General features: G+C 60.2%; 108 protein-coding genes, 2 tRNA genes, 1 pseudogene and 1 riboswitch (2 of these 112 running past the window's edge). Of the genes and pseudogenes, 50 read left to right on the top strand and 61 right to left on the bottom strand.

From position 1 onward, the window contains the following. The 14 genes from lpxB to rpsB form a co-directional block, all read right to left on the bottom strand. Positions 1 to 268 carry the 5' portion of a lipid-A-disaccharide synthase gene (lpxB, locus tag ACZ5SR_RS07835; protein WP_464450987.1) on the bottom strand. 905 nt of this gene lie to the left of the window's left edge, so 268 of the gene's 1,173 nt are visible here — the first part of the coding sequence; the start codon lies at positions 266 to 268; the stop codon falls past the left edge of the window. After that, positions 268 to 1,368: a DegT/DnrJ/EryC1/StrS family aminotransferase gene (locus ACZ5SR_RS07830; protein ID WP_464450986.1), complete on the bottom strand. Its 1,101-nt coding sequence runs from the start codon at positions 1,366 to 1,368 to the stop codon at positions 268 to 270. The genes lpxB and ACZ5SR_RS07830 overlap by 1 nt, the downstream gene beginning before the upstream one ends. Positions 1,369 to 1,401: 33 nt before the next feature. Then, positions 1,402 to 2,343, bottom strand: coding sequence for a Gfo/Idh/MocA family oxidoreductase (locus ACZ5SR_RS07825; protein ID WP_464450985.1), 942 nt, complete (start codon positions 2,341 to 2,343; stop codon positions 1,402 to 1,404). A 50-nt stretch (positions 2,344 to 2,393) separates the two neighbouring features. Next, positions 2,394 to 3,209 (bottom strand): acyl-ACP--UDP-N-acetylglucosamine O-acyltransferase, encoded by an 816-nt coding sequence (lpxA, locus tag ACZ5SR_RS07820; protein WP_464450984.1) that lies wholly within the window; start codon positions 3,207 to 3,209, stop codon positions 2,394 to 2,396. A gap of 6 nt (positions 3,210 to 3,215) precedes the next feature. Continuing rightward, on the bottom strand, positions 3,216 to 3,656 hold the full coding sequence (gene fabZ / locus ACZ5SR_RS07815; RefSeq protein WP_090046181.1) for a 3-hydroxyacyl-ACP dehydratase FabZ: 441 nt from the start codon (positions 3,654 to 3,656) through the stop codon (positions 3,216 to 3,218). A 2-nt stretch (positions 3,657 to 3,658) separates the two neighbouring features. Next, a complete protein-coding gene (lpxD, locus tag ACZ5SR_RS07810) occupies positions 3,659 to 4,645 on the bottom strand; it encodes a UDP-3-O-(3-hydroxymyristoyl)glucosamine N-acyltransferase (RefSeq protein ID WP_464450983.1) in 987 nt (328 codons plus the stop codon). Between the two features lie 24 nt (positions 4,646 to 4,669). Beyond that, entirely contained in the window at positions 4,670 to 5,188 is a 519-nt protein-coding gene (locus tag ACZ5SR_RS07805) for an OmpH/Skp family outer membrane protein (RefSeq protein ID WP_464450982.1), read from the bottom strand. Continuing rightward, entirely contained in the window at positions 5,188 to 7,500 is a 2,313-nt protein-coding gene (gene bamA, locus ACZ5SR_RS07800) for an outer membrane protein assembly factor BamA (protein ID WP_464450981.1), read from the bottom strand. Before bamA ends, ACZ5SR_RS07805 begins: the two co-directional genes overlap by 1 nt. A 210-nt stretch (positions 7,501 to 7,710) precedes the next feature. Beyond that, positions 7,711 to 8,904 carry a 1-deoxy-D-xylulose-5-phosphate reductoisomerase gene (gene ispC / locus ACZ5SR_RS07795; protein ID WP_464450980.1) on the bottom strand — a complete coding sequence of 398 codons (1,194 nt, stop codon included), beginning with the start codon at positions 8,902 to 8,904 and terminating at the stop codon, positions 7,711 to 7,713. Between the two features lie 16 nt (positions 8,905 to 8,920). Further along, positions 8,921 to 9,769, bottom strand: a complete 849-nt coding sequence (locus tag ACZ5SR_RS07790) for a phosphatidate cytidylyltransferase (RefSeq protein ID WP_464450979.1) — start codon at positions 9,767 to 9,769, stop codon at positions 8,921 to 8,923. Between the two features lie 91 nt (positions 9,770 to 9,860). Next, positions 9,861 to 10,421, bottom strand: coding sequence for a ribosome recycling factor (gene frr / locus ACZ5SR_RS07785; protein ID WP_100171479.1), 561 nt, complete (start codon positions 10,419 to 10,421; stop codon positions 9,861 to 9,863). Positions 10,422 to 10,445: 24 nt separating this feature from the next. Then, a complete protein-coding gene (gene pyrH, locus ACZ5SR_RS07780) occupies positions 10,446 to 11,168 on the bottom strand; it encodes a UMP kinase (RefSeq protein ID WP_464450978.1) in 723 nt (240 codons plus the stop codon). A 59-nt stretch (positions 11,169 to 11,227) separates the two neighbouring features. Continuing rightward, entirely contained in the window at positions 11,228 to 12,121 is an 894-nt protein-coding gene (tsf, locus tag ACZ5SR_RS07775) for a translation elongation factor Ts (RefSeq protein WP_464450977.1), read from the bottom strand. A 78-nt stretch (positions 12,122 to 12,199) separates the two neighbouring features. Next, complete coding sequence (gene rpsB / locus ACZ5SR_RS07770) at positions 12,200 to 12,949, bottom strand: 30S ribosomal protein S2 (protein ID WP_108287173.1); 750 nt, start codon at positions 12,947 to 12,949, stop codon at positions 12,200 to 12,202. Positions 12,950 to 13,176: 227 nt separating this feature from the next. On the opposite strand from rpsB, the gene ACZ5SR_RS07765 reads away from it, so the two are divergent. Both ACZ5SR_RS07765 and ACZ5SR_RS07760 read left to right on the top strand, forming a co-directional pair. Beyond that, positions 13,177 to 14,532 carry an amidase gene (locus ACZ5SR_RS07765; RefSeq protein WP_464450976.1) on the top strand — a complete coding sequence of 452 codons (1,356 nt, stop codon included), beginning with the start codon at positions 13,177 to 13,179 and terminating at the stop codon, positions 14,530 to 14,532. A gap of 4 nt (positions 14,533 to 14,536) precedes the next feature. Further along, a complete protein-coding gene (locus ACZ5SR_RS07760) occupies positions 14,537 to 16,057 on the top strand; it encodes an NAD(P)H-hydrate dehydratase (RefSeq protein ID WP_464450975.1) in 1,521 nt (506 codons plus the stop codon). A gap of 6 nt (positions 16,058 to 16,063) precedes the next feature. Here the strand turns inward: ACZ5SR_RS07760 and rnr are convergent, their stop codons facing one another. Beyond that, positions 16,064 to 18,340 carry a ribonuclease R gene (rnr, locus tag ACZ5SR_RS07755; protein ID WP_464450974.1) on the bottom strand — a complete coding sequence of 759 codons (2,277 nt, stop codon included), beginning with the start codon at positions 18,338 to 18,340 and terminating at the stop codon, positions 16,064 to 16,066. 18 nt (positions 18,341 to 18,358) lie between these two features. Between rnr and ACZ5SR_RS07750 the strand changes: the two genes are divergently transcribed. Further along, positions 18,359 to 18,443: transfer RNA gene (locus tag ACZ5SR_RS07750), tRNA-Leu, on the top strand. Positions 18,444 to 18,584: 141 nt separating this feature from the next. On the opposite strand, the gene rimO is transcribed toward ACZ5SR_RS07750, so the two are convergent. Both rimO and phaR read right to left on the bottom strand, forming a co-directional pair. Next, positions 18,585 to 19,982: a 30S ribosomal protein S12 methylthiotransferase RimO gene (gene rimO / locus ACZ5SR_RS07745; RefSeq protein WP_464450973.1), complete on the bottom strand. Its 1,398-nt coding sequence runs from the start codon at positions 19,980 to 19,982 to the stop codon at positions 18,585 to 18,587. 57 nt (positions 19,983 to 20,039) lie between these two features. After that, positions 20,040 to 20,600 carry a polyhydroxyalkanoate synthesis repressor PhaR gene (gene phaR, locus ACZ5SR_RS07740; RefSeq protein WP_464451030.1) on the bottom strand — a complete coding sequence of 187 codons (561 nt, stop codon included), beginning with the start codon at positions 20,598 to 20,600 and terminating at the stop codon, positions 20,040 to 20,042. A 213-nt stretch (positions 20,601 to 20,813) separates the two neighbouring features. Between phaR and ACZ5SR_RS07735 the strand changes: the two genes are divergently transcribed. The 9 genes from ACZ5SR_RS07735 to tolA are packed head-to-tail and all read left to right on the top strand — an operon-like array spanning position 20,814 to position 27,294. Continuing rightward, the gene (locus ACZ5SR_RS07735) at positions 20,814 to 21,452 is read left to right on the top strand and encodes a riboflavin synthase (protein ID WP_464450972.1); all 639 of its coding nucleotides are present in this window, start codon (positions 20,814 to 20,816) and stop codon (positions 21,450 to 21,452) included. Beyond that, positions 21,449 to 22,576: a bifunctional 3,4-dihydroxy-2-butanone-4-phosphate synthase/GTP cyclohydrolase II gene (gene ribBA, locus ACZ5SR_RS07730; RefSeq protein ID WP_464450971.1), complete on the top strand. Its 1,128-nt coding sequence runs from the start codon at positions 21,449 to 21,451 to the stop codon at positions 22,574 to 22,576. The genes ACZ5SR_RS07735 and ribBA overlap by 4 nt, the downstream gene beginning before the upstream one ends. Positions 22,577 to 22,578: 2 nt before the next feature. Beyond that, complete coding sequence (gene ribH / locus ACZ5SR_RS07725) at positions 22,579 to 23,076, top strand: 6,7-dimethyl-8-ribityllumazine synthase (protein WP_108313185.1); 498 nt, start codon at positions 22,579 to 22,581, stop codon at positions 23,074 to 23,076. Beyond that, positions 23,076 to 23,600, top strand: coding sequence for a transcription antitermination factor NusB (gene nusB / locus ACZ5SR_RS07720; protein ID WP_464450970.1), 525 nt, complete (start codon positions 23,076 to 23,078; stop codon positions 23,598 to 23,600). Before ribH ends, nusB begins: the two co-directional genes overlap by 1 nt. Before the next feature lie 10 nt (positions 23,601 to 23,610). Continuing rightward, the gene (locus ACZ5SR_RS07715) at positions 23,611 to 24,798 is read left to right on the top strand and encodes a pyridoxal phosphate-dependent aminotransferase (protein ID WP_464450969.1); all 1,188 of its coding nucleotides are present in this window, start codon (positions 23,611 to 23,613) and stop codon (positions 24,796 to 24,798) included. Beyond that, on the top strand, positions 24,795 to 25,220 hold the full coding sequence (locus ACZ5SR_RS07710; RefSeq protein ID WP_464450968.1) for a YbgC/FadM family acyl-CoA thioesterase: 426 nt from the start codon (positions 24,795 to 24,797) through the stop codon (positions 25,218 to 25,220). The genes ACZ5SR_RS07715 and ACZ5SR_RS07710 overlap by 4 nt, the downstream gene beginning before the upstream one ends. Then, positions 25,217 to 25,915: a protein TolQ gene (tolQ, locus tag ACZ5SR_RS07705; RefSeq protein ID WP_464450967.1), complete on the top strand. Its 699-nt coding sequence runs from the start codon at positions 25,217 to 25,219 to the stop codon at positions 25,913 to 25,915. Before ACZ5SR_RS07710 ends, tolQ begins: the two co-directional genes overlap by 4 nt. 10 nt (positions 25,916 to 25,925) lie before the next feature. Continuing rightward, positions 25,926 to 26,345 (top strand): biopolymer transporter ExbD, encoded by a 420-nt coding sequence (locus ACZ5SR_RS07700; RefSeq protein WP_464450966.1) that lies wholly within the window; start codon positions 25,926 to 25,928, stop codon positions 26,343 to 26,345. Positions 26,346 to 26,358: 13 nt separating this feature from the next. Further along, positions 26,359 to 27,294, top strand: a complete 936-nt coding sequence (gene tolA, locus ACZ5SR_RS07695; protein WP_464450965.1) for a cell envelope integrity protein TolA — start codon at positions 26,359 to 26,361, stop codon at positions 27,292 to 27,294. 17 nt (positions 27,295 to 27,311) lie between these two features. Here the strand turns inward: tolA and ACZ5SR_RS07690 are convergent, their stop codons facing one another. From ACZ5SR_RS07690 to ACZ5SR_RS07670, 5 genes are all read right to left on the bottom strand, one after another. After that, positions 27,312 to 28,298, bottom strand: a complete 987-nt coding sequence (locus tag ACZ5SR_RS07690) for an NADPH:quinone reductase (protein WP_464450964.1) — start codon at positions 28,296 to 28,298, stop codon at positions 27,312 to 27,314. Positions 28,299 to 28,362: 64 nt separating this feature from the next. Beyond that, a complete protein-coding gene (dnaE, locus tag ACZ5SR_RS07685) occupies positions 28,363 to 31,890 on the bottom strand; it encodes a DNA polymerase III subunit alpha (RefSeq protein WP_464450963.1) in 3,528 nt (1,175 codons plus the stop codon). Between the two features lie 46 nt (positions 31,891 to 31,936). After that, positions 31,937 to 32,632 carry a DUF599 domain-containing protein gene (locus tag ACZ5SR_RS07680; RefSeq protein ID WP_464450962.1) on the bottom strand — a complete coding sequence of 232 codons (696 nt, stop codon included), beginning with the start codon at positions 32,630 to 32,632 and terminating at the stop codon, positions 31,937 to 31,939. Between the two features lie 104 nt (positions 32,633 to 32,736). After that, positions 32,737 to 33,270 carry a flavodoxin family protein gene (locus ACZ5SR_RS07675; protein ID WP_464450961.1) on the bottom strand — a complete coding sequence of 178 codons (534 nt, stop codon included), beginning with the start codon at positions 33,268 to 33,270 and terminating at the stop codon, positions 32,737 to 32,739. A gap of 43 nt (positions 33,271 to 33,313) precedes the next feature. Then, positions 33,314 to 34,027 (bottom strand): pirin family protein, encoded by a 714-nt coding sequence (locus tag ACZ5SR_RS07670; RefSeq protein WP_464450960.1) that lies wholly within the window; start codon positions 34,025 to 34,027, stop codon positions 33,314 to 33,316. A gap of 106 nt (positions 34,028 to 34,133) precedes the next feature. Between ACZ5SR_RS07670 and ACZ5SR_RS07665 the strand changes: the two genes are divergently transcribed. The 5 genes from ACZ5SR_RS07665 to ACZ5SR_RS07645 all read left to right on the top strand — a co-directional run bounded on the left by ACZ5SR_RS07665 (position 34,134) and on the right by ACZ5SR_RS07645 (position 38,770). Then, on the top strand, positions 34,134 to 35,066 hold the full coding sequence (locus tag ACZ5SR_RS07665; protein ID WP_464450959.1) for a LysR family transcriptional regulator: 933 nt from the start codon (positions 34,134 to 34,136) through the stop codon (positions 35,064 to 35,066). Between the two features lie 68 nt (positions 35,067 to 35,134). Further along, positions 35,135 to 36,181 carry an NAD(P)/FAD-dependent oxidoreductase gene (locus ACZ5SR_RS07660; RefSeq protein WP_464450958.1) on the top strand — a complete coding sequence of 349 codons (1,047 nt, stop codon included), beginning with the start codon at positions 35,135 to 35,137 and terminating at the stop codon, positions 36,179 to 36,181. Between the two features lie 6 nt (positions 36,182 to 36,187). Beyond that, positions 36,188 to 37,081: a tRNA glutamyl-Q(34) synthetase GluQRS gene (gene gluQRS, locus ACZ5SR_RS07655; protein ID WP_464450957.1), complete on the top strand. Its 894-nt coding sequence runs from the start codon at positions 36,188 to 36,190 to the stop codon at positions 37,079 to 37,081. A 32-nt stretch (positions 37,082 to 37,113) separates the two neighbouring features. Further along, positions 37,114 to 37,854: a tRNA (guanosine(46)-N7)-methyltransferase TrmB gene (trmB, locus tag ACZ5SR_RS07650; RefSeq protein ID WP_464450956.1), complete on the top strand. Its 741-nt coding sequence runs from the start codon at positions 37,114 to 37,116 to the stop codon at positions 37,852 to 37,854. A 28-nt stretch (positions 37,855 to 37,882) separates the two neighbouring features. After that, positions 37,883 to 38,770 carry a pseudouridine synthase gene (locus ACZ5SR_RS07645; protein ID WP_464450955.1) on the top strand — a complete coding sequence of 296 codons (888 nt, stop codon included), beginning with the start codon at positions 37,883 to 37,885 and terminating at the stop codon, positions 38,768 to 38,770. A 42-nt stretch (positions 38,771 to 38,812) separates the two neighbouring features. Here the strand turns inward: ACZ5SR_RS07645 and alaS are convergent, their stop codons facing one another. After that, positions 38,813 to 41,464, bottom strand: coding sequence for an alanine--tRNA ligase (gene alaS / locus ACZ5SR_RS07640; RefSeq protein WP_464450954.1), 2,652 nt, complete (start codon positions 41,462 to 41,464; stop codon positions 38,813 to 38,815). Positions 41,465 to 41,573: 109 nt separating this feature from the next. Beyond that, positions 41,574 to 42,644 carry an NAD(P)H-binding protein gene (locus ACZ5SR_RS07635; protein ID WP_464450953.1) on the bottom strand — a complete coding sequence of 357 codons (1,071 nt, stop codon included), beginning with the start codon at positions 42,642 to 42,644 and terminating at the stop codon, positions 41,574 to 41,576. A gap of 229 nt (positions 42,645 to 42,873) precedes the next feature. On the opposite strand from ACZ5SR_RS07635, the gene ACZ5SR_RS07630 reads away from it, so the two are divergent. Beyond that, complete coding sequence (locus ACZ5SR_RS07630; RefSeq protein WP_464450952.1) at positions 42,874 to 44,358, top strand: NAD-dependent succinate-semialdehyde dehydrogenase; 1,485 nt, start codon at positions 42,874 to 42,876, stop codon at positions 44,356 to 44,358. Between the two features lie 14 nt (positions 44,359 to 44,372). Here ACZ5SR_RS07630 and ACZ5SR_RS07625 read toward each other — a convergent pair whose 3' ends face one another. Further along, positions 44,373 to 45,365 carry a hypothetical protein gene (locus tag ACZ5SR_RS07625; RefSeq protein ID WP_464450951.1) on the bottom strand — a complete coding sequence of 331 codons (993 nt, stop codon included), beginning with the start codon at positions 45,363 to 45,365 and terminating at the stop codon, positions 44,373 to 44,375. A gap of 101 nt (positions 45,366 to 45,466) precedes the next feature. Here ACZ5SR_RS07625 and ACZ5SR_RS07620 point away from each other — a divergent pair. Both ACZ5SR_RS07620 and ACZ5SR_RS07615 read left to right on the top strand, forming a co-directional pair. Continuing rightward, positions 45,467 to 45,540: transfer RNA gene (locus ACZ5SR_RS07620), tRNA-Gly, on the top strand. A gap of 82 nt (positions 45,541 to 45,622) precedes the next feature. Beyond that, positions 45,623 to 46,432, top strand: a complete 810-nt coding sequence (locus ACZ5SR_RS07615; RefSeq protein ID WP_464450950.1) for a ParB N-terminal domain-containing protein — start codon at positions 45,623 to 45,625, stop codon at positions 46,430 to 46,432. Positions 46,433 to 46,434: 2 nt separating this feature from the next. On the opposite strand, the gene ACZ5SR_RS07610 is transcribed toward ACZ5SR_RS07615, so the two are convergent. The 3 genes from ACZ5SR_RS07610 to ACZ5SR_RS07600 form a co-directional block, all read right to left on the bottom strand. After that, a complete protein-coding gene (locus ACZ5SR_RS07610; RefSeq protein WP_464450949.1) occupies positions 46,435 to 47,112 on the bottom strand; it encodes a hypothetical protein in 678 nt (225 codons plus the stop codon). A gap of 403 nt (positions 47,113 to 47,515) precedes the next feature. Next, the gene (locus ACZ5SR_RS07605; RefSeq protein WP_464450948.1) at positions 47,516 to 48,157 is read right to left on the bottom strand and encodes a CoA transferase subunit B; all 642 of its coding nucleotides are present in this window, start codon (positions 48,155 to 48,157) and stop codon (positions 47,516 to 47,518) included. Position 48,158: 1 nt separating this feature from the next. Beyond that, complete coding sequence (locus ACZ5SR_RS07600; RefSeq protein ID WP_464450947.1) at positions 48,159 to 48,866, bottom strand: CoA transferase subunit A; 708 nt, start codon at positions 48,864 to 48,866, stop codon at positions 48,159 to 48,161. Positions 48,867 to 48,962: 96 nt separating this feature from the next. Here ACZ5SR_RS07600 and ACZ5SR_RS07595 point away from each other — a divergent pair, with 96 nt between their 5' ends. Continuing rightward, positions 48,963 to 49,523, top strand: coding sequence for a helix-turn-helix transcriptional regulator (locus ACZ5SR_RS07595; protein ID WP_464450946.1), 561 nt, complete (start codon positions 48,963 to 48,965; stop codon positions 49,521 to 49,523). Positions 49,524 to 49,535: 12 nt separating this feature from the next. Here ACZ5SR_RS07595 and ACZ5SR_RS07590 read toward each other — a convergent pair whose 3' ends face one another. The 3 genes from ACZ5SR_RS07590 to ACZ5SR_RS07580 form a co-directional block, all read right to left on the bottom strand. Next, positions 49,536 to 51,854 carry an acyl-CoA dehydrogenase family protein gene (locus ACZ5SR_RS07590; protein ID WP_464450945.1) on the bottom strand — a complete coding sequence of 773 codons (2,319 nt, stop codon included), beginning with the start codon at positions 51,852 to 51,854 and terminating at the stop codon, positions 49,536 to 49,538. Between the two features lie 70 nt (positions 51,855 to 51,924). After that, positions 51,925 to 52,596: a nitroreductase gene (locus ACZ5SR_RS07585; RefSeq protein WP_464450944.1), complete on the bottom strand. Its 672-nt coding sequence runs from the start codon at positions 52,594 to 52,596 to the stop codon at positions 51,925 to 51,927. An 81-nt stretch (positions 52,597 to 52,677) separates the two neighbouring features. Next, positions 52,678 to 53,103 carry a carboxymuconolactone decarboxylase family protein gene (locus ACZ5SR_RS07580; protein ID WP_464450943.1) on the bottom strand — a complete coding sequence of 142 codons (426 nt, stop codon included), beginning with the start codon at positions 53,101 to 53,103 and terminating at the stop codon, positions 52,678 to 52,680. Positions 53,104 to 53,160: 57 nt separating this feature from the next. Here ACZ5SR_RS07580 and ACZ5SR_RS07575 point away from each other — a divergent pair, with 57 nt between their 5' ends. Then, positions 53,161 to 53,778, top strand: a complete 618-nt coding sequence (locus ACZ5SR_RS07575; protein WP_464450942.1) for a peroxidase-related enzyme — start codon at positions 53,161 to 53,163, stop codon at positions 53,776 to 53,778. 121 nt (positions 53,779 to 53,899) lie between these two features. Here ACZ5SR_RS07575 and ACZ5SR_RS07570 read toward each other — a convergent pair whose 3' ends face one another. Next, positions 53,900 to 54,568 (bottom strand): TetR/AcrR family transcriptional regulator, encoded by a 669-nt coding sequence (locus tag ACZ5SR_RS07570; RefSeq protein ID WP_464450941.1) that lies wholly within the window; start codon positions 54,566 to 54,568, stop codon positions 53,900 to 53,902. A gap of 99 nt (positions 54,569 to 54,667) precedes the next feature. Between ACZ5SR_RS07570 and ACZ5SR_RS07565 the strand changes: the two genes are divergently transcribed. After that, positions 54,668 to 55,564 carry a metal-dependent hydrolase gene (locus tag ACZ5SR_RS07565; RefSeq protein ID WP_464450940.1) on the top strand — a complete coding sequence of 299 codons (897 nt, stop codon included), beginning with the start codon at positions 54,668 to 54,670 and terminating at the stop codon, positions 55,562 to 55,564. A 39-nt stretch (positions 55,565 to 55,603) separates the two neighbouring features. Here the strand turns inward: ACZ5SR_RS07565 and ACZ5SR_RS07560 are convergent, their stop codons facing one another. Both ACZ5SR_RS07560 and ACZ5SR_RS07555 read right to left on the bottom strand, forming a co-directional pair. Further along, positions 55,604 to 56,026 (bottom strand): acyl-CoA thioesterase, encoded by a 423-nt coding sequence (locus ACZ5SR_RS07560; RefSeq protein WP_464450939.1) that lies wholly within the window; start codon positions 56,024 to 56,026, stop codon positions 55,604 to 55,606. A 10-nt stretch (positions 56,027 to 56,036) separates the two neighbouring features. After that, entirely contained in the window at positions 56,037 to 56,819 is a 783-nt protein-coding gene (locus ACZ5SR_RS07555) for an SDR family oxidoreductase (RefSeq protein WP_464450938.1), read from the bottom strand. Positions 56,820 to 56,972: 153 nt separating this feature from the next. On the opposite strand from ACZ5SR_RS07555, the gene ACZ5SR_RS07550 reads away from it, so the two are divergent. From ACZ5SR_RS07550 to ACZ5SR_RS07520, 7 genes are all read left to right on the top strand, one after another. Next, complete coding sequence (locus tag ACZ5SR_RS07550) at positions 56,973 to 58,664, top strand: electron transfer flavoprotein-ubiquinone oxidoreductase (protein WP_464450937.1); 1,692 nt, start codon at positions 56,973 to 56,975, stop codon at positions 58,662 to 58,664. A 191-nt stretch (positions 58,665 to 58,855) separates the two neighbouring features. Beyond that, entirely contained in the window at positions 58,856 to 59,827 is a 972-nt protein-coding gene (locus ACZ5SR_RS07545) for a TRAP transporter substrate-binding protein (RefSeq protein WP_464450936.1), read from the top strand. A 74-nt stretch (positions 59,828 to 59,901) separates the two neighbouring features. Further along, positions 59,902 to 60,396: a TRAP transporter small permease gene (locus ACZ5SR_RS07540; protein ID WP_464450935.1), complete on the top strand. Its 495-nt coding sequence runs from the start codon at positions 59,902 to 59,904 to the stop codon at positions 60,394 to 60,396. Continuing rightward, positions 60,393 to 61,670 carry a TRAP transporter large permease gene (locus ACZ5SR_RS07535; RefSeq protein ID WP_464450934.1) on the top strand — a complete coding sequence of 426 codons (1,278 nt, stop codon included), beginning with the start codon at positions 60,393 to 60,395 and terminating at the stop codon, positions 61,668 to 61,670. The genes ACZ5SR_RS07540 and ACZ5SR_RS07535 overlap by 4 nt, the downstream gene beginning before the upstream one ends. Before the next feature lie 66 nt (positions 61,671 to 61,736). After that, positions 61,737 to 62,108 carry a glycine cleavage system protein GcvH gene (gene gcvH, locus ACZ5SR_RS07530; RefSeq protein WP_464450933.1) on the top strand — a complete coding sequence of 124 codons (372 nt, stop codon included), beginning with the start codon at positions 61,737 to 61,739 and terminating at the stop codon, positions 62,106 to 62,108. Positions 62,109 to 62,209: 101 nt separating this feature from the next. Further along, positions 62,210 to 62,304: riboswitch (glycine riboswitch) on the top strand. A gap of 170 nt (positions 62,305 to 62,474) precedes the next feature. Continuing rightward, positions 62,475 to 63,749 carry a D-amino acid dehydrogenase gene (locus tag ACZ5SR_RS07525; protein ID WP_464450932.1) on the top strand — a complete coding sequence of 425 codons (1,275 nt, stop codon included), beginning with the start codon at positions 62,475 to 62,477 and terminating at the stop codon, positions 63,747 to 63,749. A 2-nt stretch (positions 63,750 to 63,751) separates the two neighbouring features. Beyond that, a complete protein-coding gene (locus ACZ5SR_RS07520; RefSeq protein ID WP_464450931.1) occupies positions 63,752 to 64,234 on the top strand; it encodes a GNAT family N-acetyltransferase in 483 nt (160 codons plus the stop codon). On the opposite strand, the gene ACZ5SR_RS07515 is transcribed toward ACZ5SR_RS07520, so the two are convergent. Further along, positions 64,215 to 65,375: a J domain-containing protein gene (locus ACZ5SR_RS07515; protein WP_464450930.1), complete on the bottom strand. Its 1,161-nt coding sequence runs from the start codon at positions 65,373 to 65,375 to the stop codon at positions 64,215 to 64,217. The genes ACZ5SR_RS07520 and ACZ5SR_RS07515 overlap by 20 nt on opposite strands. 211 nt (positions 65,376 to 65,586) lie before the next feature. Here ACZ5SR_RS07515 and ACZ5SR_RS07510 point away from each other — a divergent pair, with 211 nt between their 5' ends. Beyond that, positions 65,587 to 67,512, top strand: coding sequence for a B12-binding domain-containing radical SAM protein (locus tag ACZ5SR_RS07510; protein ID WP_464450929.1), 1,926 nt, complete (start codon positions 65,587 to 65,589; stop codon positions 67,510 to 67,512). 32 nt (positions 67,513 to 67,544) lie between these two features. Here the strand turns inward: ACZ5SR_RS07510 and ACZ5SR_RS07505 are convergent, their stop codons facing one another. Then, on the bottom strand, positions 67,545 to 68,174 hold the full coding sequence (locus ACZ5SR_RS07505) for a LysE family translocator (protein WP_464450928.1): 630 nt from the start codon (positions 68,172 to 68,174) through the stop codon (positions 67,545 to 67,547). A 239-nt stretch (positions 68,175 to 68,413) separates the two neighbouring features. Here ACZ5SR_RS07505 and ACZ5SR_RS07500 point away from each other — a divergent pair, with 239 nt between their 5' ends. After that, positions 68,414 to 70,114: an ATP-binding protein gene (locus ACZ5SR_RS07500; protein WP_464450927.1), complete on the top strand. Its 1,701-nt coding sequence runs from the start codon at positions 68,414 to 68,416 to the stop codon at positions 70,112 to 70,114. A 94-nt stretch (positions 70,115 to 70,208) separates the two neighbouring features. Then, positions 70,209 to 70,568 (top strand): hypothetical protein, encoded by a 360-nt coding sequence (locus ACZ5SR_RS07495; protein WP_464450926.1) that lies wholly within the window; start codon positions 70,209 to 70,211, stop codon positions 70,566 to 70,568. A gap of 17 nt (positions 70,569 to 70,585) precedes the next feature. On the opposite strand, the gene ACZ5SR_RS07490 is transcribed toward ACZ5SR_RS07495, so the two are convergent. From ACZ5SR_RS07490 to ACZ5SR_RS07470, 5 genes are read right to left on the bottom strand one after another with little or no spacing between them, the layout of a single operon-like run. After that, complete coding sequence (locus tag ACZ5SR_RS07490; protein ID WP_464450925.1) at positions 70,586 to 71,284, bottom strand: SDR family NAD(P)-dependent oxidoreductase; 699 nt, start codon at positions 71,282 to 71,284, stop codon at positions 70,586 to 70,588. Continuing rightward, positions 71,281 to 72,045, bottom strand: coding sequence for a formylglycine-generating enzyme family protein (locus ACZ5SR_RS07485; protein WP_464450924.1), 765 nt, complete (start codon positions 72,043 to 72,045; stop codon positions 71,281 to 71,283). The genes ACZ5SR_RS07490 and ACZ5SR_RS07485 overlap by 4 nt, the downstream gene beginning before the upstream one ends. A gap of 2 nt (positions 72,046 to 72,047) precedes the next feature. Then, complete coding sequence (locus ACZ5SR_RS07480; protein ID WP_464450923.1) at positions 72,048 to 72,434, bottom strand: thiol-disulfide oxidoreductase DCC family protein; 387 nt, start codon at positions 72,432 to 72,434, stop codon at positions 72,048 to 72,050. Then, entirely contained in the window at positions 72,431 to 73,054 is a 624-nt protein-coding gene (locus ACZ5SR_RS07475) for a histidine phosphatase family protein (RefSeq protein ID WP_464450922.1), read from the bottom strand. The genes ACZ5SR_RS07480 and ACZ5SR_RS07475 overlap by 4 nt, the downstream gene beginning before the upstream one ends. A 10-nt stretch (positions 73,055 to 73,064) precedes the next feature. Next, positions 73,065 to 73,721 carry a DsbA family oxidoreductase gene (locus ACZ5SR_RS07470; RefSeq protein WP_464450921.1) on the bottom strand — a complete coding sequence of 219 codons (657 nt, stop codon included), beginning with the start codon at positions 73,719 to 73,721 and terminating at the stop codon, positions 73,065 to 73,067. 106 nt (positions 73,722 to 73,827) lie between these two features. Here ACZ5SR_RS07470 and aroQ point away from each other — a divergent pair, with 106 nt between their 5' ends. Continuing rightward, positions 73,828 to 74,265, top strand: coding sequence for a type II 3-dehydroquinate dehydratase (gene aroQ / locus ACZ5SR_RS07465; RefSeq protein WP_464450920.1), 438 nt, complete (start codon positions 73,828 to 73,830; stop codon positions 74,263 to 74,265). Between the two features lies 1 nt (position 74,266). On the opposite strand, the gene ACZ5SR_RS07460 is transcribed toward aroQ, so the two are convergent. From ACZ5SR_RS07460 to ACZ5SR_RS07445, 4 genes are all read right to left on the bottom strand, one after another. Beyond that, positions 74,267 to 75,166: an alpha/beta fold hydrolase gene (locus ACZ5SR_RS07460; protein ID WP_464450919.1), complete on the bottom strand. Its 900-nt coding sequence runs from the start codon at positions 75,164 to 75,166 to the stop codon at positions 74,267 to 74,269. Between the two features lie 39 nt (positions 75,167 to 75,205). Next, positions 75,206 to 76,387 carry an MFS transporter gene (locus tag ACZ5SR_RS07455; protein ID WP_464450918.1) on the bottom strand — a complete coding sequence of 394 codons (1,182 nt, stop codon included), beginning with the start codon at positions 76,385 to 76,387 and terminating at the stop codon, positions 75,206 to 75,208. Between the two features lie 117 nt (positions 76,388 to 76,504). Next, entirely contained in the window at positions 76,505 to 77,602 is a 1,098-nt protein-coding gene (gene aroC, locus ACZ5SR_RS07450) for a chorismate synthase (protein WP_464450917.1), read from the bottom strand. Between the two features lie 35 nt (positions 77,603 to 77,637). Next, positions 77,638 to 78,105, bottom strand: a complete 468-nt coding sequence (locus ACZ5SR_RS07445; RefSeq protein WP_464450916.1) for a CBS domain-containing protein — start codon at positions 78,103 to 78,105, stop codon at positions 77,638 to 77,640. Between the two features lie 115 nt (positions 78,106 to 78,220). Between ACZ5SR_RS07445 and ACZ5SR_RS07440 the strand changes: the two genes are divergently transcribed. The 4 genes from ACZ5SR_RS07440 to ACZ5SR_RS07425 are packed head-to-tail and all read left to right on the top strand — an operon-like array spanning position 78,221 to position 82,049. Continuing rightward, positions 78,221 to 79,519, top strand: coding sequence for an O-acetylhomoserine aminocarboxypropyltransferase (locus ACZ5SR_RS07440; protein ID WP_464450915.1), 1,299 nt, complete (start codon positions 78,221 to 78,223; stop codon positions 79,517 to 79,519). Next, positions 79,516 to 80,334, top strand: coding sequence for an alpha/beta fold hydrolase (locus ACZ5SR_RS07435; protein ID WP_464450914.1), 819 nt, complete (start codon positions 79,516 to 79,518; stop codon positions 80,332 to 80,334). Before ACZ5SR_RS07440 ends, ACZ5SR_RS07435 begins: the two co-directional genes overlap by 4 nt. A 40-nt stretch (positions 80,335 to 80,374) precedes the next feature. Continuing rightward, positions 80,375 to 81,718, top strand: a complete 1,344-nt coding sequence (locus ACZ5SR_RS07430) for a cytochrome P450 (RefSeq protein ID WP_464450913.1) — start codon at positions 80,375 to 80,377, stop codon at positions 81,716 to 81,718. A 19-nt stretch (positions 81,719 to 81,737) separates the two neighbouring features. Continuing rightward, entirely contained in the window at positions 81,738 to 82,049 is a 312-nt protein-coding gene (locus ACZ5SR_RS07425; RefSeq protein WP_464450912.1) for an Mpo1-like protein, read from the top strand. A gap of 48 nt (positions 82,050 to 82,097) precedes the next feature. On the opposite strand, the gene ACZ5SR_RS07420 is transcribed toward ACZ5SR_RS07425, so the two are convergent. Continuing rightward, positions 82,098 to 83,348 (bottom strand): YihY family inner membrane protein, encoded by a 1,251-nt coding sequence (locus ACZ5SR_RS07420; RefSeq protein ID WP_464450911.1) that lies wholly within the window; start codon positions 83,346 to 83,348, stop codon positions 82,098 to 82,100. A 21-nt stretch (positions 83,349 to 83,369) separates the two neighbouring features. On the opposite strand from ACZ5SR_RS07420, the gene ACZ5SR_RS07415 reads away from it, so the two are divergent. Both ACZ5SR_RS07415 and ACZ5SR_RS07410 read left to right on the top strand, forming a co-directional pair. Then, positions 83,370 to 83,777: a DUF2069 domain-containing protein gene (locus ACZ5SR_RS07415; RefSeq protein ID WP_464450910.1), complete on the top strand. Its 408-nt coding sequence runs from the start codon at positions 83,370 to 83,372 to the stop codon at positions 83,775 to 83,777. A 45-nt stretch (positions 83,778 to 83,822) separates the two neighbouring features. Continuing rightward, positions 83,823 to 85,140: pseudogene (locus ACZ5SR_RS07410) on the top strand (FAD-binding oxidoreductase). Between the two features lie 19 nt (positions 85,141 to 85,159). Here ACZ5SR_RS07410 and ACZ5SR_RS07405 read toward each other — a convergent pair. Beyond that, positions 85,160 to 85,912 (bottom strand): peptidylprolyl isomerase, encoded by a 753-nt coding sequence (locus ACZ5SR_RS07405; protein WP_464450908.1) that lies wholly within the window; start codon positions 85,910 to 85,912, stop codon positions 85,160 to 85,162. Between the two features lie 123 nt (positions 85,913 to 86,035). Between ACZ5SR_RS07405 and ACZ5SR_RS07400 the strand changes: the two genes are divergently transcribed. Genes ACZ5SR_RS07400 through xth form a run of 4 tightly spaced genes read left to right on the top strand, consistent with a single transcriptional unit; the run spans position 86,036 to position 88,768 of the window. Continuing rightward, entirely contained in the window at positions 86,036 to 86,887 is an 852-nt protein-coding gene (locus ACZ5SR_RS07400; RefSeq protein WP_464450907.1) for a thymidylate synthase, read from the top strand. Between the two features lie 11 nt (positions 86,888 to 86,898). Then, on the top strand, positions 86,899 to 87,387 hold the full coding sequence (locus tag ACZ5SR_RS07395) for a dihydrofolate reductase (RefSeq protein WP_464450906.1): 489 nt from the start codon (positions 86,899 to 86,901) through the stop codon (positions 87,385 to 87,387). A gap of 10 nt (positions 87,388 to 87,397) precedes the next feature. Beyond that, entirely contained in the window at positions 87,398 to 87,973 is a 576-nt protein-coding gene (locus ACZ5SR_RS07390) for a DUF4337 domain-containing protein (RefSeq protein WP_464450905.1), read from the top strand. Between the two features lie 15 nt (positions 87,974 to 87,988). Next, positions 87,989 to 88,768, top strand: coding sequence for an exodeoxyribonuclease III (gene xth / locus ACZ5SR_RS07385; protein ID WP_464450904.1), 780 nt, complete (start codon positions 87,989 to 87,991; stop codon positions 88,766 to 88,768). Between the two features lies 1 nt (position 88,769). Here xth and ACZ5SR_RS07380 read toward each other — a convergent pair whose 3' ends face one another. From ACZ5SR_RS07380 to ACZ5SR_RS07370, 3 genes are read right to left on the bottom strand one after another with little or no spacing between them, the layout of a single operon-like run. Further along, complete coding sequence (locus tag ACZ5SR_RS07380) at positions 88,770 to 89,747, bottom strand: alpha-E domain-containing protein (protein ID WP_464450903.1); 978 nt, start codon at positions 89,745 to 89,747, stop codon at positions 88,770 to 88,772. Between the two features lie 16 nt (positions 89,748 to 89,763). Continuing rightward, positions 89,764 to 91,227, bottom strand: a complete 1,464-nt coding sequence (locus ACZ5SR_RS07375) for a circularly permuted type 2 ATP-grasp protein (RefSeq protein ID WP_464450902.1) — start codon at positions 91,225 to 91,227, stop codon at positions 89,764 to 89,766. A gap of 58 nt (positions 91,228 to 91,285) precedes the next feature. After that, positions 91,286 to 93,901 (bottom strand): DNA internalization-related competence protein ComEC/Rec2, encoded by a 2,616-nt coding sequence (locus ACZ5SR_RS07370; RefSeq protein ID WP_464450901.1) that lies wholly within the window; start codon positions 93,899 to 93,901, stop codon positions 91,286 to 91,288. Between the two features lie 309 nt (positions 93,902 to 94,210). Here ACZ5SR_RS07370 and ACZ5SR_RS07365 point away from each other — a divergent pair, with 309 nt between their 5' ends. The 4 genes from ACZ5SR_RS07365 (at position 94,211) to ACZ5SR_RS07350 (ending at position 101,811) form a co-directional block, all read left to right on the top strand. Further along, on the top strand, positions 94,211 to 97,624 hold the full coding sequence (locus ACZ5SR_RS07365; RefSeq protein WP_464450900.1) for a transglutaminase family protein: 3,414 nt from the start codon (positions 94,211 to 94,213) through the stop codon (positions 97,622 to 97,624). After that, entirely contained in the window at positions 97,617 to 100,253 is a 2,637-nt protein-coding gene (locus ACZ5SR_RS07360; protein ID WP_464450899.1) for a circularly permuted type 2 ATP-grasp protein, read from the top strand. The genes ACZ5SR_RS07365 and ACZ5SR_RS07360 overlap by 8 nt, the downstream gene beginning before the upstream one ends. Positions 100,254 to 100,275: 22 nt before the next feature. Continuing rightward, positions 100,276 to 101,181, top strand: coding sequence for a transglutaminase family protein (locus ACZ5SR_RS07355; RefSeq protein ID WP_464450898.1), 906 nt, complete (start codon positions 100,276 to 100,278; stop codon positions 101,179 to 101,181). A gap of 171 nt (positions 101,182 to 101,352) precedes the next feature. After that, complete coding sequence (locus tag ACZ5SR_RS07350; protein ID WP_464450897.1) at positions 101,353 to 101,811, top strand: RidA family protein; 459 nt, start codon at positions 101,353 to 101,355, stop codon at positions 101,809 to 101,811. Positions 101,812 to 101,882: 71 nt separating this feature from the next. Here the strand turns inward: ACZ5SR_RS07350 and ACZ5SR_RS07345 are convergent, their stop codons facing one another. From ACZ5SR_RS07345 to ACZ5SR_RS07300, 10 genes are read right to left on the bottom strand one after another with little or no spacing between them, the layout of a single operon-like run. Next, positions 101,883 to 102,560, bottom strand: coding sequence for a microcompartment protein (locus tag ACZ5SR_RS07345; protein WP_464450896.1), 678 nt, complete (start codon positions 102,558 to 102,560; stop codon positions 101,883 to 101,885). A gap of 29 nt (positions 102,561 to 102,589) precedes the next feature. After that, the gene (locus ACZ5SR_RS07340; protein WP_019427480.1) at positions 102,590 to 102,862 is read right to left on the bottom strand and encodes a BMC domain-containing protein; all 273 of its coding nucleotides are present in this window, start codon (positions 102,860 to 102,862) and stop codon (positions 102,590 to 102,592) included. A gap of 60 nt (positions 102,863 to 102,922) precedes the next feature. Beyond that, positions 102,923 to 103,192, bottom strand: a complete 270-nt coding sequence (locus tag ACZ5SR_RS07335; protein ID WP_019427481.1) for a EutN/CcmL family microcompartment protein — start codon at positions 103,190 to 103,192, stop codon at positions 102,923 to 102,925. Beyond that, positions 103,189 to 104,154, bottom strand: a complete 966-nt coding sequence (locus ACZ5SR_RS07330; RefSeq protein WP_464450895.1) for a nuclear transport factor 2 family protein — start codon at positions 104,152 to 104,154, stop codon at positions 103,189 to 103,191. Before ACZ5SR_RS07330 ends, ACZ5SR_RS07335 begins: the two co-directional genes overlap by 4 nt. Then, complete coding sequence (locus ACZ5SR_RS07325) at positions 104,151 to 104,765, bottom strand: BMC domain-containing protein (protein ID WP_464450894.1); 615 nt, start codon at positions 104,763 to 104,765, stop codon at positions 104,151 to 104,153. The genes ACZ5SR_RS07330 and ACZ5SR_RS07325 overlap by 4 nt, the downstream gene beginning before the upstream one ends. Before the next feature lie 9 nt (positions 104,766 to 104,774). Further along, positions 104,775 to 106,268, bottom strand: a complete 1,494-nt coding sequence (locus ACZ5SR_RS07320) for an aldehyde dehydrogenase family protein (protein ID WP_464450893.1) — start codon at positions 106,266 to 106,268, stop codon at positions 104,775 to 104,777. Positions 106,269 to 106,287: 19 nt separating this feature from the next. Then, positions 106,288 to 107,340 carry a TauD/TfdA dioxygenase family protein gene (locus ACZ5SR_RS07315; protein WP_464450892.1) on the bottom strand — a complete coding sequence of 351 codons (1,053 nt, stop codon included), beginning with the start codon at positions 107,338 to 107,340 and terminating at the stop codon, positions 106,288 to 106,290. Between the two features lie 37 nt (positions 107,341 to 107,377). Continuing rightward, a complete protein-coding gene (locus tag ACZ5SR_RS07310; protein WP_464450891.1) occupies positions 107,378 to 108,133 on the bottom strand; it encodes an ABC transporter permease in 756 nt (251 codons plus the stop codon). After that, positions 108,123 to 108,887, bottom strand: coding sequence for an ABC transporter ATP-binding protein (locus tag ACZ5SR_RS07305; protein WP_464450890.1), 765 nt, complete (start codon positions 108,885 to 108,887; stop codon positions 108,123 to 108,125). Before ACZ5SR_RS07305 ends, ACZ5SR_RS07310 begins: the two co-directional genes overlap by 11 nt. A 34-nt stretch (positions 108,888 to 108,921) precedes the next feature. Continuing rightward, positions 108,922 to 109,920 (bottom strand): ABC transporter substrate-binding protein, encoded by a 999-nt coding sequence (locus ACZ5SR_RS07300; RefSeq protein ID WP_464450889.1) that lies wholly within the window; start codon positions 109,918 to 109,920, stop codon positions 108,922 to 108,924. A gap of 134 nt (positions 109,921 to 110,054) precedes the next feature. Here ACZ5SR_RS07300 and ACZ5SR_RS07295 point away from each other — a divergent pair, with 134 nt between their 5' ends. Both ACZ5SR_RS07295 and ACZ5SR_RS07290 read left to right on the top strand, forming a co-directional pair. After that, complete coding sequence (locus tag ACZ5SR_RS07295) at positions 110,055 to 110,786, top strand: Crp/Fnr family transcriptional regulator (RefSeq protein ID WP_464450888.1); 732 nt, start codon at positions 110,055 to 110,057, stop codon at positions 110,784 to 110,786. Between the two features lie 51 nt (positions 110,787 to 110,837). Then, complete coding sequence (locus tag ACZ5SR_RS07290; RefSeq protein WP_464450887.1) at positions 110,838 to 111,353, top strand: DUF1993 domain-containing protein; 516 nt, start codon at positions 110,838 to 110,840, stop codon at positions 111,351 to 111,353. A gap of 7 nt (positions 111,354 to 111,360) precedes the next feature. Here the strand turns inward: ACZ5SR_RS07290 and parC are convergent, their stop codons facing one another. Beyond that, positions 111,361 to 111,755 carry the final stretch of a DNA topoisomerase IV subunit A gene (gene parC, locus ACZ5SR_RS07285; RefSeq protein ID WP_464450886.1) on the bottom strand. The gene runs 1,969 nt beyond the window's last position, so 395 of the gene's 2,364 nt are visible here — the last part of the coding sequence; its start codon lies off the right edge, out of view; its stop codon occupies positions 111,361 to 111,363.

Here is a 111,755-nt window from a genome sequence, read left to right as displayed (position 1 = left end):
GGGCCATGCGAATGCGATTGATGTGGCGATAACGCCAAAGCGCCTCCACCAAACCGCGCACCGACAACTCGTCGCAGGACCAGCGCGACACAAATCCGGTCGCATCCATCTGCGGCCCGCCAATGCCAGAAGCTTGCAAGAGCGGCCAGGTTTTTCGCATGCCTTGCAACAACAAAGCCGCGAGCATGTCGCCCGAACGCTCGGCCGCGACCATGCTCATACGCAGGTCTGACGTGGCGGCGGCCTTTGTGGACAGTGCGTCCGTCATCACGCCTTCAAAGCCTGGCGAATCACGCCGCACACCTCGTCAATGGCTTCGTTGCTCAGCTCGGGATAGATCGGCAAAGACAGGCAGCGCTCAGCCACCGATTCGGTCACCGGGAAGCTGGCGCCAGTAGAGATCGAGGCAAAAACTTTTTGTTGGTGCAAAGGCACAGGGTAGTAAACGGCGCTGGCGATTTGATGCGCGGTCAAGGCTTGCTGGATGGCCGCACGGTCATCGGTCAGCAAGGTGTACTGGTGGTAGACGTGCAGGCCCACACCATCTTCGCAGGGCGTTTGCAAGTTCAGGAGACACAAGCCTGCGTTGTAACGCTGAGCAACGCGACGTCGCTCTTGGTTGTAATGGTCAATCAACGGCAGCTTGGCACGCAGCACCACGGCCTGCAGTTCATCAAGTCGGCTGTTGTAGCCCACGATGTCGTGGTAATAACGCACCTTGCTGCCGTGGTTGCGAAGCATGCGCAGGGTTTCCGCCATGTCGTCCGACTGCGTTGTGATCATGCCGCCGTCGCCAAAGCAGCCCAAATTTTTACTGGGGAAAAAGCTGAAAGCGGCCACATCACCCATCGCGCCAGTCTTGATGCCACCGATGTCGGCACCAAAAGATTGAGCACAGTCTTCCACCAATTGAAGCTGGTGTTCTTTGGCCAAGGCCATCAAAGGTGCCAAATTGGCCGGCTGTCCAAACAAATGCACCGGCAACAAGGCCTTGGTCTTGGCGGTGATGGCGCGCTCGGCCTGCGCCACGTCGATGTTGAAGGTGCAGGGATCGATGTCCACAAATACGGCTTTGGCCCCCACATAAGCGATGGCCTCTGCCGTGGCGATGAATGTGAAAGGCGTGGTGATCACTTCGTCGCCTGGCCCGATGCCCGCAGCCAACAAGGCCAAGTGCAATGCATCGGTGCCGTTGGCACAAGTAATGGCATGGGCCACACCAAGGTACTCGGCCGCCTCTTTTTCAAAGGCTTGAACGTTAGGACCCAAAATGAACTGCGCAGCCGTCAATGCTTTTAAAAATGCAGGTTCCAACTGGGGCTGGAGATCGCGGTATTGCGCGACCAGATCGACCATAGGAATGGGCATGGTGGTCCTTTCAAACTGGCTAAAAACAGAAAATCAAGAAATCAGGCGGGTGGCTTCGGTGATGCGCTGAACGGCTTCCAGTGCACGGCGTCCGGCCTCACCACTCACCTTGGGCGCGCGACCCACTCGAATGCTCTCGACAAAGTCAAGGATTTCGGAAAACAGTGGGTCGGCTTCGCCAAACGACTGCTCGTGTCGTTCAATGGCCTGTTCGGGATCGGCCAAGGGCGTGGTGGCGCCGCGGTAGGTCGTCAACGTGCGGGCCTGAAAGTCCAGCGAATGGCAGGCCTGATGTTGGAAGACACGCATTTTGCGCTCGCTCTTGGCGCTCACGCGGCTGGCGGTCACGTTGGCCACACAGCCATTGGCAAAGCGGATGCGGGCGTTGGCAATGTCGATGTCGGATGTCAGCACCCGCGCTCCGGAACACTCCACACTTTCCAGCTCACTGTCGACCAGCGACAAAATCAAATCCACATCATGGATCATCAAATCCAACAGCACACTCACGTCGGTGGCGCGAGGTTTGAATGGGGCCAGGCGGGAGCTGTCAATGAACCGCGGGTTAGACAACAAGGGCTCCAGCGCCAAAGCGGCCGGATTGAAGCGCTCCAAATGGCCCACCGCCAAGACGCATTGGTTTTGTTTCGCAAAACGGATCAAGTCATCGGCCTGCGCCAAGGTGGTGGTCATGGGCTTTTCGACCAAAACATGCACGCCGGCCCGAAGGAATTCAGCGCACACGTCGTAATGACCCTGTGTGGGCACCACGATGGAGACCGCGTCGACCTGACCGATCAATGCACGGTAATCCGTCAGCGCCGCACAACCCAAAGGCCCGGCGACAGCCTCTGCCTGCTCCTGCCGACTGTCTACGACCGCAACGAGCTGACACTCGGGAATCTTGGCGTACTTTTGAGCATGAAATTTGCCCAGATAACCAACGCCAATGACGGCGCAACGCAACAGGGCCACAGGGCCCTCCTTTCATGCTCGGGCCAGGAAAGACCAGGCCCTTGGGTTGTTCAATCGACCGAGCGGCGACGCGAACGCACAATGCCCACTTTGGGCGAAACGCCCGACAAAAAGTCCAGCATCATGTCCACATCGGCCTGAACCTCGGGTTTGTCCTTGGCGATTTGCAAAATGCGTTCTTTGGACGCTTCCAGTGTGAGGTTTTCTCGGTACAAGGCTTTGTGCATGGCCCGTACGGCAGCGATTCGGGTTGGCGAGTAACCGCGCCGGCGCAAACCTTCGGCGTTCACGGTGCGGGCAGAAGCCGGCTGGCCTTGGCACGTGACATAAGGCGGCAGGTCAGCAAACAGCAAAGTGCACATGGCCGTGAAGCTGTGCGCGCCCAGACGCAAGAACTGGCGCACCACCGTGAAGCCGCCCAAGATGACCCAATCGCCCACCACCACATGACCCGCCAATTGCGAGTTGTTGGCAAAAATCGTGTGGCTGCCAATTTGGCAATCGTGCGCCAAATGGACATAAGCCATGAACAGGTTGTCATCACCCACTTGGGTCACACCTCCACCATTGACGGTGCCAGCATTGAAGGTACAAAACTCCCGGATGGTGTTGCCGTTGCCGATCACAAGACGCGTCGGCTCGCCCGCGTATTTTTTATCCTGCGGCGCAGCGCCCAAGGAGGTGTAGCTGTGGATGTGGTTGTTAAGTCCGATGGTGGTGTGGCCTTCGATCGTGCAATGCGAGCCCACCGTGGAGCCCGCGCCGATCAACACGTTCGGGCCAATGATGGTGTAGGGACCAACGGTCACGGAGGCGTCCAACTGAGCAGCCGGATCGACCAAAGCGGTGGAATGGATAGTCGCCATATGTCCTCAGGCAATTTTGCGCATGGTGCACATCAATTCAGCCTCGCAGGCCAACTCGTCACCCACCTTGGCCTGGGCCTTGAACTTGAAAATTCCAGCCTTCATGCGGTCCAGCTGCACATCCAGGGTCAACTGGTCGCCCGGCTCCACCGGGCGCTTGAAACGCGCACCATCTATGCCCGCAAAGTAATAAACCGTGTTGTCATCGGGTGCGGCGTCCAAGGTGTCAAAAGACAACAAAGCGGCCGCTTGGGCCAGCGCCTCCAGCATCAGCACGCCCGGCATGACCGGACGGTGCGGGAAGTGGCCCGTGAAAAATGGTTCATTGATCGTGACGTTCTTCAAAGCCTTGATGCGCACGCCTTTTTCGAGCTCCAGCACACGGTCCACCAGCAAAAAGGGGTAGCGGTGCGGCAGCTGCTTGAGAATTTTGTGAATGTCCATCATGGTCAAATTTCCTTGTTATTTTGAATGTCTGCCTCGAGGGCTTTGATGCGATCGCGTAAGCGAGACAATTGTTTGAGGCTGGCGGCGTTTTTTTCCCAATTGACATTGCTGTCCAGCGGAAACATCCCGGTGTAATGGCCGGGTTGCGAAATGGAACGCGTGACCACCGAGGCCGCAGAGATGTGCACATGGTCTGCCAGGCTCAAATGCCCCAGTACCACGGCGCCACCGCCTACGGTGCAATGGGCACCAATCTTGGCACTGCCAGCCACGCCAACACAACCGGCCATGGCCGTGTGCCGCCCCACATGCACGTTGTGTCCGATCTGAATCAGATTGTCGAGTTTGACGCCATCTTCAATGACCGTATCCTCCAAGGCCCCACGGTCAATACAAGTGTTCGCGCCAATTTCCACATCGTCGCCAATGCGGACAGCCCCAAGTTGCTCTATCTTTTCCCACTGCCCCTGATGCGGTGCGAATCCAAATCCATCAGCCCCAATCACCACGCCCGAATGCACCAAGCAACGCGCACCGATTTTGCAATCTTCACCCAACGTAACGCGGGATTTCAACCATGTGCCGGGGCCGACTTCGGCACCGCGCTCGACCACACACAAAGGACCAATCATGGCATCCTCTGCGATTCGGGCTTCGGGGTCGATCACCGCACTCGGATGAATCCTGGGGCCAGAAGGCTGGCGCAAAGTACGCTTCCACAAACGGGTCAAGCGGGCAAAGTACAAATAGGGATCATCGGTGATGATGGCCGCTGCCCGCTGGGCCACCTCGGCTTCGAACGCCGGGCCCACGATCACGCAGCCAGCCAAGCTGGTCGCCAATTGACTTTGGTAGCGGGCTTGGCTGAGGAAGCTGATCTGGTGGGGCTGAGCGGTCTGCAAAGGTGCCAATCCCGACACCAACATGTCAGAGGGGCCTAGCAGACGCCCTCCTAGGGACTCAACGATAGCGCCCAGCGTCAGCGACACGGTTTCAAACAGGCTGGACGCCTGTTATTTACCCACCGAGGCATTCAGCGCCTTGATGACTTTTTCTGTGATGTCGTGCTTGGGATTGAAGTAGGCAGCATCCTGCAAGATCAAATCGTACTTCTCGGACTCGGCCACTTGCTTGACCGCACGTCCAGCTCTCTCGAACAGCATCTGGTTTTCTTCGTTTTTGCGGGCACCCAGATCCTCCTGGAACTCACGCTGACGCCGCTTCAAGTCGCGGTCTTGCTCGATCAACTGCTTTTGCTTGGCCACCCGCTGCGGCTCAGACAAGGTGGGGGCATCTCGCTCGAACTTTTCAGCCGCTACTTTGAAGGTATTGATGGCGTCGTTGAGGTCTTTTTCGCGCTTCAAAAACTCCGACTCCAGTTTGGCCTGCGCCGCTTTGGCCACATTCGAATCCCGCAAAATGCGGTCCGTGTTGACAATGCCGATTTTGAAATCCTGAGCCTGCACCAAGCCTGTGAAAGCTGATGCACCAGCCAGCAGTGCGACGAGAAGGTTCTTGCGAATCGTTTTCATTAGAAAGAGGTTCCGATCTGGAATTGGAGTTTCTGGATTTTATCGCCCGTCTCTTGGCGAATGGGCGTCGCATAGGAGAAGCGCAAGGGGCCCATGGGAGAGATCCAGCTCAGGCCGATACCAGCTGAAGCACGCAGATCGCCGAATGAGATTTTTTCGTTCTCGCCAAAGGCACGTCCGATGTCTGTGAAGCCAAACAAACGCAAGGTTCGGTCATTGCCAGCGCCGGGAAAGGGCACCATGAATTCTGCGTTCAAGACAATTTTCTTGGATCCACCGAGGTAAATAGGCGTTGTGTCTTCGCTTTTGGGACCCAAAGTAGATTGCTCAAAACCGCGAACGCTACCCTGTCCACCCACATAAAAATTCTTAAACAGAGGATATGGATCATCATTCAAGCTTTTACCCCACCCCAAATCGGCATTAATCGCCAAAGTATATTTTTTACTGAGCGGAAAATATTGCTGGTATTGGTAATTGCTACGGAAATAACGTACGTCCCCAGCAACACTTAGATCGGCATTCAAACGTTGATAAGTGCCCTTGGAGGGCACTAAGGCACTGTCTCGACCATCCCTTGCCCAACCTAAAGTCAATGGCAAAGCGGTACTTGTAGAACCGAACTTCGTTACGTAGCCCTTGTAGGGAATAGGTAAAGGTACGCTTGTTCCTTCTTTAATTTGCGTCTGTTCTGCGTTAGCCCCTACAAAAACTGTATCCGTCTCTGTAACAGGCACACCAAAACGCAGACCAACACCTGAGTTGATCAAACTGTAGGAATTGATGTCGCCGAGGTAAGGACGTGTGGTGCGCTGAAAGACATCGATCGTGCGGGAAATACCGTTTTGCGTGAAATAGGGGTCGGTGGTACTCAACACCAGATTGCGGTTGTATTTGCTGGTGTTGACTTCAACCGCCAAATAGTTACCTGAGCCGAAGGCGTTTTCCTGTCGGATGCCAAAACTCAAGGTCACTTTTTCAGCCGAAGAAAAACCAGCGCCCAAGGAAATGCTGCCCGTTGGCTTTTCGGCCACGGTGAACATCAAATCGACCTGATCTGGCGTACCGGGGATTTCAATGGTTTCCACGTTGACTTCGGTGAAAAAGCCCAAGCGGTCTACGCGATCACGCGAAAGTCGGATTTTGTCGCCGTCGTACCAAGCCGCCTCAAATTGACGGAACTCGCGGCGAATCACTTCATCGCGGGTACGGTTGTTGCCCGAGACCAAAATGCGCCTGACGTAGGCGCGCCGCGAGGGTTCTGCCTGCAGCACAAACTGCACACGGTTGTTCTGTCGGTCAATTTCAGGCTTGGCTTCGACCTTGGCAAAGGCAAACCCGAACTTGCCGAAGTAATCGGTGAAGGCCTTGGTGGTCTCAGCGACGGTTTCAGCGTTGTAGGTCTTGCCCACACCAATCTTGACCAAAGCCTTGAATTCATCGTCTTTGTCCAGGTAATTGCCTTCGAGCTTCACGCCCGAGACTACAAAGCGCTCACCCTCGGTCACGTTGATCGTGATGGCCATTTCCTGCTTGTCAGGCGACATGGCCACCTGGGTGGAGTCGATCCGGAACTCCAAGAAGCCACGAGCCAAATAATAGGAGCGTAAAGCTTCGAGATCGGCATTGAGCTTGGTGCGGGCATAACGGTCAGACTTGGTGTACCAGCTCATCCAGCCGCCTGTGTCCAGATTGAACTGGTCACGCAGGTCAGATTCGGTGAAAGCCTTGTTGCCCACAATCTGGATCTGCTTGATTTTTGCCGGCCCACCTTCGGTGATGGTGAAGCTCAGATTCACGCGGTTGCGATCCACGGGCGTCGCGGTGCTGACCACTTCGGCACCATACAAACTGCGGTTGATGTACTGGCGTTTGAGTTCTTGCTCAGCCTTATCGGCCAAGGCCTTGTCGTAAGGACGACCCTCGGCCAGACCCACTTCCCGCAGGGCTTTGAGCAGAACCTCCTTGTCAAACTCCTTGAGGCCAATGAACTCAACAGCGGCCACCGAAGGCCGCTCTTCCACCACAACAACGAGCACATCGCCTTCGGTTTCCAGTCGGACGTCCTTGAACAAGCCCAAGGCGAACAAGGCACGAATGGCGGCTGCACCTTTTTCGTCCGAGTATTGATCGCCCACGCGCAACGGCAAAGATGCAAACACGGTACCGGATTCGATCCGCTGCAAACCTTCCACGCGGATGTCACGCACGGTGAAGGGGTCAACAGCCCAAGCGGGCATGCAGGCCATCAAAGTGGCAGCGACCGTCAACGCGGCAGGTTGAAGTCGGGAACGAATGTCAAAAAAATTCATGAAACAACCACATAAAGGTCAACGGCCCGAGGTGCACTGGCCACCCGACCACCAACCGATTTGAAAAAAACGAGTCCTGAGCGCCGCTTGATCGGCAGTCAACACGCGATTTTTGCCTGAAAGCGGGGGCTCGGTGGTCATTACCGCAAAGTCAAGATAATACACCCCGCAAGAGCAACATCGTCGCAATTGAGCAGCGGATTCAGTGCCTTATCCCAGTCGGTCAATCACTTGCCGGGCGGCCTCACGGCTTCTTCGGTCAATGCCCAGCAAGTCGGTCAGATTTTCCGGCCGAACGGTCTGGACAGCCTCCAGTGTCGCTTCGTTGACCTGATGAATTTGGTCAAAGCGGATCTGACGGTTCAAAAATGCGTCCACAGCGATTTCGTTGGCCGCATTCAGCACAGCGCAACTGCCAGGTGCGCCCTTGAGAGTCGACCAAGCCAGTTTCAGACCCGGGAACCGTTCAGGATGGCCATGCGCGTCCATGGACTCAAATGTCATGGCCGCCAAGTCACGGAAATCCAGCGCCGAAGCCCCTGACTCCATGCGCTCGGGCCAACTCAAGCCGTAGGCAATCGGCACACGCATGTCGGGCGTACCCAGCTGAGCCACCACAGAGTTGTCCTTGAACTGCACCATGGAGTGGATCACGCTTTGGGGGTGAATCACCACCTCCAACTGCTCAGGTGCCAATCCAAACAAATACCTGGCCTCGATGACTTCGAGGGCCTTGTTCATCATGGTGGCGGAATCCACCGAAATTTTGCGTCCCATCACCCAGTTGGGGTGTGCACAAGCCTGCTCAGGTGTCACATCTTTGAGACTGCCAGGTTCGCGCCCTCGAAATGGCCCACCGGAAGCGGTCAGGATGATTTTTTGGACACGCCGCTGCCAAGTGGCGGGGTCCTCGGGCAGTGACTGGAAAATCGCCGAATGCTCGCTGTCAATCGGCAACAACACGGCCCCTCCCTCGCGCACGGCCGACAAAAAGACCTCGCCGCCCACCACCAAAGCCTCTTTGTTGGCCAAAAGCAGTTTCTTGCCAGCGCGCGCGGCCGCCAAACAAGGAGACAAACCCGCAGCACCGACGATCGCGGCCATGACCGCATCCACCGGTTGGGCAGAGGCCACCTCATCCAGTGCAGCGGCGCCCCAACGCACCTCGGTGCGCAAACCCTCGGCTTTGAGTTTGTCCGCCAACAAACGTGCCGCATCCTCACGGACCATGACCGCCACTTCGGGTTTGAACTGCGCGCATTGGGCCAGCATCAGATCCACTTGGGTCGATGCGGTCAAGGCGTAAACCGCAAACTGCTTCGGGTGACGCGCCAAAACATCCAAAGTGCTCTTGCCGATGGAGCCTGTAGAACCCAGGATGGTGATTCGCTGGATGGTTTGCATGTGATCCACTCTCATTTCAAATCCAATCAATCAGCATCATGGCCAAAGGCAGTGTTGGCAGCAAGGCGTCTACACGGTCCAGGACGCCGCCATGGCCAGGCAACAGGCCTGAGCTGTCTTTCATACCCGCACTTCGCTTGACCAAGGACTCCACCAAATCCCCCACAACACTCATGGCTGACATGAACAACAAAGCGGGCAAAGTTATCCACCAACCTTGGGCCCACAACAAGGAATAAAAGCTCAGATCCTGCAGGGCCCAGCGCCGGTCCAGGTCGACCCAAACCGCGGCCACACACATAACCCCCAACATGCCGCCCAACGCCCCCTCCCAGCTCTTGCCGGGACTGATGCTGGCGGCTAGCTTCATTTTGATCCAACGGCCGCCGAAGGCCTTACCGAAAAAATAAGCAAAAACATCGGCCGCCCACACCAAGACCAAAACGGACAACAGGAAGTTCACGCCCCTTTGATGCGCTTGCGCCATCGCCAGCCAAGCCAGGGTCAACAGCGCGACCCCGCCCAACCAGCGCACAGATCGTGGCCAAAGCGCCCAGCCGGGCACACCGCGCTGAATCATCCAACTGCCCAGCAAGACCCAAAGGCCTCCCGCCACCCCCCAAACCCATGGTGGCGTGTGCTGAACCCACCCCATTTGCACGGCCGCAGCACAAGCCAACAAGCAAAGCAAAGCACCTGACCAAGCCCCCACAGCAGGCATGCCATTGAGACGCCCCCACTCCCATGCACCTGCGGCAATCAGGACCAAGGTCAGCGCCATAAAAGGCCAGAGATGGGTCGCAAACAAGGCGGGCAGCAGCAAAGCCAGCAGAACCAAGGCAGTGATGACGCGTTGTTTGAGCAAGGGTTCTCCAGAAAAAAATGGCCGCAAATAAAAAGGGCCGCCAATTGGGCGGCCCATCAGGCCGTGATGGGCCACGGCGCCAGTTTCAAACTCAGACCGCCATGATCTCTTGTTCTTTGGCAGTCACCAACTGGTCGATTTCCGTCATGCGCTTGTCGGTCAGTTTTTGGATGTCGGCTTCAGCACGCTTTTGGTCGTCCTCAGAAGCTTCTTTGTCTTTGACCAATTTTTTCACCGATTCATTGGCATCACGGCGCAAATTGCGGATGGCAATCTTGGCGTTCTCGCCCTCCGTGCGGGCCAACTTGGTCATTTCCTTGCGGCGCTCTTCACTCATGGCGGGCATCGGGACACGGATCAACTCACCCAAGGAAGCAGGGTTCAGGCCCAACTCGCTCTCGCGAATGGCTTTTTCAATCTTAGCGGCCATGCTTTTTTCCCATGGCTGAACACTGATCGTGCGCGAGTCCATCAAAGACACGTTGGCCACTTGGGACAAGGGCACCAGAGAGCCGTAGTAATCGACGTGAATGGTGTCGAGCAAAGCCGGGTTGGCACGCCCCGTGCGGATGCGTGTCAGGTTGTTTTTGAAAGCCGCAATGGATTGCTCCATCTTGGTTTCACTGGTTTTCTTGATGTCTGGAATGGTCATGGGGTTCTCCTCGTCAGAACGGTCTCAAGCATGCACCAAAGTGCCTTCGTCTTCACCCAAAACCACACGCTTCAATGCGCCGTTCTTGATGATTGAAAACACCTTGATGGGCAATTTCTGGTCGCGGCACAAGGCAAAAGCCGTGGCGTCCATGATGCCCAAGTTGCGTGAAATGGCTTCATCGAAGCTGATTTCACTGTAACGGGTGGCATGGGGGTCTTTTTTAGGGTCAGCCGAATAAACGCCATCCACCTTGGTGGCTTTGAGCACCATTTCAGCCCCGATCTCGGCGCCGCGCAAGGCTGCAGCGGTGTCGGTGGTGAAAAACGGATTGCCCGTGCCAGCAGCAAACACCACGACTTTGCCCTCTTCAAGGTATTGCAAAGCTTTGGGGCGAACATAAGGCTCCACCACTTGGTCGATGCCAATGGCCGACATCACACGGGCCGTCAAACCCGCTTTGTCTAAGGCATCCGCCAAGGCCAGGGAGTTCATGACCGTGGCCAACATGCCCATGTAATCGGCCGTGGCACGGTCCATGCCGACCGAGCCACCCGCCACACCCCTGAAGATGTTGCCGCCGCCAATGACCACAGCCACCTGCACGCCCAGCCGATTGATTTCAGCAATCTCTTCGGCCATGCGCACGATGGTGGCGCGGTTGATGCCAAAGGCATCGTCCCCCATCAAGGCCTCGCCCGACAGCTTGAGCAAAATACGCTTAAAGGCTGGCTTGGGAGAGGACATGATGGACTCCTTGGTGGTCAATATGAAGGGGGGAATGGCAACTCAACAGGACAATGGACTCAGGCTGCGCCTTGAGCGGCAGCCACTTGGGCAGCCACTTCAGCGGCGAAGTCGTCCACCTTCTTCTCAATGCCTTCGCCGACCACGTACAAGGTGAATGCCTTGACGGTGGTGCCAGCGGCCTTGAGCATTTGCTCAACCGTTTGCTTATCGTTCTTGACGAACGACTGGTTGAACAAAGAGACTTCTTTCAGGTACTTCTGGACCGAGCCTTCGACCATTTTGGTGGCGATGTCGGCAGGCTTACCAGACTCGGCCGCCTTGGCAGCAGCGACGGAGCGCTCTTTTTCGATCAGCTCAGCAGGCACTTCGGAGCTGGTCAAGGACACAGGTTTCATGGCAGCCACGTGCATGGCAACGTCTTTGGCAGCGGTCTCGTCACCTTCGAACTCAACCAACACGCCAATGCGGGTGCCGTGCAAGTAATTCGCGATCTTGGCGCCGCCAGCGGCGCGCTTGAAACGGCGGAAGCTCATGTTCTCGCCGATCTTACCGATCAGGCCCTTGCGAACTTCTTCCAGGGTCGGGCCGAACCCGTCTTGGCTGTAAGGCAACTCGCCCAATGCAGCGATGTCGGCAGGGTTGTGCTCAGCCACCAACTTGGCAGCAGCATTGGCCAAAGCCAGGAAGCTGTCGTTCTTGGTCACGAAGTCGGTCTCGCAGTTGACTTCGATCATGGCGCCTGTGGTGCCGTTCACGAAACTGGTCACCACGCCTTCAGCGGTCACACGCGAGGCGGCCTTGCCAGCCTTGGTGCCCAGCTTGACGCGCAGCAACTCTTCCGCTTTGGCCATGTCGCCTTCGGCTTCGGTCAATGCTTTTTTGCACTCCATCATGGGGGCGTCGGTTTTTGCGCGCAGTTCAGCGACCATGCTTGCGGTAATTGCAGCCATTTGATTTCTCCGTATTCAGTCTAAAAGTCAGATTAAAAAAAAGGGGCCACAAAGCCCCTTTCATCGAGTGTTGGGAACTCAGGCAGAAGCGTTGGCTTCTTCGACGAATTCGTCGGCGCCTTCGGTCACGGCCTTGACCACGTCGTTGACCGCATTGGCACGGCCTTCGATGATGGCGTCAGCGATGCCACGGGCGTACAAAGCCACGGCCTTGGCCGAGTCGTCGTTGCCGGGGATGATGTAGTCGATGCCTTCTGGTGAGTGGTTGGAGTCCACCACACCGATCAATGGGATACCCAATTTCTTGGCTTCCGAGATGGCGATCTTGTGGTAACCGACGTCGATCACGAAAATCGCATCAGGCAAAGCAGCCATGTCCTGGATACCACCGATGTCTTTTTCGAGCTTCTCCATCTCGCGCTTGAACATCAGCTGTTCTTTTTTGCTCAAGCTGTCGAGGCCGACTTCTTGCTGAGCCTTCATGTCCTTCAGACGCTTGATCGAGGTCTTGACGGTTTTGAAGTTGGTCAACATGCCGCCCAACCAGCGCTGGTCAACGAAAGGCACGCCAGCGCGCTGGGCTTCGGCAGCCACCATCTCGCGGGCTTGACGCTTGGTGCCGACCATCAAGATGGTGCCGCGGTTGGCAGACAGTTGCTTGGCGAACTTGATCGCATCCTGGAACATCGGCAGCGATTTTTCCAGGTTGATGATGTGAATTTTGTTGCGGTGACCGAAGATGAAAGGGGCCATCTTGGGGTTCCAGAAGCGGGTTTGGTGACCGAAGTGGACACCGGCTTCCAGCATTTCGCGCATGGTAACGGACATAAAAATACTCCAAAGGTTGGGTCTAAAACCTGTCCACTGATCACATGTAGTCAAAAATACATGTGACACCTTGACGGGACAGATTCGCGGATGAACTTCACTGGGCTTGGGCCTGGTCTTTAAGCACTGCTTGACGCAAGTCGAACATGACACTCAAAAGACAGTACCCGTGCACTGCAAAGCCTTAGGATTATAGCATCTTGACCCACCCGAAAGTACCCTTCCCCATGAAAGCTGACCTGATCGCCACCCGTCAAGCCATCCGGGCTGGATCCACCACCGCCCAGGCAGCCGCCCAAGCGTGCCTGGCCGTGGCGCAAAGCCCGGCCTGCGCGCACGCCTTCATGCAACTCACGCCCGAGTCGCTGCAATACACAGCCAGCCAGCCTCAGGTGGGCCAAAGCCCGCTCGCTGGCCTCGCGGTGTCCATCAAAGACCTGTTTGATGTCCAAGGTCAGATCACCCAAGCGGGCTCGGTGGTTCTGCAAAATCAGCCCCCCGCTCGGGTGGACTGCCTGGCGGTAGCGCGTTTACGGGCCGCAGGCGCGGGCCTGATCGGGCGTACCAACATGGTCGAATTCGCTTTTTCGGGCGTGGGCACCAACCCCCACCACGGCACACCCGCCGCCTGGGACGGGCTGTACGACCTCGCCGTTGGAGCCCCCGGGCAGCCCTATGCGCCCGGCGGCTCCAGCTCAGGCGCGGCCGTGTCGGTGGCCACCGGCGCCGCTTTCATCGGCCTGGGCTCGGACACGGGGGGCTCCATTCGGGTGCCCGCCGCCTTGAATGGCATCGTAGGATTCAAAAACACCGCCCGCTTGGTGCCCACTCAAGGCGCCCTGCCCTTGTCCACCACGCTTGACACCGTGTGCGCCATGACGCGCACCGTGCGCGACGCGATTTTGGCCCACGAGATTCTTTCAGCCAGACAAGTTCCCCAAGGGCAACGTCCCTTGTCCGGCTACCGCTTGGCGGTGGTCAAGAGCCTGATGCAGGATGGCATGGACGCGACCGTGTCGCGGGCTTTTGAGCGCAGCCTGAAGACGCTGCGCGCTGCGGGTGCGCGCATCGATGAGATCACTCTGACCGAGTTGACCGAATTGAACCCGATGATGAGCATCGGCGGCTTCAGCCCGGCCGAGGGCTTTGCCTGGCACCGTGCGCTGATCGAGCGCGAAGGTGAACGCTACGACCCCCGCGTCCTGCAGCGACTGATGCGCGGATCGAGCATGAAAGCCCACGAGTACATCGATTTGGTGCAGGCGCGTCAGGGTTGGATTCGCCGCATGGAGGCTGCATTGGTGGGCTACGACGCCGTGCTCTCGCCCACCACCCCTATTACCGGTCCCCAAATCAGCGACGTGGCACCGGGCGCTGAGCGCGATGCCGAGTTTTTCCGGGTCAATAGCCTGCTGCTGCGCAACACCAGCGCCGTGAACACACTGGACGGCTGTGGCATCTCGCTGCCCTGCCATGCGCCCGGGGAGCTGCCCGTGGGCTTGATGGCTTGGCACGCGGCCATGCACGACAACAGCATTTTGCAACTGGCCTTGCTGCTCGAGCCCTTGCTGCAACAGCACTGACCCCATGCACAGCCTGAGCCGCTCACACGTCTGGCCCATCTTGGAGCCTGCACAGGTGCGGCAGCTGGAACCGCTGCTTCAGGCCGTCAGCACGACGCCCTTGATGCAAAGCGCGGGTCTGGCCTGCGCCCGGCTGGCTTTGGCCGTGGCACCGCATGCCCGGCGCATCTGGGTCGCCGCAGGACCCGGCAACAACGGAGGTGACGGCCTGGAGGCTGCTTTGTACCTGCACCAATGGGGCAAAGAAGTGGTCGTCAGCCTGGTCGCGTCATCCGAACCTGGCCCGGCAGATGCGCAAGTGGCCTTGCAACGGGCGCAGCTGGCGGGCGTGCGCATTCAATCCAGTGCGCCCACCGAATGGCTGCAGCAGATGGACTCTCAGGATCTGTGCATCGACGCCCTGTTGGGCATCGGTGCCGCACGCCCCTTGAGCGCTGATTTGCTGGCCTGCGTGCAGGCCATGAACAACCGCTTGGCACCGGTGCTGGCCATCGACGTACCCACCGGACTCAACCCGCAATCGGGCCAGTGGCTGAGTGGCGACAGCATCAACAGCAGCAACGTGGCTGTGCAGGCCGACCACACCCTGAGTCTCATCGCGGTACAAGCGGGTCTGCTCATGGGGCATGGGCGCGATGCCAGTGGCCAGATCTGGTTAGACAACTTGGGCTATCTCCCCAGCCAGCAAAGCGTCCAGCCACTGGCCTGGCTCAATGCGCCTTACTTTTCCGCCCCCAAAAACCACGCCAGCCACAAAGGCAGCCATGGCGATGTGGCGGTGATCGGTGGCGAAGGCATGGCCACGCACGGCATGGGCATGACTGGCGCTGCCCTTTTGGCGGCCACAGCCGCATTGCATGCTGGTGCGGGTCGCGTCATTTTGAGCCTGCTGTCTGGCCAAGCCAGTGACAACGCGCCACCCGATGTGATGCAACGCGAATTCAAGCGGCTGGACCTTGAACAACTGCATGTGGTCTGCGGCTGCGGTGGTGGCACCAGCGTGCAAGCAGTCTTGCTGGAGGTGCTGCAGCGCAGTGGTCATCTGGTGCTGGACGCCGACGGGCTGAACGCCGTGGCGCAAGACACCCGCCTGCAAAATGCACTGCGCCTGCGGGCCACCCTGCAAACGGCTTCGCAGCCGACTGTCCTCACGCCGCACCCCCTGGAAGCGGCCAGACTGCTGGGCTGCAACACGGCTCAGGTGCAAAATGACCGCTTGAAAGCAGCGCAAGAACTGGCCGAGCGCTTCCAATGTTGCGTGGTCCTCAAAGGCTCGGGGACCGTGATCGCCGCACCCGGACACACGCCGCGCATCAACATCACGGGCAATGGCCGACTGGCCATTGGTGGCACGGGTGATGTACTGGCCGGGCTGGTGGGCGCGCGCATGGCGCAAGGCCCAAACACCTTGGAAGCCGCATTCGAGGCAGCCTGCGCAGCCGTGGCGCAACACGGCCAAGTGGCCGATAACTGGCCACCAGGCGAGGCACTCACCGCCACCCGACTGGCGCAGCGACTGCTGTGAACAGCCTCAGCGCCGGGGCTTGGTGGTCCGCGGGCCTTTTTTCTTGGCGGCCGCTTTTTTCACCGAAGCCTTGAGGGCCTGAATCGGCGAGCGGTTGCGTTCGGCATCGGCCATTCGGCGATCTTGGGCGCCCCGCTTCTTGTCGCGACCGCCTTCCGCAGACGCTGACACGCCTTTGTCGCGCATGGCACGCGGCACCAAATCTTCGCCCGGTGTGACCAAGCGGAAGTCGATCTTGCGCCCGTCCAGGTCCACCCGACTGACCTGCACCTGCACCCGGCTGCCAATGGCGTAACGGATACCCGTGCGCTCGCCGCGCAACTCCTGGCGCAACTCATCAAAGCGGAAATACTCGCCCCCCAACTCGGTGATGTGCACCAGCCCCTCAACATACAAAGTGTCCAAGGTCACAAAGATGCCGAAGCTGGTGGCCGCAGACACCACACCGCTGTACTCCTCGCCCAAATGTTCACGCATGTATTTGCACTTGAGCCAGGCCTCCACATCGCGGCTGGCCTCGTCGGCGCGGCGCTCGTTGGCGCTGCAGTGCAGGCCTGCAGCCTCCCAGGCACGCTGGTCAGCGGCCGACATGCGCACCCGTGGTGCTGACGAATCAGGCGCGTCGCCCTTGGCCGCACGGCTTTTCTCCAGCCGCTTGCTCAGCTTGGCATGCGCCTCGCCAGGCACGGGCAAGCTGGGCAGCGTGTATTTGCGGTCCAGCAAAATGGCTTTGATCACCCGGTGCACCAGCAAATCCGGGTAGCGCCGAATGGGGCTGGTGAAATGGGTGTAGGCCTCATAAGCCAGGCCAAAATGCCCGCTGTTCACCGGCGTGTAAATGGCCTGCTGCATGGAGCGAAGCAGCATGGTGTGGATCTGCTGGGCATCTGGGCGGTCCTTGGTCGCCAACGCGATTTTCTGGAACTCGCTGGTGTGCGGCTCGTCGCTGATGCCCATACCCAAACCCAGCGCCTTGAGGTAATTGCGCAGGATGTCTTTTTTCTCGGCCGTCGGGCCTTCGTGCACCCGGAACAAACCGGGGTGCTTGCCTTGCTGGATGAAGTCGGCGCTGCAGACGTTGGCCGCCAGCATGGCCTCTTCAATCAAACGGTGCGCTTCGTTGCGCACACGCGGCACGATCTTTTCAATCCGGCCACTTTCATCACAGACAATTTGCGTCTCGGTGGTTTCAAAGTCCACGGCACCACGTACAGCGCGCGAAGCCAGTAAAGCCTTGTACACATCCTGCAGGTTCATCAGGTCGGTCACACGCGCCTTGCGCTTGGCCGCTTCTGGTCCACGTGTGTTGGCCAAAATGGCCGCGACTTCGGTGTAGGTAAAGCGCGCATGGCTGTGCATCACCGCTGGATAAAACTGGTAGGCATGCACATCGCCCTTGGCGTTGACGAGCATGTCGCACACCATGCACAAACGGTCCACGTCGGGGTTCAATGAACACAAGCCGTTGGACAATTTTTCCGGCAACATGGGAATCACCCGGCGCGGAAAATACACGCTGGTCGCCCGGTCGTAAGCGTCGATGTCGATGTCACTGCCCGTTTGCACATAATGGCTCACGTCGGCAATGGCCACCAGCAAACGCCAGCCCTTGCCCCGGCCCACTTTGGCCGGTTCGCAATACACCGCGTCGTCAAAGTCACGGGCATCTTCACCATCGATCGTGACCAAGGGCACATCTCGCAAATCCACTCGGTCCTTGCGGTCCTTCGCCAGCACCTTGTCGGGCAAGCCTTTGGCCTGCTCCAAACAACCTGCAGAGAACTCGTGCGGCACGCTGTACTTGCGCACGGCAATCTCGATCTCCATGCCTGGGTCGTCAATCTCACCCAGCACTTCTTTCACGCGGCCCACGGGCTGTCCAAACAATGCGGGTGGTTCGGTCAACTCGACCACCACAACCTGCCCCGGCTTGGCCGCGCCTGTCGCCCCTTTGGGGATCATCACATCCTGGCCGTAGCGCTTGTCTTCAGGTGCCACCAACCACAGACCTGCCTCGTGCAGCAAACGGCCGATGATGGGCTGCTCGGGGCGCTCAACGATCTCGACGATGCGGCCTTCAGGTCGACCTTTACGGTCTTGGCGCACGATGCGAACCTTGACGCGGTCCTTGTGCAAAACAGCACGCATCTCGTTGGGTGACAGATAAATGTCCGACTCGCCGTTGTCACGGATCAAAAATCCATGACCATCCCGATGCCCTTGAACACTGCCTTCAATTTCTTCCAGCAAGCCGCTGGGTGGCGCTACTTTTTTGATATACAATCCTTTTATTCCTGAGGCGCCCAGATGGCGGAATTGGTAGACGCACTAGTTTCAGGTACTAGCGAGTAACATCGTGGAGGTTCGAGTCCTCTTCTGGGCACCAATCTTATCGAAACAGATAAGTTAAACACATCACAAGCCGTTGATTTTTGATCAGCGGCTTTTTTGTTGCCCGCTTCAAAAATGCAGGCAACGCGGCGCATGCTCACAACACCAAGGCTGCGCAGCATGGCACCGAGCCACATCAAACCGGAACCCCCACCAAATCGTGGCCTTCCACACTCACAATGCGAGCGCGTGTGAACTCGCCTACTTTGAGTGTCTTGCTCAATTTTTCGGGCGGCAACAAACGCACCACACCATCGATCTCGGGCGCATCGCCAAAACTGCGGCCCACACCACCGCGACGCCCCATGGCCGGCGCCGAGTCCACCAAAACCTGCATGGTGGAGCCCACGCGTTGATGCAAACGGGCAATCGACACCTCTTCGGCGACCGCCATGAATCGGGCACGGCGCTCTTCGCGCAGGGCCTCGGGCAACATGCCCGGCAGCTCGTTGGCAGCAGCGCCTTTCACAGGGCTGTAGGCAAAACACCCTGCGCGATCAATTTGCGCTTCGCGCAAAAAGTCCAACAAGTGCTCAAACTCTTCTTCGGTTTCGCCCGGAAAACCGGCAATGAAAGTGCTGCGAATCACCAGCTCGGGACACAGTTCGCGCCAGCGCTGAATGCGCTCCAGGTTCTTCTCGCCACTGGCCGGACGCTTCATGCGCTTGAGCACATCGGGGTGGCTGTGCTGGAAAGGCACGTCCAGATAGGGCAACACCAAGCCCTGCGCCATGAGTGGAATGATGTCGTCCACACTCGGATAAGGGTAAACATAGTGCAGTCGCACCCAAGCATCGTGCTCACGGGCCATCTCGCCCAGCGTTTGCACCAGCTCCAGCATGCGGGTTTTGACCGGCTTGCCGTCCCAAAAACCAGTGCGGTATTTCACATCCACGCCATAAGCCGAAGTGTCCTGGCTGATGACGAGCAGCTCTTTCACACCACCCTCAAACAAAGCCTTGGCTTCTTTGAGCACATCGCCGATGGGGCGCGAGACCAAATCGCCGCGCATGGAAGGGATGATGCAAAAGGTGCAGCGGTGGTTGCAGCCTTCGCTGATCTTCAAATAGGCATAGTGACGGGGCGTGAGCTTCAGACCCGCCTCACCAAAACCGCCGGGCACCAAGTCCAAAAACGGGTCATGGGGCTTGGGCAAATGGGTGTGCACCGCGTCCATCACCTCCTGGGTGGCGTGCGGGCCAGTCACAGCCAATACACTGGGGTGTGTTTCTAAGACCATGTTGCCACCGCCCTCGCCCGTTTTGGCACCCAGGCAACCGGTCACGATCACTTTGCCGTTGGTATTGAGCGCCTCGGCAATCGTGTCAAGGCTTTCCTTGATGGCTTCGTCGATGAAGCCGCAGGTGTTAACGATGACCAGGTCAGCGCCTTCAAAAGTTTTGGAAGTTTGGTAACCCTCAGCGCTCAGTTGCGTCAGGATCAACTCGGAATCGGTCAGCGCCTTGGGACAGCCCAAGCTGACAAAACCCACTTTGGGGGTTGGGATGGGGGCAGTTGTAGTCATTTCACTCATGCCCCCATTGTCCCCGCAAAAACGTCTGCGTTGTGACAAAAGGACATGAAGGGTCCCTCAGGTCCTCAAACCCAGAACACCCAACATCTGTTCAGTGTTCTTCTGGATCTGTTTTTGCATCTGCTCTTGCACCTGAGACATGACGTTTTGCGTCGGATTGGCCAGCCCAGAACACATGTTTTGCATCAGCGGGTTCTGCCATTGCATGAACTGTGACCAAACTTCTGGGCTCAGAGCTGGACTGGATTCGCCCAACTTGCTTTGCCAGTCCATGAAGGACTGGACATGACTTTCCAAATAAGAGCCCATGTGCCCCTGCATGGCATGACCATAAAAACGGATGATGTTGGACAGCACCGCTTCGCTGAACATGGGCACGCCTGCAGACTCCTCTTCCAAAATGATCTGAAGCAAAATAGACCGCGTCAAGTCTTCGCCCGTTTTGGCATCCAGCACCTCCACAGGCGTAGCCATCATGACCAGTTTTTTGATCTCCGCCAGCGTCACATAGGTCGATGTCTCGGTGTCGTACAAGCGGCGGTTGGGGTACTTCTTGATGGCGCGTACACGGCCAGCAGCGGGCGCAAAAGCGGTTTGGGCTGACTTGCGGGGCTTGATCGGCTTGACGGGTGGCTTGGCCTGCAAAGAAAACTCCTGATGACTGGCGGTGAATAACAAATCTGCTGCAATGCACCATTCTAGGCACCCACCCAGGCGTCTCAAGCCTTGGTTAACCCTGATCTGGCATAGTCAGCCCACCGAAAGTTTCAGTGCGTTTTTTTGTTGCGTGCTCGGCCGATTAACCCTCATTACCTGCGAAAATAGACAGCTATGTTCACCGGAATCATCACCGGCGTGGGGCGAATCGTCGCCATCCACGACCTGGGTCGCTCTTTACACCACGGCAAGCGCCTCACCATCGAGGCCCCCGCTGGGTACCTTGACGATGTGGGCTTGGGCGACAGCATCGCCCTCAATGGCGCTTGCATGACGGTCACCACTTTCAGCCCTGAAAGCCGTCAGTTCACCATCGACATCTCGGCCGAATCGCTGGACAAGACCAGCGGCCTCGACCAAGAAGGCACCGTCAACCTCGAAAAAGCCCTGCGCGCGCATGACCGTTTGGGAGGGCACATCGTGTCGGGCCATGTGGACGGTGTGGGCCACATCAGCCATTTTGAGCAAATTGGCGAAAGCTGGGAATTGCGCGTTTTGGCACCACACACCTTGGCCAAGTACCTCGCCTACAAAGGCTCGATCACTGTTAACGGCGTGAGCCTCACGGTGAACAGCGTGGCCGATCTGGCGCAAGGCTGCGAAATCAGCATCAACCTGATCCCCCACACCGTCGAGAACACCGCCCTCGGCAGCCTCCAAGCCGGCAGCCGAGTCAACCTCGAAATCGACACCGTCGCCCGTTACGTTGAGCGCATGCTCAGCGCTGGCCTGACCCAGAAAGACCCCGCATGAACGCCCCCGAGAAACTGACCCCCGTGGCGATCTCGCCTGTCGAAGAAATCGTGGCCGAGATGAAAGCTGGTCGCATCGTGATCCTGGTCGACGAAGAAGACCGCGAAAACGAAGGCGACCTGGTGCTGGCAGCTGACCACGTCACGCCCGAAGCCATCAACTTCATGGCCCGTTTTGGCCGTGGCCTGATTTGCCTCACGCTCACCCGCGAGCGCTGCGAATTCCTGAAGCTCCCGCCCATGGCGGCACGCAATGGCACCGTGTACAGCACCGCCTTCACCGTCTCCATTGAAGCGGCCGAAGGCGTGACCACCGGCATCTCGGCCGCCGACCGCGCCAAGACTGTTCAAGTGGCTGTGGCGCGCAACACCCAGCCCACAGACCTGGTGCAACCCGGTCACATCTTCCCGCTGCAGGCGGTAGATGGCGGCGTGCTCATGCGCGCAGGCCACACCGAAGCCGGTTGTGACCTGGCCGCCATGGCCGGGTGCAGCGCATCGTCTGTGATCTGCGAGATCATGAAAGACGACGGCACCATGGCCCGCCTGCCCGATCTGCAACTGTTTGCAGCCGAGCACGGCCTCAAGATCGGCACCATCGCCGACCTGATCCAATACCGCAGCCGCAACGAATCTCTGGTCGAGCGCATCGGCAGCCGAACATTACAGACTGCCCACGGCGAATTCACGGCCCACGCATTCCGTGACCAACCCAGCCAAACGGTGCACCTGGCACTGGTCAAGGGCCAATGGTCGGCCGATCAGGAAGTGCCTGTGCGTGTGCACGAGCCGCTGTCGGTACTCGACGCGCTGGAAGTCAACCGTGCCATGCACTCCTGGAGCCTGGACACCAGCTTGCAATACATCAACGCACAAGGCTGCGGCGTGGCCGTGCTGCTCAACTGCGGCGAATCGGCAGACCAGCTGCTGGCCCAATTTGAAGGCCGCGCTCGCTCGGCCCAAGCGCCCGAGCGCGGCAAGATGGATTTGCGCACTTATGGCGTCGGCGCGCAAATCCTGCGTGAATGCGGCGTGCACAAAATGAAACTTATGGGCCGCCCCCGCCGCATGCCCAGCATGACCGGCTACGGCCTCGAAATCACCGGCTACATCCCCAAGGAATAACCATGCTCGAAGCGAACAAAGGCACAGAACAAGAACTCGACGGGCAATTCCTGCACATCGGCATTGTGCAAGCCCGATTCAACGAAGACATCACCAATGCCCTGGCCAAAGCCTGCATTGAAGAACTCGAAGCGCTGGGCGTGACCAGCATCGACCACGTCATGGTGCCGGGTGCCCTGGAAGTACCAGTCGCTTTGCAAGCCATGGCAGAGCGCGCCGAATACGACGCACTGATTGCATTGGGTTGCATCATCCGTGGCGAGACTTACCACTTTGAGTTGGTGGCCAACGAGTCGGGTGCGGGCGTGAGCCGCGTGTCGCTCGACTACAACCTGCCGATCGCCAACGCGATTTTGACCACCGAAAACCTGGAACAAGCCATCGTGCGCCAGACCGAAAAAGGCCGCGACGCCGCCCGTGTGGCGGTCGAGATGGCCTGCATCATGGACGACCTGTCGGCCGACCTGGCCGAAGAGTTTGACGACGAAGAGAACACCTGATGAACGACCAGAACAGCACGCCAGAAACAGAAACGGCAAGCACCCCGCCCGCAGCCGCAGGCACACGCAAGTCATCTGCCAAGCCTGCCCGCAGCCGTTCGCGCGAGTTTGCGCTGCAGGCGCTGTACCAACACATCGTGGGCAAAAACGAGGCCTCGGACATCGACGTGTTCACCCGCGACCTGTCGGGCTTTCACAAAGCCGACTCGGCCCATTACGACGCCCTGCTCTATGGCTGCACCGAACAAGCCCAGGCTCTGGATACGTTGATCGCGCCCAAGCTCGACCGCAGCTTTGCCGAGATTTCGCCCATCGAGCGGGCCATCATGTGGATTGGCGTGTATGAAATGCAGCACTGCCTGGACGTGCCTTGGCGTGTGGTGCTCAACGAGTGCATCGAGCTGGCCAAGGATTTTGGCGGCACCGATGGTCACAAGTACGTGAACGCCGTGCTGAACGGCCTGGCCCCCGAGCTGCGCAGCGCCGAAGTGCAAGCCGACCGCCAATCTGGCCGCATCAAATAATTAAGAAACCATGCGCATCTCTGAGCGAGCCGAGCGGATCGAGCCCTTTTGGGTGATGGAGGTGGCCAAGGCCGCTTCGCAAAAAGCCCGCGAGGTCGCGCACACCGAGCGGCCCGTGGTCTTTTTGAACATCGGCGAGCCCGACTTCACCGCCCCGCCCCGGGTGCAGGAAGCTGCCCAGGCCGTCATCGCATCCGGCCAAACCCAATACACCCCCGCTCTGGGCCTGGACGCCTTGCGACAAGCCATCAGCCAGTGGTACGCCTCGCGCTTTGGCGTGCAGGTGCCCGCCAGCCGCATCGTGGTCACAGCCGGCGCGTCGGCGGCGCTGCAACTGGCGTGTTTGGCGTTGATTGACCGGGGCGATGAAATCCTGATGCCCGACCCGAGCTACCCCTGCAACCGCCACTTCGTGAGCGCAGCCGAAGGCAACGCCGTGCTGTTACCGACAACGGCCAAAGAGCGCTTTCAGCTCAGCGCCGCCAAAGTGGCTGCGGCTTGGGGGCCCCAAACCCGTGGCGTCTTGTTGGCATCGCCCTCCAACCCCACGGGCACCTCGATTGACCCGGCCGAGCTGGCCCGCATCGTGGAAGTCGTGCGCAGCCGTGGCGGCATCACGCTGATCGATGAGATTTATCTGGGCCTCAGCCACGATGACGCTTTCGGCCAAAGCGCCCTCGCTTTGAGCGATGACGTCATCAGCATCAACAGCTTCAGCAAATACTTCAACATGACCGGCTGGCGTTTGGGCTGGTTGGTGGTGCCCGAAGCGCTCACCCCCGTGCTGGAGCGTCTGGCGCAAAACCTGTTCATCTGTGCCAGCACCGTGTCGCAACAAGCGGCCTTGGCCTGCTTTGAACCCGAGAGCCTGGCCGAATACGAGCGCCGTCGCGCCGAATTCAAAGCTCGGCGCGATTACTTCATCCCGGCCTTGAACGACTTGGGCCTGACAGTGCCCGTGCCGCCCGATGGCGCTTTTTACGCCTGGGCCGACTGCACGGCCGCTTGCCAAAAGCTGGGCCTCAAAGACAGTTGGGACTTTGCCTTTGCCGCGCTGGAGCATGCCCACGTGGCCATCACGCCAGGACGCGACTTTGGCACCGACCAAACGGCCCGCTTTGTGCGTTTTTCCACCGCCAATTCGATGGCCGAGTTGCAAACCGCCATCGCCCGCCTCAAAGCCTGGTTGCAGCCATGAGCACGCCCAATCCCACCGTTTTCGAACACCCCATCCGCATCTATTGGGAAGACACCGACGCGGGCGGCATCGTGTTTTATGCCAACTACCTCAAGTTCTTTGAACGTGCCCGCACCGAGTGGCTGCGCGACCTGGGCTTTGGCCAGCAAATGTTGCGTGACGAATCGGGCGGCATGTTTGTCGTGTCTGAAACCGCCGTCAAATACCACTCGCCTGCCCGCTTGGACGACACCCTGATCGTGACCGCCGAGCTGCAAACCGGCGGCAAAGCCAGCCTGACCATTGCCCAGCGCGCCTACTTGCGCGCCGAAGACCAACCCGATCGACTGCTCGCCGAAGGCACCATTCGCCTGGGCTGGGTCGAAAGCCACACCTTGAAACCTGGCCGCATTCCGGCCCCCGTTCTGGAAGCCCTGAAATGAACCAAGACATGTCCATCGTCTCGCTGCTGCTGCACGCCAGTTTTGTCGTGCAACTGGTGGTGCTGATTTTGCTCAGCATATCGGTCGCCAGCTGGGCTGCCATCGTGCGCAAGCTGACCGCCATCAAGCGCATCAAAAACCTCAACGAAGAGTTTGAGCGTGTGTTTTGGTCGGGCACCAGCCTGAACGAGCTGTTCAACTCGGCCAGCCAAAACGCCAAACTCTCTGGCCCCATGGAACGCATTTTTGCCAGCGGCATGCGCGAATACCAAAAACTGCGTGAGCGCCACATCAGCGATGCAGGCACCTTGCTCGACGGCGCACGCCGCGCCATGCGGGCCAGTTTCCAGCGTGAGATGGACGTGGCCGAATCGCAATTGGCGTTCCTCGCATCGGTCGGCTCCATCTCGCCTTATGTGGGCTTGTTTGGCACCGTGTGGGGCATCATGCACGCCTTCACAGGCCTGGCCAGTTTGCAGCAAGTGACCCTGGCCACAGTCGCCCCCGGCATTGCCGAAGCGCTGGTGGCCACCGCCATTGGCCTGTTCGCCGCCATCCCTGCCGTGTTGGCTTACAACCGCTTCTCACACGACGTGGACCGCATCGCCATCAAGCTGGAAACCTTCATCGAAGAGTTCTCCAACATCCTGCAGCGCAGCCTGGGCGGAGCCAGCAGCTCGGCCTCGGGCCACTGAAAGGAACGTCATGCCCGGTGTTTCATCTCGGGGTCGTGGTCGCCGCACCATTGCCGAAATCAACATGGTGCCCTTCATCGATGTGATGTTGGTGCTGCTCATCATCTTCATGGTCACCGCACCCATGATCACCCCCAGCGTGGTGGACCTGCCCAGCGTGGGCAAAGCCGCCAAGCAGCCCGACAAAGTCATTCAGATCGTGATCCAGAAAGACGAACGACTGGAACTTGTGAGCGAGGGCAAAACCGACAGTGCCTCCCTCGCCAGCGTGGCCGCCAGCGTCAAAGGCCTGGTGGGTGACAGCGACAACACCGCCGTGGTCATCAGCGCCGACCGAACCGTCAAATACGAAACGGTGGTGCAAGTGATGGACAGCCTGCAACGTGCGGGCATCGCTCGCGTGGGCCTGTCGGTTCAATTGGCACCTTGACGGAGACACGGGTTTGAACGCCAAGGCGACGCCTAACCTCGAATTTGCGCCACCAGCCCAACCCGGCGCGGGTCGCGCCTGGGTCGTGGCGGGGGTGGCGCACGCCTTGTTGTTTCTGGCGCTGGGCTTGGCCACCGCCTGGAAAACCCAAACCCAAACCGTGCAGGCCGAAGCCGAGCTGTGGTCCGCCACACCCCAAGCAGCCGCCCCGAAACTGCAAGAAACCCCGCCCGAGCCAGAACCCGAACCCCAGCCTGCGCCCAAGCCCGAGCCCGAGCCCGCCAAACCCACGCCACCGCCACCAGACCCAGCAGTGGAGCGGCGCGACGCACAAATTGCACTCGAAAAGCAAAAACAGCTGGACAAGAAAAAAGAAGCCGAGAAAGCTGAAAAACTGAAGGCCGACAAAGAAAAAGCGGCCAAAGAAAAAGCCAAGGCTGAGAAAGAAAAAGCCGAGACCAAGCGCAAAGAGCTCGAAAAAGAAAAGCTCGCCAAAGAGAAAAAAGCGCAAGAAGAGAAAGACCGCGACAAGAAAAAAGCGGCAGAAAAAACCAAGACCGAAAAAGCCGATGCCGCCCGAGCTGACGCCATGCGACAGGAAAACCTCAAGCGCATGCAAGGCATGGCGGGTGCGTCGGGTGGCGAAAACGCCACGGGTACCGCGCTCAAATCATCCGGCCCATCGGCCAGCTATGCGGGCCGCTTGGTGGGCCGCATCAAACCCAACATCACCTACCCCGGTGATGTCGTAGGCAACCCGCGTGCCGAGGTGGAAGTCAAAGTCAGCCCTGACGGCACCATCCAGAGCCGTCGCATTGTGCAAACCAGTGGCAACAAGGCTTGGGACGACGCCGTGCTGCGCGCCATCGATAAAACAGAGATCTTTCCGAAAGACACCGATGGGCGTGTGCCGCCTGTGATTGTGTTGGGGTTCAGGCCTTTGGATTGAGGCCGCGGCCTAGGGACTTACAAGTCCACCACCACATTGCCCACGGTCTGCCCTGCTTCAACCGTTTGGTGCGCCTGGGCGATCTGATCCAATGAAAACCGGGCACCGATGCTGTGCTGCAACTGCTGTTGTGACAGCATGGCCGACAAGCGGGCCACAGCCTTTTGACGGTCGGCGGGCGTCAGGTCGTAGACCAGGAAAAACTTCACGCCCATCGACTGGAACAGCCAGGGGCGAAACGGCATGGCCACGTCCAGCGCGTTCGAGCCGTAGCAAACCACTTGGCCGTGAGCGGCCAAAGCGCCTTCGGCCGCCCAACGGGCCGTGGTGGAAAAATCCATGTCGATGATCACGTCTGCGCCGCGGCCTTGCGTCAAAGCCTTGACGCGCTCGGGCACCGACTCGGTTTTGTAGAACACCGCCTCTTGCATGCCAGCAGCGCGGGCATGCGCGGCTTTGGCTTCAGAGCCGACGGTGCCGATCACGCGGCCACCGGCCAAGCACACCATTTGGGTGATGTAGTGCCCCACGGCCGATGAAGCCCCGGTGACCAACACGGTTTGCCCACGCAAATCACCAGCCAGACGCTCTGCCAAAATCACCGCTTGCACAGCGGTCAGGCCCGGAATGCCCATGCAAGCACCAGCTACGAAGTCGGTGTCATCGGGCAAAGCCACGGCTTGCGCATCAGGCAAAGCGATGTATTGAGCGCAGGTGCCCAAAGCGCGTTGCCACTGGCCATTCCAGACCCACACGCGCTGGCCCACTCGGGCAGCGGACACGCCAGCCCCCACCGCTTCGATCACGCCAGCGCCGTCACTGTGCGGAACGATCAAGGGGTCGCTCACGGGCCGAGCGCGGCGAGATTTGACATCCGAGGGGTTCACACCCGAGGTCACCAAGCGCACCAACACCTCCCCCGCTTGGGGCGTGGGGGTGGGCAACTCGCCCACCTGCATCACGTCCTGGGCTTCGCCGTTGTGGGTGTACCAAGCTGCTTTCATGGTGTGCTCCTGAGTGGATGAGGAATGGCCGCGGAATGGGCGTTGAATGGGTGTGAGGGGAAGGTCAGTCGTACACGATCCGCGCTTGGCCCTGATCGGCTTGCGCCATCCAGCTGGCCAACGCGGCGTCGGTGGGGAAGAATTTGGCGGCTTCGCCCAGCGCCAGCTCGGCGCGGGCGGCCAGCTCATCGTTGCGTCGCTCCAGGACCAAACGCACGGGCAAACCGCGCACCAAATCGCCCTGCTCGGTTTGTTCGCGTTGCGCCGGGAACTCCCGCACCAGGCGGGCGATGTCGGGCGCACGGCCATTGACGGCCACGCGCAGGTATTTGCCGAAGCGACAGCGGGCCGCGCCCAAGTCCATGATCTGCTCCATCTTGAGACGGAAACCACCCGAGAAACGGTCGGCTTGCATCTTGGCGGTGACGATGATGAGCTCATCGTCTTTGAGCAAATGCTTGGCCGAGTTGATCAAGGATTCGTCGGCCGTGGCTTCCATCACACCCGATTTGTCGTCGAGCTTGAAGATCGCCACTTTGCCGCGCTGACCGTTGATGATGCGCAGGTCGCTCACGATCCCTGCCAGCACCATAGACTCGCGGCTGTCGATCAAGTCATCGATCTTGCGCCGGGCAAATTGGCGCACTTCACGCTCCACCGCGTCAAACAAATGACCTGACAAGAAGAAGCCCACGGCGGTTTTTTCGAGCAGCAGGCGCTCTTTGATGCCCCAAGGCATGACTTCCACCAACTCGGGCTCTTGTGTGCTGGAGCCGTGCGAGTCGTCGCCCAGCATGTCAAACAAACCGCCTTGGTTGGCGTTGGCCGTGGTGGCGGCAGAAAATTCAAACGCCCTGTCGATGCTGGCCGACAAGGCGGCGCGGTTCATGTGCAGCGAGTCAAAAGCACCGGCCTTGATCAGCGCGTCTACAGTCCGCTTGTTGATGCGGGTGCGGTCCACGCGCACGGCAAAGTCAAACAAGCTGGTGAAGGGGCCGCCTTCGTTGCGGGCGGCCACGATGGCGTCAATCGCCTGTTGGCCCGTACCCTTGATGGCCCCGAGACCATAACGAATGATCTTGTCGGTGACGGGTTCAAAGCGGTGCGTGCCCCGGTTCACATCGGGTGGATCAAAGCGGATGCCGAACTTCAGGGCGTCTTCGTAAAGCACCTTGAGCTTGTCGGTGTCGTCCATCTCCACCGTCATGTTGGCACAGAAGAACTCGGCGGTGTAGTGCACCTTGAGCCAGCCGGTGTGGTACGCCAGCAGCGAATAGGCGGCGGCGTGCGACTTGTTGAAGCCATAACCCGCGAACTTTTCCATCAGGTCAAAAACCTCGTCAGCTTTGTCCTGCGGGATGTTGTGGGTGGCCAAAGCACCAGCGCGGAATTTCTCGCGGTGCTCGGCCATTTCCTCGGCCTTCTTCTTGCCCATGGCGCGGCGCAGCAAGTCGGCGCCACCGAGCGAGTAACCGCCCAGAATCTGCGCCGTCTGCATGACCTGCTCTTGGTAAACCATGATGCCGTAGGTCTCACTCAGCATCTCGGCCACAGCCGGGTGCGGGTACTCCACCTCTTCACGCCCGTGCTTGCGCGCCACAAAGCTGGGGATCAGGTCCATGGGACCGGGCCGGTACAAGGCGTTCAGGGCAATCAGGTCTTCCAGGCGGCTGGGCCGTGCGTCGCGCAGCATGCCCTGCATGCCTCGGCTTTCAAACTGGAACACGGCTTCGGTCTTGCCGTCCGAGAACAGTTTGTAGGTCGGCGCATCGTCAAGCGGGATGTTCTCAAAAGCGAAGTTCTCTTGGCCTTTGTGTCGCTTCATGATGAACTCGCGGGCGATCTCCAAAATCGTCAGCGTGGCCAGGCCCAAAAAGTCGAACTTCACCAGCCCTGCGGACTCCACGTCGTCCTTGTCGTATTGGCTCACCGCGGATTCGCTGCCAGGCTGCTGGTACAGCGGGCAAAAGTCGGTCAGCTTGCCCGGGGCAATGAGCACGCCCCCGGCATGCATGCCGATGTTGCGGGTCATGCCTTCGAGCTTTTGCGCCAGCTCGATCAAGGTCCTCACATCCTCTTCGCGCTCAATGCGCTCGGCCAAGATGGGTTCCATGGCAATCGCGTAGTTGTTCTTGTCGCCTTCTTTCGGTGTGGCGGGCGGGTACTGCAGCGTGACCGACATGCCCGGTTTGTTGGGGATCAGCTTGCTGATGCCGTCACAAAAGGTGTAGCTCATGTCCAGCACACGGCCCACATCGCGGATGGCCGCGCGCGCCGCCATGGTGCCGAAGGTGGCGATCTGGCTGACCGCGTCGCGGCCGTACTTGTCCTTCACATAGTCAATCACCCGGTCGCGGTTGCCCTGGCAAAAGTCAATGTCAAAGTCGGGCATGGACACCCGCTCGGGGTTCAAAAAGCGCTCAAACAGCAAGCTGTATTGCAGCGGGTCTAGGTCGGTGATCTTGAGCGCATAGGCCACCAACGAGCCCGCGCCCGAGCCCCGGCCTGGCCCCACCGGGCAGCCGTTGGCCTTGGCCCACTGGATGAAGTCGCCCACGATCAGGAAGTAACCCGGAAAACCCATATTCAAGATGGTGCCCAGCTCGAACTCCAGCCGCTCCACATACCGCGCGCGTTCTGCCTCGCGTTGGGTCTCGTCGGGGTACAGGTGGATCAGCCGCTCTTTCAGGCCCTCGTGGGAAACGTGACGGAAATAGTCGTCCACGGACATGACCACGCCATTGACAGGCGGGATCGGAAAATTGGGCAGCTGCGGTTTGCCCAGCACCAGCGTCAGGTTGCAGCGCTTGGCAATCTCCAGCGTGTTGGCCACCGCACTGGGCACGTCGGCAAACAAGGCGCACATCTGCTCGGTCGACTTGAAATACTGCTCCCGCGTGAAGCGGCGCACCCGGCGCGGGTTGGCCAGAATTTCACCTTCAGAAATACACACCCGCGCTTCGTGCGCTTCGTAGTCGTCTGTGGTCAGAAACTGCACCGGGTGCGTGGCCACCACCGGCAGCCCCAAGCGAGCAGCCAGCGCCACGGCCCCGGCCACCTGCGTCTCGTCTTCGGGACGGCCTGCGCGTTGCAGTTCCAGGTAAAAACGGTGCGGAAAGATCGAGCCCAGCTGCAAAGCCACATCAGCGGCTTTGTCGGTGTCGCCCTGCACAATGGCCTGGCCCACCGGCCCGGCTTGCGCGCCCGACAGCAAAATCAGGCCCTCGGACAGCTCCTTGAGCCAAGCCAGCTTGACCACGGCCACGCCCTTGCCTGCGTTTTGCGTCCAGGCGCGGGCCAGCAGCTCGCAAATGTTCAGATAACCTGGGTGGCTTTGCACCAAAAGCACCATCCGGCTCAAGGCCGAAAGCTCACCGCCCAAGCCTTCGAGGTTGATCTCAGCGCCCAAGATGGGCTTGACCCCTTTGCCACGGCCTTCCTTGTAGAACTTGACGCCACCAAACAGGTTATTCAGGTCGGTGATGGCCAGAGCGGGCTGCCCATCCTTGGCGGCTGATTTGACCACCTCGTCGATGCGACAGGTCGAGTCAACGACAGAGAATTCAGAGTGAAGGCGCAGGTGAACAAACATAGCCTGCCATTGTAGAAGGTCACCCTGCGGCAAAAGGTGTGCGTTTTCAGTCGCGCAAGACCTGCAGAACCTCAGACCTGAACTCGCGCCCGTAAAGAATCAGCACCACCAAGGCCGTGGCCAAGACCAGCGCCAGCGGCGAAAAAAACCAGGCCATGGCGGCAAAAGAAAAGTAATAGGCCCGCAGACCATCGTTGAAAGTCTCGGCGGCAGCGCTGACCAGATTGCCCGCGCGCTCGGCAAAGTGTTGGCGGTCAAACCGTTTGGCCTCAAAGTCTTCGGGCGAAGGCATAGCCCCGATGACCAGCGCCACAAAGGTGTATTGCCGCATGGACCAAGAGAAGCGAAAAAAGGCGTACACAAAAATGCCCACCAGCACCAAAATCTTGAGCTCAAAAACCAGCAAAGGCGTGGGTTCAGCGAACGGAATTTCGCCCACCAACTCGGCAGCTTTGTCGGTGGTGCCTAACAGTGCAAACAATCCACCGATGATGATGATGCTGGTGGAGGAAAAAAAGGCCGGGGTTTGCGACAGATTCTGGGTGATCACGCCGTCCAGCACACGCGGGTCACGTTGGGTGGCTTGCATCATCCACATTTGGCGGTAGCGGTTGGTGTTGGCGATCAGGCTTTGGTCGCGCAGACCGCGCACCTTGGCGAGCCAGGCATAACCCACCCACAACGCAAAAAAAGTGATCAGTGCCAGCCAATCGGCCCATGGCAGCATGGAAATGATTTTCATGCCTTCATGCTAACCGAGAGGCACACCATTCGGCTACAGGGGCTCGCTCCCACAAGATCGGTAGACCCTGTGGGCGCGAGCCCCTGCTCTGGAATCGGCAAAGATCAGCCGCGCAGCTTGGCCGCGATGGCCGCAACGCGCTCGCCGTAGGCTTTGGCCGTGTCCAAGTCACCCTGAGGGATGTCTTCGGCAGGGCTGGTCGGACCGACTTGGGCCATCACGCCGGAGTTGGAGCCGATGCGGTTGATGGTGCCGTCGTTCATGGCGGGCTGGCCCACCCAAATCATGCCTTGCTGCTGGGACAAGGTGATGAAGTACTGGATAGTGGACAGCTTGTCGCCGCTGGGGCTGGCCGAGATGGTGAAGCCGCCTGCGACTTTGTCTTTCCAGGCGCTGGTGAACCAACGCTTGGAAGTGGCGTCGGCAAACTTCTTGAACTGCCAAGAAGCCATGCCCATGTAGGTGGGCGAGCCGAAGATGATCGCGTCGGCCGCATCCAATGCAGTCCAGTCGGCATCGGTGATGTTGCCGTCGGCGTCGATGGCGATGACTTGCGCATTGGCGCCTTGGGCCACAAATTGGGCCACGCGCTGGGTATGGCCGTAGCCGGAATGGTAGACAACAACTGTTTTAGCCATGAGAAAACTCCTAGGGGTTGAAAAAAGAGGAAAGAAAAAAGGGTCAAGCAGCCAGATCGAACACCAGCACTTCGGCGTCTTGGCCTTGGCTCAAAGCCAAAGACGATTCGGCTTGCAGCATGGCGGCGTCACCCGCCTGCAAAGTTTGGCCGTTGACCTGCAGGCGGCCGCGCACCAAAAACACATAGGCTTTGCGAGCGGGGTTGAGCGGCAGTTGGGCAGCCTCAGCGCCATTAAAAAGACCGGCAAACATGCGGGCATCGGCGTGGATTTGCACCGCGTAGTCGGCAGCCTGCGCGTCTGCCGCCGGGGCAGCCACCAAAGCGAGTTGGCCTCGTTTGGCGCTTTCAGGCACGGTTTTTTGTTCGTAGCCGGGGTCGATGCCCGTCACATTGGGCTCGATCCAGATCTGCAAGAAGTGGGTCTGCTCGCCCTTGGCATGGTTGAACTCGCTGTGGCGCACGCCACTGCCCGCGCTCATGCGCTGCACGTCACCCGGCGGAATGCCTTTGACGTTGCCCATGCTGTCTTGGTGGGCCAAATTGCCCGACAACACGTAGCTGATGATTTCCATGTCGCGGTGGCCGTGGGTACCAAAGCCGGTACCCGGGTCGATGCGGTCTTCGTTGATGACGCGCAGGTTGCCAAAACCCATGTGGGCCGGGTCAAAGTAGTTGGCAAAAGAAAAGCTGTGAAAAGATTTCAGCCAGCCGTGGTCGGCATAACCGCGTTCGTTCGATTTGCGCAGGGTCAACATGGGGAACTCCTCAAAACAGACCTGAACTTTAAGGACAGAACACCCCCCTGCGGTGCAATGGTTTTGCCGTCATCATTCAAATTATTTGAAATAAAATACCAAGATCATGCAAAGTCCCAAAGATTGGCTCACCCCAGACGCCCTGTTCATGTTGCAAACCATTGCCGAGCAAGGCAGTTTTGCGGCTGCCGCGCGTCAGCTGGGCCTCGTCCCCAGCGCCTTGACCTACCGGGTGCGGCAGCTCGAAGACGCGCTGGATGTGCTGTTGTTTGACCGCAGCGCGCGCCAAGCCCGCCCCACCGCAGCGGGCCAAGAGCTGTTGCGCGAAGCAGGCCGTTTGCTGCAAGACATCGACAGCGTGGCCAACCGCGTCAAACGCGTGGCCACCGGTTGGGAAGGCGTGCTCACAGTGGCGGTGGACAGCATCATGGCGCGTGATGTGGTGATGGATTTGTGCGAGGCCTTTTTGGCTCTGAACAGCCCCACCCGCTTGCGCATTCGCCATGAGGCTTTGTCTGGCACCATGGCCGCACTGACCTCCGGGCAAGCCGACTTGGCTTTAGGGGTGGCACTGGGCCAACACATGGCTGCAGACATCCAGCATGTCGCGCTGGGCGACGTGCCATTTGTGTTTGCCGTGGCGCCTCAACATCCACTGGCCCAAGCGGCAGAGCCTTTGAGCAATGCCTTGTTGTTGCAGCACCGGGTGGTGGCTGTCGCCGATTCGGTGCAGCGCGGCAGCGGTCTCACCGTGGGGCTGCAAGGCGGACAAGACGTTTTCACCGTGCCCGACATGCCCAGCAAATTGCAAGCGCAATTGCGTGGCCTTGGCGCGGGATTTTTGCCGCACAGTCTGGCCCAGCCTTTTGTCGCGAAGGGTCAGTTGGTCATCAAGACCACCGAGCAGACGCGTCTAAACACGGTTCATGCGGCTTGGCGAGACAGCCGCCTGAGCCCTGCGGGCCACGCCCTGCTGTGGTGGACGGCACAGCTCAACCAAGCCGCAACCAAAGAGGCTCTGTTGGGCTTGAAGGTCTGAAAGCAAGCAGCATCAGGACAAACCCACCCAAGCGACATTCACGCGCATTTCTGGGCTAAAGTGGCAGCATGACCACACAACACATCGCCATCATTGGTGTCGGCATGGCCGGCGTGACTTGCGCACGTACTTTGCGCCAAGCCGGACACAACGTCACTTTGTTCGAAAAAAGCCGCGGCCTCGGAGGGCGCATGTCCACCCGGTCCAGCGCTTTCGGCAGCTTTGACCACGGGGCCCAATATTTCACCGTGCGCGATCCCCGTTTTGAGCTGGCCATTGGCACAGCGCCCGGCGTGTGCAAGCCCTGGAGCGCGAACGCCGTGCGCGTGCTCGATCCCAATGGGCGGGTGATCGAAGCGGGTCTTCCCGGCGGCGAGCGCCACTGGGTGGCCGCCCCCGGCATGAACGCCTTGGTCAAAGCATGGGCTGCACCCTTGGTCGAAGATGGGAATGTGCAACTGCAAACCCGTGTGACGCAGATCATGGCCGACCCCCTGAAGAAAGGCGGCTGGCAGTTGCAGACCGAAACCGAAGACGGTGGGCAACACATTTACGCGGGTTTTGACAAAGTCATCTTGGCCATTCCGCCAGAGCAAGCCAGCGCTTTGCTCAAGGCCTCGGGTCAAAGTGATTTGGCTGAACCTTTGGCCCATGTGACGGTCGACCCTTGCTGGACACTCATGCTGGCTTACCCCCAAGCCGTACAACCGGGCCTGATCACCATCGGCCCCCAATGGAACGCGGCCCGCAGCACGCACCACCGCATCGCCTGGATGGCGCGGGAGTCGTCCAAACCCGGGCGCGAGCGCATCGAGCGCTGGACCGTGCAGGCCAGCGCCCCTTGGTCGGCCGAGCATGTCAACGACACACCAGATCGCGTCAAAGGCAAGCTGATCAAAGCCTTTGCCGAAATCACCGGGATCCGCGTGACGCCCGCGCATGCTGAAGTTCACCGCTGGTTGTATGCCAAAACAGCTCAGCCTTTGGGCCAGAGTTTCATGTGGTCCAAAGACCAAGGCATCGGTCTTTGCGGCGACTGGTGCTTGGGCCACCGGGTCGAAGACGCTTTTGTCTCAGGCCTGGAACTGGCTTTGGCGGTGCTCAAAAACCGCTGACCCTGCATGTCCGAGGTTTACACAGGCCGGTTTGCGCCATCGCCAACCGGCCTTTTGCATCCCGGCTCGTTGGTGGCGGCCCTGGCCAGCTGGCTCGACGCCCGCACGCACGGCGGGCAGTGGCTGGTGCGCATCGAGGATGTCGACACCCCCCGCTGCGTGCCCGGGGCCGCCCTGACCATCTTGCAGCAACTGACAAGCTGTGGCCTGGTGCCCGACGGCCCGGTGCTGTGGCAAAGCCAGCGTGGTGACGCCTACGCAGCCGCCCTGCAAAGCCTGGTGAACCAAGGCTGGGCCTACCCCTGTGGCTGTTCGCGCAAAGAAATTGAATCGGCCCAAGCCGTGGCCCGTCACAGCGCCGCCGTGTACCCCGGCACCTGCCGGGACGGCCTGCAAGGCAAACCCGCCCGCGCCTGGCGGCTGAATGTGCAGGCCGTGCAAACCGCGCTGGGCCTGCCTGCCATCACGCGCTGGCACGACCGCCGTTTAGGGCCACAACTACAAAACGTGTGCGAAGAAGTGGGCGACTTTGTGCTGCGCCGCGCCGATGGCCTGTGGGCCTACCAGCTGGCGGTGGTGGTCGACGACGCAGCGCAAGGCATCACCCATGTGGTGCGCGGCGAAGACCTGGCCGACAACACCGCGCGGCAAATCGTTTTACAAGCCGCTTTGGGGCTGACCACCCCGCACTACCTGCACACGCCCCTGGTATGGGGCGCGAATGGCGAAAAGCTCAGCAAACAAAATGGGGCGCTGGCGCTGGAGTTGCAAACGCCACAGGCTGTGTTGTCCGCGCTGAACGATGCCGCGCAAGTGCTGGGCCTGCCTGCTGTGTCCGAGCAAGCCACCCAGGCCAACGCGCTCGAAAAGTGGCTGGTACTGAGCCGAACACCACGATAATCACAGGCTTTGCAAACACCCACTGCTCCCCCATGACGACGCCTGAAGACACCACAACCGCCCCGGCAACCGAAGCCCCAGAAGCCAAAGATGCCCCCTTCATGCGTCAAATCAAAACCTATGTGCTGCGCGCTGGGCGCATGGGCTCAGGGCAAATGCGGGCGTTTGAGCAGTTTGGCCCTCAGTTTTTGATCCCCTACAGTGCTGAGCGCCTCGATGTGCAGGCCGCCTTTGGCCGCGCTGCGCCGCTGATTCTGGAAATCGGTTTTGGCATGGGCGACGCCACAGCCAAGATCGCGCAAGTGCGCCCGGATGACAACTTTTTGTGCTGCGAGGTGCACGAGCCCGGTGTCGGCGCATTGCTCAAGCGCTGCGGCGAAGAAAGCATTGGCAACATCCGCATCGTTCAGCACGACGCCATCGAGGTGATGGACCACATGCTGGGCACGGACAGCCTGGACGGTGTGCACATTTTCTTCCCAGACCCTTGGCACAAGAGCCGCCACCACAAGCGCCGCCTGATCCAAAGCCCCTTCATCCAGCGCTTGGCTGCGCACATCAAGCCCGGTGGCTACCTGCATTTGGCCACCGACTGGCAGCCGTACTCTGAGCAGATGATGGGTGTGCTGCGCGCCGAGCCCTTGCTGGTCAATACCAGCAACGCCCCAGATGGTTTTGCCACAAAACCCGACTACCGGCCACTGACCAAGTTTGAAAACCGGGGCCTGAAACTCGGCCACGGTGTGTGGGATCTGGTGTTCCGCCGCGTCTGACATGACCCGCTCGGGACGCGTCGCCCAGATGCCAACTCACGAGGGCGTGAGCGCCAGCGTGGTGGCTGTCCCGGCTGGCCATTGGCCCAGCTTGCTCGATTTTTTGGCCCAGCGCATGCCCGGCATCCCGCGTGAGGAATGGGCGCAGCGGGTGCGCCAAGGTCTGGTGCTGCAAGAAAACGGGCAAAGCGCTCAAGCCGACCAAGCCTGCCAAGCTGGGCAGCGCTTCTTTTATTACCGCAACGTGGCCGACGAACCACGCCTGCCCATGCAAGCGGCAGTCTTGTTCGAGGACGACCACCTGCTGGTGGCCGACAAGCCGCATTTCATGCCCGTGACCCCGTCTGGCCCCTATGTGCAGCAATGCCTGCTGGTCCAACTCAAACGCCTGACGGGCCATGCCGATCTGGTGCCCCTGCACCGCATAGACCGCGAAACGGCAGGACTGGTGCTTTTTGGCAAACGCTTGCACGAACGCGATGCCTACCACGCCCTGTTTCGTGACCACCGCATTCACAAGACTTACCACGCCGTGGCCGCGCACCGCCCCGAGTTGGCACTGCCGTGGGTGCACACCAGCCGCCTGGCCGAAGACCCCGCGTATTTTTTCAAAATGCAGGAAATACCGGGTGAGCCCAACAGCGAAACCCGCATCACCCGATTGGGCTTTCAGGGTGAGCACGCGCTCTACCAATTGGAGCCCGTGACGGGCAAGCGCCACCAGCTGCGTGTGCACATGATGGCCATGGGAATGCCCATCGTGGGCGATCAGTTCTACCCCACGGTGCGTCGGGGGCCGCAGGCGCAGGAAGATTTCAGCGACCCCTTGCAGCTCTTGGCCCAATCGGTGCGGTTCACCGATCCGCTCACCGGACAGACCCGTGAGTTGGAGAGCCAATTGAAGCTGCAGTTTTGACGCAAACTCAGGGCGGCCTAGCCAGCCCTGAGTCATCTTGCGTCAAACCCGCTCGGTCACCCAGGCTGGCACGCTGGCCAGAGCAGCAGGCAAGGCCGCTGCATTGGTGCCACCGGCCATCGCCATGTCGGGCTTGCCGCCGCCTTTGCCGCCCACTTGAGCCGCCACAAAGCTGGCCAACTCACCCGCTTTGACTTTGCCCACGGTGTCGGCGGTCACACCTGCGGCGATCTGCACCTTCTCACCGTCCACAGCCGTGAGCACGATCACGGCAGTTTTCATCTTGTCTTTGAGCTTGTCCATGGTGTCGCGCAGGGTCTTGGCGTCAGCCCCTTCGAGCTTGGCCACCAAGAGCTTGATGCCCTTGATGTCCACGGCTTGCGTCATCAGCTCGTCGCCCTGGGCCGAAGCCAGCTTGCCTTTGGCGGCAGCCAGTTCTTTCTCCAGCGCCTTGACCTGGTCGAGCACTTGCGCGATGCGGGCGTTCAGCTCAGCCGGTTGGGCTTTGAGCGAGCCTGCGGCTTGCGTCACAGTGTCTTCGAGCGACTGCAAATAAGCCAAAGCATTCGCGCCTGTGACGGCTTCAATGCGTCGCACGCCTGCGGCCACGCCGCCTTCGCTCACGATCTTGAACAGTCCAATGTCGCCCGTAGCTTTGACATGGGTGCCGCCGCACAGTTCGCGGCTGGAGCCGATGTCGAGCACACGCACGGTCTCGCCGTACTTCTCGCCAAACAGCATCATCGCGCCGGTCTTCTGGGCGCTTTCGATGTCCATCACTCGCGCTTGCGCCACGGCGTTGGCCAAGATTTCGGCGTTCACTTGGGCTTCAATCTGGCGGATCTCGGCGTCGGTCACGGGCGCGTTGTGCGCAAAGTCAAAACGGGTGCGCTCGGCGTTGACCAAGCTGCCCTTTTGCTGCACATGGCTGCCCAGCACTTCGCGCAGGGCTTTGTGCATCAAGTGGGTGGCGCTGTGGTTGCGCACGGTGGCGGCGCGCACAGCCAGGTCCACATGCGCTTGCACCGCGTCGCCCACCTTCAGGCTGCCAGACTTCACTTCACCGTGGTGGCCAAACACGTCGGCCTTGATCTTGAGCGTATCCAACACGTTGAACTGACCGCCTGCGTTGTGCAGCATGCCTTGGTCGCCCACTTGGCCGCCGGACTCGGCATAGAAAGGAGTTGAGTCCAGCACGACCACGCCCGACTGGCCCGCCTTGAGTTCGGTCACGGCGTTGCCGTCGGCGTACAAAGCCAGCACTTTGGCGTTGGCCGTCAGGTCTTCGTAGCCCACAAAGTCGTTGCCAGCGCCGGTGTAATCGAGCGCTTTGTCCATCTTGAACTTGCCTGCCGCGCGGGCCTGAGCTTTTTGCTTTTCCATGGCGGTGGCAAAACCGGCTTCGTCCACGCTCAGACCGCGCTCGCGGCAAACGTCGGCCGACAAATCAAGCGGGAAGCCGTAGGTGTCGTGCAGCTTGAAGGCCACTTCGCCGGGCAGCACCTTGACGCCACCTTCGAGGGCCGAATCCAGAATTTGCATGCCGCTTTGGAGGGTTTCAAAGAAGCGCTCTTCTTCGACCCGCAAAACGTCGGCAATGCGCTCGGCCTGATCGGCCATATTGGGGTAAGCCGCGCCCATGAGCTTGACCAAATCGGGCACCAGCTTGTGGAAGAACGGGGTCTTTTGGCCGAGCAAATAACCGTGGCGAATCGCACGGCGCACGATGCGGCGCTGCACGTAGCCGCGACCTTCGTTGCTGGGCACCACGCCGTCGCTCACCAAAAATGCGGTGGCGCGGATGTGGTCGGCGATCACGCGCAGCGACTTGTTGTTCAGGTCGGTGCAGCCGGTTTCGCGCGATGCGGCCTTGATCAGCGCGTCAAAAATGTCGATCTCGTAGTTGCTGTGAACGTGCTGCAAGATGGCGGCCAAGCGCTCCAGGCCCATGCCGGTGTCCACGCACGGGGCGGGCAGTGGCGTGACGGCACCGGTTTCGTCCATGTTGAACTGCATGAACACGTTGTTCCAAATTTCGATGAAGCGGTCACCGTCTTCATCGGGGCTGCCGGGTGGGCCACCAGGAATGTGTGCGCCGTGGTCGTAAAAAATCTCCGAGCAAGGACCGCAAGGGCCGGTGTCGGCCATCATCCAGAAGTTATCGGACTTGTAGCGACCACCCTTGTTGTCACCGATGCGGATGATGCGGTTCTCGTGCTTGATGCGCTCAGGCGTCCAACCGGCTTTGACAAAAATGTTCTCCCAAATGCCGTGGGCTTCGTCGTCTTCCATGTAGACCGTGGCGTACAGCTTGTCGGCAGGCAGCTTGTAGACCTGGGTCAACAGCTCCCAAGCCCATTCCAGCGATTCGCGCTTGAAGTAGTCGCCAAACGACCAGTTGCCCAGCATCTCGAAAAAGGTGTGGTGACGGGCGGTGTAGCCCACGTTTTCGAGATCGTTGTGCTTGCCACCGGCACGCAGGCAGGCTTGCACGGACGCGGCACGCACGTAAGAGCGCTTGTCGGAGCCCAAAAACACGTCCTTGAACTGGACCATGCCCGAGTTGGTGAACATCAAGGTCGGGTCGTTGCCCGGCACCAAGGGGCTGGACGCCACCACAGTGTGGCCTTTGGACTCAAAAAAGTCCAAAAAGGTCTTGCGGATGTCGGAAACGGAAAAAGTGGCTTGGCTCATGGGGGTGTTTTCGCTCAAAGTGCAACCCCGCATTATAAGTTTGGGCATTCGCCAAAGAGCCGGGCAAAAGCCCAAGCGCTCAACGCCCTGAGGTGAGGCACAGACCCACTTAAAAAACGGCGTGCTCCCCGCGATCGGGCGCGCCCTCCCCTTTGACCCAGCGGGCATAGGCATCAAAAAGCGTTTGTGACCCGTGTGAAGGTGTGGCCTGCTCATCGTAGCGTTGCGCCTGAGCGTCCCACACCAACATGGACTCGGTGGCGTAATACCGCCCAATGCGGGCCAGCTCCGCCTTCTGCGCAGCAACTGGAATGAGCTTGCCCAACACGCTCAACACACCCACGATGGCATCCATCAGAACCACCGGAACACGCTTGAAGCGCGGCGGCATTCCCAACAAAGCAAACAAATGCTCGCCCTGCGCCAACGGCGTGATGGCAGGCCCAGGCCCACCGATGGGCAAGATCTGGTTGTGCCGTGACTCATCGTCCAAGCACCCCACGATGAAATCGGCCAAATCATCGTCGCTGATGGGTTTGCAGGCGGTCAACTGACCGTCGCCAAAAATCAAGAATGGCTTGCCTTTTTTGACCCGTTCCAATTGACCCGACAGCGACTTGAAAAAAGCGGTTGGGCGCACGATGGAATAGGTCATGCCTGATTCAATCAAGGCTTTCTCAAAAGCCAGCTTGGCATGTTGAAACGCCAACAAAGGCTTTTGGACACAGATGGCCGACAGTTGCACAAAATGCTTCACACCCGCAGCTTGTGCCGCTTTCAGCGCCCCCACATGGGCCTCGTGGTCGACTCGCCACGCGTCTTGAGGAGAACCCGTGCGCGAGGCCATGCACGAAACCACCGCATCAAAAGGAGCCTGAGCGAAAGACGGTTGGCTCCAAACTTCTGGATCGGACACATGGCCCTGGACCACCAAGGCCCCAGCCAGACGTTCAGACAGACGTGTGTCGGCTTGCGTTGAGCCCACGCCTTGACGGGGCCTGATCAAACAAACCACCTCGTGGCCACGCCGCAGCAAGGCCCGAGCAGTGGCCATGCCAATCGTGCCCGTCGCTCCGAGTAAAAGCACCCGCAGGCCGGACTTGGACACCAAACCTGTCTCAGGCAATGGTGAGGTGGCGCTGGAACCATTCAAATGGCTGGAAGTCTGGTCAATGATCACGCCGCGAACTCCCAAAAATTCAGAAATTCAATGTTACTGTTTTTCGACCGACCGATGTCTCACTTGGGGACATCCTGGCGCGGGGCAGAACCCAAGAAAGCCCCATAATTGGTTTTCCAAGAGGCGCATCTGACAAGGACAGATTCACATCTGCTCTGATTTTTGTTCGCCATGTTCACATCTTTACCGGCCCACCAGATGCCGGGCATTTACTGACCACCTTGAAACCATGACCACATCGCCCCTCGCCTTGCTCAATGACCCCAGTTTGCTCAAGACCGACGCCCTGATCAATGGGCAATGGGTTGCTGGCAGCAGCCGGTTTGACATCACCGACCCCGCCACGGGAGCCGTATTGACTTCCGTGGCCAATCTCGGCCCGGCGGAGACCGAAGCCGCCATTTCGGCAGCCAACGCCGCCTGGCCTGCGTGGAAAGCCAAAACCGCCAAAGAGCGCAGCATCATCTTGCGCAAGTGGTACGACCTGCTGATGGCCAACCAGGACGACTTGGGCCGCATCATGACCGCCGAACAAGGCAAGCCCCTGCCCGAGGCCAAAGGCGAAGTCGCTTATGGCGCGAGCTTTGTGGAATGGTTCGCCGAAGAGGCCAAGCGCGTCAACGGCGAGACCCTGCCCCAGTTCGACAACAACCGCCGCCTGTTGGTGCTCAAGCAACCCATTGGCGTATGCGCCGCGATCACACCCTGGAACTTCCCCCTGGCCATGATCACGCGCAAAGTCGCACCCGCTTTGGCTGCAGGCTGCCCCGTCATCATCAAACCGGCCGAACTCACGCCGTTGACCGCCTTGGCTGCGGCCGAGTTGGCCATCCGCGCGGGCATTCCTGAGGGCGTGCTCAACATGATCACCGCCGACGCCGACAACTCGATTGCCGTGGGCAAAGTGCTGTGCGCCAGCGACGTGGTGCGCCACATCAGCTTCACCGGTTCGACCGAAGTGGGCCGCATCCTGATGGCGCAGTCTGCGCCCACCGTCAAGAAAATGTCGCTCGAACTCGGCGGCAACGCGCCCTTCATCGTCTTCAACGACGCCGACATCGACAGCGCAGTCGAAGGCGCCTTCGCCAGCAAATACCGCAATGCGGGTCAAACCTGTGTGTGCTCCAACCGCTTTTATGTGCAAGAAGGCGTTTACGACGAATTTGTCAAAAAATTCGCTGCCAAAGTGCAGACGGCCAAAGTGGGCAACGGCTTTGAAGACGGCGTGAACCAAGGCCCCTTGATCGAAGAAGCGGCCCTGACCAAAGTGCAGCGCCATGTGGACGACGCCGTGGCCAAAGGCGGCCGCGTGGTGGTCGGGGGAAAGCGCCTGTCCAGCATGGGCTCGGGCCAATTTTTTGAACCCACCGTGGTGGCCGATGCCACGGCCGACATGCTGTGCGCGAAAGAAGAAACCTTCGGCCCCTTTGCGCCCATTTTCAAGTTCAAGACCGAGCAAGAAGCGGTGGATGCGGCCAACAACACCGAATTCGGCCTGGCCAGCTACTTCTACAGCCGCGACGTGGGCCGCATTTTCCGCGTGAGTGAAGCGCTGGAATACGGCATGGTTGGCATCAACGTGGGCATTTTGGCCACCGAGCATGTGCCTTTTGGTGGCGTCAAGCAGTCGGGCCTGGGCCGTGAAGGCTCACACCACGGCATGGACGACTATGTGGAAATCAAATACCTCTGCATGGGTGACATCCTGAAGTGATGCCAGCTGAAAGATCAATGCAACGGAACCGTTTGGGATGAGGGTTGCGTGCCCTCATACCCGAGCCAATGGCGAAAAGGCATCTTGAACTTGAAGTCTTGCAGCAAAGCACGGTGAACCCACGCCACTGAGTCCGCCCAAGCCGGCTCAGCGCGCACACTCCACTCTACAAAAGGGGCCAGGTAGGGTTTGTCTGCCCACAGCGTGGGACTGGCCACCCGTTGATAGGCGGGTGATGTGGTCCACACATTACCGGGCCACCAACTCAGCGCGATGCACAACACCGTCAAGACCGAAAGCAGCCAAGGCTTGCAGCGCTGCAAAAGCCGGTCTTGCCCGCTGGCCATCAACAGCCAGGTGAAACACCCCGCAAACAGTTGACACAGATTGAGCAATCCAAACGTCAAGGAGGCGGCCAGCACCACCGGCGTCATGACGGTTTTGCGGTAAGCCGCAAGCCGCTGCGAGGGGGTGATTTGCGGGGCAAAAAAGCTGCTCATCAGTTGGGATGCACCCGAATCCGAGTCCAGATCCTCAGGATACAAACCAGCCACCGAAGAGGCCCACAAAGCACTCATCACGGGCCGTATCTCTGGGGGAGCCGGGCTGTTCAGCAAGGTTTCGCCTCGAAGCAAAATGCGTCCATTGAGCGCTTCCTGCGTGCTCATTTGTGATTTCCAGCTCATCGTCAAGTCTTGTTCGTCGGCACGCGCCACGATGGTGTCTACCAAAGCTTTTTGTACATGCCACATGCTGATCAAACCCAGCGCACAGCACATCAGCAGGAGTAAAACCCTCGACCGCACCCAGTTGTCAAGCCAACGCATCAACAACAAAGCCAAACCCAAACCAGAAACGATACGCCCCCAAATCTCAATATCGTTCAATTGGACCGTCGTGGTGTTCATTTGCAAATCACCCGCCAATTCAAGCAGACGGTGATTGAAGGACAACTCCAAGACGGTGTAACAGGCCAACAAAAACAAAAACCAAGGCTGAAAGTTCAAGGCTTGGTTTTTTGGGGGGGAATGCGCATCGGATGATTTTAACTTTGAGCGCTTTCATAACGGGTCTTGCAACCCTCTTAAACGATTAGAATTCAGCCACCGCGGGTGTCGTTCAATGGTAGGACTCTTGCTTCCCAAGCAAATAACGTGGGTTCGATTCCCATCACCCGCTCCAGTTTTGATGCCGCATTCAAGAAGGCCCCGCAAGGGGCCTTCGGCATTTAGATCCCCCGCCCAGAGCACTTGCCCTCTCATCCATGCACATCACCGTCAACGAAGAACTCAAAGCCTACATCGATCCGCTCACACCCGACGAACACGCGGCGCTGGAGCGCAGCATCTTGGCCGAGGGCTGCCGCGATGCGCTGGTGTTGTGGGGCGATGTGCTGGTGGACGGACACAACCGCTACGGCATCTGTCAAAAGCATGGTCTGCCCTTTCAGACGGTGCAAAACACGCGTTTTCAATCGATGGAAGACGTGCACCTGTGGATGATCGACCAGCACCTGGGACGCCGCAGCGTTTCGGACTTTCAGCGTGGCTTGTTGGCCTTGCGCAAGCGCGAAATTCTGGCTGCGCGGCGTGCCCAGGGCATCGCCGCCACCGCCGAATCAGACACGGCATCTCTGGATGATGCACCGCATGTTGCGCCCAAAGACACCAGGGTTGGTGAGACCAACCCGCTTAAAAGCCGCGCCGACATCGCCAAAGCCGCCCGTCTGAGCAGCAGCCAGGTGGTGCAAATTGAGAAAATCCAAAAGCAAGCAGCGCCTGAACTGGTGGCCGCCGTCAAGGCTGGTGCGATTTCCCTCAACGCCGCAGCGGCCGTGGCCAGCCTGCCTGCTGAAGAACAAAAGTCAGCCGCGCTCGCTGGCAAGGCCGAACTCAAACAAGCCGCCAAGCGCGTGCGCGAGGTGAACCGCAAGCCGGCCCAAGAGGGCGAGACGGCCTCATCGGGATTGAACAAGCACGGTCAAGACTTGCAAGAACGGGTGAACGCCCTGACCGCAGAAAATATGGCTCTGCGTGCACAAGTGGCCGAGCTTCAGGCCCGGTTGATGGCCTGAACTCAGCGGCTTCTGACGCCTTCCTGCAATGCCACTGTCGTGACGCTGGCGTCCGGCAAGTGCAGTCGAACACCCTGGAAATAAAGTTGGGCTTGTTCAGGCTGCTCAAAATGAACCCGCCAAGGCGCTGTGCCGTAGACACTGCGGGTTTCGCTCGACTGCAAGGACAAAACGGTGCTGAGGCCTGCGCCGTCAACCACGCAAATGGCACCCGATTTCTGCGCGACAAGGTGCACCATGTCGCCCGCTTTGCTGGGACTGGCGGGCGTGAGCACGGTAGCCGCCTGATTTTTTTGGCACAGGTCAGCCCCGCTGGAAGCCTTTTCAGCTGGAAGTGCTGCTGGTGCAATCAAAGTTTCAGGAGCAGCCAAAGCGACAGCTGCTGCCACGGGTGCTGGCGAGTGCTTTGCTGAGACCACTGGGGCAGTTTCTGGCTGGAGAGCCGGGGCCCATAAGGAGCTCGATGCCTGCCACATTGATTTGACACTGCCGAGCGAGCCTTGGTGATGGAGCCACGCCGAGCCGAGCACCAACAAACCCATGGTCAACGACAAGCCGAGTAACCAGCGGGGTGGGCGAGAAAAACCCGACGGGGCTTGAGCGGCTTTCGCTCTTTGCAGTGACAACTCCACCAGCTCGTCCACCACGGAAGGTCCGCCGCCCCAAGGCGTATCGTCCATAGGAAGAATCACCAAAGAAGGATCGCCTCCCAGCAAGTTGGCAACCTTGCGAGCTGCGATTTCTTTGATGGCCGGTGTGTAAAAAAGTGTTGTCTCACCAGACTCCAACTGGAGAATTTGAGCCACCGACAAATTAGCACGGCTGGCCAGCGCGTTGACATCACATTGCTGAGAGACACGCCATTCACGAAGCAGATCGCCTCGAACGCGATCTATAGGGGGATTCGACATTGTGGCCGCCAGAAAAAATCTCATTTTGCATGAAGATCGGCCAATATTGAATTAGGAAAAACCCAAAAATGATCTGTTTATTTTTCTTTTGTTTTCAATTATTTCAGGAATGGATCGGGTATAAAAAAACCGCAACGAATTGCGGTTTTTAAAGAGCAAGAGGCTTGTCTGATCAAAAAATCAGCTTCACACCCGTCTTGCTTTGCAACAACTCGGGCGTCACGCCCGGTGCCAACTCAACCACCTTCAGGCCCGCGTCGGTCACGTCCATCACGGCCAGATCGGTGATGATGCGGTCGACCACGCCCACGCCGGTCAAAGGCAAGGTGCAGTTGGGCAAAATTTTCAGGTCTTCGGTGCCGTCTTTTTTCTTGGCCACGTGTTCCATCAAGATGATCACGCGCTTGACGCCCGCCACCAGGTCCATTGCGCCGCCCATGCCCTTGACCATCTTGCCGGGGATCATCCAGTTGGCCAAATCACCCTTTTCGCTCACCTGCATCGCGCCCAAGATCGACAAGTTGATCTTGCCGCCACGGATCATGGCAAACGACTGCTCACTGCCAAAAATCGACGAGCCCTTGATGGTGGTCACGGTTTGTTTGCCCGCGTTGATCAGGTCCGCATCGACTTCATCTTCGGTCGGGAAAGGGCCAATGCCCAGCATGCCGTTTTCGCTTTGCAGCCAGACTTCTTTGTCAGCCGGCACAAAGTTGGCCACCAGCGTGGGGATGCCGATGCCCAGGTTCACATAGAAACCGTCTTCCAGTTCGTGGGCCGCACGCGCGGCCATTTGGTCTTGACTCCAGCTCATATCAGACTCCCGCCTTTTCAGTGATGGTGCGCTTTTCGATGCGCTTTTCCGGTTTCGCGTTCAACACGATGCGGTGCACATAAATGCCAGGCAGGTGCACGCTGTCGGGGTGCATATCGCCGGTTTCGACGATCTCCTCGACCTCGACCACACAAATTTTGCCGGCCATGGCCACTGCAGGGTTGAAGTTGCGCGAGGTGTAGCGGAACTGCAGGTTGCCGGACTTGTCGGCGCGGTGCGCCTTGACCAGCGACACATCGGGCACCAGCGAGCGCTCCATCACATAGGTCTCGCCGTCAAACTCGCGCAGCTCTTTGCCTTCGGCCACCAAGGTGCCCACACCGGTCTTGGTGAAGAAGGCCGGAATGCCCGCGCCGCCCGCACGCAGCTTCTCGGCCAGCGTGCCTTGGGGGGTGAATTCCAAAGCCAGCTCGCCCGCCAAGTACTGGCGCTCGAACTCTTTGTTCTCGCCCACATAAGAAGAAATCATCTTCTTGATCTGGCGGGTCTGCAGCAAGATGCCCAGACCAAAGTCGTCCACGCCCGCGTTGTTGGAAATCGCGGTCAGGTTCTGCACGCCGCTGTCGCGCAAGGCAGCAATCAGCGCTTCGGGGATGCCGCACAGGCCGAAACCGCCCACGCCAAACAATTGACCGTCAGCCACGATGCCCTTGAGGGCCTCGGCTGCGGAGGGATAAATCTTGTTCACACCGGTCTCCAGGAAAGGATGAAAACGCTACGATACTACGTATTGAAATACGTAGTTTTTCGTAGAGGGCTGCCCTAGGCGGGCGGCCTGCGCGCCATGACCCCAGACATCGACTACCGCCTCGCCTTTGACCTCGCCCCAATTGGCATGGTGCTCTCACGCAACCGTACCATCGTTGACTGTAATCAGCGCTTGTGTGAAGTGTTTGGCGCCAGTCGAGTGCAATTGATGGGTCAGACCTTCCAGCTGCTCTACCCCAGCGCCGACGAGTACGAGCGCACCGGCCAACGCATCACCCCCATCCTGAACGCCAACGGCGTGTACGCCGACGACCGGGTCATGAAACGTGTGGACGGGCGCTTCAAAGGCGAAACCTTCTGGTGCCATGTGACGGGCCGCGCCCTGAACCGCGAAGCCCCGCATGAAGCGGGCATCTGGACTTTTGAAGACCTGTCGGAGCGCAAACCGGTGAAAGCCGAACTCACCGCCCGCGAACGCGAAGTCGCCGCCCACCTGATGGACGGACAAACCAGCAAAGAAATCGGCCGCGCTTTAGGCATCAGCCACCGCACGGTGGAGATTTACCGCGTCAAACTGATGCGCAAATACGAAGCCTCAGGAGCGGCGGATTTGATTCAGAAGTTGATGCGGGGGTGAAGACCCAGAGGCTCAGGCAAGGGACAAACCCGCCACCCGCCGCAAATGCTGCGCCACCCCGCCAAACTGCTGCTCGATCACCGTCAGCCGCTTGAAGCCGTGGCCAACGGCCAGTTCGTCGGTCATGCCCATGCCGCCGTGCAACTGCACCGCGCCCTGCCCCACCAGTCGTGCTGCACGCAGCACCGTCACATGGGCCGATGACACGCGCTCGGCGCAGCGCTCCGGGCTGTCGCTCAACACATCGGCACATGCGCCCACCGCCGCCGCGGCTTGCACCAGCGCCATGTACATGTCGGCCATGCGGTGTTGCAAAGCTTGGAAGGCTGCCAGGGGTTGGCCAAACTGTTTGCGCTGGCTGGTGTAGTTGAGCGTGTCGCGCATCAGGGTCTGCATCACGCCCACGGCTTCGGCACCAGCGGCCAAGGTGGCCGTGTCCCAGGCTTGTGTGAGTGCAGCCATTGCATCGCCCTGTCCGATGAGGGCTTGCACGGGCGTTTGGTCAAAGGCCAACTCAGCCGCCCAAGCACCGTCGATCAAACGCACATCGCGCCGCTGCACGCCGCTGGCTGCGGGGTCGATCAGACCCATGCGCAGCTGGCCTGCTTCGTCTTTGGCGCTGACCAGCCAGTGCGTGGCATTGCTTGCGCCGCGCACCAAGGCTTTGCGCCCGGTGATGTGCCACTGGCCGTTTGAACTGTGCAAGCGGGTCTGCACTCGGCTCAAGTCAGTCCGACCTGTAGGCTCGAGCGCCGCGACGGCCAAGCGCACTTGACCGTCGGTCAGGCCTTGCAGCAAAGCATCGGCCGCCGGGTCATTCAGCGCTTGCAGCAAGGTGGCGCCTAGCACGGCAGAGCTGCTGTAGGGCTCGGCCACCAAGGCCGCGCCCAAGGCCTGGCAGATCAGCATCTGCTCGGGCAAACCACCGCCCATGCCGCCCAAGTGTTCGGGCAGCGCCGCGCCCAAGAGGCCCAGCTCACGGCTCAAGCCTTGCCACAGCGGCGCAATCGCTTCTGGACTTGCAATCATCTGTGCGCGTTTGTCGAAGGGCAACTTGTCTTGCAGCCAGCCTTGCAAACTGGCCAGCAGCATGGCCTGCGTTTCGTCGGTGGGCACCACGGGCTCCACCACTTCAGCCCCCAGAATGTGGCGGGCGATCAGGTTGCGCTGGACTTCGTTGGTGCCGCCGTAAATCGAGGCGGCGCGGTCATTCAAATACGCACGGGTGGCAAACACCGACTCTTCGGGCACTGTCAGCGCGTGGGCGCTGGCCTCCTCAATAGTGAGGCTGGTGGCGCCGTAAGGGCCTGCAATGTCCAGTCCCAACTCGGTCAGGTGCTGCTTGAGCTCGGTCGCCAGCACCTTGCCCATGGACGGGGCAGCAGGCATCCAGCATGGCTGAGCTCCGCCGCCAATGCGGGCCATCAGCACCTGTTGTTCCCAGGCGTGCAAGGCGTCGATGCGGCATTGCGCGTTAGCCAGGGTCAAGGCGATGTCTTCGTACTCGGAGTCTGAGTGTCCGGATGCAAACGCATCGCGCAAGGACTCGTGCAGCCGCGCCAAACGGCCCCGCAAGAACGGCGCAGACGAGCCACCCCGCTCGTGCTCCAACAAAAATTTGGCAATCGTCCAGCCCTGGTTTTCTTCGCCAATCAGGGCGTCCGCGGGCACGCGGGCCTCGTCAAAAAAGACCTGGTTGAACTCGTGATCGCCCGAGATGCTGATGATCGGTCGGATCTGGATGCCGGGGTTGTTCAGCTCAAACATCAAGAAGCTGATGCCTTGCTGGGGCTTGCCGCTGCTGTCGGTGCGCACCAGGCAAAACATGTGGGTGGCATTGTGGGCGTGGGTGGTCCAGATCTTGGAGCCGTTGATCACCCACTCATTGCCTTCGCGGCGGGCACGGCATTGCAGCGAGGCCAGGTCGGAGCCGGAGCCCGGCTCGCTGTAACCTTGGCACCAGTAACTCACGCCGTTGCGAATGTCGGGCAACCAGCGCTCTTTTTGGGCCTGCGTGCCAAACGCCACCAGCACGGGCGCGGCCATGACCAAGCCGAGGGGTGAGACCGAAGGTGCTTCGGCCGCAGCCATCTCGCTGGCAAAAATGTCGTGTTGCCTTGGCGTCCAGCCGCAGCCACCCCACTCGACGGGCCAGTGCGGCGCCGCCCAGCCGCGCTTGGCCAAAATACGCTGCCACGGAATGCCCACCTCATAGTCCGAAAAAATGCCCGAGGTGCGGTGCCCGCCCAGACGGATCTCGTCGGTCAACTCCGTAGCCAAAAAGGCGCGCACTTCGTCGCGAAAAGCCAACTCTTCTTTGCTCAAGTTCATGGGGTGTTCACTCTAGGGGACGGAAAGAAAAGGCCACCATCGCCAGATGGCGACCTGATCCATGACAGGTTCAGAAACCGACGTAACGCACGAAGTTGGCTTCGTCTTCGCGCACCGACTTGACGGTGTTGGCCACAAAGTCTTCGTCCGGGTAGCCCAAGGCGATACAGATCATGATGTTCTGGTCGTCCGGAATGCCCGCGTGCTCGCGCACCACGGCCGACTGCATGATGCCCTGCCCGTTGATCACGGTGCCCAGGCCCCGCTCCCAAGCGGCCAGCACGATGGCGTGCGACAAAGCCCCCAGGTCAAACTGGCTGATGGCCGCGGGCTCCAGGTATTTGTCGTAGGTCAGCACCAGCGACACGGGCGCATCGAACTGGCGAAAACCGCGCATGACCCAATCGGTGCGGCGTTCTTTGTCGTCGCGGGCGATGCCCATGGCGTCAAACAACTGAATCGCGATGTCGACCTGGCGCTTGCGGTGAATGCCCTCGTAGGCCTCTTTCATCGGGAAGTCACGCTTGGGCGGCACGCCCTTGACCATGTTTTCGGTGTTACCCCGGCGGATGCGCTCGAGCGGCTCGCCGGTGACCACATGCACATGCCAAGGCTGGGTGTTCATCGACGAGGGCGACCACTTGGCCACCGAGAGGAGCTCTTCGATCACCTCGCGAGGGACCGGTTTTTGTTGGTAACCGCGAACGCTTTTGCGGGCCTTGATGAGTTCTGAAAATTCCATGGGTGTTATTTCTCCTCACCCAAGAATCGGTGAAAAGACGCCCACCGTCAATGCGCGCGTGTTGCCTTGGTTACTCGGCCTTCAGCCCTGGGCTTGCACCACTTCGGTCACCGAACGGAAAGCGTCAATGGCGGTGGGGAAGCCGCAATACACCGTGGCGTGCAGCATGATTTCGCGCAGCTCTTCGGGCGTAACGCCGTTGTTCAGCGCCCCGCGCACATGGGCCTTGAGCTCGTGCTGTTTGCCCTGGGCCGCGAGCATGGCCACGGTGATCAAACTGCGGGTCTTGAGGTCAAGACCAGGGCGTTGCCAAACGTTGCCCCAGGCGTTGGCCGTGATGAACTCCTGCATGGGCATGGTGTAGTCGGTGGCGGCGCCCAGGGCGCGGTCCACATACTCCGACCCCATGACTTGGGTGCGGGTGGTCAGGCCCGCCTGAAAGGCGGCGTCTTCGGGGCGGGCCTCGCGGGCTTGCTCAATGGGTGAACGTGAGGGTGTGTTGGACATGACAGGCTCCTTTAAGTGTCATGAGCATAATCAAAAGCATCACCCATTGGAGACACCATGAGTACACCCCACACCACACCGCCCACCCCACGCTACCCCGCCCCCGACATCAACGACTTGCCCGACGACATCAAAGCCAAAGTGCTGGAGGTGCAAGAAAAAGCCGGCTTTGTCCCCAACGTGTTTCTGGCCTTTGCACGCCGCCCAGCCGAGTGGCGCGCGTTCTTTGCTTACCACGACGCCCTGATGGTGCCCGAGTCGGTGGGGCGCGAGAGCGGCCTGACCAAGGGCGAACGCGAGATGATCGTGACCACCACCAGCGCAGCCAACCACTGCCTGTACTGCGTGGTGGCGCATGGCGCGATCTTGCGTATTTATGAAAAGAAACCGCTGGTGGCTGACCAGGTGGCCATCAACCACCGCAAGGCCGACATCAGTCCGCGCCAGCGCGCCATGCTGGACTTTGCGCTCAAGGTCTGCAACCACTCCGATGAGGTGGAAGACGCCGACTTTACCGCGCTGCACGCGCATGGCTTCAACGACGAAGACATCTGGGACATCGCGGCGATCACCGCCTTCTTTGGTCTGTCTAACCGCATGGCCAGCTTCAGCGGCATGATGCCCAACCCGGAGTTTTACCTGATGGGCCGCGCGCCCAAAGCCAAACCCGCCTGACCGTCACTGCAGAGTGGCGCCCTCGCCGCGAAAACGCCTTACAGACCCCAAACCATTGCCCCGGGAGCGGGGCTCCTACAGAGGCTGTAGGAGCAGCGCCCTCGCCGCGATGGCCAATGCATCACTTGCGAGCCAGCAAGGCCCAAGCCACTTGCACCAGTGCATCCTCCAAAGCTGTGCTGCCCAGCAAGGGGGATTTTTCGAGGCTGGCGCTGCGCAAGGTGCCGATCACCGAGCGGCTGAGTACAAACAACTGCGCGGGTGAAGGCGACTTCAAATCGGGGTGGTTGATGCGCTCAAAGAAGATTGCCAAACGATCGGCCACCTGGCGCACCACGCTGGCCGTCTCTTGGGGTTGCTCCATCACCCAGCCCAAGCGAATCAAACTCTGGCTAAAGCCTTTGCCCGTGGCAAACCCCTGCAGCAAAATGCGCATGGCTTGGCGTAGAAAGTCTTGCGGGTCCATCTGGGCCACATCGGGCCTTAGCTCCAGTGCCGCCAAATATTGCTCAAGGGCTTGCAGCACCATGTCTTGGCCTTTGGCCGCCATGGCGCGCACCAGCACCTCTTTGCTCGGAAAGTACTGGTAAAGCGTGCCGATCGAAAAACCAGCCGCCGCAGCCACCTTGTTGGTGGTCAAACCTGCCTCACCCTCTTTGTCCAAAATCTGAGCAGCAGCCTTGAACAGCGTTTGCATGGTTTGCTGTGCACGGGCCTGAGAAGGCTGACGACGCAGGCCAGATGGGGCTTGCGGCTGAGGTGGCGTCTTGGAAGGTTTGGCCTCGGCCATCAAAAAACCCTTCAAAAAATGTGAATAGATCGCGAGTTGCAAGGTCTTTGCAAAAACTGAACAATGCTCACATTCTGATCGATTTCCAAGGCACTCCCCATGAGCACTCACGCAGCCGCCCCCTCCGACCTGACGGTTCGCCGCTTGTCGGTTGACCTGAGCCAAGGTTTTTCACGCCACTGGAATGGCGGCGACGCCTTCCTCACCGCTTATGCCAACGCCTTGTCCATGAGTTTTCCTGTGGGCGAGCAATCCTTCATCGATGCGGTCAAAAACGGTGCCAAAGCCTTGCCCGACACGCCCGAAAACGCCGATCTGAAAAGCGTCGCCAAAGGCTTTATTGGCCAAGAAGCCACCCACCGCCACCTGCATGCGCTGTACAACGCCCACCTTGAAAAGCAAGGTTTGGTCAACCATTGGGGCCCGCGCGCTGAGCAGCGTCTGAAAAAAGGCCGCGAAGAGTTCTTTAGCAAAAGTGAGAAGGGTTATTTGCACGAGTTGGCCATCACCGCCGCTTTTGAGCACTACACCTCGATTTTTGGCGACCTGACGTTGGAGCGACTGGACCAGCCAGGCGACTGGTTTGCTGGCGCCGAAGACCCCCTTAAAACCCTCTGGCGCTGGCATGCGGCCGAAGAGTCCGAGCACAAATGTGTGGCCTTTGACCTGTACCAACGCTTGGGCGGCAACCACACTTGGCGCATGCGCTGGTTTTGGTACGTGACGATTCAGTTCAGCACCGACGTCTTCCGCCAAACGGTCAACAACCTCTGGCACGACAAGACGCTCTTCAAGCCTTCCACCTGGTGGTCGGCTGGCAAGTTCTTGTTCGGCCGCCACGGCATGGTCTGGCGTGTGGCCAAGCCCGTTTGGGAATACACCCGCAAAGACTTTCACCCCATGCAAGTCGGCAGCGACACCTTGTCGAAAGATTGGCTGGAAAGCCATGCCGACCAGTGGCGTGCGGTGGGTGGCACGGCTTCCACAGCGGCTTGAAGCCATCGCGCACGGGTGTGCGCTCCTGCAAAAAAGCGCTCAGTCGCTGACCAAGGCCCGCACCCAGTCGGGCAGGGTCACGGCTTTTTGCTTGGGGAAATCCACCCAAATCGTGGTCGCTCCACCTGCGGCAAAGATCACCCCGGGCTGGTCGGTTCGCTCCAGCGTGCACCAACTCTCAAACGTGGTGCGGCCGGGATCGCTCACAAACATCTTCGCCAGGATGTCGCCCGGAAATTCAAACTGTTTGTAGAAATTACAAAACGCGTTCACGATCACCGGCCCCTGCCCTTGTGGGTTGACCTGACAACCGATCGCCTCAAACCAGTCGATGCGCAGCGTCTCCATGTAGCGAAAGTACACGGTGTTGTTGACGTGGCCCATGGCGTCCATGTCGCCCCAGCGGATGGGGATCACCAACTCAAAAACTTGCTTTTTGTGCTCTGGCAACTCCAATTTCATGGCATGGCCCTCACACCGCAAAACCGTCGTCGGCCGACACCACCGCGCCATTGATGAAATGGCTCTGGTCGCTGGCCAGCAGCATCAACAAAGCGTCCAGGTCTTGCGGCTGGCCCACACGCTTGCGCGGCAGCATGCTGATGAGCTTTTGGCCTTGCTCGGTTTGCCAATGGTGGTGGTTGATCTCCGTGTCGATGTAACCGGGGCAGATCGCGTTCACGTTGATGCCAAATTTGCCCCACTCCACCGCAAAAGCCTTGGTCATCTGGATCACGGCCGCCTTGCTCATGCAGTAAACACCGATCTGAGGCAAGACTTTGAGGCCCGCCATGGAGGCGATGTTGATGATGCGCCCGCCTGTGAAACTGCCAGGCGCGGCGCCCTTGGCACGCGCCAACATGCGCTTGCCCACCTCTTGTGCCACAAAAAATGCACCGCGCACATTGGTGTTCATGATGAAGTCGTAGTCTTCTTCCGTCACGTCCTGGATGCGCTGGGTGGTGCTCACGCCCGAGTTGTTCACCAAAATGTCGATGCTGCCCATCTCGGTTTCGGCGTGCGCCACGGCAGCCGCAATGCTGTGGCGGTCGGTCACGTCCATTTCGACCACATGGGCGTCGCCCCCTGCGGCCTCGATCTCGGCGCGCAGGTCTTTGAGCTTTTCGATGCGGCGGCTGGCCAACACCACACCAGCCCCAGCTGCGGCCAGGGTTTTGGCAAATTGCGCGCCCAATCCGCCCGAAGCGCCGGTGACCAGGGCTACGCGGCCCGACAAATCGATTTCATAGGCCATGTCAAATCCTTCTAAGGGTTTCGCATCCGTTGCACAGCAACAGCTGACAACATTGTGCGGGGGAAGCTGCCCCAAGATGCATAAAATGAGTCACACGCCCGACACCCCAGGTGCCGGGCTCTCGAATTTTCAACTTGTCCTAAAGAGTCTGTCATGAGCCCCGAAGAAATCCTGAGCACCTACGGCCCCCGCGAATCCATGGAATACGACGTGGTCGTGGTCGGCGGCGGCCCCGCGGGCCTGTCCACCGCCATCCGCCTCAAGCAACTGGCCGCTGAAAAAGGCCAAGACGTGTCGGTGGTCGTGCTGGAAAAAGGCGGCGAGCCCGGCGCGCACATCCTGAGCGGCGCGATCATGGACCCCAAGGCCCTGACCGAACTCTTCCCCAACTGGAAAGAGATGGGCGCCCCGCTCAACCAGCCTGTGACCGACGACGCCTGGAGCTTCCTGAGCGAGACCGGCGCCACCCGCACCCCCGGCATCTTCTTGCCCGAGTGCGCGCAAAACCACGGCAACTACATCATCAGCCTGTCCAACTTCACCCGCTGGCTGGGTCAGCAGGCCGAAAACCTGGGTGTGGAAATATTCCCCGGCTTCACCGCCGCCGAAGTGCTCTACAACGAAGACGGCTCGGTCAAAGGTGTGGCCACCGGCAACATGGGCGTGGGCAAAGACGGCGAGCCGACCGAGAACTTTCAGTTGGGCATGGAACTGCACGCCAAGTACACCGTGTTCGCCGAAGGCGCACGCGGCCACCTGGGCAAGCAACTGATCGCCCAATACAAGCTGGACGAAGGCCGCGATCCACAAACCTACGGCATCGGCATCAAGGAAGTCTGGGAAATCGACCCTTCGCGCCACACGCCCGGTTTTGTCATGCACACCGCCGGCTGGCCCATGAACAACGACACCTACGGTGGCGCTTTCATGTACCACATGGAAGACAACAAGATCGCCATCGGCTACGTGGTCGGTCTGGACTACGCCAACCCTTGGCTGAGCCCATTTGAAGAGTTCCAGCGCTGGAAAACCCACAACAACATCAAGTGGTACTTCACCAACGACAAAGGCGAAGTCAACGCCAAGCGCATTGGCTACGGCGCACGCGCCATCACTGCAGGCGGCCTGATGAGCCTGCCCAAGACGGTTTTCCCCGGCGGTGCGCTGGTCGGTTGTGACGCCGGTTACCTCAACGTCAGCCGCATCAAGGGCAGCCACGCCGCCATCAAAACCGGCATGCTGGCCGCCGAAGCGGCGTACGACGCTTTGCAAGCTGGCCGCCAGCACGACGAATTGGCCGCCTACCCAGAGGCTTTCGAGGCCAGCTGGCTCTACACCGAACTGAACAAGTCGCGCAACTTCAAGACCTGGTTCAAGAAGGGCCTGACCGTGGCGACTTTGATGAACGGCTTTGAGCAGTTTGTCTTGCGCGGCCACATTCCTTGGACGCTGCGCCGTGACAAGGCCGACCACACTTATCTGAAGCCTGCGGCCGATTGCCCAAAAATCGACTACCCCAAGCCCGACGGCAAACTGACCTTTGACCGTCTGTCCAGTGTTTTCATCAGCAACACCAACCACGAAGAAAACCAGCCCGCGCACCTCACGCTCAAGGACGCCTCGGTGCCGGTGGGCATCAACCTGGCCAAATACGCAGGGCCTGAGGCGCGCTACTGCCCTGCCGGGGTTTACGAGTACATCAAGAACGAAGACAACAGCGACCGCCTGCAGATCAACGCCCAAAACTGCGTGCATTGCAAGACTTGCGACATCAAGGACCCGACGCAAAACATCGTCTGGGTCACGCCTGAAGGCGGCGGCGGTCCTAACTACACAGGCATGTAATTCCTGTGCATTCAGTTCAAGAGGCCCTGCGGGGCCTCTTTTTTTCGACCGCACTCAGTCGCGTCGCCAAGGCAACAGTACCCCCGCGAAAACCCGTAGATCAACCTGCCGACGGGCACCCCATAATCAAACTTGTATGACAAGTTGATTCGCAACTTGTTGTCGTCCACCGATCCACGAGGAGCTTTCGAATGAAATTGAGCAAACTGATGTTGGGCCTGAGTTTGGCCGTAGGTGTCATGGCCACAGCCTCTGCGCAAATCACCATGCGCAACAGCATCTCTGTCGGCCAGAACTCCCACCAGGGCGAGGCCATCGATACCCTGTCCAAAGAAGTTGAAAAGCGCACCAACGGTCGCATCAAGATCCAGAACTTCTACTCCGGCTCTCTGGGCGGCGAGCGCGAATCCATCGAATCTGTGCAACTGGGGACCCAAGAACTGGCCACCACATCGACTGGCCCTGTCCCCAACTTTGTGCCAGAAGCTCGCATTCTGGACGTGCCCTTCTTGTTCCGTGACAAAGCACACGCTCGCGCCGTGCTGGATGGCCCCATTGGCCAAGAGCTGCTGACCAAGTTCGACTCCAAAGGCTTCAAAGCTTTGGCCTGGGGTGAAAACGGCGTGCGCCACATGACCAACAGCAAGCGTCCTGTGAATTTGCCTGATGACCTCAAAGGCCTCAAGATGCGCACCATGGAAAACCCCGTGCACGTCGCCGCTTACAAGAGCTTGGGCATCGTGACCACACCTATGGCATTCCCTGAAGTGTTCACCGCATTGCAACAAGGCACTGTGGACGGTCAAGAGAACCCTCTGTCGGTGATCATGGCTTCCAACTTTGACCAAGTGCAAAAGCACCTGACACTGACTGGCCACGTCTACTCACCCGTGGTGATCTTGATGAACAAGGGCTCGTTTGACAAGCTCAGCGCAGCCGACAAGCAGATCTTCCTCGACGCGGCCAAAGAGGCTGTCAAAGCCAACCGTGCACGCGTGGACAAAGACGATGCCAATGGCGTGGCTGAGTTGCGCAAAAAAGGCATGAACATCATCGAGAACGTCGACAAGACCAAGTTCATTGCCACCATGGCACCGGCCATTGCTGAATTTGAAAAGCAGTTCGGCAAAGCCAACCTGGACCGCATCCGCAACACCAAGTAATCTGAAGTTTGTGGAAACGCCCGACCAATCCTGGATTGGCGGGCGTTTTTTGATTTTGTTGTGAAGGATTTTTTATGCGCTCGCTCTATCTGAGCATAGAAAGGTGGACCACCGCTTTTTCCATGCTTGTAGCCTGCTTGATGTTGGCCTTGGCGGCCTGCTTGGGCATGCTGCAAATTTTCACCCGCTTTGTGCTGGAAGTTCCGGTCGAGTGGACCGAAGTCATCATCCGCTTCAGCCTGATCTGGATGGTCTTCATGGGCATCCCCATGGCTTTCCGCCAGGGTGCAATGGTCAGCGTGGACGTGTTGTACCGCTGGAGCGGCCCGCGCATGAAAAAAGTCCTTGACACCGCTGTGGCTTTGGCCGCGCTCACTCTGGTCTGCATCATCATGTGGTGGGGTTGGGACTATGCCAACCGGGGCAAGGTCCAGACCATGATTGGTCTGGAAGATGTGTCCATGTTTTGGGCTTACATGGCTTTGCCAGTTGGCGCTGTTTTCAGCGTGATCAGCATCATCGGTAATTGGCTCGATCCCCAGCGCCTTGAATTGGAGACCGCACAATGAGCGTCGTCATGCTTTGCACCATGGTGTTGTGCTTTGCACTCACCATCTCGGTGGCTGTTTCCATTGGTTTGTCGGCCATCGTCGGCATTCAAATTGGCAACGCCAACATGCTCATCTCCGTTAAGGAGATGTTCAATTCGATCAACAAATTCCCGCTGGCCGCCATCCCCTTCTTCATCTTGGCGGGCAACATCATGGAAACCGGCGGCATCTCGCGCCGCTTGGTGGAGTTTGCCAAGAGCATCGTGGGCGGCGTGCAGGGCGGCTTGCCCATGACCTGCGTGTTGACCTGCATGATTTTTGCAGCCGTCTCAGGCTCCTCGGTGGCCACCACCTTTGCCATCGGCACCATCTTGATCCCCGCGCTCATCAAGCACGGCTACCCCACCACCTATGCGGCTTCTTTGCAAGCCACATCGGCCGAGTTGGGCGTGATCATCCCGCCCTCGATCCCCATGATCCTGTACGGCGTCAGCGCCGAAGTCTCGATTGGTGAGTTGTTCATTGCCGGTTTTGGCCCAGGCATTTTCATTGGCTTGGCCTTGATGCTCTGGGTCTGGGTGTATTGCAAATACAAAGGCTGGGGCAAAAACGACGGCGAGGGTCGCTTGAGCTTTGGCAAAGCCTCTTGGCAAGCCGGATGGGCCTTGATGATGCCAGTCATCATTTTGGGTGGCATTTACGGCGGCGTATTCACGCCCACCGAAGCTTCGGCTGTGGCGGTGTTTTATGCGTTGATCGTCGGCACTGTGGTTTACCGTGAGATCAAGCTGAAAGACTTGGCCATCATCATGCGCAAATCTGTGCTGTCCAGCGCGGTGATCATGTTCATCATTGCCAACGCCGGTTTGTTCGCCTTCTTGATCACCCGCGCAGGTGTGCCGGAGGCCATTGGTCACTGGTTGCAGGACGTCCTCAAGTCGCCCGCTTACTTCTTGTTGGGTGTCAACGCGGCTTTGTTCCTGATCGGCATGTTCATCGAGACCAGCGCGGCCATCATCGTGCTGGCCCCGATCTTGGCCCCAGTGGCCATGCACTTTGGCATTGACCCTGTTCACTTTGGTTTGGTCATGGTGGTCAACCTGGCTTTGGGCATGATCACGCCGCCTTTTGGCGTGAACCTGTTCGCGGCTTGTACGGTGGCGCGAATCTCGCTAGACCGGATCATCAAGGATTTGATCCCCTTCGTGCTGGTGATCCTGGTCTGCTTGATGGTGGTGACCTACGTGCCTGCTTTGTCGCTGACCTTGCGGGATTTGGTGTACGCCAAATAAAGCTAGAATTTCCTGCATTCTCATACCGCCTGGCCCCTTGAGGGCCAGGCTTTTTTATGGCTCACCATGTCTATCCAATACTCCGAAGACCACACTTGGCTCCAGCGCAACGACGACGGTGACACCGCCGTCATGGGCATCACTGTCCATGCCCAAGACACCTTGGGTGACATCGTGTTTGTCGATCTGCCCGAGATTGGCAAAAGCTTTGCCGCCCGTGAAGTGGCGGGCGTGGTCGAGTCGGTCAAAGCCGCTGCCGATGTGCACATGCCTGCCGGGGGCGAAATCATCGAAGTCAATGAAGCGCTGCGTGCTGACCCCTCTTTGGCCAATTCCGACCCATTGGGCGCCGGCTGGTTCTTCAAGGTCAAACTGAGCCAACTGTCTGACTTGGCTGCCCTGCACGACGAAGCCAGTTACAAAAAGTTGACCGACTGATTTTTGGTGGAAGTTCTGGGCAAGTTTGATTTCAGGCCTTAGAATCTTCATGTGGGGCAACGCTGGTTTTGCAACCGTTGCCCCGAGTCGGACCCAATCCGACGTTCACTGTGGGAGAGCTTGGGGGCCAAAGGCCCTCAACGCCGAAGGAGCAACCACCCCGGAAACTCTCAGGCAAAAGGACCGTGGTGAACAAAGCACTCTGAAGAGTTGCCGGGATTCGTCCCCTGGCACACCGCAGGAGCAAACCCATCGCCCCTCCAGGGCCGGGTGAATCTCTCAGGTTTCAAACAGAGGGGGTCGTTCTGCACACATCCGGTGTGTGGTTCGTCCATCCGTTTGAGACGCTTTACTGAGAGAAGCTTCATGAAAAATCCCATTGTCAAAAAACACATGGTTGTTGTGGGTGGCGGCATCACCGGCGTCACCAGCGCCTACGCCTTGGCCCAACAAGGCATCCAGGTCACCCTGATCGAGAAAAACCGCTACCCCGGCATGGAAACGTCCTACGCCAACGGTGGCCAGTTGTCCGCCTCTAACGCCGAGGTCTGGACCCACCCCTCCACCATCGTCAAGGGGCTGAAATGGATGCTCAAAAGCGATGCCCCATTGCTCATGAACCCCGCCCCCACTTGGCACAAGCTCAGTTGGATGGCCGAATTTGTGGCCGCCATTCCCAAATACAAAGACAACACCATCGCCACAGCCCAATTGGCCATTGAGTCACGCGAGCACCACTTCGCTTGGGCCAAAGCCGAAGGCATTGACTTTGACCACAAGCGCGAAGGCATCCTGCACATCTACCGCGACAAAAAAGGCTTTGACCACGCGGGCGAAGTCTCCAAGCTGCTGGCCCAGGGCGGCCTACCGCGCCGAGCCGTGACGCCTGACGAAATGAAAGCCATTGAGCCGACGCTGCAAGGCCAGTACTACGGTGGCTATTTCACCGAAAGCGACTCGACAGGCGACATCCACAAATTCACCTTTGGCCTGGCCAAGGCCTGTGAGCGTCTGGGCGTGAAATTCTTGACCGAACACCAGGTGCTGAATGTGGCGTCCAACGGGCAAACCGCCACCGTGCAGGTGCAGCACGCGGGCCAGACCGAAACCCTGAGTTTTGACGGCATCGTGATCTGTGCAGGCGTGCACGGCCGGGGCCTGGCCGCTCAGCTGGGCGACCGCCTGAACATTTATCCTGTCAAAGGCTACTCGATCACCGTGGGCTTGAACGATGCAGCCAGCCAAGCTGCCGCACCCCAGGTCAGCCTGCTGGACGACGAGACCAAGCTGGTGACCAGCCGTCTGGGCACAGACCGCTTCCGCGTGGCGGGTACGGCCGAGTTCAACGGCATCGATCTGGACATCCGCGCCGACCGCATCAAGCCGCTGGTCAACTGGGTCAACCAATGCTTCCCCGGCGTGGACACCCGCCGCGTTGAGCCCTGGGCGGGCCTGCGCCCCATGATGCCCAACATGCTGCCGCGCGTGGGCGCAGGCAAAAAAGCCAATGTGTTCTACAACACGGGCCACGGCCACTTGGGCTGGACGTTGTCGGCCATCACGGCGCACCAATTGGCGGGCCATGTGGTGAACAGCATGCAGGACAATGTGCGCTCCTTCATGACCCCTGCTGCTGCCTGACCATGACGCTTCACATCCTGCCCGTCGACTACCAAAACCCCGCGCACCGCCAAGCCTTGGTGATGCTGCTGGACGCCTATGCCCAAGACCCCATGGGCGGCGGCGAAGCGTTGGCGCAGGATGTGAAGACGCGCTTGTGCGATGACTTGGCCGCGCGCACCGATGCGGCCAGCTTCATCGCTTGGCTGGACGATGCGCCAGTGGGCTTGGTCAACTGCATTGAGGGGTATTCGACCTTCAAGGCGCGGCCTCTGATGAACATCCACGACATCGCCGTGCTGCCGGGCCACCGGGGTACAGGAGTCGGCCAAGCATTGTTGTCGGCAGCCGAGCAACACGCCAAGGACCACGGCTGCTGCAAGCTGACCTTGGAAGTGCTGACGGGCAACTCGCGGGCCCTGAAGAGTTACCTCGGCTTCGGCTTTGAGCCCTATGCATTGGACCCCGCAGCGGGCCAAGCCAGCTTCATGCAGAAGTGGCTTTAGCCAACTGCCACTGTTCCTTGATCCAACGCTTGAGTTCAGCCTCGTTCTGAATTCGGCGCAAATCGGCCGCCAAAGTGTCGGTGATGTAGCGTTGGTCGGCCTGAAGACGTTGCAGCGACTGGGTCATAACCGCTTCGTCGGCGTCTGCCTGAACAGACACACACAACTCACGGCTCAAGCGGTTTTCCAACTGGTCCAAATCTTCTTCCAAAGCAACCACCTGCTCCTTGAGCAGCAAGGACATGGCGATCAGCTTGTCGTCGGCCATCTTTGCCGTGCTTTGGGGGCTGACTTGCGACACCTGCATTTGCAAACGCAACAAAGTGGTCAGGTCGTTTTTTTCATAGGCGGCGTTGACCTCGCTCATCAGCGCGGTTTTGCGCAAGCGTTCTTGTTCGTCGGGCTCTCGGTCCGGGTGCAGGGCACTGGCCAGTTGCCGAAAGATCGTGCGGATGGCGCTTTTGGCGTCAAGTTCTCGAGTCAGGGCGACGGGCACCTCGCCTTTTTCAGCGGCAGCGTTTTTCTTTTGCGCTTGTTTTTGGGCTTTACGGGCCATGCGCTTGGCATTCTTTTTGGCCTCGTTGGCCTCTTGCTGTTGTTGCCATTGGCGCATGCCCGCAGCCATCATCTCTTCAGGCGTCTGGTATTGGCTGGGCTTGTTGAGCGGCTGGCCCAGCGCTTCTTCGATGCGCTCGCGCATCGCCTGGGCTGCTTCAGCCTGCTCCTCGGCAGCTTCCTGCGTGTCTTCTTCGCTCACATACTCATCGACCAAGGCTTGCACCTGCGGGTCAGCGGTGGCCGAGAGTTGACCGATCCAACCCCGCACCAACCCACGGGCCATGCGTTGCTGTCTGTCTGTGAAGTCGGCCGTTTGCAGGCGCTCGTGCACAAAAAGCAAGAGGCTCTTGCGGTACACCTGCGCTTGCTGCACCGACTCACGCAGTGCCTGAATGTGCGCATACCGGTGGCGGTCCGACCAAGTTTCCAGCCGCTGGATCTGGCCTGACAGTTTCTCAATTTGAGCCAACAGTTGATTGAAACGTTGCTGGGCCGGAGTGAGCTTGGCTTGTGCAGCGGCCTGCACCATCAAGGCAGACAGGGAGGATGCAGCGTCTGACGGCGCTTCGGGCAAAGAGGTCATCTGAAAATCAATCGGGCAAGCACTGAGGGGCTGTTCGATGTTACCGTGCTTGAGCGCTCCTGTAGGCCTTGGCCATGCCGCCAGCACTCATTCGCGAGCAGGGGCTCGCTCCTACACATGCACGGGCTCTGTGGGAGGCCGCCCCTGCGGCCGAATGCTCAAAGGTGCTTCCTCAGTCGATAATCACGCACCGATTCGAATACACGCCAGCATGCCCAGCCCCGTTCCGTTCAAAGTCCTGAGCCTCATCCCGCCGATGACGCAGCTCAACACGCCCTACCCGTCCACGGCCTACCTGACGGGTTTTTTGCGTTCGCGGGGTTTTGATGCGGTGCAAGAAGACTTGGCGCTTGCCACCGTGCTGGCTTTGCTGAACAAAAAAGGGCTGACCGAGCTGCGCAACGCGGCACTGGCTTTGCCGGTCGAAGAACGCTCGGGCCCGGTGAATTTCTTTCTCGACCACTTCAAGGACTACACGGTCAGCATCGATCCGGTTATCGCCTTTTTGCAGGGCCGCGACAGCACGCTGAGCCATCGCATCGCTGGTCGGGGCTTTTTGCCCGAAGGCCCACGCTTTGCCTCGCTCGATGCCTACGAAGACGACGGTACAGGCGACCCGATTGGTTGGGCTTTTGGGGCTTTGGGCCAAACCGACCGCGCCGGCCACTTGGCCACGCTGTACCTGAACGACTTGGCCGATGTGCTGCGCGATGCGGTGGACGAAGGTTTTGAGTTCGTGCGCTACGCTGAGCGCCTGGCCGCCAGCCAGCCCAGCTTTGACGCGCTGGCCGAAGCCTTAGCTCAGCCCCCCAATTTGATCGACACCACCCTGGAGAGCTTGGCACTGCAAGCCATTGAGCGGCACCAGCCCACCCTGGTGTTGCTGTCCGTGCCCTTCCCCGGCTCGGTGTATGCGGCCTTTCGCATCGCCCAGTGCATTAAACGGGTGCACCCCCACATCCGCATCGGCCTGGGTGGCGGCTTTGTGAACACCGAGCTGCGCGAGCTGAAAGACGCCCGCGTGTTCGATCATGTGGACTTCGTCACGCTCGATGGCGGCGAGCGCCCGCTGCTCAGCCTGATCGAACACCTGCAAGGCCAGCGCAGCGTGCAGCGCCTGCAGCGCACCTTCATCAAGAGCGACGCAGGCCAGGTGCAGTACATCAACCTGCAAGAGCCCGACATCGCCTTTGAAGAGGTGGGCACGGCCACTTGGGATGGACTGCCGCTGCACAAGTATTTGTCGCTGCTCGACATGCTCAACCCGATGAACCGGCTGTGGAGCGATGGGCGCTGGAACAAGCTCACCGTGGCGCACGGCTGTTACTGGAAGAAGTGCAGCTTTTGCGACGTGAGCCTGGACTACATCAGCCGCTACGAAACCGCGCAGGCCAGCACGCTGGTGGACCGGATTGAGCAGATCGTGGCCGAAACGGGTCAGACCGGTTTTCACTTTGTGGACGAAGCCGCGCCACCCAAAGCGCTCAAGGCACTGGCCGAAGAACTGCTGCGCCGGGGCGTGCAGATTTCGTGGTGGGGCAACATCCGCTTTGAGAAAACCTTCACCCCCGAGCTGTGCGACTTGTTGGCGCAAAGCGGCTGCATTGCCATGTCGGGCGGGCTCGAAGTTGCGTCTGACCGCTTGCTACAGCTCATGAAAAAAGGCGTCTCGGTCGAACAGGTGGCGCAGGTCACCAAAGGGTTTGCCGATGCGGGTGTGCTGGTGCACGCCTACCTGATGTACGGCTTTCCGACGCAGACCGTGCAGGACACGGTGGACGCGCTCGAGTACGTGCGGCAGTTGTTTGAAAACGGCTGCATCCACAGCGGCTTTTTCCACCGCTTTGTCTGCACCGTCCATTCACCCGTGGGTCTGAACCCTGAGGCCTATGGTGTGACGCTTTTGCCACTGCCCGAGGGTACTTTTGCCAAAAACGACGTAGGCTTTGTGGACCCGACGCCCATGCCGCAGGGCGTGGACCATGACCTGCTGGGCCAAGGCCTGAAAAAAGCCATCTACAACTTCATGCACGGCGTGGGTGTGGAAAACGACGTGCGCCAGTGGTTTGACCTGCCCAAGGGCCAGTGCCCCAAAACCAGCGTACCGCGCCACAAGATCGCCAAAGCGCTGGATTAAGCATGGGTGCATGAGACAGCACCTTGAACTGCTCAGCGGCTAGCGGCCATCAAGGCGGCAAAACCGACAAACACCCCGCCTGTGACTCGGTTAAAGTTTTTCATGACATGGGTTTGCTGTAGATACCCTGAGAGCTTGTGACCGCTGAACGCATAGATCAGGTACCAACTCACCTCAATGACGGTGAAGGTGGCCAATAAAACACCAAATTGCAGGAGTGCTGGTAGCTCAGGATGGATGAACTGCGGGAAAAACGCAGCAGCAAAAACGATCGCTTTCGGATTGCTGGCCGCCACCGCAAAGCCTTGTCTGAAATATGACCCACCGCGTGGGCTTGCTTCAGCCTCAGATGGGCCCGCCTCGTCAGACTTGGCACCAGACCCCACCATCCACAACTTGTAGCCGAGGTAAGCCAGATAAGCGGCCCCCAGATAACGCAATGCATCAAAAACGGCAGGAAACGTGTGCAAGAGAGCCCCCACGCCCGCAGCCGACAGGGTGACCATGCATATCAAGGCGCTCATGCACCCGAACATGCTCTGCAGGGCGGCACGCATGCCAAATCGAGCGCCTTGGCTCATCACCAGCAGCATGTTGGGACCGGGTGTGGCCGACACCAGAAAAGTCATGCCCACAAAAATCCACCACGTTTGCCATTCCATTAAAAACTTTCAGCCATCACAGTTCGCATAACCCACCAATCGTGCTGCGACAAACAGCCCCGATTGTGGCCCTATTTTTTGATCAGAAGAAATTAAAATTAATTTTTAAATAATATTTAATGTAGCATTTGAATTCTTAAATTGTCATTGGGCGATTGTTCATGCCATCACAAAATTTGCCGCTTGATGCATCTTCTCATGCCATTTGGACCCCCTGGGGTCCCCAGCATGCGAACAACGTGAAAGAATGGCTGTTCTTCTCGTTTTTGATTATCCTGACCTTGGGCTACATCGCTTTTGCGTTGGTGTCTTGGAGTTTGAACTTTCGTGATGGCTGGCTGGCCAATGTCATGGGCATCGCCGCCATGGGCGTCCTAGGGGGCTTGCGTTTGGCGGGTGTGCCGCTCACACCGCTGATCGGCGCTTTACAGGTGTTGACTTTGGCCCAGGCTTTCGGCATCACTTGGCTGACAGGTGGCATTTACTCGGCCACCATCAGTTGGCTGGCTTTGGCCTCCTTGCCCGCCTTTTTGGCACACTCCCACCTCGCTCGATTCACTGGCTTGGTCACCGGTTGGCTGATGATCTTAGGTCTGTACGTTTATGCACTGCTTGGCGGACAGACGGCCCTGCAAATTCTTCCGCAAGATCTGATCCATTGGCATCTGATGATCGCGATTGTCATTTTTGGCATCCAACTGGCTTTGTTGTTTCGACTGAATTTGGTACGCAATGAACGCATGCAACGCTCACAACAGAAAAAAAAGGAACTGCGGCAACTGACCAAAAAACTCCAAAATACGCAACAGCAAAAAGATTTGTTTGTGGCCTCGGTCAGCCATGAATTGCGCACCCCCATGAATGCTATTTTGGGGTTAACAGATCTGCTGCAGCACGAAAAAAACCTCGACAAAGAGGTTCGCCTGAAGATCGATGACATCCAGAAATCAGGAGAGCACCTGATGACCATCATCAATGACTTGCTCGACCACGCACAAATAGAAGCCGGTCGACTGCAAGTGGTGCAAGAGCCTTTTAACTTGCCCGAAACACTTCGCAGCAGTTTCGAGCTGCTCAAACGCCGTGCCGAGTCCAAGCCACTGAAATACAGCCTGCATGTGGACCCGAACGTTCCCTTGTGGGTGCTGGGGGACAGCCACAGACTGACGCAAATTCTGGTCAATTTGTTGGGCAATGCCATCAAATTCACGTCGGAAGGCGAAATCGTGCTGCACTGCAGCGCACAAGCCGACCCTGCTGACCCTGAGAACGCAGTGCAAGTGCAACTGTCTGTGCGTGACACCGGCATCGGCATTGCACCCGAGTTACACGACCGGGTGTTCAAAAGCTTCTCTCAGGCCGACAACAGCATTGCCCGGCGATTTGGGGGCAACGGGCTGGGCATGGCCATCACTCAGGGCTTGGTCGAGGCCATGGGGGGCTCGATTGGATTGGAAAGTGAAGTCGGTGTGGGCACCACTTTCAAAGTTCAATGGCCTTGCAAACTGAGCAGCGCTCCAGCCCAAACATTGCCTTTGCCAGAAGATGAACACAGCGACATGGCCGTGCGTGTCCTGATCGCCGATGACAACCCACTGAACCGTCAAATAGCCGCCATGCAATTGCGCCGCCATATGCCGCAAGCGCAGGTCACCGAAGTAGACAACGGTCTCCAAGCATTCGAAGCTCTGCGAGATGGCCAAGTGTTCGATGTGATCCTGATGGACCTGCTGATGCCAGAAATGGACGGTATGACGGCCACACGCAAAATCCGCACCGAACTGCCGGAGCCCCGTTGCTCCACGCCCATCATCGCCTTGACAGCGAATGCCGACAAAGACGAACAGGCGAAGTGCCTGGACAGTGGCATGAATGAATGCATGCTCAAACCGTTCAACCGCAGTTTGCTGGTCAAGCGGGTACTTTTTTATGTCGCCTAACACCATGCAAGCACACCAGCAATCGCCTTTTGAGAGCCGTTCAATGATGCAGTTGCGCGCAGGCGCCACCGCACTCTTGTGCAGTTTGGCCCTGATGCTCGACGCCTATGCCATCGACAAGATTCCGGACAATTTATGCACAGTTGAGCTCCCTGAAGCCAACAAGCTCAGCCCTGCGAATGCTCAAGAATCCCCCGATTGCTATGAGTTCAGTGCTGCCGTGGGCGAGCTTGGTTTGGGTTGGCGAAAGAAATTACCCAAACAGGTTCACTGGTTGAACCGCAAAGACGCAGCCCAGCTTTGCCAGCAGTTCACCACGCAATTCGGCCAAAGAATGGAAAGCACCGTTCCCGGAGGCTGTGTATTTTGGAAGACCGATGCCTGCACCATCGTCTCAGACGGCCCCATCGCATCGGCATCGATCGGAAATGCCGTGCGCAGCTGTGCGCCCTGAACCTGGCTTTACCAGGATCACCAGGGTATGGCTTTCCCCAAGTGGTCCATAAATTGGGCCCGCCCGGTGGGCTGCAAGCCGTCCAGCACCGCCAGCAAGCGCTGGGCTGACTCGGTAGGACGCAGGGCGTTGTCACCCACAAAGGGCTGACTCAGAGTGGACTGCACCGTACCCGGCTGCAAAGCGGCGACCACGGCCAGCGGCCTGCGCCGCGCGATTTCGATGGCCCCGGTTTGCAGCAACATGTTGAGCGCAGACTTGGCGGCGCGGTAGCCATACCACCCGCCCTTCCGGTTGTCTTCGATGCTGCCCACACGGGCCGACAACTTGCCCCAAATCACCCGCTCACCCGATGCCAACAAGGGCAAGAAGTGTTTGAGCAGCAAAGACGGCCCCACGGCGTTCAGGTGCAAGGCCTGCAGCAAATGCGCCGCGTCCAGTTCATCTAATCGTTTTTCGGGGCCACGCCCGTTCAAGGTCAGCGCACCTGTGGCGTCAAGCACCAAATGAAAAGGCCCGCGAGCTGCCAAAACTTGAGCGCAAGCGGCGATGCTGGATTCGTTGAGCAAATCCAAACCGGGGGAACTTTGGCGCGAAACGCCGCACACATTGGCGCAACGCGGATCACTTTGCAAGGTTTGCACGAAGGCCTGGCCAATGGCGCCACTGGCACCGAACACCACAGCACGGTAGCCCTCGGGCAAGGAATGCATCATGAGGGTGACTTGCTCGGGTTGTTGCCTTTTGGCGTGAGGTCATAAGCGCAGCGAAAGCCGAGGTAGACCACGTAAACATCCGCGGCTTTGAAGGCCTGCACGTCGGCCTTCATGTTGTAAGCGCCGTACCACCACGAGCCCCCCACGGTGCGGCGCTGGCCGCCCTGCTCATCGGTGGTCCACTCCCACACATTGGCGCCCATGTCATACAAGCCGTTCACGCCTTGGCGCGTGGCGCCCGCAGGAGCTGCGCGGGGCCAGGGGTCTGGATCGCTGGTGTTCGCGCCTTGCGGGCTGTCACCCGTGCTCCAAGGATAAGTTTTGCCTTTCACCCAAGGCGTTGGGGGCTTGTCACGCAACTCGGTGAACCCCGCCTTTTGCCATTCCGAGCCGGTGGGCAAGCGGCCCCCTGCCCAGCGACAGTAAGCCTGCGCCTCGGCAAAGTCCAGGTGCACAGCAGGCAAATCAGCAGGGGCAGGAACACCATCCGGTTGGCGCCAAGACCAGCCTGGGCGGCGAACCCATCCGCCCACATATTCAAAACCACCGCCCTCTTTTTCGGCGCGGGTCACGGTGCCGGTGGCGCGCACATAGCGCTCAAACTGGCCGATGGTGACTTCGGTGCGGTCAATCGCCCAATTCCCCAACGCCACCCGCTCTCCCACTTGCGCAAAGGCCAAGTTCGAGAAACCAGCGATCAAAGCGCCCGCACCCCACATGGAGCCCCAACGCCAAACACTGCAAATCACGCGATTGAACATGTTCAAACCTTTTCGCCTTGAGACCAGCGCCGCACCCACTTTTGCATTTGGGGGCGCACCTTCAAAAACAAGCGGTAACCGCCTTCAAAACACCATGACAAGGGCGGCCAAGCGGACAACCAGCCCAGCCAGCGCCAGCCCGCAAACAAGCGCCACATCTGCGAAAACGCCGCCGCACCACTGAACATTCGGCCTTGGCTGTCGCGCACATGAAAACGGGCCATGGCCTCTTGGCACGTCAAACCGCCCAAGTCTTGTCCTGCACTCACATCCACCCAGTCCATGGCCTGCGACTCGGGCAGACGGCGGTAAATCGCGATTTCGGCGCGGCACAGGGGGCATGAGCCGTCGAAATAAACCGTCAGCAAAGGAGCACTTGTGGCGTTCATGCGGCCAAGTCTCCACGCGCCAACAGGCGGCCCTGTCGGTCCACCAAGAAACCTTCACCCATACCGGGATAAGCCCCGGTCAAGCCGGTCATGTTGACCTGGTGCGTCACCCAGACCTCGGTACGCCCGGCAGGCAGGGCCTGCAAGCGCTCGCGCAAAGCCTTTTGCTGAGCGGCAGAATCGCCCTGACCCGCAAAAGTGCTGTTGAGTGCGGGCCAATCTTCGTAAGCACCAAACGCCAAACGCGCCGTGTCTTGGCAGCGGCACCATTGGCTGCTGCGCACTGCATCGGGCTTGAAGTTTTGCGCTTGGAACCAAGCCCCCAAGGCACGAGAGGCTTGACGGCCCGCCTCACTCAGGTTGCGCTGTGTGCGGCACTGGCCGATCACAAAACCGGGTGGATCGCCCAAACCTGACTCGGTGGCTGCGTGGCGGATCAGCAGCACACCGCCGCTTTGACGCCAAACGGCCAGCAACTGCGCCCGCGAGGCGTTTTGGGATGGCTGCGCACCAGCCACTCCTGGCGCACTGGCCATCCAAGGCGCAAGCAGTACCGCCCCCAAACGGGCCAAGGCCGAGCGGCGCGGCACAGCATCAGGAACGCGGTCGTTGGGTGTCATCGCCTGCGCCTCAGGACACTTCGCCCGAGGCGATGCGGCGCAGCGCCTGCTCGAACACCTCGACCGGCTGGCCGCCCGAGATCAAATGCTTGTCGTTGATGATGACCGCAGGCACCGACCGGATGCCTGCCTGGGTGTAGAACTGCTGGCGCTCGCGCACTTCCGAAGTGTGGGCATCGCTGTCCAATACCGCACGGGCCGCTGTCACATCCAAGCCTGCTGAGGCCACGCCCGCGAGCAAAACCTCAGCGTCTTCCACGCACTCGGCGCGGCCCTGGTAGGACTCCAAAAAGGCTTTTTTCAGGGCGTGCTGCGCCCCAGCGCCCTGGCCTTCGGCCCAATGCAGCAAACGGTGCGCATTAAAAGTGTTGTAAACCCGACCGCGCCCGCCGGGGTGAAAGGTAAAACCCACCTCGGCCCCGCGTTCGGCAATGGTCTGGCGAATTTGGGCCTGTTGCTCGGGCGTGGATCCGTACTTTTGCGTCAGGTGCTCGCCCAAATCCTGCCCGCCGGGGCCCATCTGCGGGTTCAACTCAAAGGGCTGAAAGTGCAAATCGGCCTGGACCTCGCCGCCCAGGCGCTCCAGGGCTTTTTCCAGAGCGCCCAAACCCACGGCGCACCAGGGGCAAGCAATGTCCGAAACAAAATCAATTTTCAAGGGGGTCATCAACGACTTTCAAAGCAAATCCGGTGCAGTATCTTGCCGCAAATCACCGACAATCGCAGACAGTTCACCTCATCTCCCCAGTTCCTACCGACCAAGGCCCACCACCATGAACATCCTTGTCCTGCACGGCATCAACCTGAACATGTTCGGCAAGCGCGACCCTGCCCAGTACGGCACCACCACGCTGGACGAAATCAACGCCCAAGTGACGGCTTTGGGCCAAGAACTGGGGGCCCAGGTCGAGTGCTACCAAACCAATTTTGAAGGCGAAATGGCCGAGCGCATCCACCGCGCCCACGGCGATGGCGTGCATGCCGTGGTCATCAACGCCGGGGCCTGGACCCATTACAGCTACGGCATCCGCGACGCGCTGGCCATCCTCAAGTGCCCCATCATCGAAGTGCACATGTCCAACATCCATGCCCGCGAAGCGTTCCGCCACCACTCGGTGATCGCCGATATCGCCAAAGGCCAAATTGCCGGATTTGGTGTGGACAGCTACCTGCTGGGCCTGCGGGCAGCGGTATCGGCCGCCCGCGGCTGATTCAAGCGGGCACTGAGCCCAACACCCGCTGCAAGGCCCGATCAAAGGCCAGCGCCGCCTCGAACTGCACCCAATGCCCGGCACCGGGCACGGTGTGCCACTGGCCCCAATGGGCTGATTGACGCTGCATGGCGGCCTGCAACTCGGGTACGCGTCCTTTGTAGAGCGCGTCGTGCTCACCATAAATGGCGCTGACAGGCACCTGCAATTGGGGCAGTGTTTTGGCCAGGATGTCGGTGGACGACATGCGTCTGCGCGGCATGCGGTCACGCGCCACGTTGGCGGCGTGCAGGCGGAGGGCCAAATCATCCAGGCTGTTCGGGTGCTGCAGCATCAGCGCCATCAGGTTGTACCGGTGCACCTCGTTTTGCTTGTCGGAAGTTGGCAAATGCCGCCAGCCCTTGAGTGGGATGCGTTCAGGCACCGTCAGCCCCATGCCCGGCGCGCCCACCAGCACCAGTTGCTGTGCGTCTTGCGGGTGCGCAGCCAACCACAGGGCGGCAGCCATGCCCCCAAAAGAAAATCCGACCAAGCGCACTTGATCGCCACAAGCGCCTGCGGCTTGCAGTTGCAGCAGGCCAGCGTGCAAGTGGGCGGGCAAAGCGTCCACATCGCTGCAAGCTGGCGGCAAATCCGAGTCGCCAAAGCCGGGCAAGTCGGGCACCAGCACGCGCCAGCCCGCCGCTTCCAAGGGAGCAATGTTGCGCACCCAATGTGTCCAACTGCCGCTGCCGCCATGCAGCAAAACCACCGCCGGCTGTGAAGGCTGCCCCCAAGCGTGCCAGACCGTGCGGCTGCCATCGCAAGTGGTGTGCAGGCGTGTGGCCCCGCCCAGCGATGCGCGCAGATCGGGGGGTAAAAAATCAGGGCTCTCAAACATGGGCATACAAGATCGGAACATGGGCTGTCAGGTTGGGGGCAACACCAGGTCTTTCAGCGCTCAGGCCCCAGCCAGCTTGCGTGGGTGCTGCAAGCGCCAAACTTTGTAGGCCGCTGCCGTGGCCACCACGCTGGTCAGCACGCTAGCTGTAAAGACACTTTGCAAACCCCAGCGTTCGCTGATCAGCCCGCCCAGCAAGGCCCCCAAAACCCCTGGAAAGCCATAGGCGATCACGGTGTACAGCGCCTGCCCACGTCCACGCAAGCGCCCCGGGAAGTGATGAGAAATCAGGGCAATGCAGGCCGTGTGGTGCGTGGCAAAGGTGATGGCGTGCAGGGTTTGCGCCAGCAGCAAAACCCACAACACATCGGCCCAGGCCGCCGTCAGGCCCATGCGCAGCAACATGACGGCCGAGCACAGCACCAGCCAGCCCGTCAGGGGCATGCGTGGCAGCCAACGCGACTGGGTGAAAAACCAGACGATTTCGACCGCCACCGACACCGCCCACAACAAGCCGATCATGGTCTTGCTGTAGCCCAGAGAGTCGAGGTAAAGCGAGAAAAACACGTACACCCCAATGTGCGAGAGCACATGGAAAAACGTGGAAGTGAAAAACCAGAACACCGGCTTTTGGCGCAGCACGGGCCAGACCGGCACATGCACATCGGTGTGGTGCGCAGCTTCTTTCAGGTCAGGCATCCACCATACGCTCAGCAGCACCGCGCCGAGGGTCAACACCGTCCAGGCTGGAAAGTGTTTCATGCCAAAAGCCTCAAACCAGGCCCCGGCCACAAACACCGTGACCAGAAAACCCATCGAGCCCCACAGCCGCACCCGGCCGTAGCGCTTGGTGTCAAAAGCACCACCCCGACTGACCAGATGCGCCATGGCCGCCTCGCTCATGGGCATCATGGCGCTGGTGTGGGTGAACATCACCAAAAGTACCAAGCCCAGACCCAGCGGTCCCCAATCCCAAAACAGCAAGCAAGCCGTGGCAAACGCCACACCGGCGCCGATGCGAAGCAGCTTCACACGTTCACCCGTGCGGTCACTGATGGCCCCCCAGGCATAAGGCGCAAACAAACGTGTGCCCGCCTGCACCGCCGTGAGCACGCTGATGGTCAGCAGGCTCAAGCCCATGTCCTGCAGCCAAAGCGGCAAATAGGGGTTGAAAAAACCGATGTGAGCGAAGTAACTGGCCGACAGCGCGGCAAAGGGGAACAGCTGACGGCGATCAGCCATGGCAACGACCCTGCGCGATGGCAGGTGATACGGGGGGCTGCCCCTGTGGCCGAATCTGCGCGCGCAGCGGCAGATCAGGCAATCGCGAGCAAGGTCTCGCTTCCACAAAGAGAGGCATCAGAGTTTGGCAGCGGCGATTGGGGCCACGGCGTGCTCGACATCACCGCACTGGGCGCGGTGCTGCAAAGCGTGCTCCATGACCACCAGCGCCAGCATGGCCTCGGCAATGGGCGTGGCGCGGATGCCCACGCAGGGGTCATGGCGACCTTTGGTGATGACTTCGGTGGGCTGCCCCGCAGAATCGATCGAATCGCGGGCAATCAAAATCGAGCTGGTGGGTTTGACAGCAATCGACACCTCGATGTCTTGCCCGGTGCTGATGCCGCCGAGCACGCCACCCGCGTTGTTGCCCACAAAGCCCTCGGGCGTGAGCGTGTCACCTGCGGTGCTGCCCTTTTGTGTGACGCAAGCAAAGCCCGCGCCGATCTCCACGCCTTTGACGGCGTTGATGCCCATCATGGCAAAAGCAATGTCGGCGTCGATCTTGTCAAACAGCGGCTGACCCAAGCCCACGGGCACCCCCTGCGCCACCACGCGCAAGCGCGCACCACACGAGTCACCCGACTTGCGCAGGACGTTCATGTAGTCCTCCAGCGCCGACACATCGGCCACCGGGGCAAAAAACGGGTTGTTTGGCACATGGTCCCAGCTCTCAAAGCCAATCGGCACATCGCCGATCTGGGTCATGCAGCCCACGAACGTGGTGCCAAACTTTTCTTTCAACCACTTTTTGGCCACCGCGCCAGCAGCCACCATGGGGGCGGTCAGGCGGGCCGACGAGCGGCCACCGCCACGCGGATCGCGCAGGCCGTATTTGCGCCAGTAGGTGTAGTCGGCATGACCTGGGCGGAAAGTTTGCAGGATGTCGCCGTAATCTTTGCTGCGCTGGTCGGTGTTGTTGATCAGCAGGCAAATCGGGGTGCCGGTAGTCAGCCCTTGGTAGACGCCCGACAAGATTTGCACGGCGTCGGGTTCGTTGCGTTGGGTGACGAATTTGCTGGTGCCGGGGCGGCGACGGTCGAGGTCTGGCTGGATGTCGGCCTCGCTCAGCGGCATGCCCGGAGGGCAGCCGTCGATCACGCAGCCAATGGCTGGGCCGTGGGATTCACCAAAGTTGGTGACCGAGAAGAGATTTCCGAAGGTATTGCCGCTCATGGAAGGGGATTATCCCAGAGCGGCGGGGCGATCTGTCAGAGCTTGACGTCTTCGGACTCTGGCGTTGAACCATCGGGCCAGTCGCGGATGTAGGCCTTCAGCATCTTGTTTTCGAAGTTTTGACCGTCCACCACAGCCTTGGCCACGTCGTAGAAGCTGATCACACCCATCAACATGGTGCCGTCCATGACGGGCATGTAGCGGGCATGGTGCTCCAACATCATGCGGCGCACATCGTCGATGTCGGTTTCGCCTGTGCAGGTCAAAGGCTTCGCATCCATGGCTTCGCTCACCAGGGTCGACCCAACTTGGCCGCCGTTTTTGACGATCTGCTGAATCACCTCGCGGAATGTCAGCATGCCCGCCAAGGCACCTTTGGCCATGACCACCAAAGAACCCAAGTCTTTTTCGGCCATGTCGTTCATGGCTCGGGACAGAGGTTCGTCAGACTGCACAGTGAACAAGGTGCCGCCTTTGACGCGGAGGATGTCGCTGACTTGCATGGTGTGTCTCCTTGGGGTCGAATTCAGTTCTGATTGGGTATCAATATAGCCCACAATGAATGCTGAATGACAGACCTGCAGCAGGTCAATCGTTTTCTTTTTTCGGAGACCCTTCATGGCTGGATACAGCGATCCCGGTTTTGACACTTTGGCCTTGCATGCGGGGGCGGCCCCCGACCCGACCACAGGCGCTCGGGCAGTGCCGATCCATCTGACCACGTCTTTCGTTTTTGAATCCAGCGACCAGGCCGCAGCCCTCTTCAACCTCGAGCGCCCAGGCCACGTCTACAGCCGCATCAGCAACCCCACCAACGCGGTGCTGGAGCAGCGCATCTCGGCTTTGGAGGGCGGCATCGGGGCCATCACCACCGCCAGCGGCCAAGCGGCCTTGCACCTGGCCATCGCCACCCTCATGGGGGCGGGTTCGCACATCGTGGCCTCCAGCGCTTTGTACGGCGGATCACACAACTTGCTGCACTACACCCTGAGCCGCTTTGGCATCCGCACCACTTTCGTCAAACCGGGTGACCTGGACGCCTGGAAAGCGGCCGTGCAGCCCGACACCAAACTCTTTTTTGGCGAAACCGTGGGCAACCCCGGCATGGACGTTCTGGACATCGAAGCGGTGAGCGCCATCGCCCACGAGGCGGGTGTGCCGCTGCTGGTGGACTCCACCCTCACATCGCCCTGGCTCATCAAGCCCTTTGACCACGGCGCCGATCTGGTTTACCACTCGGCCACCAAATTTTTGTCGGGCCACGGCACGGTGGTCGGCGGTGTGGTGGTCGATGGCGGCAGCTTTGACTGGGACAAGTCGGGCAAGTTTGCCGAACTGAGCCAAGCCTACGAAGGCTTTCACAACATGGTGTTCAGCGAAGAAAGCACCGTGGGTGCCTTTTTGCTGCGCGCCCGGCGCGAAGGCCTGCGCGACTTTGGCGCGTGCATGAGCCCACACACCGCTTGGCTGATTTTGCAAGGCATCGAAACCCTGCCCCTGCGCATGGCCCGCCACATGGAGAACACCGCCAAAGTGGTTGAATTTTTGGCGGCACACCCGCTGGTCAGCCGCGTGGGCCACCCCATGTTGGAAAGCCACCCCTCGCACGCACTGGCGCAAAAGCTGTTGCCTCGCGGTGCCGGTTCGGTGTTCAGCTTTGACATCAAAGGCTCTCGTGCCCAAGGTCAAAAGTTCATCGAAACCCTCAAGGTCTTCAGCCACCTGGCCAACGTGGGTGACTGCCGCAGTCTGGTGATCCACCCGGCCAGCACCACGCATTTCCGCATGAGCGACGAGGCACTGGCCGCCAGCGGCATTGGCCCCGGCACGATCCGCTTGTCAATTGGCCTAGAAGACCCGGCCGATTTGATTGACGACCTCAAAAAGGCACTCAAAGCCGCGGAGAAAGCCGCATGAACATCACCGTCCAAGGCCACGACCTCTACGCCTACACCGGCGGCAAGCCCTTCAACCCCGCCCAGCCCACCGCCGTGTTCATCCACGGCGTGCTGAACGACCACAGCGTCTGGATTTTGCAAACCCGCTACATGGCGCACCACGGCTGGAACGTGCTGGCCATCGACCTGCCGGGGCACTGCAAAAGCGAGGGCACCCCACCCCAAAGCGTGGAAGAAGCCGCCGACACCGTCATCGCCTTGCTCGATGAACTGAAGATCAAAAAAGCCGCCTTGATCGGCCACAGCTTTGGCTCGCTGATCGCGCTCGAAGCCACGGCCCGAGACGCAGCCATTCACCCGGGGCGCATCAGTCATCTGGTGATGGTCGGCACCGCCTACCCCATGCGCGTGTCGCCTGCCTTGCTCGATCAGTCGGTCAGCGCCCCGTTCAAAGCGATCGACATGGTCAACAGCTTTTCGCATTCCACGCTGGCCCCGCCACCTTCGGCCCTGGGCCCCGGCACCTGGCTGTATGGCGGCAGCAAAGCGCTGATGCGCCGCGTGCTGGCCAGCAACACGCAGGTCAACGTGTTCCACACCGGATTCAAGGCCTGCGACGACTACCGAGGCGCAGAGGCCGCCATGCCGCAAGTGGCCTGCCCCACCCTGTTTGTGCTGGGCAGCGCCGACCAGATGACGCCACCCAAAGCCGCGCAAAGCCTGATTGACCTGAGCGCCAAGCCCACAGTGGTGAAGCTGCCCGCAGGCCATTCGCTCATGACCGAAGCACCTGAGGGCGTGTTGCAAGCGCTCAAGGACTTTTTGAAACCATGAGCTGGACGAACATTCGCGAGCAGGGGCTCGCTCCCACAACATGAACACACTGACTTTCGACGGCATCACGCCCGCCATGGCAGCGGCCAGAGCACAAGAGATCGCTCAGTCGCTGGACCTGCGCGCCCTGCCCGCTGACTTTCTGAACAACCCCTATCCGGTCTATGCCGCTTTGCGCGAAGCCGAGCCATTCAAGCGCATGCCCGATGGCTCGTATTTCCTCACGCGCCACGCCGATCTGGTGGCGGTGTACCGCGACGCCAAGGTGTTCAGCTCCGACAAGCAAGTGGAGTTTGGCCCCAAATACAACCATGCCCCTTTCAACCAGCCGCCCTACACCACAGCCGGTGGCGTGGCCCCGCTGTTCGAGCACCACACCCACAGCCTGGTCTTCAACGACGCGCCCAGGCACACGCGTGTGCGCCGCCTCATCATGGGCGCGCTCACCCGCCGCGCCATTGAAGCCATGGAACCCGGTCTGGTGAAGCTGGTGGACAGCCTGCTCGACCGCATCGGAACACAGGGCGGCGGTGACCTGATCGAAGACTTTGCCTCGGCCATTCCGGTCGAGATCATCGGCAATTTGCTGGATGTGCCACACGCCGACCGCGAACCACTGAGGGGCTGGTCGCTGGCGATTTTGGGCGCCTTGGAGCCATCCCTCACCCCTGAACAAGAAGCGCTGGGCAACCACAGCGTGAACGAGTTTCTGACTTACCTGCGCGAGCTGGTGACCAAGCGCCGCGAACATCCCGGCGACCCGGAACACGATGTGCTGACAAGGCTGATCCAAGGTGAAAAGGACGGCGAATCAGGTGGCGACGCCCTGAGCGAAGTCGAGCTGTTGCAAAACTGCGTGTTTTTGCTCAACGCCGGGCACGAGACCACCACCAACCTGATCGGCAACGCGCTCATCAGCTTGCAAGAATGGCCCGCGCAACGCCAGCAACTGATGGCCGACCTGAAAGCCGCTGCCAGCGATGAAGCGCGCGAGCAGATCATGGGGCTGGCCGTGGACGAGTTCTTGCGTTTTGAATCGTCCAACCAACTGGGCAACCGCCGCGCCCTGCAAGCCACGCAGGTCAACGGCGTCGATCTGCCCGCAGGCGCTTTGGTCACACTGTGCATTGGCGCGGCCAACCGTGACCCTGCCGTCTACGCACAACCCGAACAACTGAACCTGCGCCGCACCGGCAACAAACACCTGGCCTTTGGTTTTGGCGTGCACCAGTGCGCGGGTCTGAGCCTGGCGCGGCTCGAAGGCCGCATCGCCATCGGACGGTTTTTGCAGCGCTTTCCAAATTACCAGCTCACGCAAGCGCCCGAGCGCGGTGGGCGTGCACGCTTTCGTGGGTTTTTAAGCGCCCCCTTTCGCACAGCCTGAACAACACCAGGAGACATCCATGACCGAAACCATTCGCCATGCAAGCTTTGCCGAGTTCTATCCGTTTTATCTGAGTGAGCACAGCCACCGCACCTGCCGCCGCCTGCACTTTATTGGCAGCACACTGACCTTGGTGTGCTTGGCCATGTTGGCCGCAACAGGCAAGCCGCAGTACTTTTTGTATGCCTTGCTGTGCGGCTACGGCTGCGCCTGGATCGGCCACTTTGGTTTTGAGAAGAACAAGCCCGCCAGCTTCAAGCGCCCGCTTTACAGCTTCATGGGCGACTGGGTCATGTACCGCGACATGTGGCGCGGACGGGTCAGTTTTTGAAAAATGGAACCCGGTCAGGCCGGGTCTGACGGAAGGGTCAGGATGACATCAGGCTGTAGGTTCTGGCAACAGCTGCGCCAGCCGAATCTGGTCCAAGCCCGTCTGACCCCAAACCCGGTCCACACCCGCCACCCGCAAAACCAGCAAACGATCGGCCAACGGAGCCACGATCACTTGAGAAGGATCGATCAAAATCACATGGCGAGCTTGGCCTTTGTCGTTTTGCTCCGTCAGGCGACCTGTCCAATCGAGGCTTTGCAAAACCTCCAAAACCTGGCGCAGCTCGCTCAATTCCACCCGCAAACGCACGGCCATCTCATCGGTGCTCATGCCCCGTTGCTCTGAAGCTTTGGCAGCGTTCAACTCGGCCAAGACCTCCAGCGCCAGCCTGAATGACCAGCCCGCGCCGTCTGGCTTGCGCCACTCTTGTCGGCCCAACTCGGGCAAGCTGGCGGCCAGCACCGCGCCCAGCAGCACCAGCAGCCAGGTCACGTAAATCCAGACCAACAAAATGGGCAACGCAGCAAATGCGCCGTAAATCAGCGAATAGGTCGGCACCTGCAGCAGGTATATGGCCATGCCTTTTTTGGCCAACTCCAAGGCCCCTGCCACCAAAAACCCGGCCGTGATGGCATGACGCCAACGCACGCGGGTGTAGGGCACATAAAAATAAAGACCACTCACACAGGCTGTGAGGAGCACAAACTCAAAACTGTCTAGCAGCCAACGGATTGAGCCCGGCAAGACATCCACCACATCGCGCGACGCGGTGACCAGATACGAGGTGATGGCCAGGCTGGCCCCCAAAAACAAAGGCCCCAGAGTGATGGCTGACCAATACAACAAGACCCTTTGGGGCAAAGGCCGCTGGCGCTGCAAGCCCCAAATCTGACCCAAGGTGCGCTCGATCGTGACCATCAAAAACACGGCCGACATCAACACCGCCACCAAACCCACCGAACCCAGGCGGCTGGCCTTGCGCGAAAACTGCGTCAGGTAGCTCAGCACCTGGCGGGCAATGCTTTCAGGCACCAAGCTCTCGATCAGCCAACGCTGGATCGTGTCCTGGAACTTGCCAAACACCGGGAACGCGGCAAAAACCGCCAAACCCACGGCAAACAGGGGCACCAAGGCCAACACGGTGGTGAAGGTGAGCGAGCTGGCGCTCACGCCCAGGCGGGCATCGCGAAAGCGTTCGGCCAGAACGCCCGCCATCTGGCGCCATGGAAAAACCAACAATTCTTGCCACCAAAGGGCGGCGTGGGCTCTTAATGAGGGATTGGACAAAGAGGATGGCATGCCCGGTATGATGCCACCGCAATGAACACCAACACAGAAAACAACCCCGCTGGCGTCGATTTCACCCGCTGGATGGCCGTGGGCAGCCTGCTCGGCCTCATCGTTTTAGGCCTGGCTTGGGAACTTTGGCTTGCGCCTTTGCGTCCCGGTGGCTCATGGTGGGCCATCAAGGTCTTGCCGCTTTGCGTTCCTCTGGCGGGCCTGCTCAAAAACCGCATGTACACCTACCGCTGGGTCAGCATGCTGGTCTGGCTTTACTTCATTGAGGGCGTGGTGCGCGCATGGGGTGACCCCTGGCCTGCGAACGCGCTGGCAGGTGTCCAAACCTTGCTGTGCACCACCTTGTTTGTGGCCTGCGCCTTGCATGTGCGCATCCGCTTCAAAGCTGCCAAGGCTACAGGCAACTTTGTGCCCGTCCCCCGCGACTGAAGTCTGCCTTCCTGTCTGACTGCCAACGCCTGCAAGCCCTTGCTCATGACCGCCTTGTCCCAAGCCCAAACTGCACTGATCGCCCAATTGCGCCAAATTTGTGGCCCCGCCAACGTGCTCACCCACGACGACCCGGCCACTGACCTCAGCACCTGGGAGCAAGACTGGCGCAAACGTGTACATGGCCGTGCCCTGGCCGTGGTGCGCCCCGGCGACACGGCGCAAGTGGCTGCGGTGGTCAAAGCCTGCGCAGCAGCGAACACACCGATCGTGCCCCAAGGCGGCAACACCGGGCTGGTGGTGGGCGGCGTGCCCAATGGCTCGGGCACACAGATTGTGCTGAGCATGACCCGAATGAACGCGGTGCGTGCCATCGACCCGGCCAACCTGACCATCACGGTGGAAGCCGGTTGTGCGCTACGGCAACACCCGCGAGCTCTGCCTGGGCCTGGAAGTCGTCACGGCACAAGGCGAGGTCTGGCACGGCTTGAGCGGTCTGCGCAAAGACAACACGGGTTATGACCTGCGCAACCTGATGATCGGCAGCGAAGGCACGCTGGGCATCATCACCGCCGCGACCATGAAGCTGTACCCCCAGCCCGCCGCACAGCTGACCGCTTGGGCCGCTGTGCCCAGCATGGAAGCCGCCGTACAACTGCTGGGCCTGGCCCACCAGCGCCTGGGGCCGGGCCTCACGGGCTTTGAGGTCATGGGCCAGTTTGCGCTGAGCCTGGTGGACAAACATTACCCTCAGCTGCGTGTGCCGCTGTGGCAAGAAACGCCTTGGTGTGTGCTGCTGGAAAACTCCGACAGCGAGAACGAAGCGCATGCGCGCTCTCAGTTTGAGGCCCTGCTCGAAGCCGCATTGGAAGCCGGTTGCGTGAGCGACGCCGTGGTGGCCGAGAGCCTGACGCAAGCCAAGGGCCTGTGGCACATCCGGGAAAGCATCACCTTGGCCCAGGCCACCGAGGGTCTGAACATCAAACACGACATCAGCATCCCGGTCTCACGCATCCCGGCCTTTGTGGCCGAGACGGATGCCCTGTTGGCGCGTGAAGTGCCCGGCGTGCGCATGGTGGACTTTGGCCACCTGGGCGATGGCAACCTGCACTACAACGTGCAAGCGCCTGAAGGGGCCGATGGCCCGGCCTTTTTGCGCGACTTCGAAGACAAGGTCAACACCCTGGTGTTCGACCAAGTCAAACGCTTTGGCGGCTCGATCAGCGCTGAACACGGCGTGGGTGAGCAAAAAGTGAACAAGCTGCCGCTTTACAAAGACCCCACGGCGCTCGCCATGATGCGGGCCGTGAAAAAAGCGCTGGACCCCAACAACCTGCTCAACCCGGGACGGGTGCTGGGCTGAAGCGCCCAACACGCCCACATCACTTCACGACGGCTGCATCGGTCAGTTTTTTGAGCAAAGCAGCCCGGCGGCTCTGGACCACGGCGGCTTGCAACAAATTTTTGCTCTCATCGAAGCCGGGCACTTGGTAAGCCCTCTTGGCGGTCAGTTTGACCACATGCCAGTAAGGGCCGACCTGAATCGGTGCTGCCGACACAGCGCCTGGGGCCAAATTGACCACCACGTTGGAGATCGCGGGCGCGATCTGGTCGGGCAAGAACCAACCCAACTCGCCGCCCTTGTCTTTGCTCGGGTCCATCGAACGCGACTTGGCCAAGGCATCAAACGCCTGACCACCGCGCACAGCCGTCAACACAGAACGTGCATCGGCCTCGGACGACAACACGATGGTTGAAATTTGAAACTGCTGCAAATCACCAACCGCCTTCAGGGCCTTGACCTGGCGCTCGTACTCGGCCTTGAGCTCGGCTTCGGCAATCGGGTTTTTGGTGAACTCGTCGTTCAGCACCAACTCGATCAACAGGTTTTGGCGCATCGCCATCAAGGCGTCTTGCGTGGCTGGCAACTTGTCCAAGCCCCGCTTTTGGGCCTCTTGGGCCATCAGCTCACGCGCTACCAACTCTTGCTTGAGCGCCGCACGCAACTCGGGCGTGTCTTTTTGGCCTTGGGCCACATTGGCCTCGACATTGCGGTCCATCAAGCGTGCCGCGATCGACACGCCGTTGACCACGGCTACGGGGGCGTCGTTGGCCTGTACTTCTAAAATAATCAAAAAACCAAGCGCCAGGCAGATGCGCTTAAAAATTCCATCACACAAACCCGTCATGATCCACCTTCAATATCAATCTGTTCACGTCTCAAGCATAACGCGGCCAGTGCCTTAAACTTGCCCACCATGAACACCCCCGCCCACCCCCTTCACCGCCCAGTCCGAAGCCAATACGAAGACTTCATGCGCCACGTCTACACCACGGGTGTGCAAAAAGGTGACCGCACAGGCACCGGCACGCGCAGTGTGTTTGGCCACCAGATGCGTTTTGACCTGAACGAGGGTTTTCCGCTGGTGACCACCAAAAAGGTTTTTTTGCGGGCCATCATTGTCGAGCTGCTGTGGTTTTTGCGCGGCGACAGCAATGTGAAATGGTTGCAAGAACGCGGCTGCACGATCTGGGACGAATGGGCACGCGAAGACGGCGACCTGGGCCCGGTGTATGGGGTGCAGTGGCGTAACTGGCCAACGCCCGGCGGTGGCCACATCGACCAGATCCAGCAGGTGATGGACACGCTGAAAAACAACCCTGACAGTCGCCGCATCATCGTGAGCGCCTGGAACGTGGCCGAGTTGGACAAGATGGCGCTCATGCCCTGCCATGCTTTCTTTCAGTTCTATGTGGCCCCCGCGCAAAACCCCGGCGAGAGAGCCAAACTCAGCTGCCAGCTTTACCAGCGCAGCGCCGACATCTTTTTGGGCGTGCCCTTCAACATCGCCAGCTACGCCCTGCTCACCCACATGATCGCCCAGCAGTGCGACATGGACGTGGGCGATTTCATCTGGACGGGCGGCGATTGCCACATTTATGCCAACCACCATGAACAGGTGGAACTGCAACTGAGCCGTGCGCCCATGGCCTACCCCACGCTCAACATCAAGCGCAAGCCAGCCTCCATCTTTGAATACGAATACGAAGACTTTGAGGTGCTGGGCTATGAGCACCATCCGGCCATCAAAGCGCCAGTGGCCGTTTGAGAACAAAGCGCATGAAACTGCACCTGATTTACGCCCGTGCCCGCAATGGCACGATCGGCAAAGACGGGCAAATGCCCTGGCACCTGCCCGAAGACCTGGCGCACTTCAAGCGCGTCACACTGGGCCAGCCGGTGATCATGGGCCGCAAGACCTGGGACTCGCTGCCTGCACGCTTTAGGCCCCTGCCAGGTCGCCTCAACATCGTGATCACACGACAGACCGATTGGCGCTCCGAAGGCGCATTGCGTGCAGCATCGATTGAAGACGCCATGCGCCTGTGCGTTGACGCGCCCGATGCGTGGATCATGGGCGGCGCCGAAATTTACCGCCAAGCTGAGCCGCTGGCCAGCACAGCCGTTGTCACCGAGATCGACGCCGACTTTGAAGGCGATGCCTTTGCGCCTGAACTGGGTGACACCTGGCAAGAAATTCGACGCGAATCGCATGTGGGTGCCAATGGCCTGAACTTCAGTTTTGTGACCTATCAACACCCCCGCTAAGGAGACCAGCATGTCTGGACACGGTTTTCATGTTCACGGCCCACACGACCACGAGTTAGAGCATGCTGCGCAAGGCGGCCACGGCGAAAGCCACACCAGCTCAATCGCCATGTTCACTGCCATCATTGCCACGGTGGGCGCTTTGTTTGGCTACATGGGTGGTGCCACGCAGGCCAATGCAGGTCTGTACAAAAACAACGCGGCCATCAAAAAGACCGAAGCTTCTAACCAGTGGAACTACTACCAGGCCAAAAGCGGCAAGCAAAACCTGAGCGAGCTGGCCATGGAATTGACCCCAGCCAAACAAGCCTTCTACCAAGACGAAATCAAGCGCTACAAGGGCGAAAAAGCCGAGATCAAGGCGACCGCTGAAAAACTCGAAGCCGAATCCAAGCACTGGGACGAACAGTCGGACGAACAAATGCACCAGCACCACCGCTGGGCACAAGCCACCACCGTGCTGCAAGTGGCCATCGCCATGGCCGCGATTGCTTTGCTTTCCCGCAAAAAATGGCTGGAATATGTGATGTACGGTGCCGGTGCTGGCGGTGTGGTGATTGGTGTTTTGGCTTACCTGCACATTTAAGAGAGCTCACGCCCCATGAAAATCGCCACCTGGAATGTGAATTCCTTGTCTGTCCGCCTGCCACAAGTGCTGGACTGGCTCGCCGCCAACCCCACCGAGGTGTTGGCCCTGCAAGAACTCAAGCTGACCGACGACAAGTTCCCCGCTGCGGCTTTGGCCGAAGCGGGCTACCAGGCGCAATGGTTTGGCCAAAAAACCTACAACGGCGTGGCGCTGATCTCCAAAGCCGAAGGCGCTGATGTGGTGAAAAACATCCCCGGCTTTGAAGACGACATGTCACGCGTGATCGCCGCCACCTACCCCGATGGTGCAGGTGGCATGGTGCGTGTGATCGGGGCGTACTTCCCCAATGGTCAAGCACCTGACAGCGACAAGTTTGTTTACAAGATGCGCTGGCTGGATGCCCTGCGCGATTGGGTGAGCAGCGAAATGCAAAAGCATCCGAATTTGGTGCTGCTGGGCGACTACAACATCACCTTTGACGAGCTCGACATGTGGGACCCAGTGGGACTGAAAGACACGATCCACTGCACCGTGGCCGAGCGTGAAAAACTGCAAGCCCTGACCGATTTGGGCTTGGCCGACAGCTTCAGGCTGTTCGAGCAACCTGAAAAAAGCTACAGCTGGTGGGACTACCGCGAGTTCGCGTTCCGGCGCAACCGGGGCTTGCGCATCGACCACATTTTGATTTCGCAAGCGCTCAAAGCCCGGGCCTGTGCCTGCGTGATCGACCGCGCGCCCCGAAAAAACGAGCGCCCCAGCGACCATGCGCCGGTGGTGTTGACCCTGGACTGAATCAGGCTGTCTGCGGCATCAAAAACTCGCGGCTGATGCGCCCACCCAGCACATTCACCCGGTCCAGAAACTGCGTCAGGTAAGCATGCAGGCCCGTGGCCAAAATCTCGTCGATGCGGCCAAAGGCCAGCTCCGAGCGCAAGCGCCCGGCGTGGCGCAAAGTGTCGCTGTCGGCATCATGAGAGACCAGCTTCAAGTTGGCCACCACCTCGTTCAAACTGGCATGCAATGAGCGCGGCATGTCGGGGCGCAAGATCAGCAGCTCAGCCACGCGCTCGGGACGGATCACATCGCGGTACACCTTGCGGTACACCTCGAAGCCGCTGACACTGCGCAAGATGGCACTCCAATGGTAGAAGTCGTATTCCTGCGCGCTCTCGGTCTCGGGGGCACCGTATTGCGGCGCACCAAAGAAGTCGTTTTGCATGGCGTGGAACTTCACATCCACGAGTCGCGCCGTGTTGTCGGCCCGCTCCAAAAACGTGCCCATGCGCATGAAATACAACGACTCGTCCATCAGCATGGTGCCCACCGTCACGCCGCGTGACAGGTGCGAGCGGAACTTGACCCACTCAAAAAACTGACCCGGATCGCGCTCGAACTCGCCGTTTTTGAGCATGCGGTTGACCTCCAGCCAGGTCTGATTTTGGGTTTCCCAAACCTCGGTGGTGAGTGTGCCCCGCACAGCGCGTGCATTTTCGCGCGCGGCGCGCAGGCAAGAAATGATGGATGACGGGTTGTCCACGTCTTTCACCATGAAGGCCATCACGTCGCGGGGGTTGATGTTTTTGTAAAGCGCCAAATACGAAGGCAACAACTCGCTGATGGACAAGATACCCTCCCAACCGGCTTCGACAGCGGCGGCGGACTGGGGCAAGAGCGAAGTCTCGTAGCTGACGTTCAACATCCTCGCGGTGTTTTCGGCCCGCTCCATGTAGCGGGACATCCAAAAAAGGTGGTCGGCGGTTCTTGAAAGCATGTATGTTCTCCCCTTTTCAGTCCTGCAATATCCAGGTGTCTTTGGTGCCGCCGCCTTGGCTGCTGTTGACCACCAGCGACCCTTCTTTCAAAGCCACACGCGTCAGGCCCCCAGGCACCATCTGCACCGTGCGGCCACTCAGCACAAACGGCCGCAAGTCGATGTGGCGCGGCGCGATCCCGCTCTCCACATAAGTCGGGCAACTCGACAGGCTCAGCGTAGGCTGCGCGATGTAGCCCTCGGGGTTGGCCAGCAAAGCGCCGCGAAAGCGCTCGATTTCTTCCTTGGTCGATGCCGGGCCGACCAGCATGCCGTAGCCGCCTGCGCCGTGCACTTCCTTGACCACCAGGTCTTTCAAGTTGGCCAGGGTGTACTGCAGGTCGTCGGGCTTGCGGCACTGGAAAGTCGGCACGTTTTTGAGGATCGGTTCCTCGCCCAAATAAAACTTGATCATGTCGGGCACATAGGGATAGATCGACTTGTCATCGGCCACGCCCGTGCCCACCGCGTTGCAGATCGCCACATGGCCGGCTTTGTAAGCCTCCATCAGGCCGGCGCAACCCAGTGTGGATGTGGGGCGGAACACCTTGGGGTCCAAAAAGTCGTCATCCACCCGGCGGTAGATCACGTCCACCCGTTTTGGGCCGCGTGTGGTGCGCATGTAGACGAACTTGTCTTTGACAAACAAGTCTTGCCCCTCGACCAGCTCCACGCCCATTTGCTGCGCCAAAAAGGCGTGCTCAAAATAGGCGCTGTTGTACATGCCAGGCGTGAGCACCACCACCGTGGGCTCGGCCGTGGTGGCGGGGCTGCTGGCACGCAGGGTTTCGAGCAACAGGTCGGGGTAATGCGCCACCGGGGCCACGCGGTGCTGGCTGAAGAGTTCGGGGAAGAGGCGCATCATCATCTTGCGGTCTTCGAGCATGTAGCTCACGCCGCTGGGCACGCGCAGGTTGTCTTCGAGCACGTAGTACTCGCCCTTGCCTGCGCTGTCGGGGGCTCGCACGATGTCGATGCCGCTGATGTGCGAATAAATCTGGTTGGGGACATGAACCCCCACCATCTCGGGGCGGAACTGGGCGTTGCGCTCGATCTGCTCACGCGGGATCACACCCGCCTTCAAAATTTCCTGGTCGTGATAGACATCGTGGATGAAGCGGTTCAGGGCCGTGACGCGCTGCACCAGCCCTGCTTCCATGCTTTTCCACTCCTGAGCAGCGATGACCCGGGGAATCAGGTCAAACGGGATCAGACGTTCAGTACCTCCCTCGTCCGTGTTCGCGTCCTCGTCCTTGTCACCATAGACCGCGAATGTGATGCCCACGCGCCGAAAAATCATCTCAGCCTCTTCGCGGCGCGAGGCCATGGTCTGGGGGTCTTGCGCTTGCAGCCAGCGGGCATAGGCCTGGTAATGGTGGCGGACTTCACCCGCATCACCTGCCGCAGGCAGGCGGCTGTACATTTCGTCGAATTGGCGCATGGCTCTTCACTCCTGCTTTCACATTAGCAAGATGTATACCCGCCTTTTTTGAGGCGAATCAAGGTCTCTGGGCGTGGTGCCAATAGCGTTGGCGTTCTTGCCGCTCGCAGTGCACTTGTTCGGGCGCGTTGCTGCGCCAGGTGGCCGCGCCGCAGCGGCTGGACTCGATCAGCGCGATGCCTTCCCCCCGGTAGCGGGCCACCACCGACTCGGCCGGGTGACCAAAGCGGTTGCGGTAGCCGGCTTGCACCAGCGCCAGCCGGGGCTGGAGGGCCTGCAAAAAAGGCAAACTTGAAGAGGTCTTGCTGCCGTGGTGCGGCACGAGCAGCACATCCACCGGGGCCAAGCCAGACTGCACCAGCGCCAGCTCTTGGGCCACCTCAATGTCGCCCGCCAGCAGGGCCGATGCCTGGGGGGTGCTGATGCGCAAAACGCAGCTGACTTCATTGGGCTTGCGGGCCCGGACGAGCGGACCAGGTGCGGCCGCGGGGTGCAGCACCTCAAAGCGCACGCCATCCCACCCCCAGGCCTGACCTGTCCGGCAGCGTGTCCAACCTGGCCGCAGAGCATGCAAACTGTGCTCATCTTCCAGCGAGGACCACAGCGCCGCCTGCGGCTGCATGGCCAGCACCGCCGCCGCGCCCCCGGTGTGGTCGCTGTCGCGGTGGCTGAGCATCAAGGTGTCGATGCGCTCACCCATCTGCGACAGCAAGGGCACCAGCACGCGGTGTCCTGCATCGCTCTCGGCCGAATAGCGCGGCCCCGCGTCATAGAGCAGGCTGTGCGTGGCGGTGCGCACCAACACTGCATTGCCCTGTCCCACATCGGCCGCCAGCAACTCAAAGCTGCCAGGCGCGGGGCGTGGGGGTGACCAAAACAGCACCGGCCACAGCAGCGGCAAACACAAAAGCTTCCAGGACAGAGGCAGGCGCAGCACCAAACCGACTGCCCCCAGCAGCGCCAGCAAAGCCAGGCCCCAAGGCGGCATGGCGCTCGACCAAGTGGCCATCGGCCAAGTCGCCAGCCAGCCCAGCACCACCTGCAAAGGCATCAAAGCCCAAGCCGCCGCGTCCCATGCCCAGGGCACACCCACGCCCAGCATGGCCAAAGGCGTGACCACCAGCGTCACCCAGGGAATGGCCAGCAAATTGGCCAGCAAACCCACCAGCGACACCTGACCAAAGAACAGCAGCGTCAAGGGGGCCAGCGCCAAAGTGACGGTGGCCTGCTCGCGCAGCAAGGCCAGCAGTTTGGCGCCCACCATGCGCGCCCATGGCGCCCCCCAATCCAGTAAAGCCCATGCACCCCAACGGTGCTCACGGTGCAGTGGAGCGGTGGTCGCACGCCATGTTGGTGCGTGTTGTACGTCCCTTTGTGGTGCGCCAGGGTTCGGATCGTTCGCCCTCAAAGTGGCAGGCGCATGCGCCATCAACACCCCCACAGCCACAAAGCTCAGCCAAAACCCGGGCTGTAACAAGGCCCAGGGGTCCCAAGCCAGCACCACGGTGCACGCCATCAACCACACCAAGGCCCCAGGCCATTGGCGCACCGACAAACGCAGCAGAAGCATCACCCCCAGCATGAGCAAGGTGCGCTGCGCGGGCACGCCCCAGCCGCTGAACAGCGCATAAAAAGTGGCCAGCACCAGACCCGACCACGCCCCCACATGGGCGGCAGGCCAACGCAAAGCCCCGTTAAAACCCCACAAGGCCGAACGCCGCCATGCCCAGCCCACGAGAGCCGAGGCCAACCAAGCGAACATGGTCACATGCAAGCCCGAGATGCTCATCAGGTGCGACACGCCCGCGGCCCTGAACACATCCCAGTCACTGCGCTCGATGGCGGCCTGATCGCCCGTGACCAAGGCCGCCACCACACCCGCCCGCCGGGCTGCCTCGGCATCGCTGCCGGTTGGGGACAACTGGGTCAACAAACGGTCGCGCACCGTCTGCCGCCAAGCCTCGATGGGGTGCGTCCAAGTGCGGCCCATGCGCTGCGGGACCGGGTCTTTGGCGTGGGTGCGCACATAACCGCTGGCTCGGATGCCTTGCTCCCACAGCCACAGCTCGTAGTCAAATCCGCGCGGATTCAGGTGGCCGTGCGGCGCTTTCAGGCGCACACGCAAGCGCCAGCGCTCCCCGGGCTTGACCGGTTCGGGCAGTGGCGAGAGGTTCCAGCCGCTGTCGTGGGAGCCCTCTTGACCGTACCAACCCAAAACCACCTGCGCGGGCACATCGGCATCGATCTGCAAGGCGTGGCGGTCCCCCGATGCGCCCAACCGCCAGGCCTGCTCGATGCGAAACCGAAAGCGCCAGCCCAGGTCTTGCCGCTGAGGCATGGCCTGCACCACGCCCACCACGTCCAGGTCTTGCCCCTCCAGCACCGGCTCCATGGTGTGAGCCCTTGTCAAGGCGTGCAAACCGGTCACGTGGAAAGCCATTGCCGCCCAGACCAACAAGCAAACCACCCAACACGCGGCGACCGGCATGCGGCGATCCGTCGGCTCTTTTTGGATCCAGTGCCACAGCCGCCAGGCCAGCACCCCTGAACAAGCCAAGCCCAGCACATAGGCCGATACAGGCCACAAAACGGCTTGTTGCAACTGCAGGGCCACGCCCAGGCACCAAGCCAGCAGGCCCCAGCCCAGAACGCGCGCCCAACTCATGGCCATCATGGCCCACTCCGCAAGGCACGCTCACACCGATGCCACCACCTTTTCAAGGTCAGCACCACTGACTCTTGGCTTGGCTCCGGCACCTTGACCTGCTGGGCAGGCGGTCCGCATCGTTTCATCTCAGCCTCCCTGATTTGGCTGGTTTTTCTGTGGTTCACTCTGGCGCTCTGTGCGTGACGCTGCGCAGACACACACCGATCACGGTGCATCTGCTGTGTGTCGCCAACCCCGCCTGGCGCGTGTCTTGCTAGTTGTAAACGCCCAAGCTGCATTTGTCATGCGTGCAGCCCCTGTTGCGCTGAACGAGATATGTCGATACACGTTGCCCTGCACCACGTCACCCACTACACCTACGACCGTCCCGTGCAGCTTGGCCCCCAAGTCATTCGCCTGCGCCCCGCGCCGCACAGCCGCAGCCGCATCCTGAGCTATAGCCTCAAGGTCGAACCCGAAGAACATTTCATCAACTGGCAACAAGACGCCTTTGCCAATTACCAGGCGCGCCTGGTTTTTCCCAAGAAAACCACCGCCTTCAAAGTCACGGTGGACGTGGTCACCGAAATGGCCGTGTTCAACCCGTTTGATTTCTTTTTGGAGCCCTCCGCCGAGGAAGTGCCCTTCAAGTACACGGACACCGTGCGGGAAGAGCTGCAGTCGTATCTGGACAAAGATCACAAGACGCCACTGTTCAAGAAATACTTGGCGAGCCTCAATCGCCAACGCCAGCGCACCATCGACTTTTTGGTGCAGATCAACCAACGCCTGCACCAAGACATCCGCTACACCATCCGCATGGAGCCCGGTGTGCAAACGGCCGAAGAAACGCTGACCCTGAAAAGCGGCTCCTGCCGCGACTCAGCTTGGCTGTTGGTGCAACTGTTCCGGCACATGAACATGGCAGCCCGATTTGTCTCGGGCTACCTGATCCAGTTGGCCCCCGACGTGAAATCACTCGATGGCCCGAGCGGCACCGAAGTGGACTTCACCGACCTCCACGCCTGGTGCGAGGTGTATTTGCCCGGTGCAGGCTGGGTGGGGCTGGACCCGACCTCGGGTTTGCTGGCCGGTGAAGGCCATATTCCGCTGGCCTGCACGCCCCAGCCCTCAGCCGCCGCGCCGATTGAAGGCCTGATGGACGAAGCCGAGGTCGAGTTCCACCACGAGATGAGCGTGACGCGCATCCACGAATCGCCCCGCGTGACCAAGCCCTACAGCGACGCGCAATGGGCCAACGTGTTGGCGCTGGGTGAACAAGTCGATGCGCAGTTGGTGGCGCAAGACGTGCGCCTGACCATGGGCGGCGAGCCGACCTTTGTGTCCACCCAAGACCGCGATGGGGCCGAATGGAACACCGACGCCCTGGGCCCGACCAAGCGGGGCCTGGCCACCGAGTTGGTGCACAAGCTGCGCCAGCAGTACGGCCAAGGCGGCTTCTTGCACTTTGGCCAAGGCAAGTGGTACCCCGGCGAACAGCTGCCGCGCTGGGCGCTGTCCATTTACTGGCGCGCCGACGGCACGCCCTGCTGGCAAGACCCGGCCGTGTTTGCCGACGAAAGTGAACCCAGCCACTGCACCAGCGCCGACGCGCAGCGCTTCATGCACGCCTTGACGCAGCAGCTGGGCTTGGCCGGCGACACCGTGCTGCCGGGCTACGAAGACACTTGGTACTACCTGTGGCGTGAACGCCGCTTGCCCGTCAACGTGGACCCGTTTGATGCACGGCTGGACGACGAGATGGAGCGCAACCGCTTGCGCCGCATCTTCAGCCAGGGGCTGGACGCGGTGGTGGGTTATGTACTGCCGCTGCAAGCCATCGATCCGCCTGAGGGCGAGAGCCCGGTGTTGACAGAAACGCAATGGCAAACCGGTCGCTGGTTTGTGCGCGACGAGCGCATGTACCTGATGCCCGGAGACTCCCCCATGGGCTGGCGCTTGCCGCTGGACTCGCTGCCGTGGGCTGCGCCCACCGACCGCTGGCACCTGATCGAGCAAGACCCGTTTTCGCCTCGCAGCGCCTTGCCCACCGCCGCCGCGGTGACGCTGCAACAGCGCTCACCAGCGCAAGCGACGAAGCCCGCCGCACCTGTCACGAAATACGCGTCCGACCCGTCGGTGGTGCGCACCGCCTTGTGTGTGGAAGTGCGCGATCCGCGCCGCGCCAATGGCCCCAAAGACGAGTCTGACGCTCACGAAAATGGCGAGAAGTCCGGCATTCTTTATGTCTTCATGCCACCCCTGGCGCGCCTCGAAGACTACCTGGCGCTGGTGAGCGCCGTCGAAGCCACGGCGCTGAAGCTGGGCCTGAAAATCGTCATGGAAGGCTATCCGCCACCACGCGACCCGCGCCTCAAACTCTTGCAGGTCACGCCCGACCCCGGCGTGATCGAGGTCAACATCCACCCGGCCCACAACTGGACCGAGTTGGTCGAGCACACCGAGTTTTTGTACCAAGCCGCTTTCGAGACGCGCTTGTCGGCCGAGAAGTTCATGACCGACGGCCGCCACACCGGCACCGGCGGCGGCAACCACATGGTGATGGGCGGGGCCACGCCTGCCGACAGCCCGTTTTTGCGCCGCCCCGAGCTGCTGGCCAGCCTGGTGCTGTACTGGCACAACCACCCGAGCTTGAGTTACTTGTTCAGCGGCATGTTCATCGGGCCCACCAGCCAAGCCCCTCGTGTGGACGAAGCGCGCAACGACCAGGTCTATGAGCTGGAAATCGCCCTGCGCGAGATCACGCGCAACCGCAAAAAATTCGGTTCCGACATGGCCCCCTGGGTGGTCGACCGAACGCTGCGCAACATCTTGGTGGACGTCACGGGCAACACCCACCGCAGCGAGTTTTGCATCGACAAAATGTATTCACCCGACAGCAGCACGGGCCGCTTGGGCCTGCTGGAGTTGCGCGCCTTTGAGATGCCGCCGCATGCGCGCATGAGCATCGTGCAGCAGTTGCTGCTGCGCGCGCTGGTGGCCCGTTTCTGGGACGAACCCTATTCAGCGCCCGTGACCCGTTGGGGCACCGAACTGCATGACCGCTTCATGCTGCCGCACTGGATCCATAAAGACTTTGACGACGTGCTGACCGAGTTGGGCGACGCAGGCTTTCACTTTGACCCGAGCTGGTTTTCGCCGCATCTCGAATTCCGCTTCCCGCTGGTCGGACAAATCCAGGTCGATGGCGCGGTCGTCACGCTGCGCAACGCCCTGGAGCCTTGGCACGTCATGGGCGAAGAAAGCGGCGCGGGCGGCACCGCCCGTTATGTGGACTCGTCGCTGGAGCGCATCGAGGTGCATGTGACGGGGATGAACCCGGCGCGCCACACCGTGACGGTGAACGGCCGCCCCCTGCCCCTGCAACCCACCGGCGTAGTGGGCGAGTACGTGGCCAGCGTCCGTTACAAGGCATGGAACCCCCCTTCGTCGCTGCACCCCAGCATTGGCGTGCACGCGCCGCTGACGGTGGATTTGGTGGACACCTGGATGAAACGCTCGCTGGGTGGCTGCCAATACCATGTGGTGCACCCCGGTGGCCGCAGTTACGACAGCTTCCCGGTCAACGCCTACGAAGCCGAAAGCCGGCGACTGGCCCGCTTCTTCCGCATGGGGCACACCCCAGGGGCGATGAAACAGCTGCCGCACCTCAAGCCCAACGCCCAGTTGCATGCCAGCCCCGAGTTCCCGCACACGCTGGATTTGAGGCGACAATCATCGGATGATTGACCGCTCGCCTCAAACTGACGGTGCCACGCAAGCCCAAACCCTGACCGGCTTGGAACTTGCACACGAAGCCGCGCCCGCTGGGCATTGGGACGAACTGCGGGGGGGCGACACCCCCCATGCAATCAGTGCCCCTTGGCAGCGTTTCATGGCGCCTTTAGATCGGGCAACACAAAGCCTTGAGGCTGACCTGAACACCCGAATGCACAACCTGCAGCGGCAGGTACGCGACAACGGCATCACCTACAACGTGTACGCCAGCGCCGACCAACCTCAGCGCCCTTGGTCGCTCGATTTGTTCCCGCTCATGCTCGGCCACAGCGAATGGCAACAGATCGAGGCGGGCGTGATGCAGCGCATGGAGCTGCTCGAGCGCATCATGGCCGACGCCTACGGCCCGCAGCAGCTGATGCTGAGAGGCCTGCTTCCCGCTGCCCTGGTGCAAGGTCACCCGGCCTATTTGCCTGCCATGCACGGCGTGACCCCGGTGGGCGGGCGTTATTTGTCCTTGGCCGCTTTTGATCTGGCGCGGGGGCCAGACGGCAGCTGGTGGTTGCTGTCACAACGCACACAGGCGCCTTCGGGTTTGGGCTACCTGATCGAAAACCGGCAAATTGTCTCGCGCCTGTTCCCGCAAGCCTTCGAGGCGTTTCCGGTACAGCGGCTGGCAAACACCTACCGCACCCTGGTCGATGGCATCAAAGCCCGCAGCCCGGCAGGCGCCTGCGCGCACATCGCTCTGCTCACGCCCGGCCCTTACAACGAAACTTATTTCGAACACGCGTACCTCGCCCGCTATCTGGGCTTGAGCCTGGTGCAGGGCAACGACCTGACGGTGCGCGACCAAAAGCTCTACCTCAAAACCTTGCAAGGCTTGCAACCGGTCCACGGCTTACTCAAACGGGTGGACGATGATTGGTTGGACCCGCTGGAGCTGCGAGCTGACTCCACGCTCGGCGTGCCGGGCCTGCTGCAAGCCGTGCGCAGCGGCAACGTGTTGGTGGCCAACACGCCAGGCTCGGGCTTTTTGGAATCGAACGCGCTGCTGGGTTTCATGCCAGAACTGGCCAAAAATTTGCTGGGCCAAGCGCTGGTGCTTCCCGCCATTCCCAGCTGGTGGTGCGGCGAAGCCGCTGCGCTGCAAGACGTGTTGCCCCGCATCCCCCATTGCGTGATCAAGCCCACTTACCCGTACCACACCGACCGACAAAGTTTTGAGCCGGTGCTGGGCCACAGCCTGTCGCGCCCCGAACAAGACGAATGGGCGCGCCGCATCCTGCAGGACCCGGATGCCCACACCCTGCAATCGTGGCTGCCGCTGTCGCACCAGCCCACTTGGCAAACCCGTCCCGATGGCACCTCCAACATCCAGTCACGCCCGGTGGTGCTGCGCGTGTTCGCCGTGGTCGACGCCCAGGGCGGCTGGCAGGTTTTGCCCGGTGGCCTGGCGCGGCTGGGCACACGCGAAGGCATTGCCTCCATGCAGCGCGGCGGCTCGAGCGCCGACGTCTGGGTGCAAACGCCACCCCAGTCCACGCCGCCGGCACCAAGCTCCGCCACCAGCATCCCCGCCGCCAGCGACGCCCTTGCGCAGCGCCAACGCTTGGTCACCAGCCGCGCCGCAGAAAACCTGTTCTGGATGGGTCGCTACACCGAGCGCACCGAAAACACCTTGCGCCTGGTGCGTCTGAGCCTGGAAATTCTGGGCAGTGAAAACCAGAGCCTGCCCTGTTTGCTGAACTTCATCACCCACATGGCCACGCGCCATGGCTTGGTGCGGGCCGGGGTGCCTGCTGCAGCGCAAGCGCACCGCGTGTTCGAGCGCTCCTTGATCGCTGGCCTGTGGGACCAAGAACTGGCCACCAGCGTAGGCTTTAACCTGCGCGCAGTGCGCTTGGCCGCCGCCTCGGTGCGCGAGCGCCTTTCGCCCGAACACTGGCGCTTGCTCGAGCAGGCCGAATCGCGCTTTTTCCAATTGGCCCACGCGCCTGCCTTGCTTCAGACCACGCCAGACGCCTTGCCTGACACGGTGGCTGTGCAACGCCTTTTGGCCGACACCAGCCAGATGCTGGCCGCTCTCACGGGCGCACAAACCGACCGCATGAGCCGCGACGACGGTTGGCGTTTGCTCTCCATGGGCCGCCACATCGAGCGGTTGGAATTTTTGTCCCACGCCCTGAGCGAGGCCGTGCAGCTGGGCCTGATCGAAGAGCAATCCGGGTTCGACGCTGTGCTCGACCTGTTTGACAGCACCATCAGCTTCCACGCCCAATACCAACAAAGCCGCACCCCCCAAGCCCTGATGGACCTGCTGGTGACCGATCCGGACAACCCCCGCTCGCTGGGCTGGGTGGCCCATACATTGCGCTCGCGGCTGCGGCGCATGGGCCATTTAGCCGATGGGGCCACCTTGCCCCTGGCCGAGCGCCTGCCCGCGCTGACCGAGCTCAAACCCGAGGCACTTTGGCCACTGAACGCGACCACCACCAGCGCCCCCCCTGCAACCAAGCAAACGCTGCCCCTGCAGACCACACTGGTCCAATGCCAAAGCGCCGCACGCGAGGTCTCGGATCAACTGTGCAGCCTGTTTTTCACGCACAGCGGCGAAGCCCGCTACAGCGTGGGCGCTTGAGGCACAAGGCACAAGACACACCATGCGCCTGGCCATCACGCACGACACCCGCTACCGTTACAGCCCCTCGGTGCAAACCGCGCAGCATGTCGCCCACCTGCAAGCGGCCGACACTCCCTGCCAAACCGTGCTGCGCCACACGATGCAAATCGTGCCGCAGGCTTCTGTGCAGCACAGCATCGACGCCTTTTTGAACCACCGCGCCTATTGGGCACTGACAAATCCGCATGAGGGCTTGAGCGTGCGGGCCTACACCGAGGTCGAAACCCGCGCCATCCACCCCGACATGTCGCCTGCCAGCGCCGAGCAAAGCTGGGAAGCCGTGCGCGATCATTTTCGCTACCGTGGCGGCCAAGCGGGTGATGTGCACGCAGGCATGGTCTTTGGTTCACACCATGCACCTGTGCACGCTGCCTTTGCGCAATATGCGCAAAGCAGTTTCACACCCGGGCGCTCGCTCATGCAAGCGGCCCAGGCGCTCACCGCCCGCATGCACAGCGATTTCCATTACGAAACGGCCAGCACCGACATCAACACACCCGCCTTGGAGGCACTGCAAAGCAAACGGGGGGTTTGTCAGGACTTTGCCCACATCCTGGTGGCTTGCCTGCGCTCACTGGGCCTGCCCGCCCGCTACGTGAGCGGCTACCTGCTCACCCAACCGCCACCGGGCCAACCCCGCCTGGTGGGCAGCGACGCCTCACATGCCTGGGCCTCGGTGTATTTGCCCGAACTGGCCAGTCATGTCAGCCAGGGCTGGTTGGACCTGGACCCGACCAACGACCGATGCGGATTGGCCAGCCCGGGCGAAGACTACGTGCGTCTGGCCGTGGGCCGGGATTTTGCCGATGTCTCGCCGCTTCGCGGTGTGCTGCAAGGCGGCGGCTCGCACATCCTCGAAGTTGCGGTCACGGTGGCACCACTTTAAGCGGGCGTCCTTGCTCGCGAATGCGTGCATGTGCAAAGCACCTTTCGGCCGCAGGGGGTACATCCCTCACAGATGGCCCAGTCGGTGCATCGGATTGAGCGACAATTCCTTTTCTTTTTTTGTCATTCCCGCTCAAGCGGGAGTCCATCACTTACTGCACAAAGGCCGACCATGAGCGTTTACGACACCTTGAAATCACTGAACATCGAGCTGCCACCCGTGGCCACTCCTGCTGCTGCCTATGTGCCCTTTGTGCAAACAGGCCACCTGGTTTTCCTGTCGGGCCATATCGCCAAAAAAGATGGCAAAGCGTGGGTTGGCCAACTGGGCAAAAACATCAGCACAGCCGAAGGCCAACAAGCCGCTCGCGCCGTCGCCATTGACCTGATGGGCACATTGCACGCGGCCGTGGGCGACCTGAACAAGGTCAAGCGGATCGTCAAAGTGATGAGCCTGGTCAACTCGACCGGTGACTTCACCGAACAGCACTTGGTCACGAATGGCTGCAGTGAATTGCTGGGACAGGTATTTGGCGCACAGGCAGGCGCTCACGCCCGCAGCGCATTTGGCGTGGCGCAAATCCCGATGGGTGCTTGCGTCGAGATCGAACTGATAGCCGAACTCGGCTGAAAAAACCCACGCCCTGCTGATGCAAGGCGTGGGTTTAGACCGTGTCGGGCTCGGGGGTAGCTTTTAGAAGATCAGCCGCGCCCCGGAATCTCCGAGAGCAGTTGCTCCACATGGGCCTTGGCTTTTTCAAGCGAAGCCATGCTGCCGGTCAGGTACATGCGGCCGCTGGCACCGATCATGCTGCACTCGACCAGAGTCAGGTCAGGGGCGACTTTTTCGGCTTCGTTGGCCATGTGGGCACCAAAAAGGGCCGGGGCCACTTCCATCAGCAGCATGTTCTGGCCGGGCAGCACCATGCTGGCTTGGCGCGTCCGGTTCATCAGCACGGCGTGCTGATCGGTCACGTCTTCCAGAATGTCGCTGTACAGCAGATGCGGGCGCAGTTGGTCTTGGGCCTTGGCCCCCATCCAGTCCAGGATGACCTGGCCTGCTCGCTGCAGGGCCGCGCTGTCGTTGCTGTGCAACTCCAACACACCGAACTGCCGCTCGACGGCCAGGATGCCCGGCTCCAGCGTGGGTTCGGCCTTCAGGGCCAAGTCGATCACGCGCTGGATGGACAGCCCGGGGGCGATCTCCACCAGCAGCGCGTTGGTGCCTTGCATCGCCACGTAGCCGCGTGCGCCCAAGGGCGAACTCATCCACGAGGAGAACTGGGGCTGCAGGTCGGTGAGCGTCAGGTAAACCCGAAGCTCAGCGGCCGGCTTGGCAGGCGGTTTCGCGGGCCCGGCGGCTTTTTTGCTTGTGGCCATGCGGCCTCCTTATTTGCAACAGCCTGCGATCACTTGCCGTCGAAGGCTTTAGACACGTCAGCGTGTGGACGTGGGATGACGTGGCAAGACACCACTTCACCGATTGCGCCTGCGGCTTCTGCTCCGGCTTCGGTGGCGGCCTTGACGGCACCCACGTCGCCCGAAACGATGATGGCAACCAGCCCGCCACCGACTTCTTTTTTACCAACGATGTTGACGTTGGCGGCTTTGACCATGGCGTCAGCGGCAGCGAAAGCAGCAACATAACCTTTGGTTTCGATCATTCCGATGGCTTGTGACATGAGAGTCTCCTTGAGGGGTTAAAAAAGAAAGGGTTGAAGAAAAGGGTGAGGGGAAAAGTTTCAACGCATGGGCGTTGGGGTGTCGTAGTTGTCGAGCGAGGCAATGATGAGTGCATCGGCCACCACACGCGGGTGGGCTGGGGCAAACCACCAAGCAGCGGGTGCGCCGATGGTGATCATCACGCGCTCACCAATGCCACAACCCATGGGGTCGTAGCAGACCACCACGTCTTTGGGGTAGTCCAGTTGCACCTCCAGCAATGCCCCAGCGGGCAACTCGGGCAGGCGTTTGCTGGCCACGATGCGGCCGATCACGGTTCCTGTTTTCATGGGGTAGTTCCTCGGTCAATGGTGATGCCGCGCTTGCGCAGGGCTTCTTTGCCCAAGGGGGTCATGACCGCCTTGGGGTGTAGCCGAACGGTTTTCACGCTCGGCGGCAGGGTTTTCAGCAACTTCTCGCCGATCACACCCTTGAGCTCCGGTATGTCTTCAGCTGGGTGATCGTGCAAGCCACACGCATCGCCCTTGCATTCGCAGGCCTTGCCTTCTTTGCACGACGAACAGCAAGCGGCAGGATCGACGGCGGTGGTGGCGGCCATGGCCGAAGAGGCTGAATGACCGGTTGTGGCGTGCGGCGCAGGTGCAGCAGAGGCCACCGCCTTGACGGCCGCCTCGTCCACCCGCATGTCAAAACGCAGCAGGCCCGATTGCGCCGCTTGCAACAGTGCCGGGCTGGCGGCCAGGCGTTTGAATAGTTCTGTCAAAGCTTGTGCGTGGGCACCCGTGCCTACGCGCAAGGGCACCACCACGCCCTGAGGTCCAGCCGCCGGCGCAGTAGCCTGCGCCGCAGTTGTAGGTTTAGGCGCACCGATCTGCTTCCAATAAGCGTCTTTGCGGGCGATCAGACCATCACGGATTTGGTACACATCGGTGCCGTCCAGCGTGACCGATTGGCCACCGGGCATGGGCACGCTCACCTTGTAGTTTTGCACCACGGTCTGGCCCAGCACGTTCATGTGCGAATCCGAGAACTTGGGGCCTGCGGGGCTGGCAAAGCGTTCCTTCAAGAACGCCAGACACGCCGCACGGCCATTCAGCACCCGCGAGTCGGGCAAGGACCACACCACATCGGGGGCAAAGCAGGCCACGATGGCTTCGGCATTCGCGGTGGCATAACCGGCTTCAAAGCGCTGCATCAGGACGGCAATGGCGCCGCCAGCATTCGTGGCTTTGGCACCCAAAGCCGTACGCACCTGCGCCCGAATTTGCTCGCGCAAAGCGTCTGTGCTCATGCCGCGCCTCCGGCATCGTGGATCACGGCTTCGGCCACGGCCGCTGCAGTGCGCACATCGGATGCTGTGCCTGACAAATACAGCCGCCCAGCCGGGCCCATGAAGCGGCAGTCGATCAGCTTCACGTTGGCGGCCTTCTCGGCCTCGTTGGCCACCAGCAGCGCATAAGACGAGGTGGTCATCTCCATGATGTAGAGCGACTCGCCGGGCAAGAGCATGCTGCCGGACTTGCTGCGGTTGATCAAAAACGCGTGGTAGCCGTCCACCCGGTCAATGACTTTAGAGGCCAAAATTTCGGGCTTGAGCACGCTTTTCTCGCTCACGCCCATGGCATCAAGGACCGCAGCACCGGCCGACTTGACCGACGAAGAAGACTGGCCGTGGAACTCCAGATAGCCGAACTGACGCTCGACCACCAAGTTACCGGGCTTGACGTTGTCATGCTTCAAGGCGATGTCGGTCAACCACTCGATGTCCATGCCGGGAGCGACTTCGATCACCATGGCGGCGTCGTTGTGGCGCGGCAGGAAACCACGGGCAGTAGAGCCGAGCAAACACATCAGCTGTGGCTGCAAGCGGTCCAGAAAAATATAGCTGCGCAAAGTGGACATGAAGGGCTTTCAGCGAAGGTATTCGAGTTCTTCCTGCACGATGCGCAGGACCATGGCCTGAAGTTCAGGCGTGAGGGTGGACAACTGGCCTGGGGCCGCTGGCAGTGCTGAGCCCGAAGCCATGGCCCCGGCCCAGCCACCAGGCAGCGGAAAAGCCACGCGCTTCCAGTTGACCAACAGCTCTGGGCCGACGTTGCAGTCGACCGAGCTTTTGCCCGCGTAACCCGTGCCAATGGTGAAGGTGTAGGGCAAGCCGGTGTTGGCACCGGTGCTGTCGTGCACCGTAGAGCCGTTGACAACCACGCGGTAATAGTCAAGGGCCGCGCCCCAGACCACCGCCTGCTCGGCGTTGGCGGTGTGGACGCCCGAGGTGTGCCCTGCGCCGCTGTGCTGCAGCATGAGGCGCGCCACATCAATGGCCTGGTCCATGCTCGGCACCACCACGCAGCCCAGGATGGGCGAGAGCTTTTCCTTGAACAGCACATGGCCTGCTTGCGGATTGGCGATGGGGCAGATCAGGGCCTGGCAGTCTCGCGGCACCTGCACACCCGCAGCCTGCGCGATTTCGAACGCCGGACGACCCACCACCTTGCCATTGAACTTGCCACCGGGAAATGCGTGGTTCTGAATTTTCAAAGCTTCTTCTTCGGTGCACACATGCGCACCCTGACCGATCAGGGCTTGCTGCATGGCCGCTGCAATGCCCGCCTGCAGCAGGATCACAGATGGGGCCGAGCAGGGGCTGCCGTGGTCAAAGTTCTTGTCCACCACAATGGTTTTTGCTGCGGCCTCCAGGTCGGCGCTGGCGTCCACATAGACCGGCACATTGCCCGAACCCACACCAATGGCGGGGTTGCCCGAGCCATAGGCCGCACGCACCATGGGCGTGCCACCGGTGGCCAAAATCACGTCGGTGCGGGCGTCGCGCATCAGTGCGCCTGTGGCCTCGACGGTGGGGCGGGTCAGGATCTGCAAGGCATGCGCCGGGCCACCGGCTTTTTCGATGGCCGCTTGCAACTCATTCGTCACAGCGGTGCAGCAAGCCAAGGCCACTGGGTGTGGCGAGATGACCAACGCGTTGCGTGTCATCAGGCTCAGAATGGTCTTGAAAATGATGGTGGCCACGGGCGAAGTGGAGTTGGACAAACCCACCACGACCCCAGCAGGGCGACCAATTTCAACGATGCGCAACGCATCGTTGCGGCGCACACCGCCCAGAGCGACATTGTCCCAGGCGTTGGGCGTGAGCGTGCAGGCAATCTGATTCTTGGCGATCTTGTCGGCCACTTTGCCAATGCGGCTTTCGCGCACGGCCCACTCGGCATAAAACTCGGCACGCGGCAGCAAGGCGGCAGCCACTTGCTTGGCCACTCGCTTGGCTTCTTCAGGCGTCCACTGCGCCAGCACCGCAGCCGCTTGCTGGGCACGTCCCAGCAAGTCGCGGGCCTCCTGCAGGGCGGCCAGGTCGTGGTCGGCCAGGTCGATGGGGTTGTTGGAACTCATGTCGGGGTACTGCCCAGGTTCAGCGGCGCTGGGCGGCTGCGGCCACGGCGTTCAGGTCCACGTTTTCCAGGGCGCTGAAGATGGCCTCCACCGCTTGCTGCTCCCGTGGGCTGGCCGCTTGCATGCGGGTGGTGTCCAGCAGCTGCCGCATGACCGAAGGCTGACCACCTGCTGCAGCACCGGCACCGGGGTTGAGCGTGGGCACAAAGCTGCCGCAGGTCATGCGCTGGCCAGCGCGGTAATGCGGCGCGTAATCGAACACGGCATAGTGCTGCGTGGCGCAGTTGTCCCACATGGCCACCGAGTCTTTTTCCCAACGAAAGCGCACCATGAACTCGGGCTTTTTGACCCATTCATAGAGCATGTTCAGCACCGCCTCGGACAGGTCCATGTGCATGCCCAGCAGGCGCTTGGTCCAAATCGAATTGACGAACAGGATCTTGCGGCCGGTGTAAGGGTGCGTGATCACGGCCGGGTGGGTCACCGTGGGCACGTTCTCGATCATCTTGCATTCTTGACCATTGGCGGTCACCATCATGCCGCTCTTGGCCGACGCCCGCTTGGCCAAACGCTCATGGGCATTGACTCGGCGGAAATGCCAGGGCAGGTCGTGGTCAGCCTGCAAGCCTTCCAGCATTTGTTGCATGCCGGGATTGAGCGCGTCATAAGCAGCACCCGCGTGCATCCACATGGTGTCACCGCCCGAAGGGGGCAAGTCGGTGATGCGCAAGATGGACACCATATTGGGCTTCTTGCGGAAGGTCACGTCGGTATGCCAGCGGTCGGTTTCTGGGGCCTCATATCCCTCATTCGAAATCAACTGGATGTGTGGATGACCCTCAATATGAGGAAAGAACTCGTGCTTTTCCATCTCGCCAAAGTTCTGCCCCAGGCGGATATAGGCTTCGGGCTTCAAAGCCTGCTTGCGGAAGAACACAACACCGTATTGCCACAGCGCTTGCTTGATCTCTTCGTACACGTCTTCAGAGCGGGTGTTGTTCAGGTCAACGCCGCTGATCATGCCGCCGATGGTGGGCGTCATCGGGTCCACCTGGATGTGACGGAATTTCATGTTTTGATCTCCTTGATGTGATTTTTGCTTGAAGGCTTCATTGCCAGTGCAGCAAACGGCGTTCGATCCAGTTCATCAGCTTCATGATCAGCACCCCGATGAGCGCCAGATCAAACAGCAGCGACCACACGCCGTTGACGTTGAATGTGGACCCCAGATAAGCGAGTTGTTGCCCGAGACCCCGCTCGGAAGCAATGACTTCTGCGCCCACCACGCCCAACAAGGCGTAGATCACACCGAGGCGCAGTCCTGAGAAAAGCACCGGAACAGCGCCCGGCAATGTGACTGAGAAGAACATCTGCCGACTGCTGGCACCCAGGGTGCGCGTGAGCGTCACATGGTCTTGGCTGACACCCCGAATGCCAGCCACCGTGCTGGACAGCACGATGAAGAATGTGAGCGACACGCCCAGCGCAATCTTGGATCCGACGCCCAAACCAAACCACAGAATGAACAGCGGCACCAGCGCAATGCGCGGCAGCACATTGAAGGCTGAAACGTAGGGATCGCAAAAGGCCTCGAACTTGGGCCAGGTCACAAAGGCCAAACCCGTGATCATGGCGGCGATCGAGCCAATGACAAAAGACGCGAACACGGCCAACAGGGTGTAACCCAGATCACCCCACAAGCGGGCGTTGGTGAGGTTGTCCAGCGTGAACGTGATGATGCCTAGGGGGCTGCCCATGAAACTCGGATCAATCCACCCGACCCGTGCACCCCACTCCCACAGCCCCAACACCACGCTCAGGAACAGGGCATGCAGCGACAGCGTTTGCAACGTTTCAGCCTTCATGGTGCACCCATCCTGCTTCGAGATGTTTCCAGACTTGGGTGTAGGTGTGGTGGAAGTCATCGCTGGTCTGCAGCTCACGGATGGAGCGGGGACGCGCCAGCGGCACCTTCACATCGGCCACGATGCGTCCTGGCCGCGAAGACATCACCATCACCCGGTCGGCCAGTGCCACCGCTTCTGACAAGTCGTGTGTCACAAACAGCACCGTTCGGTTGCCTTCCTGGCACAGCTGCAAGAGCAAGTCTTGCAACTGCAGTTTGGTTTGCGCATCCAGCGCCCCGAATGGCTCGTCCATCAGCAGCAGCGGCGAAGGCATGGCAAAGGTGCGTGCCAAGGCCACGCGCTGGCGCATGCCGTGAGAAAGGGCTTTGGGCAGTCTGTACTCAGAACCGCCAAGCCCGACTTGTTTGAGCATCACAGCGGCCCTCTCCCGGGCGTCTGAAATGGGCACACCCCGAACTTTCAGGCCAAAGGCAGCATTGTCCAGCGCGTTGAGCCAAGGAAACAGGCTGTCGCGCGCCAACATGTAAGCCACGTTGTGGCTGCCGAGTGCAGGCTGTTCGCCCGCCACCAGCAGCCGCTGACCTGCAGGCAAATCGACCAGGCCCGCACACAGGTTGAGCAAGGTGGTTTTGCCACAGCCGCTGGGGCCGGCGAGCGCGACAAACTCCCCCGCCTTGACGTGCAGGTCCACACCCTGCAACACCAAGTTGGTGCCGTCAAAGCTCAGGTCGATGCGCTGTGCGTCGATCATGGATATTCCCTGGAGAGTTCGCTGTCGTCGGCGTTCAGGGCAAGACTGCTGGGGCCATCTCCACTCTGCCGGGCAACAGTTTGTTTTCGGTCATGGCATCGGCCACCGCCTGCATGGCAGGCACGGTGCCACGGGCCTTGAAGTTGCCGATAGAGTTGCGCAGGCTGATCTCAGCGATCTGGTCGGCATTGGGCAATTGCAGGGCAAAGGTCTTGCGCAGGATCTCCAGTGTCTTGCCGAAGTTGGCCGGGTTGGCGATGAAAGCGTCCGACAAGTCCAGCATCCTGCGGATCGCAGCCACCGTTTGCGGATTGGCCGCTGCCCATTCGCTCTTCACCGCCATGGTGCCAGCTCCACCCCGAGTCGCCAGCATGCTCTTGGGACCCTGACCTTTGCGGGGGTCTACCACCAAGCGGCAGGCCTTGAGCACTTCGCACATGCCATCTGTGGGCGGGAAGGTCATGATCAGGTCGACTTGGCCGCGCGTGAGCGCTGGAAATGCCGTGTCGGGCGCACCCACGGCCACAAAGGTCACGTCATTCGCAGTCAGGCCCACATCGGCCAGCATGTCGATGACTTGGAATTCAGCGCCCGAGCCGCGCTGGGTCACACCAATTTTCTTGCCCTTGAAGGACTTGACCACACCGGGGTAGCCTTCTTTTTCGGTCGGCAATTCGGTTTTTGCACCTGCGGCCATGAAAAACACCGGATCGACAAAGCCTGCGGCAATGATGGCAATGGGGGTCTTGCGGGCCACGGCAGCAGCGGCTACCTCGGTCGGGCCGAAAAACACCTCGATGTCACCAGAGAGCATGGTCTGCATGCCCAAAGGCGCGGCTGGAATCGTGCGCAGTTCGCAACGGAGGCCCGCTTGCTGGCAGAAACCTTGGTCTTGGGCCACACGCACCAACAGATTGCCGGTGCCAGGGTAGTCCTGGAAGCGCACCACGGGCTGCGCCATGGCGCTGGCACCCAAAGTCAGAGCGATGGCACCGAGGGTGGTGCGCACAAATGCAGGGGCAGAAAATTTCATGTCGTCTCCAATGTGGTTCTTTGACTTGATCACCGTCAAGCTCGGCGTTAAGCATTTAAATCCGCTCGAATGGGGCAAATTGTTTCTGATGTGACAATTTAGGGGAAAGCACCCAAAAAACTTTTGATCACACCATGAAACACGCTAGACCCATGCCACCCGATCGTTCTGTCAAATACCAACAAGGCACCGTCCGACCGCATGCCTTCAAGGTACTGGATGCCGAAGTGTTCACCAAGGTTTGGGCCGAAAACGCAGCCCTGACAGATCACTCAACACAAGCCTTGCACAGCGTGGGCGTGTTGCGCCAATGGACCGAAGGGCAAGTCGTGCTCAGCCGAGGGCAAGCCACTTCGACAGCTTTGCTGCTGGTCAAGGGGCGCTTGCGGGTGAGCGTGACCACGCCCGAGGGCGAGGAGCAATTGCTGCGCTGGATGTTGCCGGGTGAAATATCGGGCCTGAGCTCGGTCTTTGCAGAAACCACTTATCCGGCAGATTTGGTGACCGTCGGCACCACCCAGGTTCTGCACATTGAACGCACCCGCTTGATCGACCTGATCACCCGCGACCCGGTCGTGGCGGTGGATTTGCTGCGCATTTTGGGTTTGCGGATCAACCAGCTACTTGATACGCTGGCCGATCAAACCATGCACAGCTTGGAGCAACGCGTTTGGGCCGCGTTGGAGCGCATTGCCAAATTCAACAGCGTGGCCGTTCCCGACGGGGTGATGCTGAGCGTGAGCCAGTCCGACCTGGCCCAAGCTGCCTCCGCATCTCGCCAGCGCGTCAACCAGCAGCTGCAACATTTTCAGGATCAAGGCCTGATCCGTTTGGGTTACCGTAACATCGTGCTGCTGCGCCGCTGACCCCGCGTCACCCATCCGCGCAACCCTGTCCTTTTTAAACCGGAGACCCCCATGACCCTTTCCATGTCCAGCGCCAGCTTGCCCGTTTGCACCCGCATGCTCACCAACCTCAGCCACATCCTGGCCAAGGCCGAGCAGTTTGTCGAAACCAAAAAGATTGATCCCACGGCGCTGACCACTTACCGCCTCGCGCCTGACATGTTTCCATTCACCCGACAGGTGCTGATCGCCTGCGACGCGGTGAAGAACGGCGTGGCCCGCTTGTCTGGCGTTGAAGCGCCCAAGTTTGATGACACCGAAACCACACTGGCCCAGCTGCAAGAGCGCATCCAGAAAACACTCGCGTACATCGCCACCGTACCCGCTGCAGCACTCGACGGCACCGAAGACAAAGAAATCACCTTCCCTGCAGGACCAGGCAAAACCCGCACCCTCAAGGGCCAGGACTACCTGACCGGCTGGATGCTGCCCAATATGTACTTCCACATCACCACGGCCTACACCATCCTGCGCCACAACGGCGTGGAGGTGGGCAAGATCGATTACCTGCTGGGCGCTCAGGGCTGAGTGAACTTCACTCCACCCGCGTGACGCGGTTGGGCTTGAAGCCCAGATCCGCCACTTTGCCTTTTTTGGCGCGGGCGGTTTTGGCGTTGTTCAGGCTGCGGATTTCGAGTGTTTCTTCGCGCTCTTTGCCGCCGCGGCCAATGCCTTCGATCTTCACGCTGCGGGTGTAGGCCGCAGCGCCTGCCAAAGTGTCTTTGGCTTCGAGGTCGATCAGCATCAAGCCCCGACCGCCTTTTTCCATGGTCTTGAGTTCGCTGATCTCAAAGGTCAGCACACGGCCGCCCGTGCTGGCGCAGCAGACGTTGGTGGCCGCCGGCATGGCTTGCTTGTCGGCAGGCACCGTAGCGCTGGAGCCGCTCACATGGCTGGGGGCGCAGACGGTTTCGCCGTCGCCCAGGCTGA

It is taken from the genome of Limnohabitans sp. TEGF002 (assembly GCF_055395845.1).
This window is presented reverse-complemented; position numbering and strand designations above follow the sequence as displayed.

Excerpts from the sequence above, each read along its gene's own strand:
- ACZ5SR_RS07555 (WP_464450938.1), bottom strand. The coding sequence starts at position 56,819 with ATGGCCTATGAAATCGATTTGTCGGGCCGCGTAGCCCTGGTCACCGGC.
- ACZ5SR_RS07315 (WP_464450892.1), bottom strand. The coding sequence starts at position 107,340 with ATGAAATTCCGTCACATCCAGGTGGACCCGATGACGCCCACCATCGGC.
- ACZ5SR_RS07680 (WP_464450962.1), bottom strand. The coding sequence starts at position 32,632 with ATGAAAATCATTTCCATGCTGCCATGGGCCGATTGGCTGGCACTGATC.
- ACZ5SR_RS07675 (WP_464450961.1), bottom strand. The coding sequence starts at position 33,270 with ATGGCTAAAACAGTTGTTGTCTACCATTCCGGCTACGGCCATACCCAG.
- ACZ5SR_RS07660 (WP_464450958.1), top strand. The coding sequence starts at position 35,135 with ATGACCACACAACACATCGCCATCATTGGTGTCGGCATGGCCGGCGTG.
- ACZ5SR_RS07455 (WP_464450918.1), bottom strand. The coding sequence starts at position 76,387 with ATGGCTGATCGCCGTCAGCTGTTCCCCTTTGCCGCGCTGTCGGCCAGT.
- ACZ5SR_RS07440 (WP_464450915.1), top strand. The coding sequence starts at position 78,221 with ATGGCTGGATACAGCGATCCCGGTTTTGACACTTTGGCCTTGCATGCG.
- ACZ5SR_RS07520 (WP_464450931.1), top strand. The coding sequence starts at position 63,752 with ATGACGCTTCACATCCTGCCCGTCGACTACCAAAACCCCGCGCACCGC.
- ACZ5SR_RS07575 (WP_464450942.1), top strand. The coding sequence starts at position 53,161 with ATGAGTACACCCCACACCACACCGCCCACCCCACGCTACCCCGCCCCC.
- ACZ5SR_RS07360 (WP_464450899.1), top strand. The coding sequence starts at position 97,617 with ATGATTGACCGCTCGCCTCAAACTGACGGTGCCACGCAAGCCCAAACC.
- ACZ5SR_RS07665 (WP_464450959.1), top strand. The coding sequence starts at position 34,134 with ATGCAAAGTCCCAAAGATTGGCTCACCCCAGACGCCCTGTTCATGTTG.
- ACZ5SR_RS07580 (WP_464450943.1), bottom strand. The coding sequence starts at position 53,103 with ATGTCCAACACACCCTCACGTTCACCCATTGAGCAAGCCCGCGAGGCC.
- ACZ5SR_RS07330 (WP_464450895.1), bottom strand. The coding sequence starts at position 104,154 with ATGAGCACAGACGCTTTGCGCGAGCAAATTCGGGCGCAGGTGCGTACG.
- ribH (WP_108313185.1), top strand. The coding sequence starts at position 22,579 with ATGCTCGAAGCGAACAAAGGCACAGAACAAGAACTCGACGGGCAATTC.
- ACZ5SR_RS07320 (WP_464450893.1), bottom strand. The coding sequence starts at position 106,268 with ATGAGTTCCAACAACCCCATCGACCTGGCCGACCACGACCTGGCCGCC.
- ACZ5SR_RS07830 (WP_464450986.1), bottom strand. The coding sequence starts at position 1,368 with ATGCCCATTCCTATGGTCGATCTGGTCGCGCAATACCGCGATCTCCAG.
- ribBA (WP_464450971.1), top strand. The coding sequence starts at position 21,449 with ATGAACGCCCCCGAGAAACTGACCCCCGTGGCGATCTCGCCTGTCGAA.
- ACZ5SR_RS07715 (WP_464450969.1), top strand. The coding sequence starts at position 23,611 with ATGCGCATCTCTGAGCGAGCCGAGCGGATCGAGCCCTTTTGGGTGATG.
- ACZ5SR_RS07535 (WP_464450934.1), top strand. The coding sequence starts at position 60,393 with ATGAGCGTCGTCATGCTTTGCACCATGGTGTTGTGCTTTGCACTCACC.
- ACZ5SR_RS07340 (WP_019427480.1), bottom strand. The coding sequence starts at position 102,862 with ATGTCACAAGCCATCGGAATGATCGAAACCAAAGGTTATGTTGCTGCT.
- ACZ5SR_RS07345 (WP_464450896.1), bottom strand. The coding sequence starts at position 102,560 with ATGGCCACAAGCAAAAAAGCCGCCGGGCCCGCGAAACCGCCTGCCAAG.
- gcvH (WP_464450933.1), top strand. The coding sequence starts at position 61,737 with ATGTCTATCCAATACTCCGAAGACCACACTTGGCTCCAGCGCAACGAC.
- ACZ5SR_RS07495 (WP_464450926.1), top strand. The coding sequence starts at position 70,209 with ATGCTCGACGCCTATGCCATCGACAAGATTCCGGACAATTTATGCACA.
- ACZ5SR_RS07550 (WP_464450937.1), top strand. The coding sequence starts at position 56,973 with ATGAGCCCCGAAGAAATCCTGAGCACCTACGGCCCCCGCGAATCCATG.
- dnaE (WP_464450963.1), bottom strand. The coding sequence starts at position 31,890 with ATGTTTGTTCACCTGCGCCTTCACTCTGAATTCTCTGTCGTTGACTCG.
- bamA (WP_464450981.1), bottom strand. The coding sequence starts at position 7,500 with ATGAATTTTTTTGACATTCGTTCCCGACTTCAACCTGCCGCGTTGACG.
- ispC (WP_464450980.1), bottom strand. The coding sequence starts at position 8,904 with ATGCAAACCATCCAGCGAATCACCATCCTGGGTTCTACAGGCTCCATC.
- ACZ5SR_RS07295 (WP_464450888.1), top strand. The coding sequence starts at position 110,055 with ATGAAACACGCTAGACCCATGCCACCCGATCGTTCTGTCAAATACCAA.
- ACZ5SR_RS07505 (WP_464450928.1), bottom strand. The coding sequence starts at position 68,174 with ATGGAATGGCAAACGTGGTGGATTTTTGTGGGCATGACTTTTCTGGTG.
- rpsB (WP_108287173.1), bottom strand. The coding sequence starts at position 12,949 with ATGTCCGTTACCATGCGCGAAATGCTGGAAGCCGGTGTCCACTTCGGT.
- ACZ5SR_RS07565 (WP_464450940.1), top strand. The coding sequence starts at position 54,668 with ATGAGCACTCACGCAGCCGCCCCCTCCGACCTGACGGTTCGCCGCTTG.
- frr (WP_100171479.1), bottom strand. The coding sequence starts at position 10,421 with ATGACCATTCCAGACATCAAGAAAACCAGTGAAACCAAGATGGAGCAA.
- ACZ5SR_RS07615 (WP_464450950.1), top strand. The coding sequence starts at position 45,623 with ATGCACATCACCGTCAACGAAGAACTCAAAGCCTACATCGATCCGCTC.
- ACZ5SR_RS07710 (WP_464450968.1), top strand. The coding sequence starts at position 24,795 with ATGAGCACGCCCAATCCCACCGTTTTCGAACACCCCATCCGCATCTAT.
- ACZ5SR_RS07605 (WP_464450948.1), bottom strand. The coding sequence starts at position 48,157 with ATGAGCTGGAGTCAAGACCAAATGGCCGCGCGTGCGGCCCACGAACTG.
- ACZ5SR_RS07430 (WP_464450913.1), top strand. The coding sequence starts at position 80,375 with ATGAACACACTGACTTTCGACGGCATCACGCCCGCCATGGCAGCGGCC.
- ACZ5SR_RS07690 (WP_464450964.1), bottom strand. The coding sequence starts at position 28,298 with ATGAAAGCAGCTTGGTACACCCACAACGGCGAAGCCCAGGACGTGATG.
- pyrH (WP_464450978.1), bottom strand. The coding sequence starts at position 11,168 with ATGTCCTCTCCCAAGCCAGCCTTTAAGCGTATTTTGCTCAAGCTGTCG.
- ACZ5SR_RS07670 (WP_464450960.1), bottom strand. The coding sequence starts at position 34,027 with ATGTTGACCCTGCGCAAATCGAACGAACGCGGTTATGCCGACCACGGC.
- ACZ5SR_RS07460 (WP_464450919.1), bottom strand. The coding sequence starts at position 75,166 with ATGTTCCGATCTTGTATGCCCATGTTTGAGAGCCCTGATTTTTTACCC.
- ACZ5SR_RS07380 (WP_464450903.1), bottom strand. The coding sequence starts at position 89,747 with ATGCTTTCAAGAACCGCCGACCACCTTTTTTGGATGTCCCGCTACATG.
- ACZ5SR_RS07590 (WP_464450945.1), bottom strand. The coding sequence starts at position 51,854 with ATGAACTTGAGCAAAGAAGAGTTGGCTTTTCGCGACGAAGTGCGCGCC.
- ACZ5SR_RS07645 (WP_464450955.1), top strand. The coding sequence starts at position 37,883 with ATGCCAACTCACGAGGGCGTGAGCGCCAGCGTGGTGGCTGTCCCGGCT.
- ACZ5SR_RS07585 (WP_464450944.1), bottom strand. The coding sequence starts at position 52,596 with ATGGAATTTTCAGAACTCATCAAGGCCCGCAAAAGCGTTCGCGGTTAC.
- ACZ5SR_RS07335 (WP_019427481.1), bottom strand. The coding sequence starts at position 103,192 with ATGAAAACAGGAACCGTGATCGGCCGCATCGTGGCCAGCAAACGCCTG.
- nusB (WP_464450970.1), top strand. The coding sequence starts at position 23,076 with ATGAACGACCAGAACAGCACGCCAGAAACAGAAACGGCAAGCACCCCG.
- ACZ5SR_RS07355 (WP_464450898.1), top strand. The coding sequence starts at position 100,276 with ATGCGCCTGGCCATCACGCACGACACCCGCTACCGTTACAGCCCCTCG.
- gluQRS (WP_464450957.1), top strand. The coding sequence starts at position 36,188 with ATGTCCGAGGTTTACACAGGCCGGTTTGCGCCATCGCCAACCGGCCTT.
- ACZ5SR_RS07485 (WP_464450924.1), bottom strand. The coding sequence starts at position 72,045 with ATGTTCAATCGCGTGATTTGCAGTGTTTGGCGTTGGGGCTCCATGTGG.
- ACZ5SR_RS07700 (WP_464450966.1), top strand. The coding sequence starts at position 25,926 with ATGCCCGGTGTTTCATCTCGGGGTCGTGGTCGCCGCACCATTGCCGAA.
- ACZ5SR_RS07300 (WP_464450889.1), bottom strand. The coding sequence starts at position 109,920 with ATGAAATTTTCTGCCCCTGCATTTGTGCGCACCACCCTCGGTGCCATC.
- ACZ5SR_RS07560 (WP_464450939.1), bottom strand. The coding sequence starts at position 56,026 with ATGAAATTGGAGTTGCCAGAGCACAAAAAGCAAGTTTTTGAGTTGGTG.
- ACZ5SR_RS07480 (WP_464450923.1), bottom strand. The coding sequence starts at position 72,434 with ATGAACGCCACAAGTGCTCCTTTGCTGACGGTTTATTTCGACGGCTCA.
- ACZ5SR_RS07515 (WP_464450930.1), bottom strand. The coding sequence starts at position 65,375 with ATGACCTCTTTGCCCGAAGCGCCGTCAGACGCTGCATCCTCCCTGTCT.
- ACZ5SR_RS07365 (WP_464450900.1), top strand. The coding sequence starts at position 94,211 with ATGTCGATACACGTTGCCCTGCACCACGTCACCCACTACACCTACGAC.
- rimO (WP_464450973.1), bottom strand. The coding sequence starts at position 19,982 with ATGAGTGAAATGACTACAACTGCCCCCATCCCAACCCCCAAAGTGGGT.
- ACZ5SR_RS07370 (WP_464450901.1), bottom strand. The coding sequence starts at position 93,901 with ATGATGGCCATGAGTTGGGCGCGCGTTCTGGGCTGGGGCCTGCTGGCT.
- ACZ5SR_RS07425 (WP_464450912.1), top strand. The coding sequence starts at position 81,738 with ATGACCGAAACCATTCGCCATGCAAGCTTTGCCGAGTTCTATCCGTTT.
- ACZ5SR_RS07570 (WP_464450941.1), bottom strand. The coding sequence starts at position 54,568 with ATGGCCGAGGCCAAACCTTCCAAGACGCCACCTCAGCCGCAAGCCCCA.
- ACZ5SR_RS07545 (WP_464450936.1), top strand. The coding sequence starts at position 58,856 with ATGAAATTGAGCAAACTGATGTTGGGCCTGAGTTTGGCCGTAGGTGTC.
- ACZ5SR_RS07435 (WP_464450914.1), top strand. The coding sequence starts at position 79,516 with ATGAACATCACCGTCCAAGGCCACGACCTCTACGCCTACACCGGCGGC.
- ACZ5SR_RS07525 (WP_464450932.1), top strand. The coding sequence starts at position 62,475 with ATGAAAAATCCCATTGTCAAAAAACACATGGTTGTTGTGGGTGGCGGC.
- alaS (WP_464450954.1), bottom strand. The coding sequence starts at position 41,464 with ATGAGCCAAGCCACTTTTTCCGTTTCCGACATCCGCAAGACCTTTTTG.
- ACZ5SR_RS07540 (WP_464450935.1), top strand. The coding sequence starts at position 59,902 with ATGCGCTCGCTCTATCTGAGCATAGAAAGGTGGACCACCGCTTTTTCC.
- ACZ5SR_RS07375 (WP_464450902.1), bottom strand. The coding sequence starts at position 91,227 with ATGCGCCAATTCGACGAAATGTACAGCCGCCTGCCTGCGGCAGGTGAT.
- ACZ5SR_RS07395 (WP_464450906.1), top strand. The coding sequence starts at position 86,899 with ATGAAACTGCACCTGATTTACGCCCGTGCCCGCAATGGCACGATCGGC.
- ACZ5SR_RS07735 (WP_464450972.1), top strand. The coding sequence starts at position 20,814 with ATGTTCACCGGAATCATCACCGGCGTGGGGCGAATCGTCGCCATCCAC.
- tsf (WP_464450977.1), bottom strand. The coding sequence starts at position 12,121 with ATGGCTGCAATTACCGCAAGCATGGTCGCTGAACTGCGCGCAAAAACC.
- trmB (WP_464450956.1), top strand. The coding sequence starts at position 37,114 with ATGACGACGCCTGAAGACACCACAACCGCCCCGGCAACCGAAGCCCCA.
- tolQ (WP_464450967.1), top strand. The coding sequence starts at position 25,217 with ATGAACCAAGACATGTCCATCGTCTCGCTGCTGCTGCACGCCAGTTTT.
- ACZ5SR_RS07595 (WP_464450946.1), top strand. The coding sequence starts at position 48,963 with ATGACCCCAGACATCGACTACCGCCTCGCCTTTGACCTCGCCCCAATT.
- ACZ5SR_RS07390 (WP_464450905.1), top strand. The coding sequence starts at position 87,398 with ATGTCTGGACACGGTTTTCATGTTCACGGCCCACACGACCACGAGTTA.
- ACZ5SR_RS07490 (WP_464450925.1), bottom strand. The coding sequence starts at position 71,284 with ATGATGCATTCCTTGCCCGAGGGCTACCGTGCTGTGGTGTTCGGTGCC.
- xth (WP_464450904.1), top strand. The coding sequence starts at position 87,989 with ATGAAAATCGCCACCTGGAATGTGAATTCCTTGTCTGTCCGCCTGCCA.
- ACZ5SR_RS07760 (WP_464450975.1), top strand. The coding sequence starts at position 14,537 with ATGCACAGCCTGAGCCGCTCACACGTCTGGCCCATCTTGGAGCCTGCA.
- ACZ5SR_RS07630 (WP_464450952.1), top strand. The coding sequence starts at position 42,874 with ATGACCACATCGCCCCTCGCCTTGCTCAATGACCCCAGTTTGCTCAAG.
- aroQ (WP_464450920.1), top strand. The coding sequence starts at position 73,828 with ATGAACATCCTTGTCCTGCACGGCATCAACCTGAACATGTTCGGCAAG.
- lpxA (WP_464450984.1), bottom strand. The coding sequence starts at position 3,209 with ATGGCGACTATCCATTCCACCGCTTTGGTCGATCCGGCTGCTCAGTTG.
- ACZ5SR_RS07415 (WP_464450910.1), top strand. The coding sequence starts at position 83,370 with ATGAACACCAACACAGAAAACAACCCCGCTGGCGTCGATTTCACCCGC.
- aroC (WP_464450917.1), bottom strand. The coding sequence starts at position 77,602 with ATGAGCGGCAATACCTTCGGAAATCTCTTCTCGGTCACCAACTTTGGT.
- ACZ5SR_RS07470 (WP_464450921.1), bottom strand. The coding sequence starts at position 73,721 with ATGACCCCCTTGAAAATTGATTTTGTTTCGGACATTGCTTGCCCCTGG.
- ACZ5SR_RS07610 (WP_464450949.1), bottom strand. The coding sequence starts at position 47,112 with ATGGACGATACGCCTTGGGGCGGCGGACCTTCCGTGGTGGACGAGCTG.
- ACZ5SR_RS07510 (WP_464450929.1), top strand. The coding sequence starts at position 65,587 with ATGCCCAGCCCCGTTCCGTTCAAAGTCCTGAGCCTCATCCCGCCGATG.
- fabZ (WP_090046181.1), bottom strand. The coding sequence starts at position 3,656 with ATGATGGACATTCACAAAATTCTCAAGCAGCTGCCGCACCGCTACCCC.
- ACZ5SR_RS07400 (WP_464450907.1), top strand. The coding sequence starts at position 86,036 with ATGAACACCCCCGCCCACCCCCTTCACCGCCCAGTCCGAAGCCAATAC.
- ACZ5SR_RS07325 (WP_464450894.1), bottom strand. The coding sequence starts at position 104,765 with ATGTCCACTTTGCGCAGCTATATTTTTCTGGACCGCTTGCAGCCACAG.
- ACZ5SR_RS07765 (WP_464450976.1), top strand. The coding sequence starts at position 13,177 with ATGAAAGCTGACCTGATCGCCACCCGTCAAGCCATCCGGGCTGGATCC.
- ACZ5SR_RS07305 (WP_464450890.1), bottom strand. The coding sequence starts at position 108,887 with ATGATCGACGCACAGCGCATCGACCTGAGCTTTGACGGCACCAACTTG.
- ACZ5SR_RS07475 (WP_464450922.1), bottom strand. The coding sequence starts at position 73,054 with ATGACACCCAACGACCGCGTTCCTGATGCTGTGCCGCGCCGCTCGGCC.
- ACZ5SR_RS07290 (WP_464450887.1), top strand. The coding sequence starts at position 110,838 with ATGACCCTTTCCATGTCCAGCGCCAGCTTGCCCGTTTGCACCCGCATG.
- ACZ5SR_RS07420 (WP_464450911.1), bottom strand. The coding sequence starts at position 83,348 with ATGCCATCCTCTTTGTCCAATCCCTCATTAAGAGCCCACGCCGCCCTT.
- ACZ5SR_RS07445 (WP_464450916.1), bottom strand. The coding sequence starts at position 78,105 with ATGCAAGTCAGCGACATCCTCCGCGTCAAAGGCGGCACCTTGTTCACT.
- ACZ5SR_RS07310 (WP_464450891.1), bottom strand. The coding sequence starts at position 108,133 with ATGAAGGCTGAAACGTTGCAAACGCTGTCGCTGCATGCCCTGTTCCTG.
- ACZ5SR_RS07805 (WP_464450982.1), bottom strand. The coding sequence starts at position 5,188 with ATGAAAACGATTCGCAAGAACCTTCTCGTCGCACTGCTGGCTGGTGCA.
- ACZ5SR_RS07350 (WP_464450897.1), top strand. The coding sequence starts at position 101,353 with ATGAGCGTTTACGACACCTTGAAATCACTGAACATCGAGCTGCCACCC.